At 45.7% G+C, this 115,343-nt stretch carries 91 protein-coding genes and 1 pseudogene (2 of these 92 running past the window's edge); 32 read left to right on the forward strand and 60 right to left on the reverse strand.

The window, feature by feature from the left end; all coding sequences use genetic code 11:
• Positions 1 to 460: the 3' portion of a DUF421 domain-containing protein gene (locus MKZ13_RS22440; protein ID WP_339178299.1), read on the forward strand. 176 nt of this gene lie to the left of the window's left edge; the window shows 460 of its 636 coding nt (coding positions 177-636); its start codon lies beyond the left edge, outside the window; the stop codon is at positions 458 to 460.
• Positions 461 to 606: 146 nt separating this feature from the next.
• Here the strand turns inward: MKZ13_RS22440 and MKZ13_RS22445 are convergent, their stop codons facing one another.
• Together MKZ13_RS22445 and MKZ13_RS22450 are read right to left on the reverse strand one after the other, a co-directional pair.
• The gene (locus tag MKZ13_RS22445) at positions 607 to 1,374 is read right to left on the reverse strand and encodes an ABC transporter ATP-binding protein (RefSeq protein WP_339178301.1); all 768 of its coding nucleotides are present in this window, start codon (positions 1,372 to 1,374) and stop codon (positions 607 to 609) included.
• A 2-nt stretch (positions 1,375 to 1,376) separates the two neighbouring features.
• The gene (locus MKZ13_RS22450; RefSeq protein ID WP_339185435.1) at positions 1,377 to 2,453 is read right to left on the reverse strand and encodes an iron ABC transporter permease; all 1,077 of its coding nucleotides are present in this window, start codon (positions 2,451 to 2,453) and stop codon (positions 1,377 to 1,379) included.
• A 477-nt stretch (positions 2,454 to 2,930) separates the two neighbouring features.
• Here MKZ13_RS22450 and MKZ13_RS22455 point away from each other — a divergent pair, with 477 nt between their 5' ends.
• From MKZ13_RS22455 to MKZ13_RS22465, 3 genes are all read left to right on the forward strand, one after another.
• Positions 2,931 to 3,353, forward strand: coding sequence for a MarR family transcriptional regulator (locus MKZ13_RS22455; RefSeq protein WP_339178302.1), 423 nt, complete (start codon positions 2,931 to 2,933; stop codon positions 3,351 to 3,353).
• A 56-nt stretch (positions 3,354 to 3,409) separates the two neighbouring features.
• On the forward strand, positions 3,410 to 4,270 hold the full coding sequence (locus MKZ13_RS22460) for an alpha/beta fold hydrolase (RefSeq protein WP_339178303.1): 861 nt from the start codon (positions 3,410 to 3,412) through the stop codon (positions 4,268 to 4,270).
• Positions 4,271 to 4,394: 124 nt separating this feature from the next.
• Complete coding sequence (locus MKZ13_RS22465; RefSeq protein WP_339178305.1) at positions 4,395 to 5,594, forward strand: MFS transporter; 1,200 nt, start codon at positions 4,395 to 4,397, stop codon at positions 5,592 to 5,594.
• Positions 5,595 to 5,705: 111 nt separating this feature from the next.
• Here the strand turns inward: MKZ13_RS22465 and MKZ13_RS22470 are convergent, their stop codons facing one another.
• A complete protein-coding gene (locus MKZ13_RS22470) occupies positions 5,706 to 6,158 on the reverse strand; it encodes an Lrp/AsnC family transcriptional regulator (protein WP_221824361.1) in 453 nt (150 codons plus the stop codon).
• A gap of 170 nt (positions 6,159 to 6,328) precedes the next feature.
• Here MKZ13_RS22470 and MKZ13_RS22475 point away from each other — a divergent pair, with 170 nt between their 5' ends.
• Positions 6,329 to 7,513 (forward strand): serine hydrolase domain-containing protein, encoded by a 1,185-nt coding sequence (locus tag MKZ13_RS22475; protein ID WP_339178311.1) that lies wholly within the window; start codon positions 6,329 to 6,331, stop codon positions 7,511 to 7,513.
• A gap of 59 nt (positions 7,514 to 7,572) precedes the next feature.
• On the opposite strand, the gene MKZ13_RS22480 is transcribed toward MKZ13_RS22475, so the two are convergent.
• From MKZ13_RS22480 to MKZ13_RS22495, 4 genes are all read right to left on the reverse strand, one after another.
• A complete protein-coding gene (locus MKZ13_RS22480) occupies positions 7,573 to 8,934 on the reverse strand; it encodes an amino acid permease (protein WP_339178314.1) in 1,362 nt (453 codons plus the stop codon).
• Between the two features lie 862 nt (positions 8,935 to 9,796).
• On the reverse strand, positions 9,797 to 10,495 hold the full coding sequence (gene sigK / locus MKZ13_RS22485) for an RNA polymerase sporulation sigma factor SigK (RefSeq protein ID WP_062329827.1): 699 nt from the start codon (positions 10,493 to 10,495) through the stop codon (positions 9,797 to 9,799).
• Between the two features lie 130 nt (positions 10,496 to 10,625).
• The gene (locus MKZ13_RS22490) at positions 10,626 to 10,805 is read right to left on the reverse strand and encodes a hypothetical protein (RefSeq protein ID WP_036615241.1); all 180 of its coding nucleotides are present in this window, start codon (positions 10,803 to 10,805) and stop codon (positions 10,626 to 10,628) included.
• A gap of 219 nt (positions 10,806 to 11,024) precedes the next feature.
• Positions 11,025 to 11,957, reverse strand: coding sequence for an alpha/beta hydrolase-fold protein (locus tag MKZ13_RS22495; protein ID WP_339178317.1), 933 nt, complete (start codon positions 11,955 to 11,957; stop codon positions 11,025 to 11,027).
• 537 nt (positions 11,958 to 12,494) lie between these two features.
• Here MKZ13_RS22495 and MKZ13_RS22500 point away from each other — a divergent pair.
• On the forward strand, positions 12,495 to 14,804 hold the full coding sequence (locus MKZ13_RS22500; protein WP_339178320.1) for a hypothetical protein: 2,310 nt from the start codon (positions 12,495 to 12,497) through the stop codon (positions 14,802 to 14,804).
• Between the two features lie 66 nt (positions 14,805 to 14,870).
• On the opposite strand, the gene MKZ13_RS22505 is transcribed toward MKZ13_RS22500, so the two are convergent.
• Both MKZ13_RS22505 and MKZ13_RS22510 read right to left on the reverse strand, forming a co-directional pair.
• Positions 14,871 to 16,118 (reverse strand): MFS transporter, encoded by a 1,248-nt coding sequence (locus tag MKZ13_RS22505; protein ID WP_339178322.1) that lies wholly within the window; start codon positions 16,116 to 16,118, stop codon positions 14,871 to 14,873.
• A gap of 26 nt (positions 16,119 to 16,144) precedes the next feature.
• The gene (locus MKZ13_RS22510) at positions 16,145 to 17,071 is read right to left on the reverse strand and encodes an ADP-ribosylglycohydrolase family protein (protein WP_339178325.1); all 927 of its coding nucleotides are present in this window, start codon (positions 17,069 to 17,071) and stop codon (positions 16,145 to 16,147) included.
• 497 nt (positions 17,072 to 17,568) lie between these two features.
• Here MKZ13_RS22510 and MKZ13_RS22515 point away from each other — a divergent pair, with 497 nt between their 5' ends.
• Together MKZ13_RS22515 and MKZ13_RS22520 are read left to right on the forward strand one after the other, a co-directional pair.
• Positions 17,569 to 18,237: an HAD-IA family hydrolase gene (locus tag MKZ13_RS22515; RefSeq protein ID WP_221824381.1), complete on the forward strand. Its 669-nt coding sequence runs from the start codon at positions 17,569 to 17,571 to the stop codon at positions 18,235 to 18,237.
• A gap of 47 nt (positions 18,238 to 18,284) precedes the next feature.
• Positions 18,285 to 19,457, forward strand: coding sequence for a mannitol-1-phosphate 5-dehydrogenase (locus MKZ13_RS22520; RefSeq protein WP_237174296.1), 1,173 nt, complete (start codon positions 18,285 to 18,287; stop codon positions 19,455 to 19,457).
• A 246-nt stretch (positions 19,458 to 19,703) separates the two neighbouring features.
• Here the strand turns inward: MKZ13_RS22520 and MKZ13_RS22525 are convergent, their stop codons facing one another.
• From MKZ13_RS22525 to MKZ13_RS22535, 3 genes are all read right to left on the reverse strand, one after another.
• On the reverse strand, positions 19,704 to 20,594 hold the full coding sequence (locus tag MKZ13_RS22525) for a hypothetical protein (protein ID WP_237174295.1): 891 nt from the start codon (positions 20,592 to 20,594) through the stop codon (positions 19,704 to 19,706).
• Positions 20,595 to 20,736: 142 nt separating this feature from the next.
• Positions 20,737 to 21,390 carry a YkyA family protein gene (locus MKZ13_RS22530; protein WP_339178329.1) on the reverse strand — a complete coding sequence of 218 codons (654 nt, stop codon included), beginning with the start codon at positions 21,388 to 21,390 and terminating at the stop codon, positions 20,737 to 20,739.
• 40 nt (positions 21,391 to 21,430) lie between these two features.
• A complete protein-coding gene (locus MKZ13_RS22535) occupies positions 21,431 to 22,333 on the reverse strand; it encodes a polysaccharide deacetylase family protein (protein WP_339178330.1) in 903 nt (300 codons plus the stop codon).
• Positions 22,334 to 22,561: 228 nt separating this feature from the next.
• On the opposite strand from MKZ13_RS22535, the gene MKZ13_RS22540 reads away from it, so the two are divergent.
• Positions 22,562 to 23,506 (forward strand): DMT family transporter, encoded by a 945-nt coding sequence (locus tag MKZ13_RS22540; RefSeq protein ID WP_237174292.1) that lies wholly within the window; start codon positions 22,562 to 22,564, stop codon positions 23,504 to 23,506.
• Positions 23,507 to 23,569: 63 nt separating this feature from the next.
• Positions 23,570 to 24,406 (forward strand): sulfurtransferase, encoded by an 837-nt coding sequence (locus MKZ13_RS22545; RefSeq protein WP_339178333.1) that lies wholly within the window; start codon positions 23,570 to 23,572, stop codon positions 24,404 to 24,406.
• A gap of 160 nt (positions 24,407 to 24,566) precedes the next feature.
• On the opposite strand, the gene MKZ13_RS22550 is transcribed toward MKZ13_RS22545, so the two are convergent.
• On the reverse strand, positions 24,567 to 25,103 hold the full coding sequence (locus MKZ13_RS22550; protein WP_339178335.1) for a CPBP family intramembrane glutamic endopeptidase: 537 nt from the start codon (positions 25,101 to 25,103) through the stop codon (positions 24,567 to 24,569).
• Positions 25,104 to 25,216: 113 nt separating this feature from the next.
• Here MKZ13_RS22550 and MKZ13_RS22555 point away from each other — a divergent pair, with 113 nt between their 5' ends.
• Entirely contained in the window at positions 25,217 to 25,768 is a 552-nt protein-coding gene (locus tag MKZ13_RS22555; RefSeq protein WP_339178337.1) for a TetR/AcrR family transcriptional regulator, read from the forward strand.
• Positions 25,769 to 25,922: 154 nt separating this feature from the next.
• On the opposite strand, the gene MKZ13_RS22560 is transcribed toward MKZ13_RS22555, so the two are convergent.
• Entirely contained in the window at positions 25,923 to 26,510 is a 588-nt protein-coding gene (locus tag MKZ13_RS22560) for a DUF1629 domain-containing protein (RefSeq protein WP_339178341.1), read from the reverse strand.
• A 292-nt stretch (positions 26,511 to 26,802) separates the two neighbouring features.
• Here MKZ13_RS22560 and MKZ13_RS22565 point away from each other — a divergent pair.
• Positions 26,803 to 27,099, forward strand: a pseudogene (locus tag MKZ13_RS22565) (aminoglycoside phosphotransferase family protein); the annotation flags it as partial.
• Between the two features lie 32 nt (positions 27,100 to 27,131).
• Positions 27,132 to 27,926, forward strand: coding sequence for an ankyrin repeat domain-containing protein (locus MKZ13_RS22570; protein ID WP_339178345.1), 795 nt, complete (start codon positions 27,132 to 27,134; stop codon positions 27,924 to 27,926).
• Positions 27,927 to 28,083: 157 nt separating this feature from the next.
• Here MKZ13_RS22570 and MKZ13_RS22575 read toward each other — a convergent pair whose 3' ends face one another.
• Both MKZ13_RS22575 and MKZ13_RS22580 read right to left on the reverse strand, forming a co-directional pair.
• A complete protein-coding gene (locus tag MKZ13_RS22575; RefSeq protein WP_339178348.1) occupies positions 28,084 to 29,121 on the reverse strand; it encodes an FAD-dependent oxidoreductase in 1,038 nt (345 codons plus the stop codon).
• A gap of 24 nt (positions 29,122 to 29,145) precedes the next feature.
• Positions 29,146 to 29,529, reverse strand: coding sequence for a helix-turn-helix domain-containing protein (locus MKZ13_RS22580; RefSeq protein WP_339178351.1), 384 nt, complete (start codon positions 29,527 to 29,529; stop codon positions 29,146 to 29,148).
• A gap of 140 nt (positions 29,530 to 29,669) precedes the next feature.
• Between MKZ13_RS22580 and MKZ13_RS22585 the strand changes: the two genes are divergently transcribed.
• The gene (locus MKZ13_RS22585; RefSeq protein WP_339178353.1) at positions 29,670 to 30,023 is read left to right on the forward strand and encodes a DoxX family protein; all 354 of its coding nucleotides are present in this window, start codon (positions 29,670 to 29,672) and stop codon (positions 30,021 to 30,023) included.
• A gap of 125 nt (positions 30,024 to 30,148) precedes the next feature.
• On the forward strand, positions 30,149 to 32,098 hold the full coding sequence (locus MKZ13_RS22590) for an AraC family transcriptional regulator (protein WP_339178355.1): 1,950 nt from the start codon (positions 30,149 to 30,151) through the stop codon (positions 32,096 to 32,098).
• Positions 32,099 to 32,278: 180 nt separating this feature from the next.
• Here the strand turns inward: MKZ13_RS22590 and MKZ13_RS22595 are convergent, their stop codons facing one another.
• Entirely contained in the window at positions 32,279 to 33,712 is a 1,434-nt protein-coding gene (locus MKZ13_RS22595; RefSeq protein ID WP_221824407.1) for an exosporium glycoprotein BclB-related protein, read from the reverse strand.
• A 32-nt stretch (positions 33,713 to 33,744) separates the two neighbouring features.
• The gene (locus MKZ13_RS22600; RefSeq protein ID WP_221824409.1) at positions 33,745 to 34,104 is read right to left on the reverse strand and encodes a hypothetical protein; all 360 of its coding nucleotides are present in this window, start codon (positions 34,102 to 34,104) and stop codon (positions 33,745 to 33,747) included.
• Positions 34,105 to 34,972: 868 nt separating this feature from the next.
• Between MKZ13_RS22600 and MKZ13_RS22605 the strand changes: the two genes are divergently transcribed.
• The 3 genes from MKZ13_RS22605 to MKZ13_RS22615 all read left to right on the forward strand — a co-directional run bounded on the left by MKZ13_RS22605 (position 34,973) and on the right by MKZ13_RS22615 (position 39,968).
• The gene (locus tag MKZ13_RS22605; protein ID WP_339178360.1) at positions 34,973 to 36,907 is read left to right on the forward strand and encodes a carbohydrate-binding protein; all 1,935 of its coding nucleotides are present in this window, start codon (positions 34,973 to 34,975) and stop codon (positions 36,905 to 36,907) included.
• 33 nt (positions 36,908 to 36,940) lie between these two features.
• A complete protein-coding gene (locus MKZ13_RS22610) occupies positions 36,941 to 39,004 on the forward strand; it encodes a family 43 glycosylhydrolase (protein ID WP_339178363.1) in 2,064 nt (687 codons plus the stop codon).
• A 244-nt stretch (positions 39,005 to 39,248) separates the two neighbouring features.
• Complete coding sequence (locus MKZ13_RS22615; RefSeq protein ID WP_221824415.1) at positions 39,249 to 39,968, forward strand: SDR family NAD(P)-dependent oxidoreductase; 720 nt, start codon at positions 39,249 to 39,251, stop codon at positions 39,966 to 39,968.
• A 12-nt stretch (positions 39,969 to 39,980) separates the two neighbouring features.
• Here MKZ13_RS22615 and MKZ13_RS22620 read toward each other — a convergent pair whose 3' ends face one another.
• On the reverse strand, positions 39,981 to 41,009 hold the full coding sequence (locus tag MKZ13_RS22620; RefSeq protein WP_339178366.1) for a hypothetical protein: 1,029 nt from the start codon (positions 41,007 to 41,009) through the stop codon (positions 39,981 to 39,983).
• Between the two features lie 255 nt (positions 41,010 to 41,264).
• On the opposite strand from MKZ13_RS22620, the gene MKZ13_RS22625 reads away from it, so the two are divergent.
• Together MKZ13_RS22625 and MKZ13_RS22630 are read left to right on the forward strand one after the other, a co-directional pair.
• Positions 41,265 to 43,340 carry a methyl-accepting chemotaxis protein gene (locus MKZ13_RS22625; protein WP_339178369.1) on the forward strand — a complete coding sequence of 692 codons (2,076 nt, stop codon included), beginning with the start codon at positions 41,265 to 41,267 and terminating at the stop codon, positions 43,338 to 43,340.
• Positions 43,341 to 43,434: 94 nt separating this feature from the next.
• On the forward strand, positions 43,435 to 44,607 hold the full coding sequence (locus tag MKZ13_RS22630) for an aminotransferase class I/II-fold pyridoxal phosphate-dependent enzyme (RefSeq protein ID WP_339178371.1): 1,173 nt from the start codon (positions 43,435 to 43,437) through the stop codon (positions 44,605 to 44,607).
• 288 nt (positions 44,608 to 44,895) lie between these two features.
• Here MKZ13_RS22630 and MKZ13_RS22635 read toward each other — a convergent pair whose 3' ends face one another.
• The 9 genes from MKZ13_RS22635 to hcp all read right to left on the reverse strand — a co-directional run bounded on the left by MKZ13_RS22635 (position 44,896) and on the right by hcp (position 57,034).
• Positions 44,896 to 46,944, reverse strand: coding sequence for an iron ABC transporter permease (locus tag MKZ13_RS22635; protein WP_339178374.1), 2,049 nt, complete (start codon positions 46,942 to 46,944; stop codon positions 44,896 to 44,898).
• On the reverse strand, positions 46,941 to 47,942 hold the full coding sequence (locus tag MKZ13_RS22640; protein WP_315370802.1) for an iron-siderophore ABC transporter substrate-binding protein: 1,002 nt from the start codon (positions 47,940 to 47,942) through the stop codon (positions 46,941 to 46,943). Before MKZ13_RS22640 ends, MKZ13_RS22635 begins: the two co-directional genes overlap by 4 nt.
• A gap of 183 nt (positions 47,943 to 48,125) precedes the next feature.
• Positions 48,126 to 48,668, reverse strand: coding sequence for a CueP family metal-binding protein (locus MKZ13_RS22645; protein WP_339178379.1), 543 nt, complete (start codon positions 48,666 to 48,668; stop codon positions 48,126 to 48,128).
• A 313-nt stretch (positions 48,669 to 48,981) separates the two neighbouring features.
• On the reverse strand, positions 48,982 to 49,704 hold the full coding sequence (locus MKZ13_RS22650; protein WP_339178381.1) for a collagen-like protein: 723 nt from the start codon (positions 49,702 to 49,704) through the stop codon (positions 48,982 to 48,984).
• 327 nt (positions 49,705 to 50,031) lie between these two features.
• Positions 50,032 to 51,057 (reverse strand): NAD(P)/FAD-dependent oxidoreductase, encoded by a 1,026-nt coding sequence (locus MKZ13_RS22655; RefSeq protein WP_221824430.1) that lies wholly within the window; start codon positions 51,055 to 51,057, stop codon positions 50,032 to 50,034.
• Positions 51,058 to 52,074, reverse strand: coding sequence for an ABC transporter substrate-binding protein (locus MKZ13_RS22660; RefSeq protein WP_339178385.1), 1,017 nt, complete (start codon positions 52,072 to 52,074; stop codon positions 51,058 to 51,060).
• 102 nt (positions 52,075 to 52,176) lie between these two features.
• On the reverse strand, positions 52,177 to 53,802 hold the full coding sequence (locus tag MKZ13_RS22665; protein ID WP_221824434.1) for a helix-turn-helix domain-containing protein: 1,626 nt from the start codon (positions 53,800 to 53,802) through the stop codon (positions 52,177 to 52,179).
• Positions 53,803 to 54,059: 257 nt separating this feature from the next.
• Positions 54,060 to 55,442, reverse strand: a complete 1,383-nt coding sequence (locus MKZ13_RS22670) for a PTS transporter subunit EIIC (protein WP_339178388.1) — start codon at positions 55,440 to 55,442, stop codon at positions 54,060 to 54,062.
• A gap of 299 nt (positions 55,443 to 55,741) precedes the next feature.
• Positions 55,742 to 57,034, reverse strand: coding sequence for a hydroxylamine reductase (gene hcp / locus MKZ13_RS22675; protein ID WP_221824438.1), 1,293 nt, complete (start codon positions 57,032 to 57,034; stop codon positions 55,742 to 55,744).
• 310 nt (positions 57,035 to 57,344) lie between these two features.
• Here hcp and MKZ13_RS22680 point away from each other — a divergent pair, with 310 nt between their 5' ends.
• Positions 57,345 to 59,996, forward strand: coding sequence for a cation-translocating P-type ATPase (locus tag MKZ13_RS22680; RefSeq protein ID WP_221824440.1), 2,652 nt, complete (start codon positions 57,345 to 57,347; stop codon positions 59,994 to 59,996).
• Positions 59,997 to 60,059: 63 nt separating this feature from the next.
• Here MKZ13_RS22680 and MKZ13_RS22685 read toward each other — a convergent pair whose 3' ends face one another.
• On the reverse strand, positions 60,060 to 60,443 hold the full coding sequence (locus MKZ13_RS22685) for a VOC family protein (protein ID WP_221824442.1): 384 nt from the start codon (positions 60,441 to 60,443) through the stop codon (positions 60,060 to 60,062).
• Positions 60,444 to 60,729: 286 nt separating this feature from the next.
• On the opposite strand from MKZ13_RS22685, the gene MKZ13_RS22690 reads away from it, so the two are divergent.
• Positions 60,730 to 62,070 carry an MFS transporter gene (locus tag MKZ13_RS22690; protein ID WP_221824443.1) on the forward strand — a complete coding sequence of 447 codons (1,341 nt, stop codon included), beginning with the start codon at positions 60,730 to 60,732 and terminating at the stop codon, positions 62,068 to 62,070.
• A gap of 153 nt (positions 62,071 to 62,223) precedes the next feature.
• Here the strand turns inward: MKZ13_RS22690 and MKZ13_RS22695 are convergent, their stop codons facing one another.
• The gene (locus MKZ13_RS22695) at positions 62,224 to 62,880 is read right to left on the reverse strand and encodes a DUF2625 domain-containing protein (RefSeq protein ID WP_307416601.1); all 657 of its coding nucleotides are present in this window, start codon (positions 62,878 to 62,880) and stop codon (positions 62,224 to 62,226) included.
• Between the two features lie 102 nt (positions 62,881 to 62,982).
• Between MKZ13_RS22695 and MKZ13_RS22700 the strand changes: the two genes are divergently transcribed.
• Positions 62,983 to 64,470, forward strand: coding sequence for a DUF5123 domain-containing protein (locus MKZ13_RS22700; protein WP_339178396.1), 1,488 nt, complete (start codon positions 62,983 to 62,985; stop codon positions 64,468 to 64,470).
• 130 nt (positions 64,471 to 64,600) lie between these two features.
• On the opposite strand, the gene MKZ13_RS22705 is transcribed toward MKZ13_RS22700, so the two are convergent.
• The gene (locus MKZ13_RS22705) at positions 64,601 to 65,584 is read right to left on the reverse strand and encodes a sensor domain-containing diguanylate cyclase (protein WP_221824447.1); all 984 of its coding nucleotides are present in this window, start codon (positions 65,582 to 65,584) and stop codon (positions 64,601 to 64,603) included.
• 24 nt (positions 65,585 to 65,608) lie between these two features.
• Entirely contained in the window at positions 65,609 to 66,415 is an 807-nt protein-coding gene (locus MKZ13_RS22710) for an alpha/beta hydrolase (protein WP_339178399.1), read from the reverse strand.
• 218 nt (positions 66,416 to 66,633) lie between these two features.
• On the opposite strand from MKZ13_RS22710, the gene MKZ13_RS22715 reads away from it, so the two are divergent.
• Together MKZ13_RS22715 and MKZ13_RS22720 are read left to right on the forward strand one after the other, a co-directional pair.
• A complete protein-coding gene (locus MKZ13_RS22715; RefSeq protein ID WP_221824451.1) occupies positions 66,634 to 67,848 on the forward strand; it encodes an MFS transporter in 1,215 nt (404 codons plus the stop codon).
• Complete coding sequence (locus tag MKZ13_RS22720) at positions 67,841 to 68,404, forward strand: TetR/AcrR family transcriptional regulator (protein ID WP_221824453.1); 564 nt, start codon at positions 67,841 to 67,843, stop codon at positions 68,402 to 68,404. Before MKZ13_RS22715 ends, MKZ13_RS22720 begins: the two co-directional genes overlap by 8 nt.
• An 85-nt stretch (positions 68,405 to 68,489) precedes the next feature.
• Here MKZ13_RS22720 and MKZ13_RS22725 read toward each other — a convergent pair whose 3' ends face one another.
• Positions 68,490 to 70,073 carry a nucleoside hydrolase-like domain-containing protein gene (locus MKZ13_RS22725; RefSeq protein WP_313771515.1) on the reverse strand — a complete coding sequence of 528 codons (1,584 nt, stop codon included), beginning with the start codon at positions 70,071 to 70,073 and terminating at the stop codon, positions 68,490 to 68,492.
• Positions 70,074 to 70,415: 342 nt separating this feature from the next.
• On the opposite strand from MKZ13_RS22725, the gene MKZ13_RS22730 reads away from it, so the two are divergent.
• Together MKZ13_RS22730 and MKZ13_RS22735 are read left to right on the forward strand one after the other, a co-directional pair.
• Positions 70,416 to 71,066 (forward strand): hypothetical protein, encoded by a 651-nt coding sequence (locus MKZ13_RS22730; protein WP_221824455.1) that lies wholly within the window; start codon positions 70,416 to 70,418, stop codon positions 71,064 to 71,066.
• A gap of 34 nt (positions 71,067 to 71,100) precedes the next feature.
• Positions 71,101 to 71,658 (forward strand): DUF1697 domain-containing protein, encoded by a 558-nt coding sequence (locus tag MKZ13_RS22735; protein WP_221824458.1) that lies wholly within the window; start codon positions 71,101 to 71,103, stop codon positions 71,656 to 71,658.
• A 134-nt stretch (positions 71,659 to 71,792) separates the two neighbouring features.
• Here the strand turns inward: MKZ13_RS22735 and MKZ13_RS22740 are convergent, their stop codons facing one another.
• The 3 genes from MKZ13_RS22740 to MKZ13_RS22750 all read right to left on the reverse strand — a co-directional run bounded on the left by MKZ13_RS22740 (position 71,793) and on the right by MKZ13_RS22750 (position 74,701).
• Positions 71,793 to 72,236 (reverse strand): Hsp20/alpha crystallin family protein, encoded by a 444-nt coding sequence (locus MKZ13_RS22740; protein WP_221824460.1) that lies wholly within the window; start codon positions 72,234 to 72,236, stop codon positions 71,793 to 71,795.
• Positions 72,237 to 72,427: 191 nt separating this feature from the next.
• A complete protein-coding gene (locus tag MKZ13_RS22745) occupies positions 72,428 to 73,630 on the reverse strand; it encodes an MFS transporter (protein WP_221824462.1) in 1,203 nt (400 codons plus the stop codon).
• A 111-nt stretch (positions 73,631 to 73,741) separates the two neighbouring features.
• Positions 73,742 to 74,701 carry an AraC family transcriptional regulator gene (locus MKZ13_RS22750; protein WP_339178406.1) on the reverse strand — a complete coding sequence of 320 codons (960 nt, stop codon included), beginning with the start codon at positions 74,699 to 74,701 and terminating at the stop codon, positions 73,742 to 73,744.
• 248 nt (positions 74,702 to 74,949) lie between these two features.
• Between MKZ13_RS22750 and MKZ13_RS22755 the strand changes: the two genes are divergently transcribed.
• On the forward strand, positions 74,950 to 76,536 hold the full coding sequence (locus MKZ13_RS22755) for a stalk domain-containing protein (protein ID WP_221824465.1): 1,587 nt from the start codon (positions 74,950 to 74,952) through the stop codon (positions 76,534 to 76,536).
• 136 nt (positions 76,537 to 76,672) lie between these two features.
• Here MKZ13_RS22755 and MKZ13_RS22760 read toward each other — a convergent pair whose 3' ends face one another.
• Together MKZ13_RS22760 and MKZ13_RS22765 are read right to left on the reverse strand one after the other, a co-directional pair.
• On the reverse strand, positions 76,673 to 76,885 hold the full coding sequence (locus tag MKZ13_RS22760; RefSeq protein WP_221824467.1) for a hypothetical protein: 213 nt from the start codon (positions 76,883 to 76,885) through the stop codon (positions 76,673 to 76,675).
• A 146-nt stretch (positions 76,886 to 77,031) separates the two neighbouring features.
• Positions 77,032 to 79,275 carry a carboxylesterase family protein gene (locus MKZ13_RS22765; protein ID WP_221824469.1) on the reverse strand — a complete coding sequence of 748 codons (2,244 nt, stop codon included), beginning with the start codon at positions 79,273 to 79,275 and terminating at the stop codon, positions 77,032 to 77,034.
• Between the two features lie 727 nt (positions 79,276 to 80,002).
• On the opposite strand from MKZ13_RS22765, the gene MKZ13_RS22770 reads away from it, so the two are divergent.
• On the forward strand, positions 80,003 to 81,655 hold the full coding sequence (locus MKZ13_RS22770) for an alkaline phosphatase (protein ID WP_339178411.1): 1,653 nt from the start codon (positions 80,003 to 80,005) through the stop codon (positions 81,653 to 81,655).
• 76 nt (positions 81,656 to 81,731) lie between these two features.
• Here MKZ13_RS22770 and MKZ13_RS22775 read toward each other — a convergent pair whose 3' ends face one another.
• The 9 genes from MKZ13_RS22775 to MKZ13_RS22815 form a co-directional block, all read right to left on the reverse strand.
• Positions 81,732 to 86,063: a sigma factor-like helix-turn-helix DNA-binding protein gene (locus MKZ13_RS22775; RefSeq protein WP_339178414.1), complete on the reverse strand. Its 4,332-nt coding sequence runs from the start codon at positions 86,061 to 86,063 to the stop codon at positions 81,732 to 81,734.
• 15 nt (positions 86,064 to 86,078) lie between these two features.
• Positions 86,079 to 89,213, reverse strand: a complete 3,135-nt coding sequence (locus tag MKZ13_RS22780; protein WP_339178415.1) for a type I restriction endonuclease subunit R — start codon at positions 89,211 to 89,213, stop codon at positions 86,079 to 86,081.
• A 45-nt stretch (positions 89,214 to 89,258) separates the two neighbouring features.
• A complete protein-coding gene (locus MKZ13_RS22785) occupies positions 89,259 to 90,458 on the reverse strand; it encodes a restriction endonuclease subunit S (protein WP_339178417.1) in 1,200 nt (399 codons plus the stop codon).
• A complete protein-coding gene (locus tag MKZ13_RS22790; RefSeq protein WP_339178418.1) occupies positions 90,448 to 91,971 on the reverse strand; it encodes a class I SAM-dependent DNA methyltransferase in 1,524 nt (507 codons plus the stop codon). Before MKZ13_RS22790 ends, MKZ13_RS22785 begins: the two co-directional genes overlap by 11 nt.
• A gap of 30 nt (positions 91,972 to 92,001) precedes the next feature.
• The gene (locus MKZ13_RS22795) at positions 92,002 to 93,594 is read right to left on the reverse strand and encodes an N-6 DNA methylase (RefSeq protein ID WP_339178422.1); all 1,593 of its coding nucleotides are present in this window, start codon (positions 93,592 to 93,594) and stop codon (positions 92,002 to 92,004) included.
• Between the two features lie 129 nt (positions 93,595 to 93,723).
• On the reverse strand, positions 93,724 to 96,453 hold the full coding sequence (locus MKZ13_RS22800; protein ID WP_339178424.1) for a DEAD/DEAH box helicase: 2,730 nt from the start codon (positions 96,451 to 96,453) through the stop codon (positions 93,724 to 93,726).
• Between the two features lie 42 nt (positions 96,454 to 96,495).
• Positions 96,496 to 97,731: a hypothetical protein gene (locus MKZ13_RS22805; RefSeq protein ID WP_339178426.1), complete on the reverse strand. Its 1,236-nt coding sequence runs from the start codon at positions 97,729 to 97,731 to the stop codon at positions 96,496 to 96,498.
• Positions 97,721 to 98,455, reverse strand: a complete 735-nt coding sequence (locus MKZ13_RS22810) for an OmpA family protein (protein ID WP_339178428.1) — start codon at positions 98,453 to 98,455, stop codon at positions 97,721 to 97,723. Before MKZ13_RS22810 ends, MKZ13_RS22805 begins: the two co-directional genes overlap by 11 nt.
• 14 nt (positions 98,456 to 98,469) lie before the next feature.
• Positions 98,470 to 100,341 (reverse strand): hypothetical protein, encoded by a 1,872-nt coding sequence (locus tag MKZ13_RS22815; RefSeq protein WP_339178429.1) that lies wholly within the window; start codon positions 100,339 to 100,341, stop codon positions 98,470 to 98,472.
• A gap of 303 nt (positions 100,342 to 100,644) precedes the next feature.
• Here MKZ13_RS22815 and MKZ13_RS22820 point away from each other — a divergent pair, with 303 nt between their 5' ends.
• Positions 100,645 to 101,010 carry a VOC family protein gene (locus tag MKZ13_RS22820; RefSeq protein WP_237177133.1) on the forward strand — a complete coding sequence of 122 codons (366 nt, stop codon included), beginning with the start codon at positions 100,645 to 100,647 and terminating at the stop codon, positions 101,008 to 101,010.
• Between the two features lie 118 nt (positions 101,011 to 101,128).
• Here MKZ13_RS22820 and MKZ13_RS22825 read toward each other — a convergent pair whose 3' ends face one another.
• The 4 genes from MKZ13_RS22825 to MKZ13_RS22840 all read right to left on the reverse strand — a co-directional run bounded on the left by MKZ13_RS22825 (position 101,129) and on the right by MKZ13_RS22840 (position 106,492).
• Positions 101,129 to 102,352: a GNAT family N-acetyltransferase gene (locus tag MKZ13_RS22825; RefSeq protein WP_339178432.1), complete on the reverse strand. Its 1,224-nt coding sequence runs from the start codon at positions 102,350 to 102,352 to the stop codon at positions 101,129 to 101,131.
• A 183-nt stretch (positions 102,353 to 102,535) separates the two neighbouring features.
• Positions 102,536 to 104,014 (reverse strand): methyl-accepting chemotaxis protein, encoded by a 1,479-nt coding sequence (locus MKZ13_RS22830; protein WP_339178434.1) that lies wholly within the window; start codon positions 104,012 to 104,014, stop codon positions 102,536 to 102,538.
• 301 nt (positions 104,015 to 104,315) lie between these two features.
• A complete protein-coding gene (locus MKZ13_RS22835; protein ID WP_235200863.1) occupies positions 104,316 to 105,344 on the reverse strand; it encodes a pectate lyase in 1,029 nt (342 codons plus the stop codon).
• A gap of 305 nt (positions 105,345 to 105,649) precedes the next feature.
• Entirely contained in the window at positions 105,650 to 106,492 is an 843-nt protein-coding gene (locus MKZ13_RS22840; protein ID WP_339178436.1) for an AraC family transcriptional regulator, read from the reverse strand.
• Between the two features lie 114 nt (positions 106,493 to 106,606).
• Between MKZ13_RS22840 and MKZ13_RS22845 the strand changes: the two genes are divergently transcribed.
• Positions 106,607 to 108,592, forward strand: a complete 1,986-nt coding sequence (locus MKZ13_RS22845) for a beta-galactosidase (protein ID WP_339178438.1) — start codon at positions 106,607 to 106,609, stop codon at positions 108,590 to 108,592.
• A 124-nt stretch (positions 108,593 to 108,716) separates the two neighbouring features.
• On the opposite strand, the gene MKZ13_RS22850 is transcribed toward MKZ13_RS22845, so the two are convergent.
• From MKZ13_RS22850 to MKZ13_RS22880, 7 genes are all read right to left on the reverse strand, one after another.
• Entirely contained in the window at positions 108,717 to 109,859 is a 1,143-nt protein-coding gene (locus tag MKZ13_RS22850) for a DUF4179 domain-containing protein (RefSeq protein WP_336765107.1), read from the reverse strand.
• Positions 109,849 to 110,322: a sigma-70 family RNA polymerase sigma factor gene (locus MKZ13_RS22855; protein ID WP_339178442.1), complete on the reverse strand. Its 474-nt coding sequence runs from the start codon at positions 110,320 to 110,322 to the stop codon at positions 109,849 to 109,851. Before MKZ13_RS22855 ends, MKZ13_RS22850 begins: the two co-directional genes overlap by 11 nt.
• A gap of 214 nt (positions 110,323 to 110,536) precedes the next feature.
• Positions 110,537 to 110,938, reverse strand: a complete 402-nt coding sequence (locus MKZ13_RS22860; RefSeq protein WP_339178444.1) for a hypothetical protein — start codon at positions 110,936 to 110,938, stop codon at positions 110,537 to 110,539.
• Between the two features lie 36 nt (positions 110,939 to 110,974).
• Positions 110,975 to 111,301 (reverse strand): hypothetical protein, encoded by a 327-nt coding sequence (locus MKZ13_RS22865; RefSeq protein ID WP_339178447.1) that lies wholly within the window; start codon positions 111,299 to 111,301, stop codon positions 110,975 to 110,977.
• A 14-nt stretch (positions 111,302 to 111,315) separates the two neighbouring features.
• Positions 111,316 to 111,963 (reverse strand): SMI1/KNR4 family protein, encoded by a 648-nt coding sequence (locus MKZ13_RS22870; RefSeq protein ID WP_339178449.1) that lies wholly within the window; start codon positions 111,961 to 111,963, stop codon positions 111,316 to 111,318.
• A gap of 27 nt (positions 111,964 to 111,990) precedes the next feature.
• Positions 111,991 to 112,671 (reverse strand): hypothetical protein, encoded by a 681-nt coding sequence (locus MKZ13_RS22875; RefSeq protein WP_339178452.1) that lies wholly within the window; start codon positions 112,669 to 112,671, stop codon positions 111,991 to 111,993.
• Between the two features lie 28 nt (positions 112,672 to 112,699).
• Positions 112,700 to 113,167, reverse strand: a complete 468-nt coding sequence (locus tag MKZ13_RS22880) for a DUF6386 family protein (RefSeq protein WP_237177123.1) — start codon at positions 113,165 to 113,167, stop codon at positions 112,700 to 112,702.
• A gap of 188 nt (positions 113,168 to 113,355) precedes the next feature.
• Between MKZ13_RS22880 and MKZ13_RS22885 the strand changes: the two genes are divergently transcribed.
• Entirely contained in the window at positions 113,356 to 113,733 is a 378-nt protein-coding gene (locus tag MKZ13_RS22885) for a PilZ domain-containing protein (RefSeq protein ID WP_036617371.1), read from the forward strand.
• A gap of 77 nt (positions 113,734 to 113,810) precedes the next feature.
• On the opposite strand, the gene MKZ13_RS22890 is transcribed toward MKZ13_RS22885, so the two are convergent.
• Together MKZ13_RS22890 and MKZ13_RS22895 are read right to left on the reverse strand one after the other, a co-directional pair.
• A complete protein-coding gene (locus MKZ13_RS22890) occupies positions 113,811 to 115,154 on the reverse strand; it encodes a uracil/xanthine transporter (protein ID WP_339178456.1) in 1,344 nt (447 codons plus the stop codon).
• A gap of 49 nt (positions 115,155 to 115,203) precedes the next feature.
• Positions 115,204 to 115,343: the 3' portion of an ankyrin repeat domain-containing protein gene (locus tag MKZ13_RS22895; protein ID WP_339178458.1), read on the reverse strand. It continues 448 nt past the right edge of the window; 140 of the gene's 588 nt are visible here — the last part of the coding sequence; its start codon lies off the right edge, out of view; the stop codon is at positions 115,204 to 115,206.

The following is a 115,343-nucleotide window of genomic DNA, read 5'->3' on the forward strand; positions in this document are numbered from 1 at the left end:
AGCATCGGTATTTATCGCGACATTGCTTGTAGTGGAACAACTGCAATTGAAATTCAATTTTTTTGAACGGCTCATGAGTGGCACTTCCAAAATCGTGGTAGAGGACGGGAAGGTCATTATCCCGAATCTGAAACGTATGCGTTACACGATGGATCAGCTCGAGATGCACCTGAGGAAGGAAGGTATTACGAGTGTGGACGATCTGGAGATGGCAACGGTGGAACCCAATGGTCAACTCGGTTATGTCCTGAAACGACATGCTCGTCCCGTGACGATTGGAGATCTGGAAGAGATCCTACGAAGTTATGCAATTACATCACGTAGTAGCCCAGCAACGGGAGAACACCCTCAACAAGACAACAGCAACAAGTCTTCAACGCATAGTGATAACTCCTCAGATATTTTTCAAGAAGTCAGCAACGGTGCTCATGCTCATCCCGTTGATCCTAAGCTTCAATAATTGATCCCTACCCCCACCTAAAAAAAACAAAAGACCGGCCCTGTGAGCACTCAACAACATCGCTCCAACAGGTACGGTCTATGTTCACTTCAATTGATTATTGCGAAGATTTCTCCACGTCATCCAGACGAAAGATATAGTCCTAATCAACGTGTACTCAGATAAGCGATGCCCAAACCACCCGTAACCGGGTTCTTATAGATTTCACAATCGACATCGAATACCTCACCAATCATCTCACGAGTCAGAATATCTGCCGGTTTGCCATGGACCACAATATGGCCCTTTTTCACCACATAGAGATAATCGCAATATTCTGCGGCGAGTTCGAGATCATGCAGCGCTGCAAGTATACCAATGCCGAGTCCACGGACAATATTTAGAATTTGAAGTTGGTATTTGATGTCCAGATGGTTGGTTGGCTCGTCCAGGATCAGGAATTCAGGTTGCTGTGCCAGGACACGCGCCAATACCACACGCTGTTTCTCTCCACCAGACAGAGACACGTAATTACGATCTGCATGTCCAGTCAGATGTACTTTTTCCAGAGCTTGCTCCACGATTTCGTGATCCCGTTCATTATCTGTCTCCAGCATTTTTTTGTGTGGAGTACGACCCATCATGACCATCTCGCGCACCGTAAAATCAAAACTCAATTCATTAAACTGACCGACAACGCCCATATGTCTGGAAACGACCTTCGGGCTGGATTTGAGGATATCTGTATTGTCCAGAAAAACCTTGCCTTGCTGCGGTTTGATCACTTTATAAATGCTCTTGAGCAGCGTTGACTTGCCACAACCATTAGGCCCGATCAGTCCAACGAACTGTTTACCGTTCACCTGTAATGAAATATTCTTGATGATGTCCGTGTTCAGCACAGAGATGGATACATTTTCTACGTTCAGCTTCATGGTTAATTTCCTCCAAAACCGTAGCCTTTTTTGACCAGCATATACATAAACATTGGTGCACCAATCATGGCCGTAATAATACCGATTGGCAACTCCACGCTGGATATGAGGGATCGTGCAATAACATCCGTCCAGATGAGGAAAATGGCTCCAAACAGTACGGATACAGGCATCACTTTACGATGGTCGGAACCTACCAGACCTCTGACGATATGTGGAATAATGAGTCCGACAAAACCAATCATGCCACAGCTCGCCACCATAACACCTGTCACCAAAGCGGTTAACAGCATGTACAGTCTGCGATACACACTCAGATTAATGCCCAGCGTAACAGCTGCTTCATCCCCCAACAACATCGTATTAAGAACTCTGGACTGTAAAAGGAAAAATAGAATCGCCACCAGCACGACGATACCCACGAGTGGAAGCTTGTTCCATCCGGAAGCCGCCAGGCTGCCCATGGTCCAGAATGTCACCGTTTTGATGCCTTCAGCATTGTTAGCAAAATAAATAATAAAGTTCGAAAAAGCGCTGCATAACGCGTTAATGACCATTCCGGCAAGCACCAGCTTGACCGACGTCATTTTCCCCCGAATTCCTGCCAAAGTCAGGACTAGTAAGGACGCACCCATCGCACCGGCAAAGGCCCAGAAAGCAACCCCCGTCTGACCTATCCACCCAATCGCACCGAATCCAATAAGAATTGCAAAGGTTGCTCCAAGTGAAGCGCCTGAGGATATACCCAGTATGTAAGGATCAGCCAGCGGATTCTGCACAGCAGCCTGCATAACAGCACCGCACAGGGCCAAGCCTGCACCGATAAACATCGCCATCAGCACACGCGGAAAACGAATCTGCCAGATAATATCGGTAAAGGAACCTGCCTCAATGGGTGTTGCCCCCCACTGAAATCCTGTTAATTTGGTTAAAAGAATACGATATGACTCCGCCAGCGGAATACGAACCTGTCCAATGGAAACCGCGATCCCTACAGAAATAATCGTAATCATGATTAAAGCTGCAATCAGTAAAGCAAACCCGGATTTACTATGAACCAGAGACCCTCTTTTCCCCATACGCTGTGTCTGAACCTCAACCGTCTGTGCCATCTCTTCCCCCATCAATTCATCTAAAATGTAGAACATCATAAATTTAGCTATTTACAACGTGTTTTCTCGGATTATAATTGAGAATGATTATCTTTGTCAATTTAAAAGAAAGGGGTTCATCATTTAATGAAATTCACATCCGGAAGCATGTTGAGAATACAAATAAAACGACGTATCCGCTCACAATTGAGAATTTCATGTAGGTAAAGAGCTGGTTGTAGGTGCAAGCCCGGATCTGGTACTCGGACGGGGCGACCTGTTCGCTGATGCAGACTGGGGCGTAGGTACCGTCGACGGATTGAATGACATGAATATCCGTACGTTCGTGCAAACGACGAATCACAAAGGCTCACTCGATAGCCTGTATAGTGATATTGCACAACTTGGGCAGATCGTCACGGATCAAAGCTTGACATTAGTTTGATAACAAACTATATTACACGTATGAAAACAAGAGACGCTATTTCACTCATATCCAAAATTAAAGAGAAGGTCAACCGCTTTATCCTGGCCGAGATGGCTGAGCAGGGAATCCAGGATCTCGCTACGTCCCATGGAGATATTATCTATGCCCTGTACAATAATCACAGGATGACTATGGCTGAAATCGCCAAAAAAATTGGCAAGGATAAATCCACGGTGACTGCACTTGTGGACAAATTGGTGCGGACAGGATACGTCGTTAAGGAGCGTGATGCAACAGATTCACGAGTTGTTCATGTGGCTTTGACTGCAAAAGGCGAAGAGTTAAAGCCAGTCTTCGAAGAGATATCACAGCGCATGCTGGACGTGTTCTATGGGGACGTTACGGAAGCGGAGAAAAAAGAACTGCTGCGAATTTTAATGAAAATTCATAGCAACTTCTAATTTTTTTTGGAGAAATAGTTTGATATCAAACTAATAGTTTAGAGGAGGTTTTTGGTATGACGGACTACACACAATTTTTACCGGAACATGAGGTAAAGAAGATCGGAGAACATGATTTACACTTGGAGATATTCGCAGGAACCCCGCCTCATGACGAAAAAACAACGACCAAGAAGCCCCCACTGCTGTTCGTACACGGTGCATACACAGGCAGCTGGATGTGGAGCAAATATATTCCCCACTTTGTCCAGCACGGTTGGACCTGTTATGTCATGAACCTGAGAAGTCACTACAAGAGTCGGGTCATGGATATGACAAAGATTACGTTTGACGATTATTTGGAGGATATTCGTGAAGTGTTAGCCGAGTTCAACGAGCCTCCCGTTCTCATTGGCTTTAGCATGGGTGGGATTCTCAGTCAAAAGATTGCAGAAACCGTTACTCTGGCAGGCCTGGTTGTGATCGACGCCAGTCTGAGCAAGGAAGTCCATGAGCTAATCCCCTACCCTGAAAGTAATCGTATCACACCTGGAATTATCATGAATGCACCTGTCCGTGATGAACTAACCAGTATAGATGAGACGGCAGAAGACATTGCTTTTCAGCTTAAATATCTGCAATCGGAGTCCGCGAAGGCATTTGCTACCTTTTCAGTTCTTTGTGGAGCCGATGGTGTATCCATTAATGGTGACCTGATCCATTGCCCCAGTCTGGTGATCAAGGCTGTTTCCAGTGAAGACGAAGATCAGAGAGGCAAATTAACTGCCAAGCAGCTGCATGCTGCATATGCCGGACTGTGGGATACGACCCATACGGGTTTACTTGTAGGCCAACGGTACATGGAACCTGTCGATATCATCCTTGAATGGCTGAACAGACAGTTCCCCTTTGAATTAACGGAAAAACCCACAAATTAAAATAAATACCATGTTAAGACCTCCTTTTTACCTTTAATCCTGTATGCAAAAGTTTGATTTTTTCAGATAAGCTTATATGCATAGTTCTGGATAGGATTAAAATATAAGAAATGAGGTTTTATTCATGACCATTAACACCCCCCTCCCAAAACAAAGGGAGCTGCCTTCCATATCTTCAGAACGCCTTCCGTGGGCTGGGCTTCTTGCATTAGCCATGGCGGGATTTATTTGCATCCTCACTGAAAGCCTGCCTGCGGGACTGCTGCCGCAAATCGCAAAAGACTTGGGGATCACAGAGGCTCTTACCGGACAGTTGGTGACTCTTTATGCCATTGGATCACTTGTTGCTGCCATTCCCTTGACTGCTGCTACACGCGGATGGAGGCGCCGACCTCTTCTGCTGGCATGCATTAGCGGTTTTCTTGTCTTTAACACCGTTACCGCCTTATCCTCAGATTATATCCTGACACTTGCTGCTCGTTTTATGGCGGGAGTCTCTGCGGGTGTGTTATGGGGAATGACAGCAGGTTATGCTCGTCGGATGGTCCCGGATTCGTTAAAAGGTAAAGCCATGGCCGTGGCTATGGTCGGCACACCGGTAGCATTAGCCCTGGGTGTCCCAATCGGTAGTTTTCTTAGTTCTTATATCGGCTGGCGCCTCATCTTCGGGATAGTATCCCTTCTGACCGTAGCTCTAATCGTATGGGTTTTCTGGAAAATGCCAGACTTTGCCGGAGAGCCCGCTGGGGAACGTCTTCCGCTGCATAAGGTGTTTTTAATTCCGGGAGTTAGGCCTATTCTGTTTGTTGTTCTGGCCTGGATGCTTGCCCATAACATTCTATACACCTATATTTCTCCCTACCTTGCCCAGACCGTATTTGCTAACAGAGTAGACTTGATTTTGCTCATTTTCGGTATTACTTCCATTGTTGGAATTTGGTTAACCGGAATGCTTATTGACCGGTTTTTGAGGAGATTGGTTATCATTAGCTTGGCATCATTCGCTCTGGCCTCTGTCGTGATGGGAATCGCTACTCATCAACCTGTGATTATTATTCTTGGCGTCATGATCTGGGGACTTACGTTTGGCGGGGCCGCGACACTGTTACAAACTGCCATCGCTCAAGCCGGAGGCAAAAGCACAGATGTCGCCCAATCGATGCTGGTTACAGCATGGAATCTGGCGATTGGCGGAGGAGGCATCATCGGGGGCATCCTTCTTGAAGTATTAGGAGCAGGATACCTTTCTGGGGTGCTGTTTATCTTGCTCATTCCTGCGTTGCTTGTAGTTATGCGTGCTTATAAATATGGATTTCCCAAGTAAGTAAAATAACAGGAAGGCATTTTGCATGAGTTAAACGTAAGACAAAAGAGGAGTTCACTTGATGTGGACTCCTCTTCTGCATTACATTTCAAAGTTTTATAGACTGTAATCTTATTCTGCCTGTGCCAACAGATTTGGTCCTTCCACGAGATTCTTATGTGCAATTGGAGAAGACATGGTGATTAAAGTCATGTAAGTACCGTACGGATCACACTTGTTCTCAAACTCCTCGAGTCCCTGAATGGTGTCTGTGAGGATTTTTAGCAAGTAATTGTACTCCCCGCTTATCCGATAACATTCCACAACTTCAGGTGATGCACGACAGAAATCCAGGAAAGGATAACAATCCCGCGTACGAAAAAGAACATAGGCTGTGCTTTGCTTGCCCAATTTGGAGGGGGAGATCACGGTTCGATATTCCTCGATGATTCCCTTTTCTTCCATTCGTTTGACTCGTTCAGTAACAGCGGGCTGAGATAACCCCACCAATTTGCCTAGTTCGGTCATGGATAATCTCGCCTGATTCTCCAAGTGATACAGAATATGCTGATCTATTTCGTCCATGTGATCCACTCCTTTAAATACATAAGATATATTCACAAATTACCTTAAGTGTATTCGTCAATTCATTATAATGCCTTTAACAAACCATGTAATACAAGATCAATCATTTATATAATAAACACAGTTATCCCGAGAAATCAAATACATCAGTTGGTGAGAGGAAGATAAGCATGAGAAAAAAAGACATGACAACATTGCATAATTATGTGGATGAAGCCATTGACCGCGCTATAAGCGAAAAAAGAATCGTAGGAACAGTTGTACAGGTTGCATTAGGAGGGGAACTGGTATATAGCCGGGCTGCTGGTTTCGCAGACAGGGAGCAAAAGCGTACCATGTCGGAAAACGCTCTGTTTCGACTTGCTTCCGTAACCAAACCTATTGTCTCGACAGCAGCTCTGGCATTAATCTCCCAAGGAAAGCTGAGTCTGCATGATCCGGTGACCCGCTGGCTTCCTGCATTCCGGCCCAAACTTGCCAATGGTCAGGATGCTTTAATAACAGTACATCAGTTGATGACGCACACCGCAGGTTTCACATACCGTTTCTTCCAAGAAGACCAGGGAACCTATGAGCTTGCAGGAGTATCGGACGGAATGGATTGGTCTGAAATGAGTCTAGAGGAAAATCTGCAGAGGCTGGCTTCTGCTCCTCTTCTGTATGAGCCAGGAAACATGTGGAGATATTCCATTGCGACAGATGTACTTGGTGCCGTTATCGAAAAGGTAACTGGGATGTCACTACGAAAAGCTGTTCAAACGCTGGTTACTCTTCCACTCCACATGACCGACACTGACTTTGTTGCGGTGGATTCGGAACGATTGACAGCCGCATACGCTAATGGTTCTGAAAAACCGCGTCTCCTTCATAAGGAGTTGGAGCAGATTCCTTTTATTGAGGGTACTGCTGGCTTCCGACTGTCACCCAATCGTGCGAATCGTACTTCTGCTTACTTATCGGGCGGAGCGGGTATGGTTGGAAGTACCGGAGATTTTCTTACTTTACTTGAAGCATTACGACAAGGAGGACAGCCTCTCCTTACAGAAGCCGTTGCGGCTGAGATGTCTACCAATCAAATCGGTGATCTCGTGATGCCATACTGGCCAGGCAGAGGGTTTGGCCTTGGTTTTACCGTACTTAAAGATCCTGTCGCAGCCGGTACACCGGAATCCCCGGGTACGTGGCGGATGGGTGGAACTTACGGCCATTCCTGGTTTGTTGATCCAAAAGAAGAACTTAGTGTTGCAGCATTCACCAACACGGCACTTGAAGGGATGTCGGGCCAGTATACCACCGATATCTGTGATGCCATCTACGCGAGCATTCGTGAAGGCAAAGAGGCTGCAAGAATTTAAAAAACATAAATACCCGCCCAGTCTGATTGGGCGGGTATATTTATTAACAAAGGTAAGTTTTACTGTCTGTTATTGCTCAAACTTCTCTTTTTGAAAAGATAGATCCCCGCAACAAGGATGAACCACACCGGCGTGACAAACAGTGCAACACGCGTATCCTCGGCCAATGCCAATACCACTAGCACAAACGCCAGAAAAGCCAAAATCAAGTAGTTCGAGAACGGATATAGTGGCAGTTTGAAGCGGCTGCGACTCGCCAGTTCCGGCTGAGTACGACGATATCTAAGATGACAGATGACCATGATACCCCAGACAAAGATGAAGCACACGGTCGACACGCTCGTGATCAGTGTAAATACGCCTTCTGGCATGATATAGTTCAGAACAATCGCAATCAAAATAACAATTGTGGAGAAAAACAGCGCGTTGGAAGGCACTTTCCTGTTGTTCAATCGTGCAAACGACTCGGGTGCGTTGTGATCTTTTGCCATGGAGAACACCATACGGCTTGTACTGAAAATGGCACTGTTACACGCCGAAGCCGCTGATGTTAACACAACGAAATTCACAATGCCGGCGGCAGCCGCAATACCCACAGCGGCAAACACTTGTACAAACGGACTTTCCGTAGGCACAATGGCGTTCCACGGATAAATACTCATAATAATCAGCAGTGCGCCAACATAGAAGAGCAGTACTCGGATCGGAATCTGGTTAATGGCTCTCGGAATAACCTTCTCCGGGTTCTCCGTTTCCCCTGCTGTGAGTCCCACCAGTTCCATGCCTACAAAGGCGAACACCACCATCTGGAACGATATGATGAACCCATGCAGTCCATTCGGGAACCATCCCCCATGACTCCACAGATTGGTGAAGCTCGCTGGACCCTGATCCGTGGTAAAACCTTTGAATATCATATATAAACCAACAATAATGAGTGCCAGAATAGCCACGACTTTAATCAGGGCAAACCAGAATTCCATCTCCCCAAACAACTTGACTGTTGCCAAGTTCATGATTAGCAAAATGACTAACGCAATTAACCCTGGCATCCACTGAGGTACATTTGGAAACCAAAACTGTGTATACAATCCAACGGCCGTAATATCAGCCATGGCAATGGAGATCCAACAGAACCAATAGGTCCAGCCTGTAATAAATGCCGCCATATTTCCCAGGTAATCACGCACAAAATCGACAAAGGAATGATACTGCAAGTTGCTTAACAGCAGCTCCCCCAATGCACGCATGATCAGGAACAACACAACACCCGTAATGATGTAGGCCAGCAAGATGGATGGCCCTGTTAGCTGGATCGTTTTGCCTGCTCCGAGAAACAGACCTGTACCGATCGCACCTCCGATCGCCATCAACTGCACATGTCGGTTCTTTAATCCCCTTGTTAACGTTTCTTGCTGCATGATCAACCACCACTCTCTTTCTGCAAAAATGCTCTCTACGATGCAAAATATTATTACTCATCATATAATAATCTGCTCAGAATACATATCCCTCATTTATATATTTTTTTGCACAGCAAAGAGGCCACCTTTGTAAGAGGTGACCTCTTGATACGCTCGTATTTCATGCCCTTTGCTTTTATAAGCTTAAGTTGCATCCGATCCATACTATCATCAGCCTATGTACATTCCTTTGTTATTCTCATGCCATGTCATGCTGATTATACATATCTATAGAAGTATACAAAAATATAAGCCAAGCATAGAGCGGCAACAACTAAAAAGGTAATCGCTAACGAACGTTCGGTTTTCCAAATTCGAATCGCATTAGCAACATTAATTATGAATAACGCAAGCAAGTTAATGGTACCCGAGTTTGATTGGAACGAGTTGAAAACGATCATTATAAATCCTACGATCCAGATTAACAAAAACCACAGTGGAGTTTTCCGAAAAAGCTGCTTCATTATGATTTACTCCTTATATATTAAATTGGTCTGTGTACAAGATATTCTTCAATAGGAATGAAAATTCCTTTATTTAGGTCATAACCCCAAATAATTAATACGATTTAGACCCAATTTTAAGTATCTTCACAGTAAAAAGGGCTCCCGATAAGGCGCCCTCTGGTCTGTTCAGCTATTATTTTTGCTTTTCCAATCTGTTCTGAGGATATCAATCAGTGTAATTTCATTGCCCTCTTTGTCCGTACCAATTTCAGAGAGCGCGGTGTATCAAATTTTCGATCTTAATGCATCTCCCTACAAATACGATAGGTTCAGAGAACACCATCTTTTTAACGAAAAGCGCTTTTAACTAGCAACTACTTTTGCTTATAAAACTCGTGGTACAGCTTCATTAACGCTCGCTTCTCAATCCGTGATACATAAGAACGTGAGATCCCCAGTTCCTTCGCAATTTCGCGTTGAGTTCGTTCCTCCCCGCCTGCTTCCAGGCCAAATCGACCGATCACTACTTCCTTCTCCCGATCATCCAGGATGTCGAGATTGCGATAAATTTTGCTTTTTTCAATCTTGAGCTGCACTTTATCTACAACGTCGTCGGCTTCTGTTCCGAGGATATCGATCAGCGTAATTTCGTTGCCTTCTTTGTCCGTACCAATGGGGTCGTGCAGGGATACGTCTTTGCGTGTTTTCTTCAGGGAACGCAAATGCATAAGTATCTCGTTTTCAATACATCTCGCCGCAAATGTGGCAAGCTTTGTACCTTTGCCTTGTTGAAAACTTTCGATGGCTTTGATCAATCCAATGGTTCCGATGGAAATCAGGTCTTCCTGATCTTCACCCGTATTGTCGAACTTCTTGACGATATGCGCGACAAGGCGCAGATTGTGTTCAATGAGCAGATTGCGAGAGTGAGCATTGCCTTCAGCCATAAGACGTAAATGTTTGGCTTCATCATCCTCAGCCAGAGGCTGGGGGAACGCATTATTTTTGACATATGAGACGAGTAACGTTAACTCTTTAATGAATAGAGCAATTGCGGTAAACAATCCGGGCACAGATGACACCTCCTGCAGTTTTACAACGATCTGGCCTGAGCACATGTGGGAACAGGGTCGATCTATTGTATGTAGGCAGTGGCCCAGAAGTGCACGTACACTTGAAAAAGGGGATGATCTTGCGAAGATTTCACAGACTCACAGAAACGATGGATCCCACCCGCTGAAGCAGGAGAAATTCTTTTTCCACACTTTCGATAAAATACTTCTTTTCACCAAATAGGACAACATCATTCTGAGCTAATGAAACATCGCTTTTAAAATAGATCACATTGTCCGTTTCCCGAAACGCACCTTTGTAATAAAACATCCTATTTCTCTCCTTCATGTATCTACCTATGTAATTAACTACCCGCTCCATGTGGATCTGCTTCCTTCATGCTAACATATTCTCTCTCATTCATCATGTCATATTCGCACACTAACCAACATAAAGCCCCAGCCCTGTGCAGAACAGAACTGAGGCTACATATCGATATGAATTCCTGTTTCTCCTGTCGATTGCTTCAAGAAGCTAATTCAAATTAAATTATTTAAAGATTCGTTGTGAGAACTGATACAGGCCGCTGTTCCAGACAGATGGTTCATGTCCACCTACATCCTGATACCAGGTATGCGGAATGTTCATGCTGCTCAAGCCGTTTTTGAAATTCTGGCTGACCCATAACAGACCATCACTCGATCCACAGGAGATCCACAACAATTTGAGTTGGCTAGCGACTTGTCCAGGGTTGGAAACCAGCTGTGATACAGATTGCGTATTCGGTGCAGCCGAGAAGGCCCCTACCCAAGCGAAGGTATTCAGATTTTTCAATCCGAAGTTAAGCGACTGCCCACCACCCATGGACAGTCCGGCTAGCGCACGACTATTCTTGTCTTTGTACACTGGATAATTGGCCTCGATATGAGGAATCAGATCCTTGAGCAGGTCTTGCTCAAACCGTTCAAACGCAGCCACTTTGTCCGGAGCAAAAATGTCACCGACTGGACGGTCGTCCTTCATGGCACGGCCATTCGGCATGACAACGATCATCTGGGACAGCTTGCCTTCCGAATACAGGTTGTCCAAAATGTTCTTGGGTTTCATTGCATTGACCCACTCATGCTCATCCCCGCCGATGCCGTGCAGGAGATACAAGACGTTATACTTTTTATTCGGAGAATATCCTGGCGGTGTATACACGGTCGCTTTCCGTGTATTGCCCACCGTTGTGGAGTAATAGGATATCAGATTGGTATTTCCGTGCGGAATATTGTTTCGATAGCCATCAAAACCCGGTGGTGCCGGCACCACCGAAGTATTAGCAAGCGCATTGTTTGCGTCATTGCCGGATACATTCATAGATTCATACGCTGTGTTCTGAGCACCAACCTCGCTGGAATCCGTAGCAAAAGCCATTGTTGGGGCAATCATGGCAACGATCATCGAAAGACTTAAAAGGATTGTAATACGTTTTTTCATCTCAATTTCTCCTCTCAATTTTGTCAAACTTAAGTATGCGTTTCTCGAAGTTTCACTGGATTACGCTTGATGCTGAAGTTCAACTTTTTTCTAACGCGGTGAAGCAAGCTTCCTCTCAAACCAAAATTGAAAGCCCTTACAATAAACAGGTTAGATCACCTCCCTTCCCTTCAGAAAAAACTGAACCTGTAGATTTCACTCTGTTTTTCCGACATGGAATTACTTATATAGTATATTTAAACTTATTTATCCATTTTTCGCAACAATATTTTCATTTCTAGCGATTCAATTCAATGATCTTATAGCATCAGAGTTTTTCTTCTTTCTTCTTTCTTCTCGAATCCTAATTCAAAAATTGTAAAATACTGTTGTTAAATTGAATATTTTACCTTATTATAACTTCCATAGGGGGGTGTCTATGAACAATTTCAATAGATTCATAATAGTTTTCTTCTGAGAGATGCTTTCGCAAAAGTTTCAACGTCTCGTTCGCCAATATCTTTTGCAACTACTTTATTTTCTGGGAGGAAAATGATGATGTTCAATGTACGCTTTTCGATCAAAAAAGCATGGGCTTCATTTCTGGTTATTACATTATTGCTGCCTTTACTTGTCGGGTTATGGCCATCCAATGTCTATGCTGCATCTAACAATGAAGGAAAAATATCCATAACCGCAGATGATGAGTTCACACTTTTTATAAACGGCAGACAGACGGGAAAAGGCACCGACTGGGCCAAAGCCTATACGTTCCCTGTGCCGATTCAATCTGGCATCAATGTGATTGCAGTTCAAGCGAAGGATATAGGCCTCTATGCGGGACTGCTGGCAGACCTTAGCTACGGAGATGAGAATCTGGTTACGGATTTCAACTGGAAAGTATCTGAACGATATATTGAAGGTTGGGAGCAACCCAAATTCGATGATTCGTCATGGTCACGTGCTACTGACTTCGGACGGTATGGCAGTGATCCTTGGAAACAGATTAGTGGCATGCCTGAGGAGACCAGTGCACGCTGGATCTGGGCAGGCAAGACCAATGTGAATGCTCCAGTTTCAGAAGCATATTTTCGAATCTCATTTAACGTCTCTGAAGATGGACTGGCTATTAGCAATCCCATTTCTTCTTCAGGTCAATTCGAGCAAGTCGATTATCAGTTAAAACCGACCCAACCCATGCCTGCTTCCATGGTGAAGAGACTTCCCGTGGTAAATGCCGTCTTTGAAACGGTGGAAGAGAAAGGTTCAATAGAACTTAGCACCCAAGAGGCTGCCCAAATCGGTAATAACCTAGCTCCTGGTCAGATCTTTCTCGATCAGTCCTCTGCCCGGGCTATCAAAGTTACAAGCGTCAATAGAAGCTCTGGTGGTATGCGGGTAGATTACATCACTCCGGGTGTGGAGGAATTGTTCGATTACTATGATATTCCCGAGCAGGAGGTCTCGTTCGAAGAGCGTAATATCGTCATGCCTGATCCTGAGATGGTATTGGATAGCAAGGAATGGCTTGTTCATGAAACCCCTTCCTTGTTAGAGACCGATATAACTGACGATGCTGAAATGCGACAGTTCAACATCGACAACACGATTCAAAATGATTTGGATGCAAATATGGACAGGGTTGCGGATGCAGAAAGAATGGATATCGCTTCCACGGATATTGCACCCATGGATCTGAATGATGTGATTCGTGCTGCTGGAGCAGGTGATTTTGCCAATTGCAAAAAATCCGGCAATGAGTTTGTCTGTGATTTCAAGAAGGTACTTGTAAATCAACAAAATGCAAACGGTAACAAAGTGTTCGTTGAAGCAGGTGGCAAGCTCACCTTGATTGCACCCAAAGTTACGGGGAAATACGGATTTTGGGGAAAATATGATCTGAAATTTACTGCTGGTGAGAAAGCCAACATCTATATCAAAGGTGATGCCAAGTTCAAAAAAGAGGTCAAGGTTCCAATCATGGGCTTCAATATTGGTGCTGGCAATCTCGGAGCCGTATCAGTCGGCGTTTTTCTGGTCATTGGTATTGACGGCAACGTCACCTTTGAATTTCAGGTCGATCAGGGATACACGGTTACCGCGGGAGTCAAAGGGAAAACACGTGTTTTTATTCCCGTGAAGATCCAGCCTTACAGCAGTGTGAACAGATATCTTACGGTAACCCATAAAATTGAAGGACAGATCACTGCTTGGGCAGGAGCCAAAGCGGAAGTCGGTCTGAAAATTGCCGGCAAAAAAATACTTGAGGTAAGTGTTTTTGCCGGCATTGAAGGCACAGGGAAATGGACAAGCAGCAATAATGTGCCCAGTACCATGTCTCTAAAGATTGATGCTCTCGTCAAAGGAGAAGGAGCTGTATTTAATAAGTCCTTCAAACTCTTCGAGCTGCGCTGGAATTTGGTGAATCTGGTGAAAACCCCTACCAATCCGGGAACCGGACAGAACCTGGCACGAAATGCTGCCATAACGGTAACTTCAACCTATCCCGGGTATTCAGCAGCCCGAATCAATGACGGGGATCGTAACACGGCCTTGGGGGAAAGTTATAGCTGGGCCAATAACCGTAATTCCTCACTTCCCCAATATGTCGTCATTGATTTGCCGGCATCGAGTTCAATCCAGCGAATTGATCTGTATACCACCCAGGGATACCCACTTGCCAATTATGATCTGCAATACTGGAATGGCTCAAATTGGGTGAATCTCGTACAGATTACAGACAATCAAGAGTTAACGCGATCACACACATTTTCAGCAGTCAGTACTTCCAAGATCCGTGTCGTAGCGAGTAAAGGTCCTTCCCATCAGCCAACCTATGTGCGAATCAATGAGCTTGAAATCTATTAAAACAGCATACCCAAAAAGCCTCAGCTCCTGGTTACACAGGATGACTGAGGCTTTCTTGATATCTGTTTAGTATACGGATACTGGATTAACTACCTCTGCACCCTCGGGTGAAGTCTGTCTGTCTTTCATTAACAGACTGATGAACAAGCCCAGCAAACCCAGTGCGGCAATAACTGCGGCATACAAAGGTACAGATATAAGTCCTGTATGGGTAATTGCATATCCGCCCAGATAGGCACCACCTGCATTCCCCAGGTTAAATGCGGAGTGACTTGAGGTAGTCGCAAGTAGCGGTGCTTCACGAGTCATATTCATAATCCGAATCTGAAGTCCCGGCATAATACCAAAAGCGGCAACCCCCCAGAAAAATATCGTGAGCACTGCCAGATACGGATTCTCCAGCGTCAGCGTGAGCACTGCCAGAAGAACAGCAAGGATACCAAAGTTGACGATTAACGAAGGCATCAGCTTCCAGTCTGCCAGACGGCCGCCAACCAAATTGCCCAAGGTTACACCGAAGCCAAACAACACCAGAATCCAGGTCACACTTTGCTCCGCAAAACCGCTAATATCCACAAGCATCGGCGTAATATAGGTGAAGACTGTAAACAAACTTCCGCACCCCAACGCCCCAATAAGCAGAACCAGCAACACTTGGGGACGAACCAGATTCCGGAATTGCTGTCCCAGGTTCGCTGGTGCTCCTTGCGGGAGGACGGGAATGAAACGAATGATACCAATCAACGAAATGATGCCCAAGATCGTAATCGCCCCGAAAGATGACCGCCATCCGAGCTGTTGCCCGATAAACGTACCAAACGGAACGCCAATGATGTTGGCAATCGTAAGCCCCGCGAGAACAACCGATACCGCTCCTGCCCTTCTCTCGGGCGCAACAAGCCGCGTCGCCATGATTGAACCTACACCAAGGAATGTACCATGGGCAAATGCCGTTAAGATCCGTGCCGAGATTAACAACCCATAGGTGGGAGCAATGACAGACAATGCGTTCCCGATAATGAAAATGCACATCAGCAGCACCAGCAGTTGTTTCTGCGGAATCTTGTGTGTAAATACGGTCAAAATCGGCGCACCTACCGCTACACCAAGCGCATATCCCGTAATGAGTTGTCCAGCCTGCGGAATACTTACATTCAGGTCTGTTGCTACATTGGGCAGTAAGCCCATAATAATAAATTCAGTCATACCAATTGCAAAAGCACCTATCGTCAGGCATAACAGGGATAATGGAAACGCCCCTCGTTTACCTGACTGTGAAGCCTGTGGTTGTAATGTGTGTCCAGTCGTGCTCATAGATGTTCTCTTCTCCTGTCTCTTAATCAACGATTTTCTGTCGCCTTTAACCACAAGGCTTCTGTTAGTTGTTCGAACGTTCCACGCATGGCCAGCTTGTCCCGCCAGTGTGCCGGAATACCACTCAATCCATAATAAGCACCTGCGATTTGTCCGTACACCGCACCCGTGGTATCCGCATCATCACCCAGATTAACAGCTAACAATGCGCCTTCCTCAAAACTTGAGGACTTATGAAACGCCCATAGTGCTGCTTCAAGTGAACGAACCACATAGCCGCTGCCCTTAATTTCCGGTGGTTCTTTGCTCTGATAGGAACCCATAACAACCTCTTCAATAGCAGGTGAAAAAGTAGGCTCTTCCCTCCACTGTCTGCATGTCTCCGGCATCAGCATGACGCTCTTGTCCACTCCGCGCAGACCGGCAACAACTATGGCGGCTAGCACTTCACAGGCTTCCACACTTTCCGTTGCAGCATGTGTTGTCCGGGAACTAAGCCCGGCATAGCGGACCGCCTCGTTTGGTTGATTAGCATAAGCCATCACGACAGGTGCAAGCCTCATAATAGAGCCATTGCCCGCCGTCATCGGGTCCGTTGATCCGCTGTAGGCTTCTCCGGTTATCTCAAACCTCTCCAAGGCACTTCGTGTGGCCCCACCGATATCAAAGCAATCGCCTGTGCTGCTCATATACCCGACCTTGTACCAATTGGTGTATCTGCGCATCTGATCTGCAGGATCAAACTCTGCCTTGCGTACCAGACTTTCTGCCAGGCACAGAGCCATCGACGTATCATCTGTCCACTGCCCTGCCTCCAGCCCGAATACGCCGCCACCCACGATATCCCTTACGGGTTCAAATGTGCCCGGGCTACTGAATTCCACGGTAGTTCCCAACGCATCACCCACTGCAAGCCCGATGAAGCAGCCATTGAAACGGTCCTTTTGCAACATGCTTGTCTTCCTCCCTTACTCCATATACTTTCAGAATCTTTCTTCCATTCTCCCACAGGGCCTGATCTGGCGTAAAGCTAATAAAATCCAATACATTCAGCTCCATTTCTTCTATTATAAAAGTGTCGAAAGCTGTTGAACGGCCAGATGATCTAATTTTCATAAAAAAAGTTTTATTTTTTTGAGCTGTAAAAACAGTTTATTCAGTACACCGCTTACATGCAAAAGGGTTAACGGTTTGCAACGTCCATTTTTTTCTGAAAACAAATCATACATGTGAAAATTTTCAATGTGAACAATCATGACGCACTTGACCCTTTGGTTTGTCCTATGTTACGGTTTTATTAGCTTCAAACGCATATTTTTTCCCAAATTAATATTCATTTTCGGATTATTGTGTCAACTAATATCCCGCAGGTCAATGAATACAGGGAATGAATTTGCAGAAAATTTTCATTTTTATCCCAAATTAATTCTGAAACAGGAGGAACAAATTTATGATTAAGGCACTGGTGTTTGATTTCGACGGAACGATTATTGATACAGAGACAGCATGGTATATTGCTTTTCGCGATGCTTACAAGGAACACGGCGTAGATTTAACCCTGGAGATGTATTCACAATGCATCGGTACCAGTCTGAAAACATTTAATCCATATGAGTACCTCATCACAGATTTGAATCTTCCGATCGATCGGGAAGCGTTCAGGGAATCTGTTCAGTTGCAGCACGCTGCATTGATGAACAAAGAGGTGGTTCGTCCGGGCATTCAGAGCTACCTTGATGAAGCGCGTAAAGCTGGACTAAAACTTGCTGTAGCCTCCAGCTCCAAACGGGAGTGGGTTGAACAGCATCTGGAACAATTGAAACTGAAAGACTATTTTGAAGTTATCCGTACCGCAGATGATGTTGCAAATGTAAAGCCTGATCCGGAACTCTACAATCAAGCGCTTGAAGCCCTTGGAGTAACTGCAGACGAAGCCGTAGCGATTGAGGATTCACCTAACGGCGCGCGTGCAGCTGCTGCGGCTGGTATGCACTGCGTAGTCATCTCGAATACCATCACAGGAACACTGGAATTCGATATGCCTCACCAACGGCTGTCTTGCTTGACTGACCTTACATTTAACGATTTGATTTCGAAGCCACTCGTCACTACCGTCTAAGGTCTGCACGAATTTCGCGATTCAATCCTTAAAGGGGGAGTTCATACATGAAAGCTGTACATTTTGGTGCGGGCAATATAGGCCGCGGTTTTATCGGTCATATGTTGTCCGCTTCCAACTACGAAGTCTGCTTTGTCGCACGTAACCCGAAGAAAATCTCCATGCTTCAAGAGAGACAGGAATATCCGATTACACTTGCCAATAGCGATCGGGACACTACGATTGTCAACAACGTGACGGCGATCAATGTGAATGAGCAGAATCTGGTTGCTGAAGAGATCGCTTCAGCCGATGTGATCACAACCGCGGTGGGTGTATCTGCACTCGGAGATATCGCCGAACCGATCGCCAAAGGCATTCAACTTCGCATGAAAAACAATAATCAGGCTCCGCTGCATATTATCGCTTGCGAAAATGCCATCGGTGGTAGCACCAGGCTGAAGAAACGCATCTATCCATTTCTGGATGAACAAACTCGCAAAAAAGCCGAACGTTATGTTTCTTTCCCCAATGCAGCTGTGGACCGGATTGTTCCGGCTCAAAACCACAAAGACCCGCTGCAGGTCACTGTTGAACCTTTTTACGAATGGGTCGTTCATCGTCCAGCACTTCTGGATGGATTCAAGAAAATAGATGGCGTCCACTATGTGGATTCGCTTGAACCTTATATTGAGCGTAAAATGTTTACGGTAAATACAGGCCACTGTGTCGCCGCATACTTCGGCTATCTCGAAGGATTCAAGACGATTAGACAGGTGATGAGTAATTCCACCCTTCGGGCCAAGGTACGCCATGTTATGGAAGAGACGGGTCAGATGCTCATCCAGAAGCATGGATTCAACGCACAGAAGCATAACAAATATATCGACACCATACTGGAACGCTTCGCCAATCCCAACCTGACGGATCAGGTCACCCGGGTTGGACGTTCCCCCCTTCGCAAGCTTTCGCCTCATGATCGGCTTGTTCGCCCAGCGCTGCAGGCCAGTGAATTCGGAATTGAAATTCCCCATTTAACTTCTGCTATGGCGGCCGCAATGCTGTTTAATGATAAACACGACGAGGAAGCCATGAAGCTACAACACATGATTCGCGAAGATGGCATCTCCGCCTTCATCCGTGAACGCATGGGAATTCCCGACGAACATCCCGTTTATCAGAATGTAATCGCCCGTTATCAAGAACTCAGAGGACGCAAGGAATCGACTATACTAACCTGAGTAACGGATCAGGGCATGGGTTCGATCCTGCAAACTGAATAGAAGCATGGCCAAGAAGCCGGGAGGAACCTATGCATCCGCATCGCTCCTTCCGGCTATTTGTCTATACACAGCACGGTACATTGTATCTATATTGTAGTAACGTTAATAAAACAGCGCATCTCCTCTCTCAAGGAAACACGCTGTGTAGGGAATCGTTTTAATTTTACTTAGCCGTCCTGCTTAACCATGTGGCTCATCCCTTTTTTACTCATTCATAATGGAATTAAGGGATGCATATGCCATAGGCAGGAAACCTTCAGAAGGTTCACCAATAGGTGCTTGGATGTGGAAAATGAAACCATTGCCGTCCAGTTCTTTCACAATAAAATACTCTGTTTTCTTATCATTCTGGGACATCATGTACAATCTTGCATCCTTCATCGGCCCGTTACTGAGTTGTTCAGCTGTTAATTGCTTCACTTCTCCGGTCTCGGACAACTCTTCTTTGGCATCCATCTTCAACATATCCAGGTTAAAATCCGCAGGCAGCTTCTCAATCTCTACCTCATAATCCGGATCAATCTTCATTGTTAATTCATGGTCTTCCGCATCAAAAGCCATCGGTTCAAAAACATAAAGTGAATAACCTTTTGCTTGTGCCAGTGTCACTGGGCGTTTCTCGGTCATTCCTTCTACCGTCACTTCCAGCTCTGATGTCTTCGGACGATCGGACGTTACTGTACCGCCTGCATTGGAACCGTTATTGTCATCACTCGATTCAATCTTTGCAATCTCTGTAAGTACCAACTGTTTCGTTGTTGCATCAATCGTTTTCTCTACATATTTGAAACGCACGGAATCTTCGTCATCGATATCATCCAGAGACTTCTGCAAATCTTCGCTCACCTGGAATGACATCGGCTTCTCATTCACTCGAATCTCAACGGTATGCGGATCAGCCCATCCAGTCAGAATACCTTCTGCTTCTATTGCAGCACTTTCATTCGGTTGTTGCTCCGGTGCTGGTGACTGTTCTTCCGTATTATTCACTGGTGGCTGTGCAGCAGGATTACTGTTCCCACAAGCCACAAGCGAGAATCCCATAAGTAAAACCAGGAATGATGCACTGACTTTCATTGTATTTCCTTTTCGCATATGAACACCTCCGTTAGCTTAAACGCAATGATGCTTGTCCATGTTGCTTATCATCCATTGGCTTGGCTGTATACTAGTACTTACACGGGAGAAAGGCAGCTCAATCATGCAAAATGTCTGAATGGTTGCTCAGATCCTCTGCTCAGCTGGCCTGATCCATCTGTACCAGTTTGGCATTGGCTCCGTTAAACGCTTTGGTCTGGAGGTTAAATTGCTTTCGGAATTCAGCAAGCTTCGCATATTCGCTATTCCGTACCCGAATGGCTCGCTTAATCTTAACCAGATTAGGTTCTGCACTTTCTCTCATCAGATCATACAACTGCTCATCTGCACTCAGGCTCAACTGATACGAAGCAACAAAATTTTCCAATGCACGTGCTCTTGCTTCATATTGATCCAGCACCTTTTCCGCCTGTGCCAACGTTTTTTCTTTTTCAAATGATAGTTCTTGCAATGAACTGCGCAGGGCCACCGTCTTCTCGTTGGTCTGTTTCATGGCCTCTTCCGCCTGTTTCAACAACGTTCTTCGTTCATGAATATGACCTGATGCCTGATCCAGCAACGCTTCGAGATCACTGTTTTTGTTCTTGCCTTTGTCCAAAATAGACTTGTATAACTTCATATCTTCCTGCTCATGACTGACCAGCGTCTTCAAACTCTGATCGATCTCCAACCCGCTGAGCACCAATTGGTTCACCTGATTTGCCGCAGGCTCCTGCGGATCTCCACAACCACTTACCAGCAGAATTAGCAATACGCTGACTGCCGCAAGCGCCACCTTTTTACTCGTTAGCACCCAAGTCCTTCCTCTCTTGCATCATCATCTTGTTGTTATATTACAAACGGCTATCTGCGCTAAAATTGGCTACCCAGTGTGCATCCGGATCGTATACTTCGAACTCGTAACCCCGATCCTCGAGTAGCTTCAGAATACGCGGCAAAGCCTGAACGGTCTGCTCGCGCTCGTGCATCAGAATCACTTCCTTATCCCGATGTACACTTTTGCTCACCCGGGCCACAATCTTGTCCGGCTGACCGGGAAGATTCCAATCGAGTGAATCTGTCGTCCAGTCCCACATTTTGAATCCGGCCGCCGCAATGTCACCTCTGAACTTTTCACCGATCTGTGGACTGCTGCCATAAGGTGCACGAATCAGATGAGGTGTAAAACCAATCAGGTCCTGCACCATCTTCTGCTCTTTCTTGAACTCTTTCACAAAGTTTGCCGAGTTGCCGCTCTTATACAGCTTTTTATAGTTATGCGTCATGCTGTGGAGTCCAGGATAACTGCCTTCCTTCAACAGCCGTTTCACTGCTTCGGGATGCTGATTCAACTGACGTCCGATCATAAAAAAGGTAGCCTTTGCCTCATGCTGCTTCAAAATATCCAGCAGTTGTTCCGTATATTCAGTTGGCCCATCATCAAACGTTATGTATGCCAATTTGCGAACCTGGCCCTGGAACCGGGCCGGCTCCTCCTTCGCATCCGGAGTAACTTGTATCATGCCAAGCTTGGCGGGCTGTTCTATTACAGTAATCGGAGGCGGCGCCACAACGCTTTTGATCCAATGCGTCATGCCAAGGAATACATATGTAATACCGGTAACGAACAGTACCAGGAGCATTAGAGCTATGCTTACCCTTCCATACCGGATTTTTCTTCGTTTATGTGTTTTCGTGCGACTTGTGCTAGGCGGAATACTGCCACGTTCTCCCGCTCTCTCTTGTTGAACTCTCACTGTCATGCCACTTCCTTACTTTCATTTTTTCCCGATTATTGGTATATTATCTCGTTTCATGTCTCTATATAGAAGATTAATAGAAAAATGGATCGGGAGAATGACAGAATAGTTACAAGCCCGGTTACAATCTACTTATCTCTTCGTTCTCTTTATCTTTCCTGCGGTTACCTTCTCCTGTATAATGAAGTGATTTACGCTATCAGACTTCAAGAAGGAGCTACACCCATGACAAGCTTGAACCGTGCCGGCAGATCCATTTATCTGTTATTCTTTGTCGGCATTATCGCCATTTCTTTTTCTTCGATCTTTGTACGCTGGTCTACCGCAGATGTTGCGGTCATTGCCATGTACCGTCTTTTTCTAACCAACCTGTTAATGCTGCCTTTTGTCTGGAAATACAGACATGAGATGACGCGTCTACACTTACGGCAGTGGGGCTTGCTGCTTGCATCCGGTGTGATGCTGGCCCTTCATTTTCTGCTCTGGATGGGTTCGCTGCGGCTCACCAGTGTTGCCAGTTCCACAGTTATTCTCGCGCTGGAGCCTATACTGATTCTTGCCGGTTCGGTATGGCTGTTCAAAGCCAAAATTAACCGCATGATGATCATTGGCATGGGCATCGCCCTGTTTGGATCAATCGTCATTGGTGCAGGGGATTTCCAGTTGGCAGGTACTGCTCTGCAAGGTGATATCCTGTCTTTACTTGGCACAATTGCAGTTGCTGTCCATATGTTGCTGGGTCAATTTTTGCGAGCGGGACTTAGTGCATTTTCGTATAACTTCTGGGTATTCTTCGTGGCTGCCTGCACGCTGGCGGTATATAATCTGATCATGGGCCATCCGTTCGGAGGTTACGCTGCGTCAGAGTGGGGAATCTTCCTGCTGCTCGCCATTGTGCCAACGATCTTTGGACATTATCTCTTCAACTGGCTGCTTCAATATATGAATGCCACAACGGTATCCATGGGCGTACTTGGGGAACCCGTATTCTCTTCGTTGCTGGCCTGGATGCTGCTCGGCGAATCCCTCAGTGCATTACAGATGTCTGCCGGGGTGGTCATCATATTCGGGGTATGGATCTTCATTCGATATGGCAAAACCAAACCTCAACCTATTCCTGCTGATGCTCCTATCGCTGGCAAAGGGCCTGTTGAACCTACCACGGTATAACGATTTTTTTCGTAATGCATAGTTATAAACGACTCTACCACTCTCATAAGGCGGTGTATTTTCATGAAAAATATTGTATCCATGCGCTGGCTGCTCGCCAGAATGTATGAACCGGATGTAGTTATTGCAGATTGCAGATTCTTGCTCGGTCAGCCGGAGGCTGGAAGACAAGCCTATGAAGCTGGACATATTCCAGGAGCTGTCTTTCTCGATTTGGAAAAAGATCTGTCTTCTCCTGTGTCTGCACAAGGAGGGCGTCACCCGCTTCCTGATCCGGCTGTACTCGCAAGTCGTCTCTCCAAAGCTGGCATCGGCTCCAATAGTCGTATTGTTGCTTATGACGATCAAGGCGGAATGAATGCATCTCGGCTATGGTGGCTGCTGCGCTATATCGGTCATGAACAGGTGTATATCATGGACGAAGGTTTCTCTGCTTGGCAAAACGCCAAGTTCCCGGTGACCGTGGATGTGCCCGTTCAGATCCCGGCTTCCTTTGAGGTGAACGTACAGCCAGCCATGCTGGCAAGTGTAGAGGATGTTCAGCAGGCTTCGGCAAGTGGCAGTGCCATGCTAATTGACTCCCGTGATGCTCGCCGCTATGCAGGTCTGGAGGAACCGATCGATGCCAAGGCCGGACATATTCCGGGTGCGGTGAATTATTTTTGGAAAGATGTGTTGGATTGGGATGGACGTTGGACAGATACTGGGGTGTTAGAAGAGCGTTTCAGTAAGCTGGACAAGGATGGTGCGATTATCGTGTATTGCGGTTCTGGCGTCTCGGCCTGCCCTAACGTGATTGCACTGGAAGAAGCGGGATATACGAATGTGAAGTTGTATTCCGGGAGCTGGAGCGACTGGATTAGTTATGAGGGGAATCCGGTGGCAACGGTGGAAGAGTAGGTAAAGAGCACAAGTCTACAGTAACTCAAAAACAAATACACCGCCATGCAGGCTGATGCCTGGGGCGGTGTATTTTCAGTGCCTGAGCGTCATCCGGGAATACAGGAGAGATAGAGGCATCGTTGCACGCGAAAACTGATCCAACAAGATCTTTTCCCGCTCAATGAAACAAGATCTGCAAAAGAAAATGAGGGGAAGCATTCATGAGTCCATGAGCCAAGATAATCACCCATATTTTACGATAGCGTGCCCATAAATAACCAAGAAACAGACCCGTAACCCCATGATTTGCAATCACTGTTGCCACATCAATATCCCACTGGCCATTCCCTTGAATGGCGACATGCCAAATGGACCATAGTATTGAAACTAGTAGTATGGCGGGCCATCTTCCAAGCAACGTCTCCAATCGAGTTTGCAGCCATACCCGATAAAAAACTTCCTCCAATACGCTATTGATCATAAAACCAATCAACACCAAGAGAAGGAATTCTGTCATATCGGTTGCTACCATTGTTCCTTCTGGTTGTGCAATTGGGGAATAGAACTTTAGATAACCCCAGACCACAATAACGATCATTGGTGCAATGACGTGTCCGCGAGAGCGAGGCTTTGCCGAGATAAATCCTTGTTGCTTGCCCGTCATTTTGCGACATATCAGCAAGAAAATCAACGGAATGAACAATAGTGTCGTCAATTTGAACGCCAAATAATATAGCTGGAAATGTAATCCTTGCTGGTCTATCGATATCAGAGAAACCGTAAATAAAACGCCTGACAGCAATAATACAATCGATTGAACGACCAAGAATGAAGAATATTATCGCTGAAGCTACTTGGAAAATCATTAGTGAGAAAGGCATTCATCATGCAACGTCAAGAACGATTGCAAAGGAGGCCGGATTATCACAAGGCGCTTTAAGACATTACTTTTCAAAACAAGAGAGCCTATTAGCGTTTGCCATGGAGTTAGTTAAGGAAAAGGTACTTACTCGACTAAGAAATCTGAATGCAAGAGAACTGGCGCCTCAAGAAAGAATTGTTGAATACTTACTCGAACTAGTCCCGACTAATGAACAAACATTATTGGAAATGGAGGTTTGGTTTGCATTTGTAAGCTATGGAAAAACGCAAAAAGGGTTCGACGCCAATTATGAGGACCTCCAAAACGCAATCAACAACTGCATCATGTACTTGAAAAATGAAGGTCTTCTGCGCAAAACCGATGAAGAGAAGGAACAAGAAAAGCTATATGCCTTTATCAATGGGATGGCTCTCAATTTGTATCTAGAGCCGGATAAGATAAATAGAACACGAAGCAAAGAAATGATACAAGACTATATCAATTGGATTATACGTTAAAGGAAAACTTGATGCATAGATCAGGGAGCTAAGTCAGCTGACCCGCGCCAAGCAAAATACACAAGAAAGTCCGGTGGCTACTGGGGAAAAATAAAGACTAAGAGCCCACGTTTTGCGTGGGCTTCTCTGCGCTTTCATTATAATCATGTAGCATTTAGCTGCTTACATTTCCGACTTCTGTCACGTTCAGGTTTAGCTTATGTTTTCGGCATACTTCGTAAAAATCTTTTGAAACAATGGGTTTGAAGATATTGATATAATCCAGCATAAAAAATTCATGCTTGCCAATTCGCTCTTCATGAAGGCAGATTTGAGATACAACTTTGACGATCTTACGTGGAGGCTGTTGTACAGATGCAGCAATGACCGCTTTGCGCCCATATTCCGAACGTTCATAATCGAAAACATCCAAACAATCAAGCTGATGTGCAGTCCAATAGGTTTTTTCAACCGAACGACCATTGTGGTAACACACCGTTGTCGGAATAAACTGTGTGTTTGTTTTAGTTTCCTCCAACAGTTTTTTAAAACGATCTGATACGTGTCTCGTTCCTGTGATCGTCTCAAAATAATCTACATTCAGATTCCGCACCGTAGGCAGTAACTCAACCTCTGCCGTTGTCCCCTCTGGCAACGGATTCTCTATCGCCAAATAATTCATATCTAATTCGGGAGTGAAGGCTGTTCCGCCACTAATAAACCCTCTACGTGGATATTGAGATTCCAGAAAATAATAGTTCAAAAGAATGATGTCTCCTTCCGAGTGAAGTGCTTTTCGATCAATTATACGGGTCAAATAGCGATAAATAAAACACCAAGACAACAAGTTAGATTCAGCTTATCTTGGTGTACGCCCCTCTAATTACTCCGCGGTTTTAAGTAAGTTATCCACAATAAAATCGAGCTATTTGTATAACGAATAAATATCATTATAGAAAAATAAACCACAACTCATATCAATGAGACGTCCTTCTTTGACTGTGGGGATATTATTCCAAATTGAATTGTCTGACAGTTCAACCATTTCTTCAAGTCCGGATCATATATGGATAGATCATGCTATGCAACCATGCCTTATTGATATTGATGGCGCAGGATTCTTCGATCTCGAACATGAGCATAGCTTTCTGGAGTTTCGATTTGGAGATTTTTATCACTACTTAAAAAATAACGATCTCGACCCGGAGCGGATGACATTTTATCGATTTTGCCATCATTTGTCCTTGATATCAGGAGGACTGAAACTGCTTCACAGACAATTCCCCGATCAGCAATTCGCTAGGGGTCTCGCGGAGTATCATGCCAGATGTGCAGTTCAGATGCTTTCATGAATATGGATACAACCCCGGAAGGAGATTTGAGCATGGAATTTATTCACGAAGATGAAAAACTTGCAGTGATCGTTATTCAAGCCATTCACACTGGAGATATTCCAACGTTAGAGCAACTGCTGGCAGAGAATCCGGGATTGGCAAAGATAAGAATATTGGAAAGAAAGCCTGACAACGTAGATGCAGATTCTAGTATCTATCGAACACTGCTGCACGTGGTGACGGATTGGCCGGGGCACTTCCCTAATGGAGCGGATACCGTGCGAGTATTGACCAAGTTCGGTGCGGAAGTGAACGCTCCTTTTGTCGATCCACATATTGAAACACCTTTGCATTGGGCTGCAAGCTCTAATGATGTCCAAGTGCTCGATGCCCTTCTTGATGCTGGCGCAGACATTGAAGCGACTGGCGCGGTGATCGCCGGTGGCACGCCGCTGGACGATGCTATTGCTTTTGCACAATGGGATGCAGCACAGCGCTTGGTTGAACGCGGCGCGATCTTTGCTCTTTGGCATGCGGCTGCCCTTGGAGATATTCACGCCATACTAGAACATTTTAAAGGAGTCAAACTCCCGGAACGTTATCCTTGGGGAACAAACACCTCCCCTTCTCCTCCCGATGCAGTAACCGTTGCCTTCTGGTGTGCTTGCCATGGAGATCAAAGAGAAACAGCCGAATACCTGCTTGACCAAGATGCCGAACTGAACTGGATAGCCACCTGGGATGGAACGACTCCACTGGACACAGCAAAACGCAATTTTTCAGCTGAACTGATCCCGTGGCTTGAGAGTCAAGGTGCCAAATCCGCTAGCGAGATTCACAAGTAGATGAAAGGCTAGCATGAAATTGCCAATCGCCAGCAACTGCGAATATAGTATGAGGAGAGTCCGGTGGCTACTGGGGAAGTGTAGAAGACTCCAACAATTATACACAACGAAAAGGACATCGCCACTTGAGCGATGTCCTTTTTGTTCTGGAGTGATTCTAAAACCGTGAGAGGCGACAAGGGTCTAATTCATTTCTTGATTTGCCATCAATAATTTCACTTGCAGCCAGATGCGCAATCAGCGGCGCCAGCGTAATTGCAGAATGCATTACCGTCAGATAAAGTCCATTCATGTGATCATGGAAGCCCACAATCGGATAACCGTCTTCAGGCATGGGTCTCCATCCAACTTTTATGCTCTCCAGTTCCAGTTGATTACCGTGCTTGAGACTGCGACGCAATGTGTCGTAAGCTCGCTTACCGACCGCCTGTGGTCCGTTTTCATCCGACTCGTCGATATAATCTTCCGCAGCCAGCAGCGTATAATCTGTCAGTTGACGCGCTTCAAATTGCGCATTGGAGATTAATGTGTGTATCAGTTTATTAGCAGTTTTCATCCGAATCAGAATCGAAGGTGACGAAGTTACCGGCACGTGACAACCTAACGGGTTACAAAGTTCGGGTGTACCTGTTCCTGCGGCCAGTACCACAACATCCGACTCCACAAAACCCTTGGACGTATGAACACCAACCAGACGGGAACCCTCTTGCTCCAGCTGTGTAACGTTGGTATCGAACTGAATCTTTGCTCCGTACTCTTGCGCTTTGCTCAACAACAGCTCCGTTACCGCTATAGGGTCCACCGCACCTTCTTCGCTGACAAACATGGCTTCATCTGGATATTCCTTCAGATTGGGCTCCAATGCCTCAAGCTGCTCCCGGTTTAATTTTTGAAAGTGTTGCTCCCTTAGAGGCGGAGTGTCCCAAGTTAGCGCACCATGCCAATGAATGTTCAGTTCGGACAACTCTTGCTGAAGTGTGTGATATTCTTCCACAGCCGCATCGTACAAATGCCAGTATTCAGGAGCCACTCTATGCGTCGTATGTATCCAGGCAAATGATTTTTCCGTGACTTCACGCGCCGCGGCTGAGTGCCGTTCAATAACAGTTACATCTTGATTTCGTTTGGCTAGATGATAGGCCATACACGCCCCAACAATCCCTGCACCAATAATCACAATTTTTTGTTTATTCAAAACTAACTCTCCCTTGTCACCCTATCACCCCAAGGAATCGATTTTCCGAGGTTCGGATGGGTGTGCTCCTTTTTCGTCTTCTTCGCTGTACAGCTTCTCCATATGCTGCATATGGCCGGCTCCCCAGTCGCTCATTGTTTGGAGCACAGGTTTCATGAGCTGTCCGTACTCCGTAATCGAGTATTCGACCTTAGGCGGAATTTGAGGATACACTTCCCGATGCACAATATCGTGATACTCCAGTTCTTTTAACTGCTGGGTCAGCATCTTTTTCGAAATATCTGGAATGGCTTTTTGTAATTCGCTGAACCGCATTGTACCGTTGCTCAGCAGGCGTAGAAGTATCAGAGATTTCCATTTACCCGTAAGGATATCCAAGGCCGTTCCGAATTTGCAATATACCGTCATTCTTATTCCTCACTTTCTGACCATACCCAGGTATACTTTTGGTTACCTGGTTAGGTTTAAGTGCCTACTTCCAGCTTGGTCCTTCTCACTTTAGTATAGAGGCAGATATTAAAATCGAGCAAGTGAGGGGATCAGAAAAGATGAATGTAACGTTATGGATCGTACAACTTATATTGGCGCTAGGTTTCGTATATTCAGGATGGATGAAAACCATTCGTGTCGAGTCGTCAAAAAAGACCTGGGCCTGGGTTAATGATGTGCCAAAAAGTCTAGTTGTTCTGATCGGTATCGCGGAGCTACTCGGAGCGCTGGGCCTTGTTTTTCCTTGGGCGCTGAACATCACTCCGGTGCTTACGCCGATCGCCGCAATAGCTTTGGCTGTTGTCACACTGCTTGGAATGCTGTTTCATATTCGGCGTAAAGAGTACCGGGAGCTCGGCGTAAATATCTTTTTTATAGTTCTGGCATTGATCGTAGCCTTTGGAAGACTATAAAGGAAACGGGGAACGTTTGGGAAAGTGACAAAAAACCACTAATATTATTATATAATAACCTCACCACATAAAAGGCTGGCTTCAACAGCTCATGGAAGGAAGACAACTCTCTATTGAAAGCAACCTTGAATGTACAAGAACACATACTCATCTGGAATTGTGCATCGCTCAAAATCATGGATGTACGACATATTGTCATACAGGCCGACGAGTGCGTACGTCCTTACCTGTTTCCTGCCAGCGCCTTTTTGTACGTAACGAATGGCAATGCGACCGTGATCTTAGACGGAAATGAGCATGCTACCGAACCATTTTATATGCTTCATGGGGGCAAAAACACCCGTCTGGACATCATCCCAACGGACGAATCCTTTCATTATTACCTTATTTTCTACAAAGCCTCCTTACCGCTAACTGGCAAGCAGCATACACTTCAACAACCGGATCAACCATTGCCATTCCACCTCCAGTACGGTTTTATTCCATATCATCCTGCCATCCTCTACGAAATCACTGAGCGAATGCTGGGCGAGTGGAATAAACCCGGACGCTTGGAGCGACTCCATACCAAAACACTATTCTATCAATTTGTATATGAATTGCTCAGACAAATGGATCAACAGCAGGTAAGCATTGTTAGGCCTAACCTTGCTTCTCAGCTTATTCGCTATATGCAGGAGCACTACGCCCAGCCTCTGACGCGGGAAACCCTCGCTCATACATTCCATTACAGCGTCCCTTATCTTTCCAAGTACTTTCGACGCGAAACTGGCGCAAGTCTAATCGATTACTTAATCGGTATTAGGATGAACAAAGCAGTAACGCTGCTGCAAAAGACCGAGTTATCTCTGCAAGAAGTCGCTGCAAGCGTCGGATATGCTGATGTATCCTATTTTATAAGAATGTTCAAAAAACATACTGGAGTCACACCAAAGCAATTCAAGGATGAGTCCGGACAAGTGACGAGAGGTTCTTATCGTCCTATCCTTAGGCTTCGATCATCCATTGCTCCGCGTAAACTCCGTCGTTATATTGATATCAGAGATGATAATCATTATCAACATAGCGAAAAAGGAGATTTACGGATGTATAGAAGCAAACTACCTGTAGGAATTACCCTACTGTTGTGCCTAACTCTATTGGTTAGCGCATGTTCCAGGCCAGCAAACACGAATGGAAGCACTGGCAGTACGCAAAGTCCAACTGTAGGTGCAGAGAGTAATATCAGTAACACCACAAACGGAAGCTCGGAGATGGTAACCTATTCTGCGGTTAACGGTGAAGTACAAATCCCCAAAAAACCTCAAAGGGTCGTAATGGTTGCAGGAGCCTTTACTGGTCATTTGCTAGCTCTTGGCCTTAAGCCTGTTGGAACTGGTGACGAGTCCTTTAACAGTTATACAGAAGGAAAGCTCGATGACGTTGTCAACATCGGTAACGATGTACCCTACGAGAAAATCATGGAGTTGCAGCCGGATTTAATTGTCGTTTGGAATGACCCTGAAACGATCGAAAAGCTGTCCAAAATTGCACCGACCGTCGCTGTTGAATATGGAGTACCTCTGCGGCAGCAATTGATAGATTTTGGCAAGATGACTGGTAGAGAAGAGCAAGCGAAGGCCTGGATCGCAGAGTGGGACGCTAAAATCGCTGAATATAAACCACTCGTGGAGCAAGCAGTAGGTAATCGCACGGTTTCGATTTTTGATACGGGAAGTGCCAAAGAATTTTATGCCTACGGGAGCTTTGGTAGAGGTGGAGATATTATTTATGGCGAGTTTGGCCTGAAGGCACCGCCGATCATTCAGAAGGAAGCCATCGACAGCGGCAAAGGTTGGGCCAAGTTATCACTTGAATTGTTACCACAATATGCAGGAGATTATATCTTTATTAGTGGATGGACAGGGGATGAGAGTGGGGATTCCGTTTTTGAAGGTCCTATCTGGGATAACCTCACTGCTGTCCAGAATAATCACGTTTATCGCGAGGAAAGCCGTGGCTTCGTGTTTAGTGACCCAATTTCGTTGGAAGCACAGCTTAAATTTGTCGTAGACAGCCTAACTAAAACAGAGTGAAATTGAGTAGACCACGGTATGTACGAGGCGAGGAGCAATCCTCGCCCTTTTATGTTTTTGTATAGTTCTTACCTTTCATTTGAAGAGAGTTTGAAAACAAAAGCACACACATAAACAGGGACCTCTCACCATGTTGGCAAGGGTCCCTGTCTTTAAACTTGTTATATAGCCCATTTTCCGTTAAGTGATGGTAAGGCCGCCGCTTGCATATCCGGCTATGGATGTAGCCACATCAATTCCGGCTGTTACTGATGCTGAGAACACCATAAGCAGGCGGTCACCAGCAGATACCGGAATACTCAGTCCTGTAGTCACTCCGCTGGATATTGTGCCCAGTGCCAAAACGCCGGTCAGTGGAGGAGCTAAGGTTACCAATGCACCCGGTACAGCCGTAAAGGAGTTATTAGGTGTAGTGGAACGGAATAATTGTGCAGTTATGGTTACTGTAGATCCAACCAGACTAAGTCCTGCTGTCGTGCTGAAATAAGCGGCCAGTGAAGTAATCGTTCCTGCACGCGATGCCGAGAAAGCAAAGTTAAGCAATGTGCCTGCAGCCCCTGTGAGATCAATAATTCCTCCGTTAACACTTACTCCGGTAGCACTGTTGCCAAAACCAACTAAACTGGAAGTATTCAAAAGTCCACCCAAAACTGTAGTCAACGCAACCGGAAGTCCTGATGCATAAGGAATAATTGTTCCGGAACCTGTCGCACCCGTAGCCCCGGTTGTACCTGCTGTTCCTGTTGCTCCGGTTACTCCCGTTGCACCTGTTGTGCCTGTTGTGCCTGTCGCTCCGGTTACTCCAGTTGTACCTGCCGTGCCTGTTGCTCCCGTTACTCCGGTTGTACCTGCCGTGCCTGTCGCTCCCGTTACTCCGGTTGTTCCTGATGCGCCTGTCGCTCCGGTTACTCCCGTTGTCCCTGCTGTGCCTGTTGCTCCGGTTACTCCCGTTGTACCTGCTGTGCCTGTTGCTCCCGTTACTCCCGTTGTACCTGCTGCTCCCGTTACTCCCGTTGTCCCTGCTGTACCTGTTGCTCCCGTTACTCCGGTTGTACCTGCTGTACCTGTTGCTCCCGTTACTCCGGTTGTACCTGCCGTGCCTGTTGCTCCCGTTACTCCCGTTGTACCTGCTGTGCCTGTTGCTCCCGTTACACCCGTTGTACCTGATGCGCCTGTCGCTCCGGTTACTCCGGTTGTACCTGCCGTGCCTGTTGCTCCCGTTGCTCCCGTTGCACCTGTGACTCCCGTGATGCTTGGGATTTCACCCAGCAATTCGGAAGAAACCAAACGATGGGCTGTTACCAAAGTGCCCGTGCTGCTCTTACCCCATACGGATACTTGAACAGGATCATTAACCACCGCTGGTGTTGAAAAAGTAAACTCGAAGGCATCAAAATTAGCATAATAGTTGTTGGTTATTACTTGATTGGGTACGATGTCAAAAGACTCACTGACATACAGTATTCTTATTCCACTTTCCATGTAATACCCTTGTATTTGTACGGTTGAGTTACTCACATCACTGCGGTTATCAATTCTGACAGTAACTGTCTGAGTCGGTCTTACACCGCTAACAGCATTATTTTCAATCGGCCCTGTTGATAAAAAGCTCATCGCTACATCTCCTTTTTGAGTAGATTTATCTTCTAGCTGTTCTTGACCGATTTTTCGTGCTCTACAACACGATGTGCATCAACCAATTGTCCAGAGGCTTGTTTGCCCCACACTGAAATCCCTACTTCCTCTACACCTTCCACATCTGTTCCAAAAACAAACTCAAAAGCATCTAAATCTGCAAAATAATTTCTGGTCACTGCTTCATTAGGGGCAATATTGATTACTTCACTCACATACAGCGTTCTTGTTGTGCTTAACACATAACCCTGAATGGACACTGTTACAGAATCCACCTCAGCCCGACTTACCAATCTAATCGTTACCTGTTGGGTCGGTCTAACCCCGGAAACCGGATTGTTTTCAATCGGCCCAGTTGACAAAATAGCCATTTTCCCATCCCACCTTTTATGAACCTCTGACTCTAGCAGTATTTGGCATAAGCTCACTAGATAGTAATATTCAAACACTCAACCAACGGTGTGGACAAAACACAGGGGGCAATCACCATTATCACTTAAGAACCTTTTACGCTCAGGGCTTTAGCTATACAAAAACTGGGATATGTACAACAAAGAGAAGAAATTATGCAATGTTAAAGTTGCCAGCAAGTAAAAGTAGATTTTGTTATATAACCAGGATCGTTTCCAGAAAAAAAACGAAATGACCGTTCCCCCGGTAGATTCCAGGGAAACGGTCGCAGCTTAAGACATCTTTTTCTCGCATCTAAGTTTTATAGAATACGAGATAGTATTTTACCATCAAGCCCAATGTTAAACACATAGAATAATAATGGTCTTCTTCATCCTCTACTAAAAATAGAAAAAGATTGTATTATCTTAAAATTGTGATATGATATCGTCAAGTTAATAAACATTTAAAAGAAAATATGAAAAATAATTACATTTAATTGTGACCAAACCTCTTTCTTCGCCAAATTTCAGTGTTCTAACCCATTTTATTGAAAGCGATTACAAAAAGAAACCTGACTGATTATAGCTTTTCTAATCGCACACACAGATGCAAGCTTACTTCGGGTTATAGCCACTCCCTTGCCACTGTGAACACGTACGCGGTGCACAGGTCGTCTGGCTTAAACCATATATGACAACATGAGGATTTAACCTAACAGCAACCTAACCATTATTTCAATAAGGGGGGTGACATGAGGAGAATCTCTTCGTTTTTTCGGTATTTCATCATCACTGCTATTCTGAATTTCAGCTCACCAACCAATCCAATCTCATGGAGGCGAAACGTATGATCCGTAAACCGCTAGTTTTGTTGTTGTCGTGTCTGCTAATCTTTGTCACCCTGCCCGTTGAATCGAGCCATGCAGCCAATGCAGCCGTTGCCAAACTTCCTGGAAACTCCAATTCCCTCATCGATCATAAACTGGGAGCCGATCCTTATGTGCTCGTCCATAACAATCGGGTCTATGTCTACATGACAGGTGATGCATATCTGTACAACAGTGACGGCTCTGTCAGAGAGAACCAGTACAGCACGATCGGGAAAATTAACGTCATCTCATCAGCTGATATGGTGAACTGGACAGACCATGGTTCCATCCCGGTAGCGGGTGCGAATAATGCCAATAATGGACAAGGGATTGCTAAATGGGCTACCCAGTCCTGGGCTCCTTCGATGGCGAAGAAAACCATTGCTGGCAAAGAAAAGTTTTTCCTGTACTTTGCCAACTCGGGTGGAGGTATTGGCGTACTCACGGCGGATTCCCCCATTGGACCGTGGTCCGATCCAATTGGTCGTGCCCTCCTGACTCACGGTACACCGGGTATGTCTGGCGTAACCTGGCTCTTTGATCCAGCTGTACTTGTCGATGATGATGGCTCTGCTTACTTGTATGCTGGAGGTGGCATTCCGAACGATACCAACGCTGCTTCCATTGCCAACCCCAAAACAGCTCGGGTCATTCGTCTCGGTGCCGACATGACCAGCGTGGTGGGCAGTGCTGTGACTATTGATTCTCCTTATATGTTCGAAGATTCTGGCATTCACAAGTATAACGGCAAATATTATTACTCCTACTGCATCAACTTCGCGGGAACACACCCCACTGCATATCCAAAAGGTGAGATCGGATACATGGTCAGCGACAGCCCGATGGGGCCTTTCACGTATAAAGGACACTTTCTGAAAAATCCCGGCACGTTCTTCGGTGTAGGCGGCAATAACCACCATGCCGTGTTCCAATTCAACAACGAATGGTATGTGGCGTACCATGCGCAAACGGTAAGCAAGGCATTCCTCGGTGATGGTAAAGGGTACCGTTCCACACATATCAACAAACTGACACATAATGCGGATGGAACAATCCAGGAAGTTCAGGGGAATATGACAGGTGTACCTCAGACCACTAACCTCAACCCGTATGTCCGGGTGGAAGCCGAAACCATTGGCTGGCAAGCAGGAATTAACACTGAACCGAGTCAAGCGAGCGGTGGACCTGTAGCCAATCAGAATGTCACTAATATTCATAACGGGGATTGGATCGCGGTCGGCAATGTTGATTTTGGCTCAGCTGGAGCCTCCAAGTTCAAGGCCAATGTCGCTTCTACCGGAAATGGCAACATTGAGGTTCGACTGGACAGTCCGACAGGCCCACTAGTTGGAACACTTAACGTAAGTTCAACTGGCGGTTCGCAAACTTGGCGCGAGATGGAGACCAATGTTACCAATGCTACAGGGGTACATCGTTTGTATCTGGTGTTTACAGGCTCAGGCAATGGAAATCTGTTCAAACTGGACTACTGGCAATTCACATCCGGTTCGGGCGGTAACCCTAACCCAAATCCTAATCCCAATCCAAACGTTACCCGTTACGAAACCGAGAATATGACACTTGGCGGCCAATACGCTGGCGTAGTCAGTTCCCCTTTTAATGGAGTCGCTCTTTACGGGAACAATGATTATGCGGCATACAATCAATATTTTGCATTCCCAACCCATCAATTCTCTGTCCGCGGCGCTTCCAACAATAATAATACAGCCCGTGTTGATCTGGTCATCGGGGGTGTAACCGCTGGTTCTTTCTACTTCACGGGAACGGAGCCGACCGTTCAAACCCTCAGCGGCATCACACACGCTACAGGTAATCAGGAAATCAAGCTGGTCGTAACAACGGATAATGGCACTTGGGATGCTTACATTGATTATCTGGAGTACTCGCTTTAATTCCTAGGACATGATCAATTGGGAGGATAGAATATGTGGAAAAAGATCAGTGCTCTTCTACTCGCTCTTCCTTTGCTTATAACATCATTCCCTTTGACAATTCCGGCAGCTTCAGCCGCAACGTTCAGCAATCCGGTTATTTACGCGGATATTCCTGACAGTGACGTCATTCGGGTAGGCAATGCATTTTATATGACAAGCACAACGATGCATATGAATCCGGGAGTCCCGGTCATGAAGTCTTATGATCTGGTCAACTGGAGCATCGTAAACTATGTATACGATACGCTTGGAAACGGGGATATACAGAATCTGAACAATGGACAAAACGAGTATGGGCGTGGTTCCTGGGCGAGCAGCTTGCGGTACAACAATGGTATATATTATGTGGCCTTTGGATCGCTTTCCACGGGCAAGACGTATATTTACCAAACCAGCAATATTGAAACAGGGCCATGGACACCTTACACATTGAACAGTTATTACCATGACCCCTCCCTTTTGTTTGACGGGAATCGAACCTTTCTTGTTCATGGCAGTGATAACATCAGTATCGTTGAGCTGACACCTGATGCCAAGGCCATCAAGTCCGGCGGACTCAATCAGGTCCTGATTCCAAATGCGAGCAGTGTTGCCGGCTCCAACATGATTGTAAAGGCAGAAGGAGCACACATTCAGAAGATCAATGGCATGTACTATGTATTCCTGATTGCCTGGCCTTCGGGTGATGGTCGCATTCAGCTTGCCTATCGTGCAAACACATTGACAGGTCCATACACAGGTAAAGTTGTACTCAGAGACTCGGGAATCGCCCAAGGAGGCATCGTGGATACCACATCCGGCGCTTGGTACGGCTTGCTGTTTCGTGATAGCGGGGCCATTGGGCGCATCCCCTATCTCGTTCCAGTGACGTGGTCAGATAACTGGCCAGTGTTTGGGTTGAACGGCAAGGTTCCCCTTAACATGAATATGCCCGTTGAAGGTCAGCCTGCTGCCAAAATCTACGGGTCCGATGAGTTCAACGCAACCACATCCGGCACCCCCTCAGTAACGCAACTGTTAGTGAACGGCGGCTTTGAGGAAAGTACCCTTCAGCCGTGGGCCAGCAACAATACGGCGACCATCACCGTAACAAATGCCGAAGCGTTCAGCGGTACAAAAAGCCTGTTCGTCAGCGGCAGACAGCAGACAGCTGGTGGTGCCAAACAGATGGTTACCGGCAAGCTGGTACCGGGAGGAACGTACTCTTTTTCGGCAAAGATCAAATACACTACTGGTCCTGCAACCAAAACGTTCAATCTTAGCATCCAGAACGGTGCAAGTTATACCGGAATTACCATTATGGGCAGTGCGACGTTAAGCCGCGGACAGTGGGGTACCATTCAAGGTACGTATACCGTTCCGTCAAATGCAGACCTGTCCCAAAGCTTTATTTTTGTGGAAACACCCTATAACTCGAATCCGGACCCGACCAATGACTTGATGGCGTTTTATGTGGATGACGTCTCCCTGACAAGCAATTCATCTTCCGGCACATCCAGTCTGGCCACATTTTGGCAGTGGAATCATAACCCTGATGCTGCTAACTGGTCCCTGCTCCAGCGGCCCGGTTTCATGCGGTTAACTGCAGGCAAAATCAGCAAAAACCTGTTAGAAGCCCGCAACACACTGACACAACGAACCTTTGGTCCAAAAAGCACAGGGATGACTGCTTTGGATACAGCAGGCATGAAGGATGGTGATTATGCAGGACTCGCTGCTTTTCAGGCCAGATATGGTTTGGTCGGCGTAAAAATGAAGGGCAGCACCAAATCCATCGTTATGGCTAATGCCAGTTCCGGCACCATGACTGAAGTAGCAACTGTGCCATTAAACCAGAACAGAATCTATCTCCGCGTCATCTGTGATTTTACGAACCAGACCGACAAAGCCTACTTTGCTTATAGCCTGAATGGAAGTAACTGGACAACCATTGGTAATACACTTCAAATGTCTTACACACTGCCACACTTTATGGGATATCGGTTTGCACTATTCAATTATGCAACGAAGTCTACCGGAGGATATGCAGATTTTGATTATTTCCACGTAGAATAAATGTAGTTTTATTCGGTTATTAATTTTTCGCTTATGATCAGGAGCTGGACTTCACCATGTGTGGAGCCAGGTCCTTTTCAGTATATTTTATATGAAGAGATTCACCTTTTAACTTCAAAAACCCCGAATCTTGACAAGGATGAAGCATACCTCATGTAAACTTCATGTTCCATATATCACCTCTATAGTAAGATATAGATTAATGTAAACATTATTAATTTCTAATCGATAAGGTGGGTTTTATTTGAAAAATATAATTGTCTTTGGTGCAAGCAAGGGATTAGGCGATGCATTTGTCCGAGGTGTGCCGCAATCCGGTGATAAGGTTTGGGTGGTCTCTCGCAGCAAGCCGGAAAGTCTCTCCGTGGAGGATGGCGTCGAGCGAATATGGATTCAGGCTGATCTTTCCGAGCTTCAGGCCGCAGAGCAAGTTGCCAGCCAACTTCAAGGCGAGACGTTGGATGTGCTTATTTATAACGTGGGGATCTGGGAAAAGGAAGGATTTGAAGAGCACTATACGTTTGATAAGGATGAACCGGCAGATATCAGTCAGCTGATCCATGTGAATGTGACTTCTACGATTGTATGTATACAGGCGTTACTGCCTCAGCTCCGCCAGTCTGAAGCAGGGAAGATCATCCTGATCGGTTCAACAGCTGGTTTGAGCAATGCAGGCAGCAGCCAGGTTTCTTTTGTCGCCTCCAAATTTGCCATACGGGGTATTACGGAAGCTCTAAGAGAGCATACGAGGAATGACCGCATCGCGGTGACATGCATCAACCCGGGAGAACTGGCGGCAGAAATTCCGTATGAAGACGGGATGGAACGTGCACTGGCTGAGTATGGTGGGACACGCATTCCCCTGCAGGATATGGTCGCAATCGTTCGATGTATCATCAGCTTGTCCAAAGCGGCCTGTGTAAAAGAGATCAACATGCCCGCCTTAACGGATACGAACACCTAGATAGCAACCCGTTTACATTAATACATGCGACAAGTGCGCAATACCTATGGAATTCAGGCGTTCATGCTCAGGGATATTTTCATATAACAAATGGGATTTTCCGTCCTTGTCCAGGTGATCACGCATAGCTGCAATCCGTCCCTTGTTAACATCAATAAAACGAAAATCGATTTGGCGCAAATGCTCCAGCCCGGTTAGTCCATCAAAGGAATCCGCCTTGAGCGCCGTATTTATCTCTTTCAGTTCAATAAACTCCAAAGCACGGGCTGTCCATAGATGTTTGGTATCGCGCAACGATTTCATATAGTCCAGTTCGAGCTGTCTGAGAGAGGTCATATGGGAAAAGTCGCATAACTGCTCCAGCTTGGGCAAGGACAGATGCAGATATTCCAGCCCCCGCATCTGTTCGAGTCCCTGAATACTCGTCAGTTTGCGAATAGAGCTTAGCTTCAACATCGAGATGGTCGACTGTATTAATACATCCAGTCCCCCTTTTAACTCACAGTGATCCAGGGACAGATACTGAAGCCTAGGTAGTTCCGCTAACACATCGGCACTTTCGAGCGTGCAGCTCAGAATGAGCGTATGCAGTTGGAGGCATGCCGCAATGGAAGCAAATCCGTTGAATTTGCCACGCAGTTCAAGAAAGGTCAATTGTTTATAGTGTTTAATAAAATCGAGTCCGGTCACCTTTGCAGGTGAGTTCAATCTTAGAAACTGCAGTTGCTCCATCGCACCCAGGATCGTCAAATCCTGTGCCTGCGAAAGATCAAGCTGTAATGCAGACACATGTTTCAACTGTGCCAGTCGCCCCAGAAATCCGGATGAATATACCCCTTTAGGGTCCATATGTGATATGTGTAGGATCAGATCCGGCCGGGCAAAGAATACTTTGGCATCGAGCTCAGCAAGGTCCTCGTATGTATCCGCGTCAACGCGAAAATGAACCGTTGCTCTGCGGCGCAACAGATGCACCGCCTGGTGCATCTTTTCGGCATTCCATGGAGCCCCCTGTATTGATGCATGCCATAACTCACTCACAGATAATCCCCCTTTTCACCCATAGTTCCAATTCATTCCATTATAAACAAGATCACCTGAATGAACCACCACCGATCCCCGTTTTTTCATTCCTTTCTTCTTTTTTCATCCCTTCCCCTTCATCCTTCTCATAATCATGCCTTCCTTTCCGTTGCTTTCAGGATTATTCGACAGAAATCTACATAAAATTAGAGATCATACCGACATATAACTTAGGCGTTTTGAGCTTTTATTAATCATCTGGGGAGATGGAATATGTCGAACATGTTGAACAAGTGGGGGAAAACGGGAGCACGGACATCCAGTATGGCAAATACGTTGTCCATTGTGCTGCTGGTCATTATCGTAGTTGTCTTTGCCGTGCTGGGAACATTTATGTTTGCAAGCACAAGAAACATTCTGGTGAAACAGCAGGAATCCATGCTCCAGACCAAGACACAAGCCATTGTTAGTGAATTTGATGCACTATTCAAGGAAAAGGGCGCACTCGTCAAGCAAATGTCCACCAACACATTATTTCAGCAATACATAAAAACAACAGCATCTGCTGCGGATGCGGCAAGTTCTACCTACGCTGCGGAAACACAGGCGACACTCGCCGCTATCGTTAAGGCAGAGCCTTCGTTTGCCGATGCCTGGGTCGCGGGTCTGGATGGAAAAGGCTTTTGGATTCAAAATGATGGTGTCGTATCTGCACCGGATTTTGATATCCAGTCACGTCCATACTACAAGCCGGTTACCGCTGCAGACGGACTTTATTTCTCCGATCCGTACATTGATATTGCAGCAGGCGATGTACTTATGGGTATCTTTTATCCGATCAAAGACGACAACAACAACACGATCGGCTTTGCCGCAGCGGATATTGCATTCAAGGATATTCCGGCGATTATGGAGAGTTATTCCCTTGGAAGCACGGGCTATTCCATGTTGCTGTCCAAGAGTGGGGAAATTCTGTACCATCCGGATCAAGAGAAGGTATTGAAGGAGAACATCCTGGACAGTACAGGGGACATGGGGGACATCGGCAAGAAAATGCTTGCTGGGGAAAACGGCGTACAACTTATGAACGACAATGGGGAACGTCGTTATATCGGCTACGCTACCAGCAAGGATACGGGATGGTCCGTTGGTCTGACCATATCCGAAGAAGAAGTTCTCGCGGAATTAAAAACATTCACGTGGATTACGCTTGGCGGTTTTGCTGCAGCCACCCTTCTACTTGTGATTATCTGTTACATTACCCTTCGCCGTCTGTTACGCTCCATACCACAGCTGCTGGCTAAGATTAAACAGATTGAACAAGGTGACCTGACTGTCCAACTGGATATCAAATCTAATAATGAAATTGGACAGATCGCCACAGGTTTGAATTCCATGGTGCAGAAAATTCAGGGCATGCTGCAAATGGTCGGCAGCTCGGCGCAAATCCTGAACCAGTCGTCGAATGATCTGCAAGACATCTCCTCACGAACGGCTGTGACCATGAATGACACATCAACAGCCATCAACGAGATTGCCAATGCAACGAATTATCAGTCCATCGAAACGGAAAATATTTTACGCAAAACAGGCTCGTTATCCAGCCAAATTGATGAAATTGCTACCGATGCGCAGGCTATGGGAACGGTCGTGCAGACATCTGCCGATCAAAGCAGCCAAGGACTTGCGGTCGTGGAACAATTATCGAAATGGTCTGAGGAAAACCATCAGTCCACCCAAGCAATGTCCTCTATTATCCAGGAGATTGACCTGAGTCGGAATGAAATATCCAGTTTTGTGGATACAGTCAAACAGATTGCCTCTCAAACGAACCTGCTCGCCCTGAATGCCTCCATTGAGGCTGCACGTGCTGGCGAACATGGAAGAGGATTTGCCGTCGTTGCCGAAGAGGTCCGCAAACTTGCAGAACAGACGGCTCAGGCAACAGAGGAAATCAACAAAAAGGTGAATGTTATTGAAGAGAAAACAACCCTGTCGGTTGAACATACCATGCGCGGTATGAAGATTGCGGAGGAGAATGCCAAATCCGTAGAAGATACCAAACATGTATTCTTTAGTATTAACAAAGACCTGAAAGATCTGCAGCAGCGTATGATGCAGATTACCAACAATACCTCCAATGTACACAAACACAAAGATGAGATATTCCAGGCACTGGAGATTATCTCCTCCACCACAGAGGAGAACTCGGCATCAACGGAAGAAGTAAGCGCCAGCACGCAGGAGCAGCTGGATAGTATCGAACAGGTAGCGGATCTGTCGAAACAGTTGAACCAGCTATCTGGCAAACTGCAAGACGAATTAAGCCAGTTTAAAGTAAAGTCATGATCCGCAAGCTTTCCTCTGCTCTTCTCTTTTAGTCGCTGTCCATTTATTATTAATGAATATGCGTACGAAGAGGATTGGAGGCTGAATCATCATCATGAACTTTGCCAAACGAATGGATCATTTCAACGAAGGAATTTTCACCCGGTTGCTGGAGATCAAACGCCGCAGACTGGAGAACGGGCAGCCCGTTATTGATCTCAGTGTGGGTACGCCAAATATCCCACCTGCGCAGCATATTATAACTGCACTATGCGAGGCCGCAGCTGATCCGGCTAATTATATATATGCTGTGAATGATCAGAGTGAGTTGTTACAAGCTACGAGCAATTGGTACAAGCAGCGCTATCAGGTCGAGTTAGACCCTGCAACACAGATCTGTTCCTTACTCGGTTCACAGGAAGGGCTGGCACATATATCCCTCTCCATTGTCGATGAAGGTGATCTGGTGCTGGTCCCTGACCCCTGCTATCCCGTCTTCGCGGATGGACCGTTACTGGCAGGTGCAGAACTGTATTATATGCCGCAAAAAGAAGAAAACGGGTATGTTATTCAACTTCAGGATATACCGGAAGATATCGCTCATCGAGCAAAATTCATGCTGGTCTCCTATCCCAACAATCCAACAACTGCGATGGCACCAGATCAGTTCTATCTCGACCTGATTGCCTTTGCGAAGAAGTATGATATTATCGTGCTCCATGATAATGCGTACAGTGAGCTCGTGTTTGACGGAAAGTCATGTGGAAGCTTCCTCGCATTCCCTGGCGCCATGGACGTCGGTGTGGAATTCAATTCCCTGTCAAAAACGTACGGACTGGCCGGAGCTCGAATCGGCTTCTGTGTGGGCAATACAACCATGGTCTCCATGCTGAAAAAGTTAAAATCCAATATGGATTACGGCATGTTTCTTCCGATTCAAAAGGCAGCAATTGCCGCCATTACCGGTGATCAATCCGAGGTTGAACGGGTCAGAGCAATCTATGAACAGCGAAGAGACATCCTCTGTGATGGATTCAGCAATCTCGGTTGGCCGATTGCCAAACCTGATGCAACAATGTTCGTCTGGAGCCGGATTCCGGCGCACTACGACAGCTCGGAGCAATTTGCCATGGATCTGGTTACACATGCAGGGGTCATCGCAACCCCAGGTAGTGCCTTTGGTCCTTCGGGTGAAGGGTATGTGCGCTTCGCCCTCGTTCAGGATAATGAAATATTGCAACAGGCGGTACAATCCGTCGATGACAGCGGGATTCTGAAATCCAGCTAACGGGAGCACAATTCGAATGTGCTCAAGCAAATATCCCCTCAAGGTCCACAGGGAACAAGAGTTTCACGTTTGATAACGTGATCTCAACTTCTTGTAGACGTGAGGGGATTTTTTTCATTTTCGAGGACTAAACATTCATGAGGTGATGGTGTATGTGTTGTGCCAGCTAGGGGGAATACAAATCATGATTTGTGTAAACACGTTAAACAAGATCGTAAGATCGTGGGCTAAATGGTGCCAAGTTACAGTAAAAAGCCTGCTCGGAGAGCAGGCTTCTGGTTTGGACTTTTATACAGACTTGCGCCAGTTAGAACGATACATCAGATACAGGAAGTACGGTGTTCCGATGATCGCAATGAGTATGCCTGATGGAATCTCTGTCGGCGCCATGACGGTTCTGCCGATTGTATCGGCGAGCACCAGCATGACTGCACCGGCTAATGCGGATAAAAACATCGAACGTCTTAACTTATTCCCCGTCAATAGCCGAACCATATGTGGTGCAATCAGGCCGATAAAACCAACGGTTCCTACACAAGCAACAGCACCTGCTGCAAGTAATACACCAACTGTCATGGCTAATAATCGTGTACGACGTACTCCGAGACCAAGCCCGGATGCACTATTGTCGTCAAATACCAGCAGTTCGAATCTGCGTGCCAGCCACCAAGCCACCGGTACCAGAATAACTAAAAATAATCCGATAACCCTCACCTGTTCCCAGGTACGAGCATAGGTACTTCCTGTCAGCCAGATATATCCGCTGCTACCGTATACCGCACCACGGACAATCAGAATCTGAATACCTGCTCCAGCAATGGCAGACATCGCGATCCCCAGCAACACAACCGCCGAAGGGTTCAGTCCTTTCTTCCAGGCGAGGGAGAACACCACCACTGCAGCAATAGCTGCACCGATGATTGCCGCAATTGGCAGCAAGTATATCGGAAGACCCGGCCATAAGATGATGACCATCATCGCTCCAAGCCCTGCACCTGAGGACACACCAACAATTGAAGCATCAGCCAGCGGGTTACGTACCGCCATCTGAATGAGTACACCACTGATTGCCAGTGCAGCTCCTGCACCTGCGGCAACAAGTGTACGCGGAATCCGAAGCTGAATCAGCGCGGAGAACAGTCCATCCGATTGGAACAGACTTGGTAACCAATCGGCCAGGGGAATTCGCATACCGCCAAACATCGTACTGAGCAAGATAAGCACGACCGTTATGACTGAGAATAATACAGCCATCGGGCCAAATGCAAAGCGACGCGCAGCTCCTCCTGTGCTCATTGAAGTAGACATGCCTGATCCGTTCGCAGCCTTCATGCGTGTAAGAACAAGCCAGATGAGCCACGGTGCACCAATGATCGCCATAACGGCACCCGTTGGCAGTTCCATGCTGGAGTTATGCACCATCTTGGCAAGGACATCTGCTCCAACCAGGAGCGCTGCGCCCCATATGAACACACCGGGTAAAAGTAATCGATTAGAACGTACACCACTCAATCGAACCAGATGTGGTGCGACCAGTCCCACGAAGCCAATCGGTCCGATTACACTTACAATCACAGCAGCCAGCAATACAGCAAGTATTAACCCTACTGCACGAGCCAATGTAACCTTTTGTCCCAAGGAAGAAGCCGTTGATTCATCCAACTCCAGCATATCCCACTGTCTGGAAAGGATTAACGAGAGAAGGGTAATACCAACCACCCAAGGCAAAGCATAAAACACACCACTCCAGTCATTCTGGACAAGTGTTCCGGAGCCCCAAAGGAACAACCCTTGTGTCTCCATGGAGAAAAAAATATGTAATGCACTTGTAAATGAACCAAGCACCATCGATACAATCATACCGGACAACGCAAGTCGAACCGGGCTTGATGTTCGTCCGCCGCCCATGAAATAAGCCGCAAATGCTGCCAGCAAACCACCTAGTGCTGCGAAAAGAAAAGGCGACTGACTTAACACGCCTGGAAAAGCGATAGCTCCCAGCACCACCACAAAGTACGCTCCTGCATTAATGCCCAGCGTATCTGAAGCAGCGAGTGGATTACGAGTAATCGTTTGCAGCAAAGCGCCCGCAACAGCCAGTGCGCCACCCGCAAGAATACCAATCACTGTACGCGGCATGCGCAAGTACCAGACCATATTGTGCTCTAATGAATCCTGTCTGCCTGTAAGAGCGTCCCAAACGACATGCAAAGGAATGGATGCTTCTCCATAACACAGACTTACAAAAAAAAGCACGATGAGAGCGGTTAGACCGCCCCCATATATGCTTATTGTGCGCCAATTCATAGCTGACTTAGATCCTTGAACCGAACTCATTTGGTAATCGCCTCGACTACCCCATCAACCAATACTTTGGAGGAGATCGGTCCACCAAATGTCCATGTTGTACTATCGAGTTGATATGTGCGTTTTTCCTTCACAAAGTTCAGTCCGTTCCATACCGAGTTATCTTTCATGGCTGTGCCAAAGACGTCATCGTTTGGTTGTGTAATATAAATGAAGTTACTGTCCTTTACATCGGTTAAGGATTCAATGCCTACTGTAGAGAAGCCATAGTTTTCAACTTTGTCCGGCTGCCAATCGTTAACCAGTCCGATTTTGTCCAATGTACCAATCACAACCGAGTTATCGGTAAACATACGCAGGCTGACTGCATTTTGATATGTGAATGCTTGTGTCAGTGCAAAGTTGAAGTTTTCTTTCCCCGCAGCAGCCAGTTTTTCTTTGGCTTCTACATAGTGTTGATCGAGATTACTCAAAACTTCTTTTGCTTTGTCTTCTTTACCGAGAGCTGTTGCAATGTTATTAAAGATCTCTGTCATCTTGTCATAATCATAGCCGTCACCATCATACGGATCATATTCAATCGTTGGTGCAATTGCATTCAGCTGATCGTAGACCGCTGTATTATTATCCGCATTGGCAATGATCAGATCTGGCTTCAATGCAGCAATAGCTTCCAGATTGGGTTCACTGCGTGTTCCGATATCCGTTACACTGTCATCCAGTGCTGCTTCGGATGTTACCCACACTTTATAGTTAGCGTTATCTGCATTACCTACTGGTTGAACACCCAGGGCAACGACATCTTCCGTATATGTCCATTCAAGCGTAACGACACGCTCCGCTGGTTTGTCCAGCTTAAGCTCTCCACGTTTATGCTTCACGGTAACCGGACCTGCTGTCTCTTCAGCCGGAGCACTACCGGAATCACTACCTTGACTTGTATCTGTTGTAGTCGTGGTTTTACCACAACCCGCCAAAACCAGCACAAAGGCCAGCATGATCAACAATCCGTTCAACCCTTTTTTCATATCTCTTTTCTCCCCTATTTGTATGTATTTATATGATAACAATTATCATTATCACTATTGGATTATGCCGTAGGAATGGATTTTTGTCAATGCAAAGTACCTTATTCCAATTCTTTTATGAGATAAAAAAAGGAAAGGGATAGTTCAAAAGCCATCCTTCCCTTCGATTGATTGCTGTTTACATTAACTCAACTGCATCGTAGTGATGCATGTATTATCATTTTCGTATGTAGACAATTGCGTTTCTGCAACCTTTCCATCTCCAACAATGCGAATCAGATAGGTTCTGTCTCTAGGCACCCAAAAATCCATAAATCCGTTTGCACCAGACTTCATCACTTCATCTTTCATAAAGGTGTTGCCTTGTGAACCGTGAATGGTAACGCTGAATTCCTTATTGCTCATTTCCCCCTGACAACCGGTCAAACTATGAATTGCACAGGGATGGGTCTGGTCCACATAGGGTGCAATGGAAAGGAAAAATTCATTTTCAGGCAAATCGTATGTAGTGGTCTTTTTATCTTGATCGGTTACGATTAACTGTTTGGCATTGATGGAGGCAGATTCGGGTGTCTCTTTTCCTGTGCTGATATCTTCCACCAATTTTCGGATGTTGGGCGCATTGGCTTTACCCGCCTCTTCCTTACCTGTATTGCTTGCAAACAGGTATGTTCCGATCACAATCACAACTACAACACTTGCAATGATCCACATTTGTTTTTTCATCTGGAGTCCATCTCCTCGTCCGTTTTCATCAAGTATAATGGAGAACGAAGCAATATGGACTTATACAACAAACAATTCACCAGATTATCACATTATTGGTACGAATCTCTTCGCATCATAGTTGATTGGTTCGAATGGTAGGCTGGGCTCTGGAAACGCAGAGAGCAGCGGTGAAGTCTATGAGCTTCATCGTCCCGCCACTCTCCAGTGCCTACAAGTTCAGACTATTTTGCTGAATAAATAGACTTATTGACTGGATAAAAGACATAAACTTTTATTTTTATGCTGACATAGACTATATTGAGAATCGGAATTAAGGAGTCAGTTTTAGAATGGTCACAGTGGTATTTAGATTGTTATGCAACTGTGCAGGAGTTGCATTCGCATTTACCAGTTGGATCGTGGTCGGAACCGTTGTAACCGTAACAATAACTTCAGTAGATATAGGTCCACCTCCATTACCTGTGAATGGCACAGGTGTTATGGGCGTTCCATTTACCGTGAGGTTGAAATCCGCATTGCCCTGATTATGAATGCTAAAAGAGATCAAGTAACTTCCTGTTTCATTGATTGTTATCGTCGAGGATGGCGGTACAAAAGTAAATGCACCTCCAACGTTAGCCAAAACACCGGTTAAAGTTATTGGAGCGTTTCCTGGAACTGTGTCAGTACCTGTGCCAGGATCTGCTCGGAAAACACTTAGGAAATCGGATATTCCAGCCCCAACTGGACCGGCCGGACCTGTTGCTCCTGCTGGGCCTACTGGGCCTACTGGACCCACTGCTCCGACAGGGCCAACAGGACCTACTGCTCCGGCAGGGCCAACAGGACCTACTGCTCCGGCAGGGCCAGCAGGACCTACTGCTCCGGCAGGGCCGACTGGTCCTGGTATACCAGGAACTCCTTGCAGTCCGATCGGTCCCGGTATCCCTTGAGCTCCTGTCGCTCCCTTGGGACCTATCGGTCCTAGTGGGCCAGGAATCCCTGGAGAACCTTGCGGTGCATTAACAATAACTTTAGGTTTAACTTTTACCACTTTTACCTTAACACCACAATGAAAATGTTTTTTAAATTTACGTCTACAAATTCGTTTCCCATGTCTATTTAACAACCAACTCACCTCCGTGATATTTCTCCACATACTATGTGTATCCATCACGAGGGGCATAGACTATTAACTATAAATTAGAAAATTATAGTGCCTATAATGAGTAAATTGGTCTATGAATCCAGTCTATAACATGAATGCATAGACCAATTTTCAATATAAAATGCAGATAAAAAAGCCAGTTGAACACGAGATACTCTCGAGGTTTGACTGGCTTTTGCTATGCTTATCCCTTTCACACAGGTTCTTCTTATTTTACAATAGTGCTTTGTTTTTCTCATAGAACCGGGCATTGTGAGAAGAGACACCCGCCATATCGGAAGCAGCAGGTTCCAGATACGTCTTGGCACTGTTGACTGCGAGCACCGCATCGTTAAAAGCACCTGCAATCAGTCGAACTTTGCTTCCATAGGTAATGAAATCACCTGCTCCGAATATGCCTGGAATGTTGGTACGCATGCGCTGATCTACGGATACGCCGTAATCTTCCCGCGCCAGTCCCCATTGCACAAGATTGCCAAAATCACGATCATACCCGTGGCTTACGACGACCTCATCCACCTCAACATGTGTGATCTCACCGGTTTCTATATGGGCCAGCTCGACACGATCTATTTTGTCACCTGTACCGTATAAGCGTGAGATGTTAAATGGCGTCATGACGTTGGCTTGAGCTTTCATCTGAGCAACAGGCGACTCATGTCCGGTGAATTCATGACGTCTGTGTGCTACTGTAACTTCACTTGCTATCTTGCCCATTTCATTCGCCCAGTCGACTGCGGAATCGCCACCACCCGAGATCAGAACACGCTTCCCGGCAAATCGGGACAGGTCGGTTATCGTATAGTGCAGATTTGTCAGTTCATATCGGTTGGCACCTTCAATAGCCAGTTTTTGCACTTGAGTCATGCCTCTGCCCGCGCATAACAGGATAGTACGTGTATAATGACGCTCGCCTGTTTTGGAAATGAGTACAAATACACCATCCTCACATCGTTCAAGCTCGGCTATTTCCTGCCCAAACACAATCGTTGGATCGAACGTTCTCGCCTGTCTCTCCAGTGATTCAATCAGCTTCTCACATCGAATCGGATCTATCCCGCCCACATCCCAGATCAGCTTCTCCGGGTATGTACGCATGAATCCACCCAGTTCCTGCTTGGCTTCGATGATCTTGGTACGCATGGCTCTCATACCACTATAAAATGAGGCATACATGCCAGCAGGCCCACCACCAATGATCGTAATATCGTAGATATCCAATTGTGTCTCCGTTGTCATTTAAGGCACCAACTTTTCAACAACATAGTCCATCAATTTTACAGATCCAATCGGACCCACACCCGATACGAATTGGCTTGTCTTCAGCGGGAAGACATGATCATTCTTCACAGCCTCCAGATTCGACCACACTTGGCTTGCTTTCAGATCTTCCATAGATTTCTTCGTGTCATAACCTACAAGGGTTCTGTCTTCCAGGAAAATATAATCCGGATTCATCTCAGGCAAGAATTCCAGGGAGAACTGGCTAAACCAATCTGTAGAGTCTTTGATCGCTTCAGGACTATTCAGACCCAGGATATCATAGAAGAAAACACTGCTGCTTCCTCCTTTTGGACCCATGAAACGGTAACGATTGTGCTCCACCCGGAGAACCAATACGGTCTTGTCTCCCAGGGCTGCCGCAATCTTCTCTTTCGCTTGGGAGGCTTTCTCGTCGAATTCAGTCAGTACTTTGGCAGATTCTTCGGTCTTGTCAAATATGGCAGCCAGCTTCGGCATAGCACGTTTCATTTCACTGTTGGCATCCAGTGCCACCGTAGGAGCGATTTTGGACAATTCATCATATACGCCCTGTTCCATACCTTCGCCAGCTGTAAGGATCATATCCGGTGTCAACGCAAGCAACTGTTCATAGTTATATTGATATTGCTCGACTTCAATGATCTGGACCCCATGTTCTTTCAGATAATCAGGGCGGTATTCCGCTTCAACTTCTGGAGTTAACAAAACGATTTGAGGTGTAACACCCATTTCAATCAGATACTCGGCATAGATTGAATCAAACACCACCAGATTTTGAGGGTGAGTTGGAATCGTTACTTCTCCAAACTGATCCTTTACCACCTTAGTCCCACTTTCAGTCGCTGTTTCTTCTGCAGTACTCGCTGCTCCTTCAGTTGGAGCACCTGCTGTTCCAGCTGTTGCGTTCTCTTCCTTGGTTCCACCGGAACATGCCGCCAGCATTACACTAACCACCAACAGCATGATACCAAACCCTTTAAACCTTCGTGACATGATATACTTCGCCCCTTATGTATATTGATAATGATAATTATTATCAAATAATATCAAAGAAGGATTATTGCTTCCATAGCATATCGTGCGTATTTAGTTGGATTATTGTGCTCTCTCATGAAGTGTTTCCGTAAGGTAGCGAACGATCTGATTGAGAATCAGAGTGTGTCCCGTAATTCCGTGACCGTCTACCCACAGGTGAGTATCGACGTAAAATACCCGATTATTTTTTACAGCCTTCAGGTCATTCCATTGCGGACTCTCCCATAGTTTCCTCATATTTTCTTCAGCACTGAAGTGCTGCATAATCCGCTTTTCCACAAACAGATAATCGGGATTGGCTTGTGTGAGCAGGTCCAGCGAACAAGGGTTAAACCATGCTGTACCTGAATCCAGTGCTTGCGGCAGTGTTAATCCAAGCTGTTCATATAACAAGTGTGATACCCCGTGTGAATGCCCACCCAGATATCGATAACCAAACGCTTCCACCCTCAGCAGCATGACAGTGGACGCGGATTGGATGATGGGTTGCAACTTTCGCTTAGCTAAGCTGACTTCATGTTTCATCTGCTGATGCAGTCTATAAGCCTCTTCTTCTTTGAGAAACCAGGCTGCCAATTGATCGAGCATGGGTTCTACATCTTGATGAAGTCCGGTTAGAATCGGTGCAATTGTGCGCAGCTCCCTTTTGACCTCTTCCGTCAATACGTTTCCTATCAACATCTCCGGTTGAACTTGTCGAACAAGTTCTATCTCCACCTCATACTGTGTAACCTCCAGCATCTGCACTCCATGCGCTATAAATTGTTCATGGTGATGTGGGAACAGCAGGATTGGGGTGACCACTACGGCATGGGGGATGACACCCAGATGAATCATAATTTCTGCACAGATTGGAGAAAGTGATACGATCTTGCGCTGCGTCATCGTCTGCCTATATATCTTAGGTGATACGCCAGTCAACTGTTTGAAGCGTCGGCTAAAATAATGAGCATCTTCAAATCCAGTCTTTTTGGCAATATCCTGAGAGGTTGCAGCGGTTAATAACAGTTCTTCCTGCGCACGGTAGATCCGGTAGTGGGCCAGATAATCCAGAGGTGGCTTACCATATCGCTCACTAAATTTGCGGGAATAATGCCATGGACTAATACCGGCGATCTGAGCTAACTGTGTACGTGTAATGACCTGATCATAATGCTGCTGCATGTAGTCAATGGAGCGAAGTATACCGTGTTCTGGCTTCAACTCGTTATCCGGCTGTTTCCGATATAGATTACTCAACAACTCATATAACAAATGCTGATTGCCAATCCTTTCTGCACTCTGTTCCTGTGAATGCGCTTCACTCCAATGCTGAATGATACTTGCCAAACCTCCACCGGACAGTTGCACTTTCTGATACGCCTCTCCTGATGGTAAATGCCATTCGAACTTCTCAGCCTCCCGCCTATCATGCAGCACCGAATATGTATCGAACTGAACATGCCAGCCTGCCAGATCCAGGTTGCCACCTTCAATGACCTCCATTACGGAGTTCTCTTCAAGCGCAATTAATTCTCCATAGGAGACGTGAACTCGATGTCCATTTATATTCCAGATCGCTTCTCCATCAATGATAAATATCAAGGTGTGACTGAAAAACTGATGCAGCTCGCCTTTCGTTATCCATGCGTTGCTTAGTGCATCCGTTGACTTCCATTGAGCAATCCATTCCATGTTGTCAGACATAGGTTATCCTTTCAAAGGGATTAGTAATCCAGATTTATAGGTTTCACTATATCAAAATACATGATAACTCCATAACCAACAAGCTATGGCTTGAATAAAATGGTGGACAGCTACTGAGCATTTCATACTTGTATTATTCAGATACAAAAACAACAAAAGGCCCGTACCATCAGGCACAGGCTCTTTCTTACAACTTTAATACTACTTATTCAATTAGTACGTTTTACGTATTACTCAATGCTGGGTTTCGGTCACCCCTATCCCCGTTTCTGTCCTTTTCCTGCCATCCAATACGTTAGTCCACCCGAGACACCAAACGCAATAACCACACCAATGCATGTGTGTAACAGATTCAGGCTACCCTCTTCGATGAAGAGCGGGAGGCTGACCAAGCTCGGATTCCCCACCATAGCAAATGCCTTGACAGATAATAATCCAAAATACAGTCCACCCGCAGCTCCACCCAGCAATGCCGCGTAGAAAGAGGATCTTTTTCTCATGTTGACTGCATACAATGCAGGCTCTACCACTCCAAGGAGCGCTGTTCCCGTTGCCCAGAAAGCAAGTCTTCTGGATGCTGGCTCTTTCGAGCGGATTCCGTTTGCAAGCGCAGCCCCTGCTTGTCCTACAATCGCCACTAACATGGCAGCAATCACCATAGAACCACCATTCATAACCATTTCATTAATGATGATGGCAATCAGCCAGTAGTGTAATCCCATAATTAACATCAGTGAGAAGACAGCTCCCAGTAATATCACCGACAACACTGGAGCATTAGCTACTAGTGAATCCAATGCCTCCGGCAGATATTCATCAATCCAGGTGCCGACTGGACCAAGAATCATCAATACTAACGGAACAAGAACCAGTAACGTCAGGAAAGGAGCAACCATCCCTTTGGAGAATTTTGGACTCCATCGTTCAACGACTCTTTCCAGGTAGGCCCCTGCACAGATCGTGAGAATGACCCAGATGGGCGTAGAGTAAAAAGCTGGCTGGGACACAAGTGGCAAACCCAGGAAATGCACCTCTTTTTCCCCCGACATCAGCATGGTCATCTCCGGATAAAACATGAGTCCGCCAATAGATGCTGCAACATAGATATTGCTCTTCAACCGATACGCTGTGCTGATTGCTACCAATACAGGCAGTACATAAAATACACCGTCTCCAATGATCCTGAAGATCGTAAAGGTCTGGCTGTCCATCAACGCAGAAGAGTCCGTAGAACTGTACGTATCCATTAACGCAATAATGGCGACTATAATTTTAATAACAGCGGCTCCGAGAATCGCAGGCATCAAGGGCCTGAATACATCGGATACAAAATGTAAGATCGAGAATCTGTTCTTCTTCGTGTGTCCTTCTTCCTGCAACCCTGTCCCTGTAGATTCCCAAGTGTCCATACCCAGTAACGTATTGTAGATAAGTGAAGATTCATCTCTTATTACCAGATGGCACTGCTCACCTGTTACCCGAATATCTGCTACAACATCTGCGAAGGCAAGAGCCGACATGTTCAATTGTGTACTGTCCTTCAGTACCAGCGTCGTTGTGCCCTTATCGTGTTCTACGAACCTGATGTTCTCCTTGCCACCTGCGAGTTTCAACCAATCTTCAATCTGTGTGTTATGCATTATGTACAATCTCCTCATGTTACGGTAAACCCGTGTTTTGTGATGTGTTATGATCTAATATGCCTCTATCTATATACACATTTCCATGAAAAAACTTCAATAGGATAAAAAAACTAATTCCCCTTACATTGCATGTTCATTTATACAAGGTATATGGACCTATGACATTGTTTACGTAGCAAAAAAAGCCTACTCTTATGTAGGCTCTTATCCATCTTTAATTATGAGTCATACTCTTCATACTCACAACCGACTTCACAGTCATCAGATGGCGATGCACATAAATATACATCCTCATCCTATGACAGTGCCAACATCGCGTTCATATCTTCTTCTGCTGTTGTAATTAACTTCAGTCCAAACATATCCACGAGTACATCCAAGACACCTTCCGATATGAACTCAGGCGGTTTCGGTCCAATCCGAATGTCCTGAATGCCAAGGCTGAACAGGCCGAGCAGGATCGCAACTGCTTTTTGCTCAAACCAGGACAGCACAATGCTGACAGGTAACTCGTTCACAGTACAGCCAAAAGCATCCGCCAAAGCCATTGCAATTTTCACCGTAGAACCGGAATTGTTGCATTGACCCAGATCGATATAACGCGGTATCCCCGTGTCTCCAACCGTACCATAATCCACATCGTTGAAGCGGAACTTGCCACAAGATGTCGTCAGAATTACAGTATCATTCGGTAAAGATGTCGCGAGTTCACGATAGTAGTTGCCACCTTTGCCTGGCGCATCACAACCAGCAATAACGAAGAATCGACGGATATGCCCGTCTTTCACCGCTTGAATAATCTCGGGCGCAAGCCCAATCACGGTCTCATGATGATATCCTGTCGTTAAGACTTGCTCCGACTGTACATTAGCCGCAGGCAGAGATAATGCACGTTCAATCAGCGTTGAGAAGTCATCATCCATAATCTTGGCAACCCCCTCCAGACCCGCCACTTCGTATGAGAAGAAGCGGTCTGCATATGTGCCTTTGATCGGCATGACACAGTTGGTTGTTGCAAGAATAGCACCCGGGAATTGTTCGAAAAGTCTTCTTTGATCATACCAGGCTTTGCCGATATTGCCCTTGAGATGGGCGTATTTCTTCAGCGCCGGATAACCGTGCGCAGGCAACATTTCCGAGTGCGTATAGATGTTGATTCCTTTCCCTTCAGTTTGACGAAGCAACTCCTCCAATGCATACAGATTATGCCCTGTTACCACGATGCACTGTCCTTCGATCTGATTCTGGCTAACCGTAATCGGTTGCGGTACACCAAAGCGGTCCGTGTGCGCACGATCCAGCACGTCCATAATGCGGATTGCTGCATTGCCGACTTTCATCGCCATCTCCAGATGTTCCTGTACATTAAAATTCGAGTTCGTTAATGTCATATATAATGCCTCATGTGTAATCCGATCCACCTCAGGATCAGAATATCCCAACTGGCGTGCATGTGTTGCATAAGCAGCGATGCCTTTTAACGCAAAAATCATCGTATCCTGCAAACTTGCGATTGTTTCGTTTTTGCCGCATACCCCTACCACGGTACACCCGCCACTCGGCGTCTGTTCGCACTGATAACAAAACATATGGTTTCCCCTCCAAACTTAGATTAAACGTAGTTCGTTATGGAATAGCGTAACAGACCCTGATATGAGCAAGTGTGATGGTGCACACAGTTTCTGATCCAATATCTATATATGGTTCTCCAGACTTTCATCCAAACTGGAAATAATAACATTCGAAAAAAGGCATATCTCGGATCATTATGAAAAATACTGTGTACAGCTAAAAAACGTATAAATCCATAATCTTAAAAAAATACGAAAATGAAACGATTCTAGATTTTGCCCGTAAGGGTAATACACAGAGAAATCTAATATTCAAGGAGCTGGTCAATTGCAACATTACAGACACAGTGCGGAGGAAACCCTTCAGGATGTACAGAGTTCCTCCAAGGGACTTACGACCTCCGAAGCTGCCAAGAGAATTGAAACGGAAGGATATAACGAGTTAAAAGGTAAAGATGCAACACCAGTCTGGAAATTGTTTCTCGAAAATTTCAAAGATCCGATGGTCATCGTGCTGCTGATTGCAGCCGCGGTACAGGTTGTTCTTGGACACCTGATTGAATCGTTGATCATTTTCCTGGTTATTTTGCTCAACGCGGTGATCAGTGTAGTGCAGACCAAAAAAGCCGAAAGCTCGCTCGACGCGCTGAAACAAATGTCTGCACCTGAAGCCAAGGTCATTCGTGACGGGCAGAAAAAAACCATTCCAGCGAGGGAACTCGTTCCCGGTGATATTGTTATGCTGGATGCAGGTGATTATGTCCCGGCAGACGGCCGTATCCTGGAATCAGGTAGTCTTAAAATCAACGAAGGCATGTTGACCGGAGAATCCGAAGCTGCGGAGAAACACGCCGATACCATCCCGGATGAAGCTCCAATCGGAGATCGTCGCAATATGGCCTTTAGTGGCTCACTCGTCGTATATGGACGGGGCATGCTTGTCATTACAGGAACGGCTCTCAAAACAGAAATCGGCAAAATTGCTGAATTGATTGAAAATGCCGAAGCCAAGAACACGCCATTACAGCGCAAGTTGGAATCATTCAGCAAAAAACTGGGCTTTTTCATCCTGGGCTTGTCGATTCTCATCTTTGGCATTGAAGCCGGTCGTGTATGGTTGACCGAAGGTACGGAGAATATCGGGCCTTCCATCGTAAATGCATTGATGTTTGCCGTAGCTGTTGCGGTTGCTGCCATTCCTGAGGCGTTATCCTCCATTGTGACCATTGTATTGTCACTCGGAACAAATAAGATGGCCAAACAACATGCGATCATTCGCAGACTGCCTGCCGTGGAAGCTCTCGGTTCTGCCAGTATCATCTGTACCGATAAAACAGGTACACTAACGCAGAACAAGATGACCGTTGTGGATTATTACATTCCCCATGGTACCAAGGATGAATTCCCTGATGATCCCGATCAGTGGTCAGAAGAGGAACGACGTCTGTTACATATTGCAGTGCTCTGCAATGATTCGAATATTAATCAGGAAGGCAAGGAACTGGGTGATCCTACCGAAGTGGCCCTCATTGCCTTCAGCAACCGGGTGAACAAGGATTACAATGAAATCCGTGACCAGTTCCCGCGTGAAGCTGAGCTTCCTTTTGACTCGGATCGAAAACTCATGAGTACGGTGCATACCTTCGAGGGACAGACGGCTTTGCTGACTAAAGGTGGACCGGATGTGCTGTTCAGTCGCTGTAGTCATGTGTTTATCAACGGTGAGGTTCAGCCCCTCACACCTGAGATTCGCACACAATTTGAAGAAAAAAATGAGGCCTTCTCCAAACGAGCCTTCCGTGTGCTGGCCTACGCGTACAAAAAATTCGATGATAAAAACCAGGTCACCATTGATGACGAGCATGATCTGACACTTGTTGGTCTGACAGCGATGATTGACCCACCGCGTGAAGCGGTATATGGCTCTATTGAAGAGTCCAAAAAAGCGGGCATTCGCACCATCATGATCACCGGAGATCACAAAACGACGGCTCAGGCGATCGGTGTGGATATCGGCCTTGCCGAACCGGATGATCTCGCCATTACCGGAGCCGAACTGGACAAAATGTCTGACGAGGAGCTGGATAAACAACTCGAACACATCTCGGTCTACGCAAGGGTATCACCTGAGAATAAAATCCGGATTGTGCGTGCATGGCAGCGTAAAGGCAAAGTTGCAGCCATGACCGGAGATGGAGTTAATGACGCACCTGCGCTGAAACAGGCCGACATCGGTGTAGCGATGGGTAGCGGAACAGATGTCGCCAAGGATGCGGCTGCCATGATTCTGACGGATGATAACTTTGTCTCCATCGTGAATGCGGTCAGTGTTGGGCGGATGGTATTTGATAATATCAAAAAAGCCATCGCATACCTGTTTGCCGGTAACCTCGGCGCCATTATCGCCATTTTGTTTGCCCTGATCGTCGGCTGGGTTAATCCATTTACGGCCCTTCAGCTGCTGTTCATCAATCTGGTGAACGACTCTCTGCCTGCCATTGCTTTGGGTACAGAGAAACCCGAGCCAGATGTGATGCGGCGTAAACCACGTGACATTAACGAGGGTATCTTCGCAGGTGGAACCCTGCAGGCTGTGATTACACGTGGTGTCCTGATTGGTGCAGCTGTTATTGTGTCCCAATATATTGGACTTGGCATCTCGGAGGAAATCAGTGTGGCTATGGCCTTCACCACCCTGATTCTGGCACGCAGTCTGCAAACTTTTGCAGCACGTTCCAATACACAGACCATCTTCCAGGTGGGCTTCATGACCAATAAATTCGTGCTTGGCTCCATTCTGGTATGTCTCTGTCTCTATGCAATCACACTGATTCCAGGTGTTCGCGGTGTCTTCGCTATCCCGGATACATTCGGTTGGAATGAGTTCCTGATTGCAGGCGGACTTGCTCTTGCTGCCGTCATTCTGATGGATGTCATCAAGTGGATTCGCAATCGCGGTAAACAAGTTACTGCGGCATAAGATTTGTAGATATAACATGCACAAACAGGCGCCCGTTATCGGAGCGCCTGTTTATGTATCTAATTATCCCTGTTTAATGCCAAAAGCGATCCAGCGTCCATCAATATCCTCGATCACAAACTCCTTGTTATTATAGTCTGTATGATTGAGGACTCGTACGATTTTCACATCTGCGTTGATCAATTCCTGTTGAAGCTCTTCCTGGTTCTGGGTAATAAAATATGCATCATATCCATAGCCATATAATTCTCTGTTGGGTATAACTTTCTGTCCATTGCTTTGAGTTAAAATAATCTCGGTCAGATCACGATACAGGCAGACATGAGGTTCTGCGGCATCAAGATATTCGACGACTCGAAAGCTCATCTTTTCTTCATAAAACTGCGCGGTTCGATTCATATCAAGCGTCGGAAATACGCTGTGGGACATTAATAATGCATGAGTCATGGGTATAATCTCCTTCATTTTCAACATGCTAATTACTTATATATCTAGTTACCTAACCGCTGATCCATCTGCTTATGTATGCTTCAATGATCATTTTAGTTAAATTCAGGAAATCCGTCTATTGTTTATTATTAATATCTTTCTATGCTCATCACATCCGAATGAATTATTATGACATTATTGCCATATGATGAAATGGGGTGTAAAATGATATATTGGTTTTCATCAAATATCTATTAAAGATTCTATCCGAATTCATATTCATACCCAAGACAGGAATGGTACCGTGAAAGATAAAATTGTCATGCCACTCTGGACGTGCTGCTTGTTCATCGTTGTGATGAATACCACCATGTTCAATGTTTCTTTGCCAGTCATTATTCATGATCTTCAAATCACCTCAGACCTGGGGTCTTGGGTCATCTCAAGTTATTCGATTGGTTACGCCCTGTCGACGGTGATCTACAGTCGATTGTCAGACCGTATCCCGGTACGCAAACTGTTAACGGTCGGGCTTCTGATCCTGGGGTTATCTTCATTGCTCGGATTGTTCGCGCATAACTTCGCGATCCTGTTACTGACACGCATTCTGCAATCTGCGGGTGCAGGAGTTATGGCCGGGCTGGGTCTCGTCATTGCAAGTCGTTACATCCCGGTGGAACGACGCGGAGCTGCCATCGCGCTGATTTCATCAGGTAGCGCTATGGCTTTTGGACTTGGCCCCATTGTCGGGGGACTCATTAGCGAGTACTGGGGCTGGAACGGACTTTTTGCCATAACCGTGCTTGTCCTGCTCGCCCTGCCTATATTGCTCTATTTTCTCCCCCGTGAGTCCGTCAAAACAGATCAGCCGTTCGATGTTATTGGTGCCATATTAACCGTCATTAACGCAACTACACTTCTCGTCGCAATCACCCAGCAGTCCTGGTTCTGGTTTGCCATCGGCGTTATCTCACTTGTTGCACACCTCTTGTATATTCGGAAAGCGAGTCTTCCGTTTGTGAATCCACAAGTGTTCCAAACGCCGGGATACACCCGGTTAATCCTTATCGGATTCTGCGTGCTGGTGGTGAATCTGGGCAATCTGTTTTTGATGCCGCTTGTGCTTGCTGATCTATATGGGCGCTCTTCGCTCGCCATTGGTTTGCTGATTGCTCCTGGAGCTATTGTTGCAGCATTCTGCACCCGTTTCGTTGGACGCTGGATCGACCGTTATGGCAATATGCGATTTATGATCATCGGACACACCCTGCTCGCAGCGGTACTTGCCTTATTCATGCTCGGACTGGATCAATCCGCCTTGATCATTACCAGTGGTTATCTCTTTTTCTCACCGGCACTGTCAGCCTCCATGGCTTCCCTGAATAATGAAGCGTCACGAGTGCTGCCCAAAGCCCAGATAGGTTCCGGTATGGGCATGTTACAACTGATTCAATTCTTCGGTGGTTCGGTGTCTGTAGCCGTGTGTGGACTGCTGCTGCACAGCATTCCGGGAGTCTCAGTGGAGGAAGCTTATCATGTGGTGTATGCTTGTCTGTTGTTCATCTGCGTTGTTTCACTCGGGCTAACCGTCTGGCATAGCAGAGCTTCACGCTCAAGCATTAAACCTGTTACATTGGACAATTGATAATTGAGGTTTAAAGTTCAGAACAAAAAGGCTTGCGCCAAGCGCGAGCCTTTTTTAGTTTGGAACAGAAATGCCGTTTTTTTAAAAGTGGATCACTTAATGAACTTGAACTTACCGGTTAATTTCCTGATTTCACCCCACAGCAGCATTCCACTATTTACCGTCCAGTGCGAACTTCCAGGCCTCCATTATGCTTATTGGGGCTTTACTGCTGCTCTCGCCGCCACCTTCCTGCGTCCAAAGTGGTGGGTAATACGCGAATACTTGTCCTGTCTGGAGCTGAGACATATCCTCTTGCCAGCCTTTCCAGCGAAAGGTCTGATAGAACTGCTCCAGATCGCCATTCGCCAGCCAGTTGATGAAACCTGAATATGCCAGTTCTGTCGATTCCCATTCGAGTGTATCCGGTGCAAAATAATATATGTGTCCCGTGCGGCCATACTTGCCTGTATCCAGTCCGAAGAAACCGCCTGCCGCATCATATGCAACGACCATCATACCTTCCAGCACATCTACCCAAGGTTGCTCACTTACACCATTCCAACTGGTGAGACTCCCAGATGTACTGTCACCACCCGCACCAAGCAGCGTGATCCAGCCATGGTCCAGTACAATACCTTCTGTCTCATAAGCAACAGCCCCCAAATAGGATTTGGTGCTTATTTGCAGACGATAGAGGGTATCCTCTCCAGCCTCTTGTTTTGCTGGAACATACACATATGTATTTTGCCCACTAGCCAGGAGTTCCTTGAGTTCTTCCCATGCGTGATTCTCCCGATCTACTAATTCAGCTATCGTTAATGTATTCATGAGCAGTCTCCTCGCTGATTTTATAAGAGCATATCATGGGTTATTAACCCGTTCAAATCTGCTATAATCTATCTTCAAAGCTAAATTCAAGGGGGAAACGATTTGATTCGCGTAGTTATACTTATGATTCCGATTCTGATGGTGCTCGTATCCGGTTGTCAGAATCATACATCTGCCATGAAGGAACCCGTTTCTGTTCAAAAGTCTGATCCCCAGGTCATCCATTACATATCACCCCAAGGAAACGACTCGAATAAAGGAACCATTCAATCTCCGTGGAAAACGTTGCAGCACGCAGCCGACCATGCTTCGCCAGGAAGCACGATTTATTTGCGTGAAGGTGTCTATCATCAGAAAGTCAAAATCACCAAGAGCGGTAATTCTTCCGCTAATCCAACCCTATTTTCAAGTTATCCTCAGGAGCAGGTTATCATTGATGGTAAGGGTTTATCTGTCCGGGGCATTGAAGGGTTAATTGAAATTGAAAATGCCAGTTATATCACGATTCAAAATCTCGAAATTCGTAATTTTACAACCACACTTGGGGGCCAAGTTCCAACCGGGATCTATGTCCACGGAGCAGGTGAGCATATTCAGCTGTTAGGCAACACCATACACGCGATTGCTAGTTATGCAACTCCTGAAGGTCCCGATTTGCGGGGCAGGGATGCCCACGGTATTGCCATTTATGGCACAGAGCACCCTCAAGCTTTACGCGATATCATCATCAAGGATAATGAATTGTATGATCTTACACTTGGTTCAAGCGAGTCACTCGCAGTCAACGGTAATGTTGATACCTTTGCCATACAGGACAATATCATCCATGATTCCGATAATATTGGTATTGATCTGATCGGGTACGAGGGTACATCCGAGGATGATACATACGATCAGGCCCGGAACGGCATTGTACGAGGCAACGAAGTATACGATATTACGTCCAATAACAACCCCTCCTACGGTAAAGACCTGCCCAATGATACCAACTCGGCCGGTGGCATCTATGTAGATGGCGGGAAAGATCATATCATCGACCAGAACCGGGTATATCGGAGCGATATCGGAATTGAGATTGCCTCAGAGCATGCCGGACGTTCAACCAGCAATATTACCGTGCGTGATAACCTGATTTATTCCAACAGATTGACGGGCATTGCCATGGGAGGTTATGACGAGGAACGAGGAGCTACCGAGGATAGCAAGATTATGTACAATACAATTGTGGGGAATGATACCCTGAATGCAGGCAATGGACAGTTATTCATGCAGTCACGGACAAAGAACAATACGTTCATGCGTAACATTCTCGTATCGGGCAGCTCGGAAGTACTGATATACAACGAATATACTAGCAATACCGGCAATGTGTTTGACCATAATGTCTATTACTCACCAGGTGAGCAGGAAGATGCCCTGTGGGTTTGGAAAAATAAAGCCTACTCCGGCATCGCTGCCTACATCAAGGGATCTGGCAATGATGCCCACTCCATATATGTGAACCCGGCATTTATGGATGAACCGAGCGAAGATTTTCGTCCTCAGGCGAACTCTCCGGCGAAGGCGTATGGTTATCTTGCACCACGGTAAATTAACCCTAAGTCTGCCATCTCAACTTAGTCAATCTGTTTCACACAAATAAAAGGAGCTTGTGCATGCGGGATCATCTCCCTCATCATGCACAGGCTCCTTTTTGCTTTCTTTTGACTTAAACCAATTCTTAACTTCTTACCATCTGAGCTGCATGTGTCACCCGGTTTCGTCCTCCGGTTTTGGAGGCATACAGGGCGTTGTCCGCTCTTTGGAACAAGGTCTGTTCCGTATCTTCCTCGACTACAGTGGCCGCACCAATACTCACAGTAATGTTATATTCGCCCCAATCGGCTGAAGCAACCTGTGAACGATATTCCTCTCCGATGCCACTCGCTTGCTCCTCTTCACAATCCGAAAGAATGATGACAAATTCCTCTCCGCCGTATCGTGCCACCACATCCGTACCTCGTGATACCGATTGCAGCAGACCCGCGAGATTACCGAGCACCAGATCTCCGATCGGATGTCCGTACGTATCATTAATACTTTTGAAATGATCAATGTCCACAACCAGAAGAGAGAAATGACGTTGCTTCTCCTGGAATAGCAATAGTTTCTCAGCCATTTTCTCCTGGAAAAACCTGCGGTTCTTCAATCCTGTCAACAAATCGGTGGAGGCCAGTGTCTCCAACTGATCATTCACTTTGATTAACGCCTGCTCTTTAATTTTATATTCCTCATGCAGTCGTTCAAGCTCCTTGTTCGCTTCTTGCGTCGCTTGATATAGCTCCTGTAGCTTCGTCTTGGTATGCAAAATATCCTTCTCATGTTCGATTCGCTTACGCATGACTACAACGACACAATCTACCACGTTTCCCCCGTTACGGGTCTGGCGAACACCGTTAAGCAGAACAGGAACAGCCTGCTGATCACGGGTACGGAAACTAAAGTACATCTCGTCCACATGTCCATATAACTGGATGTAGGGATAGAAATACGTATGGAAAAACACCTTGTTGCTCACCGACATGGTGGATTCAATATGTTGCCCTATGAGCTCATCGCGTTCATATCCAAGCATCGTAAGCAAAGTTTGATTCATCGACTGTACGACGCCCGAATCAGAGATAGAGAAGTATCCACAGGGCGCTGAATCTAGTTGGGTATCCATCAATAACAGCCTTTCTTCCGAATTTTATGCGCTCGTCAAATAATCCTTAATCATTCGGATCGTTTCTTCCGGTTGACTTAGATGTGGATAATGTCCCTTGGCCGTCATCTGTTGCAACCTGCTATTCTTCAGATGAGCGTGTAAATAATCCCCTACTTCAACCGGGGCAATACTGTCCTCGGAACACTGAAGAATCAACGTTGGTACAGTTGCCTGATCCAGATCAATACGACAGTCAGATAAAAACGTCACTTCGGCAAATTGTCTCGCAATATGCGGATCTCTGGAACAGAAGCTTTTCTCCAACTCTTCCGCCAGATCTTTCCGTTCCGGATTGTTCATCACAATCGGTGCCAGATAACTTGCCCAGCCTATAAAATTAATCTGCATCATCTCAAGCAATTCATCGATATCATTCCGATCAAAACCTCCATAATAACTTGGAAGATCATTCACATAACGTGGGGAAGGCCCCAACATGACAATCTGTTGGAAATATTTGGGGTTCTGAATGGATGCCAGCATGCCGATCATACTGCTGACAGAATGACCGACAAATATGCTATCTCTTAATTCAAGTGCTTCCATAATTTCCAGCACATCCTGGGCGTACCCTTCAAGGTTGTTATATTTAACAGCATCATAATAGTTGATTTGAGATTCGCCAGATCCAACATAATCAAACAAAATTACACGATAGTTTTCGCTAAAAGCAGGGACGATGTAACGCCACATGTCCTGATCACATCCAAATCCATGCGCAAATACAATCGTTTGGCTACCCGAGCCAAGCACTTTAACATTATTTCTAACAAGCACATCAATCGTCATTTCATATCACCTCTCTGAGGTAGTACTCTCTCGAATCATTTGATCTGATTATTATATCGGAAAATGTTGGGATATGGTTTAAAAATTATTAATAACTTCTCTCACCTACCAAAAAATCATGAACCCTGCTCTGAATACGCACTTTACAATCTGACGATCGTCAGGTAAAATCGGTTCAACATGTCGCGCGACAGAGATCAACATTACGGAGGAAAACCATGATTACTTCAACACACAGCCCAACTCCTCAGCAACTCTGGGGTAGATCATTCCTATTTATCATGTTAGCCAACGCATTATTGTTTATGGCCTTTGAGATGTTGCTTCCCACCTTGCCTTTGTTTGTCTCAAGTCTTGGTGGCGAAGCCTCCCAAATCGGGCTTGTTACCGGCGTATTTATGTTTTCCGCCATCTTGATTCGACCCTTCACTTCGGTTTTGGCAGCTCGAATAGATAAAAAGGTTCTGTTAATTATCGGTATCACTATCTGTGCATTAATGACAGGCGCATACTACCTATCGTCAGGTATTTGGATGATTCTTGTATTTCGAGTAATCCACGGATTCGGATTTGGTTTGGCAACGACATATTTTGCAACGATTGCCACTGAAAACATACCAAGAGATCGCCGGGGAGAAGGTATGGGGTATTTCGGCGTAGGGGAGACGGTCGCTATATCCATCGGTCCATTGATTGGAACAAGCTTGTTGTTTAGGTACGACTACCAGAGCCTGTTTATGGGAGGTATGTGCATTTTGCTGTTAGCTCTCCTGATGACAGTGTTTGTATCCAGAAAGCCGAAAACAGGAGGTAGTAGCGAGTCCCTGCAAACTCATGTCCCTTCGGTGAAACTGATTGAAAAGAAGGTACTCTTCCCTTCCCTTCTCATTATGCTCGTTGGTATTGCAGCCGGTTCGATCATGTCTTTTGTGGCTTTATTCGCTGCGGAAAGAGGGTTTGAGAATATAGCCTGGTTTTTCTTCATCGTCGCCATTGCCAGCTTCGCCGTTCGACTGTTCTCGGGGAAAATGTTTGATCGATGGGGACCAGGTTCCGTGTTGTTACCTTCTGCCGTGTTTGCAATCGCGGGGCTACTGGTTCTGATTATCGCCCAGAGTGATGTGCAATTCCTGATCGCCGGTGCGTTATACGGCTTTGGTTTTGGTGCCATATTCCCGGCGATTCAGACCTGGTGTGTGAATCTTGTAGAAGAACATGAGCACGAAAGTGCGATGGCTTCCTTCTTTAACTTCTTTGACCTCGGAATTGGTGGTGGTTCGTTGATTCTGGGCGTGGTGGCTTCTGCATTTTCCTATACGGTGGTGTATGCTATCTCTATAGGCATTTTTGTGGTATATATCTTGTTATATTTGGTATACTCCCAAAAACAGCAGAGGTATACAGCTCGCCAACTGGAGGTAGACATTGAGTAAAAAACGAATCAAGGAAATTGCCATTCAACATTTTAATCGTCTGGGTTACGAGGGGACCAAGATGGCGCAGATTGCCGAAGAGGCAGGCATCCGCAAGCAATCTCTGGCTTATCATTATTCATCCAAAAAAGAGTTATTGCTGGAGTTATATGAGGAAGTTGTGCAGGAGGAACAACAGTTTGTACGCCAATTTTTCAGTAAGTCTGTTACCCAAACTCTGGATCAGCAGTTATATGCCTTTTTGCATGAACACAAAAATCGCTTTCTAACTCATCCAAACGTCGCTTTTATGTATATCCTGTCCTTTATCACACCACTGGAGGTGCATGATTTTGTACTGGCCCAGTATCGAACGTACCTCGGGACACTGAAGGAAGAGCTGGCAGCCGTATTTACCAGACATTCCGATATACGCCTGAGTCCGGAAGAAGCCACCGTAGCCTTTGTCACCGTGATGGATGGATTGGATGTACAGCTCGTGTATGAGACACGGCAATCCTATGAACTAGCTTTGGCGATCACCTGGAATGTCTTCTGGTCAGGCATCCAACGTTAATGAATCGATTACGATGAGATTACACAAATAAAAGGGGCGTCCCACCAGCCATGTTGATGACTTTTGGGACAACCCCTCTATTTCTTTATTTTACGGTTAGGATCACACGTTGATAATGCTTCAACTGATGCTCTCCATCATCTTGTACTTCGGCAACGATATGAAGGGTATCACCCGATTTGGCATCGTCAGGAACGGTAAATGTCACCGCTTCGGTGTCACTGCCCTGCAATTTTATCGTATCCACCTGCTCATCCTTGGCAAGTTCACGATGTAATCCAAGCTGCAGATCACCCGCCATTTCAGGCTGAACTTTGTTCGGTGTTACTTTGGAATCCTCATATGTGTCCGCTTCGAAATATCTCCACCACGTATACGTCAGTTGATCTCCATCCGGGTCTGTGCCTTCCGCGTGAAGAGTAACTTCCTCCCCAGGACTAACACTCAGATCCAACCCTTCTTTAATCGTTAATGACGGATTATGGTTGGCACCTTCGTAAGTGTCTGCAACTGCCCAATCTGCACGTGCTGCAAAATCATCCTGGATATCGTCAAACCATCTCATCAAAGAGTACTCGGCTTCATACCGTTTCGTATAGGGATCGTAATCAAGCACATTGTTTCTAAACAGCTTGTCGTTCACGACGCCAAAGCGTCCACCCCAACCGCCGTAGGAAGGGTCTTCCATACTGCGCAGCCCATTATCGATCAGATAAAAGAAGGAAGGAGAATCACCCTCGGATATAAAATCGTACTTGTCATATTGTGGATTGTTCTTGAGATATTCAGCACTTCCCCGCTGTTCTTCGGCCAGTTCGCCTTCGATCATTTTGCCGTCACCCATCGATGCATACATATCCATCAGCTTGCCATGTCCATTCAAAATATTCTTGATCATCCAGTCACCATGAAGTTTGCTGTTCACTTCTTCGGCATGCATCTTCCATGCATAGGCAAAATGCCAGAAGTTCGATTGGTCATTAAGAATGCGGATATCCGGCCAATTCTTCGCAATGTATTCGTTGTAGCTGTCATCCTGATCCAGAATGATATACAGGACCAGTTTATCACTGACTTTTTTGCGAATCGTTTCCCACTCAGCCGTGTCCTTGTACTGTTCCTCAATCGATTTCAGCGCTCGGGCTGTGGTATTGGTGCCACCCCAGGTCTGAACAATCAGATCACGGGAGTCATCGTCGAGGAAAAGAGTTTCGAGGAACTCGGAACCTTCGGTTTCCTTCTCCATCTCCCCTTTATCGGAAATATTACCGATCTTGGTCATCGCTCGAAGCTGTTCTGGCTCCGGATAGCCCTCCGCATGTTTGGACAAGTTGGGATATATCTCGCCATAGGCATCGATCATGTCGTATACCCACTGTGTGCCTGTCCACCGGAACGGTTTGATCCCCGCTTCCTCGTCTCCAGCATAATGATACACCGAACTGGTTAGTACAATTCCGGCGAGGTCCATCTCATTCGAATACAAGAGAAAACGAATGACCGAGTTCATATCATCCACTTCACCGTCGGTTGTAATCACTGTTCTGCCTTTGGCAGTTTGGTTGTTTGCAGGTTCCTGGGTTTCATTCTCTGTCTGTTCTGTCGGCTGATTCGGTGTGTCACTTGCGGTTTCTGGCGCTTTGGATGCGCATCCACTAATCACCAGGATTACACTGAGACAACCTGCGGCAAAAATATTAAACCATTTTCTCTTGTTATAATGCTCCCCTTTCTTCTGTACAGCGTGACGTTAGTTGGGTTGGGATCAATGCAAAAAAACCCGAACAACAATATGAATGGAACAAAGTCCACGAATAGTGATGTTCAGGTTTTGCCTGCCCGAAGCAGTAACAATCCTTAATTGAGTGAAAGTATATCATGTCCACTCATGAATGTAAACGTATTCAAATGTTTTTTTGAATTTATCTTTGATATAGTATAATGCTTATAGCCAAGAATCAAACGAATCGGCCTGTTATTATATCAATGTTATTAGGAGGACTCAGACATCATGCAACAACTGGATGCGGCCTTGAGCCGTTTGGTGGAACAGCAGGATTTATATAATGAATCTTATGGACTTTTCCAAAATCATGATCTGCGTCCACGCGAACAACATCACCAGCCGGAAGTGGATACACGAATACCTCTTTCTCCAGAACTTCAGTATCTGTACAGTCATTATGAAATGATGGATGCGGATGCGGAAGGTACACTCAAAATGAAAAATGCCGCCGTCGAGATCGGTGATGCCGCAACTATTTCCTTTGTGGCACCTGAACATCTGCTTCGTCAGCAACTGGGGTTCCGCTGGATTGGCATGAATGAACCTTATGAGGAGTCCTCCACTTGGCCAAAAAATCACGTCGTCATCGCAAACTTTAACGATGATCCGTTAATTGTAGATACTGAATCGCCGAACTCTCCTGTATATGCGGCTTTTACAGGGGGAGAACCAAACCGTGTTGCTGATTCGCTGTCAGACTTTTTCAGTGCACTAGCCATCCTGATTGAAGCGGCGCGCACCTATGCCGGAGAAGTAAAAGATGAGGAAACCTATGAAACCAAGCCCGAGTATCTGGAGCAAGTTGAACCTTTATTGCAGGATCTATTGGGAGAAGAGTATACTGCACATCTGTTCGAGTATCTGTCCTTTTGTTAAAACAGTGAATTGAAGGAATTGGAGGGGCATCCCTATGAACTATGTAGCCTTGTTGCGGGGCATTAATGTAGGCGGGAACAATAAAATCAATATGAAGCAGCTGAAAGAAACGTTTGAACAAGCAGGCATGCTGGACGTCGTTACCTATATCAACTCTGGCAATATTATTTTTGCCGATCATCAGGAACGTGCCGATGCAAATAGGGAGATATCCCTTTTGTTAGAACAGGCCATCGCCGCTGATTTTGGCTTACAGATCAAGGTAATGGTGCGGAATATGGATGAAGTTCAATGCGTTATTCAGGCACTGCCAGAAGAATGGGTTAATGATGACACCGCCAAAAGTGATGTGATGTTCCTCTGGGACGAGATCAATGAGCCCACCGTGCTGGACCAGCTGCCCATCAAACCGGAAATCGGCACACTGATCTATGTTCCCGGAGCCATTTTGTATTCAGTCAGCAGAGAAGATGCATCCAAAAGTGGCATGAACAAGCTTGTGGGGTCCAAAGTCTATGCTTATATGACCGTAAGAAACGTGAATACCACACGTAAGATATATGCCCTGATGCAAGCAGCAGCAGAGAAATAACTCGGAACCAGCACAATGGATAGTCAGTTGTGTATCGTCCAATTCATATGAAAAAAAGCATGCAGAAAACATCCTTATGGATGTCTCCTGCATGCTTTTCACCATGTTAGGAAACTATTTTTTTCCACTGTGTATTAGTCAATCTGAATGCGTCTGCGAGATTGATCATCACCAGGACGTTTCGGAATCTCGAGCTTCAGCACACCTTCTTCCAATTTGGCCTTAATGTGCTCCTCATCAATATGATCAACATAGAAACGTCGGATAAATTCACCGGATCGGCGTTCCTGCCGAATGATGCGATTGGAGTCATCCTTCTGCTCCACCACATCATTGCGTTTGGCACGAATAATCAATTCATTACCTTGAACCTGAATGTCTATATCCTCTTTGGCGATGCCCGGCAGCTCGGCTTCAACCGAATATTTGTCTACTTCTTCACGAATGTCGGTCCGAAATGGCTGGGAGCCAGTTCCAAAAGGGGAGAGGAATGAGGTCTCAACCATGTCATTGAAGGATTTCAACATGTGTCCGAATGGGTCTTCATTTCGTTTACGAAACGGAATCAGATCAAACATGAAAATCAGCTCCTTTTGTGTGGTTGGTGTATTGTTGTTGCTTACATGGATTATTATAATACCAGCGCAAATCAGGCTCAAAGTCCGTAAAAGTCGAAATAAAACGATTATCTTACACCTTAGTTCACTATTTTAAAATAGATCCTTTTTTCTTTCGTTTTGACCTTTTTTGACCTTCTGACTTTTTCTGACTATACCGAATGAATGGCGTCCGCTACAGTATTGGATTCATTTTTCCGCATTCCCAGCATCATGATTGCCAGCAAGACGACCAGAACAGCTACGAACATAAATGGAATATGTCTATCCACCTGGTAGAGTGTCGTTGTAAGTAACGGAGTAATGACGGCAGATATCCCTTGAATCGCTGCTACCAACCCTGCCGCACCTCCCTGCTGTTCTTTGCTGACCGCGAGCGAAGCACCTGCCATGAACCCCGGCATCATCAGACCCGAACCCATGCCGAACAGGAAGAATGAGAAATAATACATGGGTAACACATTGAAGACCAGAAACAGGATCATACTTGCGATCAAGAAAAGGGACCCGAGCATAATCATTGGACGTGGCTGCCATTTCAACCATTTCATCTGAATGACCTGCATGATCAACATGGCTGCTCCAGAGAACATGAGTCCAAACGAAACCATTTGGGCCGTCGCGGCTGGTGATAGAGCCAGTTGATCCTGAAAATAAAATCCCCCGACAACTTGCAATGTCATGATGCCAATCATCGTAACCAAACCCGCAGCAAGATACATTCGTAATCCACGTTGAAACGGGTTGACTTTAGGCGGCTTTGCCTGAATGACCGGTTTGGCTGCTGGAATTAATAACAAAGCGATAATAAATGCAGCGATCGCTATAAAAATGCCAAAATAAAGAGGCCACAGCAGACCGATGATAGTAAATGCTCCTGCAATGGCGGGTCCAAATACAAGGCCAAGTCCATTCGCAGCGCTGATCATGGCCATCCCGCTTGCCCGCTCCTTCCCTTCTGTCACATCACCCATATAGGCCTGGGCAGAAGAGAGAACGGCCGGAATAAACATGCCGATCAGACTGCGCGTCACAATCAGAAGGGTAAGCAATACGCCTCCTCCGATCCATGCATTCAATCCTCCATACAATGCCATAGCAAATAACGCACAGCTAACAGCCATACCTATGAATCCAATCAATATGACGGGTTTTCTGCCCTTCAGATCACTGAATCTGCCCCATACCGGAGCCATAACAGCCATCATAATGGACCCCAGCGAAATAATAAGACCGGAATGGCTTTCTTTCATGCCTAACTCCCGAATAAGCGGTGGCATAATGGGTGCAATCAGCATCAGACCCAACATGGCTGCGAATACGCTAAAAAAAATACTTCCTCTGATTCTGTTCATGCTTATACACTCCTCTATATTTCAGTACAGTATCCACTGTACCTGGAGTATACAAGGCTGAGAGAATCCCCACTGCCTCTATACGGAAAAATTCACGGCAAGACGGATTTATTAATAAATCTTTTTCATTTCAGAGGGCTTCACGCCGAATTTGCGATAAAATTGCTGCGAAAAGGCACTGACATTACTATAACCGACCGCAATCGCGGCCTCGGTGACGTTGTTATCCTGATTGCGCAACAACTTCATGGCGTTGTCGAGACGAACCTGACGCAAATATTCGAACACCGTGCTTCCGAAAAGTGCCTTGAATCCTTTTTTTAATTTAAAATCGTTAAGACCCACCTGTCTGGACAATGCTAGCAAAGATGGAGGATCTACCATACAAGCCTCCATAATCTCCCGTGCCGTATGTAACTTCCGGATGTCCTCTCTGGAGAATCCCGCGGGGATTGGCGCCAGATCAAACAATTGGATCATAAATCGATTCAAGATCTCCAAGGCTGTCGCTTCCATCATTAAGGATGATCGATAACTGTTGTTTAATTCCACAATCAAACTGTCGATCATCGTTCGTATCCGATTATCCAATTGAAATACAATTGGCTTAAACACTTTTCGCCCTAACACCTGATTAAACGCAATCGACTTGAAACTGCCCAGTTGCGCCGCAGCATAATTGAACAGAGAAACCGGAATCCCCAGCGAAAAGGACGTATACAGCTCCCTTGCCGGAGGATGAAACCACGCTTTGAAATCATGCATAAAAATAAGGGCCCCTTGCCCTATCGATAATGAATAATCCTGACCGGATATATCCACATTTCGCTCTCCTGACAAGGCAAATTGCAATTCCACAATGGGTGTCTCGGACGCAAAATACGTTGGATACGGCTGATGATATTCAACCTGGGAATATAAAATCTCAATGCCACTGTATGTCGTTACTCTTTTAATATTACCACTGCCCGCCTTGGGAGAGAGCAGATACGTATGTTCATCTTGCTGACTGTAAGGTTCCTGGGTCAGGTAATGCTGATATACTACGCCTAATGCATCATCTGTGCGCATGGGTATTCACCTCGCCTATATCTTGATCAGACTTGTCAGTAAAGAAAGCCCGAATTAATTGATAATGATTCTCAATTATAATTCTAGCGTATTTTCTCCCGTTCGACCAGTCCTATAAATTATGAAGGTTCCCGTTTAATCTTTTACACAATTCGACCTGCCTTTTTACCATTGCTTAACGTTTCTTTCTTATACTGAAGCAGTTGTACATGACATCACACACGAAACGATAAAGGGGATCTGGAACATTGAAAAAGAGAAATCAATGGCTCGCCGTTCTGTCGATGACTGCCATTCTTACCGCAGGAGCAACCAGCTACACATCAATGATTCATGCCGCTGACGCAACTAAAACCACCAATGATCATGTCGTACTGCGCACAGCCATCCAAAATATGCAGGGTACGGTCACATGGAACGGAAGCAGTCGCAGTGTTGATATCCAGATCGCAGATACTAAAGTACAACTTCCTGTAGGGACGTCTTCAGCCACCATCAACGGTGTGAAAACCCCTTTGGACAGTAAAAGCTACATCACCAAAGGTACAACGTATGTATCTTCACAAACGCTAAAATTAATTACGGATCAACTGATCCTGAAACAAAATAAAACCGGTTTTGAACAGACCGCATCGTTTCAGATGCCTGGTGGCAAAGCGGAAATATCAGCCTCTACGCCAGATGGACAGCGCCTGCTCGTAACCGAAGCAGACAATGGCAGCATTGCCGTACTGGACATTGCTGACTTGAAAAACATCAACGTATTAAAGACGGTCAGCTTCCATGACCTCTCCGCCAAAGCTGAAGTTACAAGCGTAACCGTGTCCAAAGATGGTAAATACGGACTTGCTGTCATTCGTACAGGGGACACAGACAGTGAAGCAAACAAAGGGTTGCTTGCCATTGTGGATCTGACAACCTACAAAACCGTCAAAACGTATGAACTGGGCATTGGTCCTGACTCGATTGCACTGTCACCTGACGGTCTGCATACGGTGATCGCGATAGAGGATGAGGAGCTGAATAAAGCTACCGATGAAATTGACTATGCCAACACCAAACGTCCGGGTAGCATTATGGTAGTATCTTTTGCTGGCGGGAACGTATTGGAGGGCGAGATCACCAACTTACCGGTATCTCTAGAAAATGTAGAAGGCGCCATCTATCCGCATGATCCACAACCGGAGTATGTTGCCATTAGTCCAGATAGTAAAACAGCAGCTATCACGCTACAGGAAAACAATGTCGTTGCTATCGTGGATCTGGAGACGAAAAAAATCAGCTCAATCTTCGCTTTGGGTACTACTTCACATCAAGCGGATCTGAAAGATGATGGTATTGTTCAGTTTAAAGAGACGTTGACGGCTCGTTATGAACCAGATGGGATTGCTTTCTCGGCAGATGGTAAATACCTGCTGACAGCCAATGAAGGGGATTTGGGCAAGAATGAATTTGAGGATAGTGTAAAAGCAGGCGGACGTAATATTGCTGTCTGGAATCTGCAAGGCAAGCGGATGTACGATAGTCAGAACCTCATTGACCAGGCAACCGCTAGGGTTGGCTTGTACCCGGATGATCGCAGTCCCAACAAGGGAAGTGAAGTGGAGAACCTAACCGTTGCTACTGTAGACGGTACAACATATGCAGCCGTAGCTTCTGAACGGGCAGATGCCATTTTGTTCTTCGATCTTGCTGATCCAGTCAATCCGGACTACCTGGGTCTGATTCCTACAGCTGGAGAATCACCAGAGGGAATTCATCGTGTTAACGGACGTAGCCTGTTTGTGAGTGCAGATGAAAGCACCGGAACACTTAGTTTTTTTGCCAAGAAATAGATCAAGTGTCCTTGGTATGCAAAGGCTGAATTGAACGTTTCACACTGTATTGAGCAGGAAGGGGCGAAGAGCCCCTATCCTCTCATCCTGTTGTACCCACACCATTCCGCGTATCCACAAATAGTGGTTCGAAAAGTTAACGAGACTTTATATTTTCCAATTCCCGTCTGTTCCTCTCTACTTCTTCTTGTAACAATCGCACTTCCATCCTTAATGCGGATACTTCCTCTTTGACGCCAGACCTCTTCATCCCAAGATAGAAAACCAGATATAATACAAGACCAATCATAATAAAGAAAATTAATAGCGTTATAATCCCAGCAATACCAAAATTACTAACTCCATCCATAATGTAAGTTTTCCCCTTTCCCATATCATATTAATTTATATTTACAAGAATACCATAATTAAGCATAACGAACAGTACAAAAAGCCAAGAGAGCATGCTCCCTTGGCTTTCAATTTATCTATATATACCTTCCTATCCGGTAATCCTTATTCCCAGAAGAAACGACCTGCGAACACTTTTTCCGTCAACAGTTTGTACGTTTCTTCAGGCAATTCTTTTTTCATCTTTGCCATAACGGCGTCTTTGCCTTGATTATATTGTGTGGACATGCCAATCTCTGCCGTTGTATTGCTTGCATCCAGACGCATGATTGGGGCTTGAGCATCTTTCGTCCAAGGTGTCCATGCCGCCAGATCAGGTGATCCACCCGTACCTGGATTGCCTGTGTACAGGAACTGCTTCAGATATGCTGCCATCGCGGCGGACAACTGATCACGTCCTGGTTTGTTTGTATCGCTAAAATACCCCTCAGGGAAGTAGGCAGCAATTCCGTCTGCGTGTCCTGTATAGAAGTCCATATCCGCACCATGTGGTGCACCCAGTAACGTGAGCAAACGCTCAGAGATGACCCCTGGTTGTGTGCCCCATGCAAAACGATACGCATATACCGGTGGCTGACCTGCTTCACTGGTCAATTGCTCCGCTACACGCTCTGCATTAAAGCCTGCATAAGCTTCGCTACCGTATTTCAACGCAGCAGCATATTGTTCCGCCTTGGTTTTATCAGTAAACAGAGTCTCATCCGTGATGGATGGAGAGAAATTTGGATCACCGAAGGCAAAACCGGAGAACTCCGTTTCCAAGCTGCCGAGCAATACAGGAACTTTCGTGTAATTGCCATTATTGATGGCGTCAAATCCTTCTTTTGGAATCACTGTGCCATCACGGAACAGATGCGGGAATGGGTCCATACGGATTGCGGTTGCACCAAACGCTGTGACCAACTTGTCCGCAGGCAGTGCACGCAAGTAACTCTCCAGCTGTGCCTGAGATTGTTTGCCAATCCATGCTTTTGCTTCTTCTGCGTTAGCCGCTTTCTCATCTTGCACGAGCAGCTTCACAAGTACATCCTCAGATTTTTGCTCGCCTTCTTCAGGTGATGCTGTCGTTAATCCTCCGCTGAAAGCAACTGCTTTTTGATACAGTCCTTTGCTAAGTGGAGAGATCAGAGTTGCCAGCACATCACGTGCACCCGCAGATTGTCCGGCTAATGTAACATTGCCTGTATCTCCGCCAAAACCTTCGATATTATCCTGTACCCACTCTAGTGCACGGAATGCATCGAGCAGACCGTAGTTACCGGAGTCATCCAGGGCATTGCCTGTTTTCAGTGCTGCATTCTCGAAAAATCCAAGGGCTCCCAAACGGTAATTCACGGAAATGATAATGCTGTTGGTACTCCGTGCGAGCTGTTCACCTTGAAAATCTTTACCTGATCCGGTCATATTCCCGCCGCCGTGCAGGAACACCATAACCGGAAGTTTCGAACTGGTTGTGTCGGGACGCCAGATATTAAGATACAACGAATCTTCGCTTCCCGCTGTCGTCTTGCCGGAGATCTGCAAGCTGTTCGCTGCAAATTCCTTAGCCGATCTGGTTCCTGTCCATGATTCCGGTTCTTGCGGGGCTCTCCAGCGCAGTTCACCTACCGGAGGTGCCGCGTATGGAACACCAAGCCAACCGAGCGTGCCATATTGCTCATAGGTCTTGCCATCAATCGCGCCATACTTGGTCTGTTGCACCGTTTGAGGTCGGAACGCCCCAGCCTCTTTATGTTTCAACCAACTCTGCTCCAAGGTTCCACTGCCATTCTTGAGCTGTATCTGCAAAGCCTGTGCGGTTGCCTCTGCCATCAGGCGGTTGGTAAGTTGACTCGCTCCCTTCTCTTGAAGCGCCATGATTCCTTTCCCAGTCGCATAGGTGGAAGCCGCTCCCTGCTCATAATCCGTACCTGCTTCATATCCAAGCACCTTCAGCAGCATTTCGGCATAACCTTCCGCTGTAAGGGGTGCATTAGGTTCAAACTTCTCCGTTCCTGTTACGATCTCAGACACATACGGATGCTGCTTCAAGTAACCAACGATCGGTTGCAATACTTTGCCTGCCTGAGCCGCATCGTCGTACGTTTCCGATCCCTGATAAGCGAGTGCTTCTTTCTCCAATCCGGACAAACGCAAGTAAAGTACTGCGGCCTGAATGCGTGTTGCCTTTTTGTTCAGATAAGCTGCATTAACACCTTGACCGCTGCCGCGAATAAGCTCGGATTGGATCAGCTTGTCCATCGCTGCAGAAGAAGTAGGTCCTGTATTGCCTGCTGCATAAGCTGGTAGAGCGGATACACATAACCCCAGAATGGTTGCTACAGCAATCGAACGTTTAATGGTTTTCATGTCATAAATCTCCTCGCTGTCGAATAGTGTGTGATGGGATAAGTTCATTGGAATGTCCATTTGAGATGCGTATCTAAGAATCAGTATTCCAATGTCTGGATGAGTCTATATCTCTATTTAGGAAAAATTAAATCTGCTGCGCTCCTTTCTGCTCGAAATATCTGCTACGGCGCTTGCGGTCATGCCATCAGGCATTTTTTTATATAAAAAAACCTGAACCGAAGGCAAACAGACATCGCTTTAGCGTGGTCTACTGCCCTCAATTCAGGTTTTGCCTGCAATCAGTAACAACCCTGAGGAATGAGGTTCATTCCATATGAAAATGTAAACGCAATCAATCGTTTGATGAACAAAGAACCAACGAATGAACTGACACAGGTATTGCCCTTAATACGGTTACAATCCTGTTGTTATGGTGATGTTAGCACATAATGTAAGCGTTCGCAATATCTTTTTTTAATCGTCACTATATGATCTCTGAGAGGGGTAACATTAAAAAACTACATTCTCATGCGGGTTTAAACTTTTACATCAGGATGTTCTATCATATTGTCTCTCAGTTCCTCGACATCTATCTTCCTACTCTGTGCAAGACCTAAACTCTAATACCCTTCATTAATCGTAAATTTTACATATAGTTAACCCATTTCATACGGTAGTTTAGCAATTGTTGTATACACTTGGTTAGTGATACCAAACTATACATATATTCTAGGAGGATGCAATCATGTTAAACCGGTTTAATGTCCGTGCAGCCAAAATGATGCTCGCGGTGACAACAATTGTTACGGCTACACTCGGAGGTAGCAGTGCAGCGTGGGCTGTGGAAGACACCACCTCAACGACATCTGCATCACCGATTAAAAATGTCATTATTCTGATTCCTGACGGCATGGCTAACGATGCGACTGCCCTGGCTCGTTGGTACAAAGGCTCTTCCCTGACGCTGGACTCCATGGCAAGCGGTATGGTTCGCACACACTCTGCAGATGCGCCGATTGCGGACTCGGCCCCTGCCGGAACAGCTTTTGCAACAGGTTATAAATCTCATACCGGATTTGTTGGTGTATTGCCGGACAAGGCTACCATGCCTGGACAGAAGGCTATTACGCCTGGAGACGAAAGAAAACCGGTCGCTTCCGTACTGGAAGCATCCAAACTGGCGGGTAAAGCAACTGGCATTATCGCTACATCCGAGATTATGCACGCCACACCAGCGGACTTCTCCTCTCACTATCCGGACCGTAAAAACTATGATGCACTCAGCAAACAACAAGTCTACAATGGCATGGATGTTGTGTTGGGTGGAGGTAGCAAATATCTTGAGCCAGCCGGACGTAAAGACGGCGAGAATCTGATTTCGTCCATCAAGGCACTGGGTTACGATTACGTCACTACACCAGCTGCAATGAAAACATCCGATTCGAACAAGCTGTGGGGTATGTTTGCACCCGCAGGCATGGCTTATAATATGGACCGTGATCCTGCGAAGCAGCCAAGCCTTGCCGAGATGACATCCAAAGCCATTGAAGTACTGTCCAAAGACAAAGACGGCTTTTTCCTGATGGTCGAAGGCAGCAAAGTGGACTGGGCAGCTCATGCCAATGATCCGATTGGTATTATCAGTGACGTGCTGGCTTTTGATGATGCCGTAAAGGTAGCCATGGATTTTGCCAAAACAGATGGAGAGACGGCCGTTGTGGCTGTTACGGACCACGGCAATGGTGGACTCACCATTGGTAACAACGCAACTTCCGGCACTTATGACAAAGAGCCGTTGTCCACATTTATCGGACCTTTGAAAAAGGCTAAGCTGACAGGCGAAGGCGTTGAAGCGAAGTTGAATGCCAAGCGCACAAACATCAAAGCAGTGATGAAGCAGTACTATGGTATTACCGATCTGACTTCCGAAGAGATTGCCACCATTAAAGCGGCCGAGCCAGGCAGTCTTAACTATGCAATCGGTCCAATGATCAGCAAACGTGCAGGGATTGGCTGGACAACCGGTGGTCATACAGGTGGAGATGTCGTGCTGTACACGTATGCTCCGAACAATGACCGTCCATTCGGTGTGATTGACAACACGGATGTCGCCAAATATATGGCTCGTGTATTGGATCTGGATCTCGACAGCGTGAGCAAACAATTGTTTGTACCAGCCAAGCAGGCATTTACAGCCAAAGGCGCGACGTACAAGCTGGATCTGACCGACGCCAAAAATCCGAAGATTCTCGTAACAAAAGGTAACACCAAACTGGAACTGCAAATTTACAAAAATATTGCACTGTTAAACGGCAAAAAGACAACTTTGGAGGGTGTCATTGTTTATAACGGTGTAGAGGCATTTGTTCCACAAATGGCTGTTGATTTGATTCAATAATTTATAAGTTGTCCTATTCTAGCGAGAAAAGTCTGCCGAACTGTTCTATTCGGCAGACTTTTCTGTTTCCTATTTTCTACTTAATTATGAAAACACCATCACGCAATTCAAAAGGAGCTACTCCATCCTCTAGTGCGAGTAAAGATTCATATAACAACTTTCCATCCTTCGAATATCGCAACTCTGCAAGCTTTCGATAGAGATCTCTCTCTGGCACGTTCCCCTGGAAAACATGCATCATAATATGCGTAATAAAATCCAGTTCATTCTGAATTGTAGCAGATTCTCTAGCCACGATGATTGCATCATATGAACCAATTAGCAGAACCTGCTTGCTTTTTTTCAAAACATCAATTAGCAGATCTTCACTCCAGGGTAATTGATCGGCCAAAGGAGGTAGTTGTTCCTGAATCATAAGCTCCTGAGGCAAAATATAAGGTTTGACTTCACCAGTAGACTTTTGGAGAGTTCGATATACCCAGCTCACTAGTTTCTCTTCATGTTCTTGTTTCCAAGCCAAATTATCTTTATGGATGTATTCACCATTCTTGCCACGTGTGTAATAGAACAAGTCACGTGAGTTACTAAGGACAATATCCAGCGTGTTCTCTGTCGCACCTAACTCTTGCGTCAACCAATCCCAAACCTGACTTCTGGACACGATTCCACCTTGATCCAAAATATACTGTTCTGTCAGCAACTGAAGCGTAAGATTTTCAGACTCTTGATCTGCGACAGCAACAAGAGGATATCTTACAAAATTGAAGTTGGTTAGGTCAGCTTCCTCCGTCTGTAATAGATCATACAACGTATACGTAGATTCAATTCCGTGCATCTTGCAATAATCCAACATTTCTTCATACAGACGTTTAATATGAACGACAGGAGCCTGTGCTAACAATTCGTTTAACCTATTACTCAATGGTACATACTCGGAAGCACTCAACGGATAGAACTCTTTCAAACCAATCATTCCAAGATCAGAACGTATAAAATCACTATCTGTCGAAAAATTGAAATCCAATGTGAACCCTTTCCAGCCTCGTCCAACAACAAACTCTTCCCTCAGTTTCTCTCTGGAAACTGCAGTGTTATGTTCCCTGATGTAGCTTTTAATCATTTCCGCATTACTGAGCTGGAACCCGTCGTTTTCATGCCAGATATGCGGAAATTTACGAAGTTGCAGTGTCAAAGAGCCATGCTTGCGCAAAAGTGTATATAAAGCATATTCATTAGGCACTTGAGCTTGAAGTAATTCTGTTTCGAATTTAGCGAATATATGTCCTACAGCTATGGGACTCCTCACTTCCAGAAGTTCTTCAACTATAACTGAAATCCTCTTAATAAGAGGAATATTGGCATGAACGTAGCTATGGTGTATGTAAACTCCTCGTCCCCATAGATAAGCTGTATCTGCGTAATCATCACGACTTACGACGGAAACGATATCCCGTTTCTTCTCAAAGTCACCGGGCCAAAGAGATTCAGCGATTACTAACAGTTCGTCTACTCTCTTGTAGATTTCGATGCCTTCAGGATACATCCGTAACAACATTTCTACTTTATCAGCCTTGGTGCTGTTTGATAACATGAAGTATTGATCATTTACAGAACGAATAACGTCTTCTGTCCATATTTTCATCAATTGCACTGGTACATGATCCTCAATTAAAAGGTATTTTAGAACTTCCTCTTCATCCATAGCTTCAATCAGCATTCCCTTGTAATTTTGTTTCAGCGACCTAACCAGTTGTTCCTTAAAGACTTCGATCTTCTCTAATGAATGCGTTGTCCACCATCCATCAATATGTGCGATACCGCTGATTTCCAAAGATTCAACAATCAAATCATTCTCGAAGAAAGATGTATCTATCTCAAAGTAATGAAATCCATTTCCTCTAGTAATCGCTGTTCGCAATTCACGTTCAATGAGGATCATGTCTTTCATTAACTTGCCATGCTGAGCTTTAATAATTTGCCTTACCCGTTCACGGGTAACCCCAAATTGTTGTCCCACTTCCTCAAGAGTGGGCTTTTTAGTTTCACTTTTATTTAACCAACGAAACCGCATCAATTCAAGATTTCGGTCTTTTCCTCGACTCGAATCCTCCCCATTGATCCATGACTGCCACATGTCTGTCGTTCTTTGTATAGCTTGATGTAGACGCTCTTCCTGACTAAGTAACCTCCACTGTTCATCCAATAATTGCTGCTGTCTGATCTCGTTAAGTTTGGAGCACAATTGACGATAAAACTTGTCCACCATAGTAACGCCCACCTGAGGCAAGGTTAACAATATTTCAAAACTTGCAGGCAACTTTCCTATTGTATGTATACCTAATTGATGCAACTCAGAAATCAGATTGGACAGACCTTTATACGATTTCTCATCAAATCCGGTATGCATCACCGCTTCATCAACGATAAATTGCTCCTTCTTCCACTGGATCATTCCTATATCATGTACAGGTCCGTCTTGGGCAAGGTTTACGGGCACAGTGCTACCTTGTTCCGCTCCAGATGAATTCTGATTCTGCTGCCCTTTGGCAAGATCGTGTAATTGCTCATAGAACTTCTGAACAGCTGTAGATCCTACACCTTTGATTTTGGATGGCAAGATAGATAAGACCTCTGGTAGCTCCTCTAAGGTATCTATGTTCCAATTTTCCTTAATACCACGAATCAGGGCTGCACATCCCTGAAATGGCAAATCTCTGATTAGTTTGGTTTTCAGATACGCAGGGAGAATGAGTTCTACTCCATTTAGCCGGAGAATCTTGTCTTCATCATTTTCAGAGCTCTTAACATTTGCATTGTTCAGTTTATCCTCCATGTCTTTTGCCTGTTCAAAATTACTCAGCACAGAAACTATTTCTTCATACCCTTCTTTTAACAACCATTTCAGCGAGTAAACAGGTATCCCACTGAGTTGGTCCGTACGAATGATTCCAAATCGCTGTAGCATTCGACATGCATGTGGCGGAAGGATTTCATCAAGTTTAATTCCTTCCTTTAAAATACCAACCGTTTCTCCCTGAGGTTCATGTCGCAACTTCAAGAATCTCCCCAGCTTATCCTCGAACTGAAAACCAAAAAACCATAATTGAATCATGACATCATGCAATAGCTTCGATTGTTGCTCATATAATTCAAGCAGCTTCTCCTCCGTCCAGCCGCCGAACATCTCAATTCCATATGTCGTAGACAGATTAGCGAGTCTAGATGAAGCAAAACCTTGTATATTTTGGTGAACAAGCCTTTCCGGCGCCTTGACCGAGCCATGCTGTTCCGTATTAGTAATGGATACTTCTTCTGTGGGTTGAATCACTGGGGATGGTAGCGGAACCTTCACATCAGAAATAGACTCTAACAACTGGGGGTCCAGTTCTGGTACTTTCCCAACTTCCTCCTCTACATCCATATCCGTATTTTGCAATACAATCGCCGCAGTCTCAGAACCAATACTCGTTTGTTCCTCGTTTATTTTCCAAGTAACCCAACGTTCAGCGGAAGGATTCTTCCCCATCATAAACCAGGCAGGTTTTCGTCTCGTTGAATTACTACCATTTCGGGCAAATCTAAAATAAATACCTTGTGCATTCCAGCTGCCAAGTATCTCTTTCAACTCCCAGTCACCGACAACCCATAACGCTCCGCCAAATGATCTCTTATCCACCAAATTGAGCTTTTCCTGCTGGAGCACAGCCGCGATTTCCACTTTGCCTTCGTTTTGAATCGGGATATCTGAATATCCCTCTTGGGGAGAATCGATATCTTGTTCCTTAACATGTGTAACCATGGATGAGGCCTTTTCCAATGTCGCTGCTAACTGTTTCTCCGATATTTGCACAAGCACTTCTTCAAAACTCCGAAATTTCTCATCAAGTGTAGGAAGAAGTTTGGCTTCCAACTGATCTGCAATCACTTTCTGCATAATTTCGGGGTCAAAAGCAGGAGGAGTTTCGATCGAATGAGCGATCGACTCTACTGGCTTCATTGGCATCTGATAAGGTGGCAATTCAATTGCCACCGAACCGTACAATTCAACATACCATATCGCAAGTTCGAAAATATGCCGATGCGCTGTCAGAGCCGTATCTGCATGAATTTCCCGACTGTCATGCGCAGCCGTATTTCCATTCTTACGCAACCATTCGAATTTATCACGAATTGATTCCGAGATTAACTCTTCACGTGCTAGCTTATGCAAACGCTCGATCTGCTTAATCGCATAGACGGGCTCAACATTTTCCTGTACGCTGACCGTTGTCGCCAAAAGTTCTGCATACAACCGTCCTTGCGTAAGTGTTCCTCTGGGATTCAACCAAATACTGTTCTCTGCCTCTCGCGCCAATGATGCGAGTTCCGGACCAAGCTCCTCCAAAAAATAAAAGCTGGATTCCTTCATATCGTTGATTCCCTCCTAATAACGGTACTCTGTCGCAGCTTGACTACTCATCGCCTCAGCCTGTTTAAGAACCATATCTATAGCGAGCTGCTCCAAATCAGGCGGATAGCCATATTTCTTGAGTAATCGTTTGACCGTCACTTTCATCTGAGCACGAACGTTCTGCCGTAACGTCCAGTCTACGGTTAGATTATTTTTAATCGCTTGTGTCAGCTCATGGGCAATCTGCTTGAGCATAAGATCCCCCATCAATTCCTTTGCCGAATGGTTGGACGCCAGTGCATCATAGAAGGCTAATTCTTCAGCAATCATACCCAGCTTTTCCCCACGCTCAACCTCACGGTTTATATCCTTAGCCATTTGAATCAATTCTTCAATGATTTGTGTTGTCTCAATTGTCCGATTGTTGTATTTGCGAATGGACTCCTCCAGCATATCCGAGAACTTGCGCGCTTGAACTACGCTCACCTTCTCAAAGCTCTTTACCTTCCCTTGTAAAAGTCTGCGCAGCAGCTCAACAGCCAGATTTTTCTGTTTCAGGCCACGTACACTATCCAGAAAATCATCCGACAGAATCGCAATGTTCGGCTTTTGCAGTCCTGCGGCTTCCAGAATATCCACAACCTCTTCAGAAATAATGGATTTTGAGATGAGCTGATTCAACTCTGCATCCAGTTCAGCCGTCGTCTTCTTCTTATTTTCGGTCGTGATCAGCTTCATGATGCCGGATTTAACTGCCTTCATAAACCCGATCTCCACATTAACATCCTCTGCCTCTGGCGTTGTCGAGCACAAAGCGTAGGCTTTGGACATTTCCGTCACCCAATGGATAAAATCACGCTTTCCCTCTTCACCGAGACCGAGCACATAATCCACTGTCTCTACAATCGCTCTCATTCGGTCAGAAGCTTTGACTGAGTTAAACTTGCCGTAATCATGACCATGCAGCAGATCGTGAATCAGATCTAACCGTTCCAACATATAATCAACTGCCTGATCGGTGTCGATTCCCGCCGTTTGGCGATCACTCTCCGTATATTGCTGTAAAGCAGTTTTCAGCATATCAGCAATACCGATATAATCGACAATCAGTCCACCCGGTTTGTCCCGGAACACCCGGTTAACACGGGCGATCGCCTGCATCAGATTATGTCCCTTCATCGGCTTGTCAATGTACATTGTACTCATTGAAGGAACATCAAAACCGGTAAGCCACATATCACGGACAATCACGATTTGCAGCGGATCATTCAGATCCTTCATTCGTTTCGCGAAGTATTCCCTGCGACGCTTAGTGCCGATAAACGGCTGCCATTCCTCCGGATCACTCGCCGTGCCTGTCATGACAATTTTGATTTTGCCTTCACTGTCCTCATCACTGTGCCAGTCCGGGCGCAGTTCTACAATCGCTTTGTACAGATCAATGGCGATTCGGCGGGACATCACCACAAACATCGCTTTCCCGAACATGCCTTGCTGCCGTTGCTCGTAATGTGCGACCATATCTCTAGCTATGGATTTAATCCTGTTCTCTGATCCTGCGAGCGCTTCAAGCCGGGCCCACTTGGACTTCAAGCGCTCCTTTTGCGTCACTTCCTGGAACTCGGTGATCTCATCATACGTTCCATCAACCACCGGACGTTCTGATTCAGGCAAGTTCAGACGAGCTACCCGGCTTTCATAATAAATTTTGACCGTCGTTCCGTCTTCCACAGCGCGTGTCATATCATAAATGTCGATATAATCTCCAAACACCGCTGGCGTATTTTTGTCACTCAATTCTACAGGCGTTCCCGTGAATCCGATATAGGATGCATTAGGCAAAGCATCACGCATATATTTGGCATACCCATATTTCACATCCGCCTCACCCGTCTTGTTGTTTGCCACCATCTCCGCCTGAAAACCATACTGGCTACGGTGAGCTTCATCGGCAATAACAATGACGTTTTTGCGTGTTGTTAATTCAGGATACGTATCTTCGTCACCCTCGGTGCTGAATTTATGAACCGTTGTGAAGATGATGCCCCCGGATTCTACAGCAAGAAGCTCGCGTAGATGTCGGCGATCCACGGCTTGCTTGGGTGTCTGGCGCAACAAATCCTGTGACTTGCTAAAGGTGGCGTACAATTGCTCATCCAGATCGTTCCGATCGGTCACAACAACAATGGTCGGGTTATCCATCGCAAGCACCAACTTACCAGCATAGAAGACCATGGATAAGCTTTTACCCGAACCCTGTGTGTGCCAGATTACGCCAATCTTGCGATCCCCTTCTTCATCCGTCGCACGCTCCGTGCTGGATATCGCTTTGTTTGTTGCATGGAATTGATGATATCCTGCCAAAATTTTGGTCACCTTATCACCATCCGTCTGGAACAGCACAAAATGCTTGATCAGGTCCATCAGACGTTGTTTATCAAACATGCCTTTAATAAGCACCTCAAGCTGCGGCATAGAGGAAGGGGCTACGTCACTACCCTCAATGGTGCGCCACATCATGAAGCGTTCCGCATTGGATGTTAAGGTACCCGCCTGGGCGTTCACTCCATCGCTGATGACCATAAATGAGTTATATGTAAATAGAGTAGGTATGCTGCTCTTGTAGTTCTGGATCTGGTTGTATGCTTCGCTAATGCCTACTTCCTCGTTTGAGGCACTCTTTAATTCGATCACAACGAGAGGTATGCCGTTCACAAACACGATCAGATCTGGGCGCCTCTCGCCATTCTCGATAACGGTATACTGATTGACGACCAGAAAATCATTCTCCTTCGCCCGTTCCGGTTCGGTTGCAAACAGCCATACTTTAGCTATCCGATTTTCACCTTTGGGCGTTCGATATTCCGTATCAATACCATCGGTAATCATCCGCTGAAAAACACGATTATTTACGTAAAGGCTGGGATTTTGCGGAATTTCTACAATCCGAATCGCTTCCTCAATCGCTTCACGCGGCACACCCGGATTAATCCGGGTTAATGCCTCGCGCAGTCGTTCGCTCAAGATCACGTCACTGTACAAATACCGCTCCGGGTATTCGCCTTCCGGCGAAATCTCCGGGCCGTAGGCCCAGTTGTAATTCAATTCCTGAAACCATTCAATCGCCGCTTGTTCCAGGTCACTCTCTGTATATGATGTAATGTACATGCCACACCTCCTAAGCTGTTGTGTAACGATATGAGTTCGGTCAAGCTAATTGTTGCTTACTTGCTCTTGTTCATCTATTGGTACGCGAATTTCTCCAGACATGAGTTTGGGAAGAAGGGAGTCCCGAAGAGAAATTAATTTTGAATTTTCAAATGTTATGGTCAAAACATTTAAAAACAAACTTTCAACTATTTCAGAAAATTGCGAAATCAGACTAACAGGGGGAATAATTGTTTTCAGATTTTGAAATGTACTGACTGTAATTGCATCAAAAACAGCTCCCGATGCATTCTTTTTTAAGACACTTACCAGAACTTTAATAAACAGAAATACAAAACTCTGGGTATATCCGCTTTTAGCTATTAATGCATAACAGGATTGATTCATGGCCATAGGAGAACCAGCCAACATCACTTTCCCTACAGTTCCTCGGGCAGTAATGAATACTGTATTAGTCAGATATAGCTTACTATTGCAATTGTCCAACCCTACCTCAGTAATGTGTTTTTCCGTATCTATTGCGTAGAAAGAATTCTGTGTATCCTTAGGAGTAAAGAAAGGAATAGTTCCATTCCAATAATTATTAACACCTGTTTTGGGCGTCCCCCCACTCCCTATATCAAATACATCAGTGGCTTTGCCATACCTCCACCCTTTCGGAATAAACCCCAACTCACTTTCCTCGAACTCTCCGCCACTGGATTTGTAAGGCTCACCATCTTCATTTGGGAATTCAAAGTCAATAAACCAATGTTTAAACAAAGCCTGTGCCATTTCTTCGAGATTTTTGTTGATTGCCTTGTTGAGTTCGATTTTGTCGTCAAGAGAAGAAAGTGTTAGCCCTATTTTATATTGTTCATGTTTACAAGGAATTTTTACAGGCAAGGAATGAATATGATTTCGGTTCAAAGTCGGAACACTACTACCTGAATTATAATTTTCAAGATGCAAAGTCTTTAAAAAATAATAAACAAATTTAATATCGTTTCCATGGAATTCCTTACCGTACAGAGTTGTATTTAAGGGCCAAAAATCCCCATTAATAAATATTACTTCTCCAAGAGTCCCACTTCGGCCAGTAACAATTCCTGGCCCTTTCACTTTAAAATCATTATGAAAACCTGTTATGCCGTTTGAAGCAAGAATTGGGAACTCTCCATCAAGACGATCTGCTTTAGGAAGATCATATCCCCTTTTTAAAGTTACAAGATCTTGCAAATGAACTTCTTTCCACTCAGAACTCAAACCCAATCCCTCCCAACTGCTTGCGAATCTCATCCTCCAATTGACGAGACTTGGCAAACTGCTCTGCCAGCTCACTGGTCAGTCGCACCATTTTATCCTCAAATGGCTCGCTATCTTCTTCCGCATCCTCAATTCCGACATAACGACCTGGAGTCAATATATATTCATGCTCCTGCACCTCGGTCAGCTTCGCTGCCTTGCAGTAGCCCTTAACGTCTTCATACGCTCCAGCTTCGCTCTGCCCACGCCATGCATGGTACGTTTCTGCAATCTTCTTGACATCCTCTGTGCTAAGTTCTTTATGTGTACGGTCTGCCATATGTCCAATCTTACGTGCATCAATGAACAGAATCTCGCCGCGACGGTCGCGCCAGCCTTTGGGAGCTTTATTTTTGGCCATAAACCACAGGCACACCGGAATTTGCGTGGAATAGAACAGTTGTCCCGGCAGCGTGACGATACAATCCACCAGGTCCGCATCGATCATTTGACGACGAATTTCCCACTCACTCGTTGTGCTGGTCGACATGGAACCGTTCGCCAAAACGAAGCCAGCCACACCGCTTGGAGCAAGCTTGGAGACCATATGTTGAATCCAGGCATAGTTGGCATTACCTGCTGGAGGGATACCATAGTTCCAACGCACATCCTCGACCAGACGCTGGCCACCCCAATCGCTAATATTAAACGGAGGGTTCGAGAGAATATAATCAACTTTCAGATTTTTGTGTAGGTCATTATGGAAGGTATCAGCATTATGCTCTCCCAGGTTGCCATCGATGCCGCGAATCGCCAGATTCATTTTACACAGACGCCAGGTGGTCGGGTTTGATTCCTGGCCATACACCGCGATGTCCCCCACTTTACCGTGATGCTCTTCTACAAACTTTTCACTCTGTACAAACATGCCTCCTGAACCACAGCAAGGATCATAGACGCGACCCTTGTACGGCTCAATCATCTCTACCAGCAGCCTTACGACGCTGGATGGTGTGTAGAATTCTCCGCCGTTCTTACCCTCAGCACTGGCAAACTTGCTCAGGAAATATTCATAGACCCGACCAAGCACATCCTTGGAACGACTCTCTTTATCCCCTACTTTGAAAGAGAATACGTCAATCACTTCACCCAGACGGGTTTTATCCAGAGCCGGACGAGAGAAATCTTTTGGCAATACTCCTTTTAGGGACGGATTTTCTTTCTCGATCAGAACCATCGCATTGTCGATGATTTGCCCGATTTCCGGTAGCTTGGCATTCTTTTGAATATGACTCCATCTAGCCCCTTGCGGCACCCAGAACACATTCGCTGCGGCGTATTCATCCCGATCCTCCACCTCAGCGTAAGGCTCCTGTTCCAGTTCAGCATACTTCTCTTCAAACGCATCCGATACATATTTCAGAAATAGCAGCCCCAGAGCTACATGTTTATATTCCGCCGCATCCATGCTACCACGCAGCTTATCTGCAAGACTCCACAGTTTTTCCTCGAATCCGATACTTGCTGTTGCCATCTTTTAAAATCCTCCTAGTCCAAGTCCTATTTAAAATAACGCCATATACATCTGTTCCTTCTGTTGTTCCCACCGCTGAGTTGCAGCCTGAAGGGTTTCCATATACAGTTTCTTTTCTTCCACATACTGTTGACTCATCGTGAGTTGTCTCTCCATAGGCCATAACGGAATTTCGATCTCGCCCACATCAGCGGGATTCAGATTCATGACCGTTGTTCCACGCTGAAAACTCTGGATGAAAGCAAGCCCCACAGGGCTTTCGAGAAACATCTTAGCGTACATGCTGTTCACCTGCTCACGAAAACGTATCACGATCATATTTGCCGAAGCAATCACCATCTGAGAATGTCCTGGAAACACCGCAAGCTTCGTCTGCGTTCCTCGGCATGTCATCACCAGATCACCTTCCAGCACCTCGTAGCGCTTCACTTTCCGCTCTTCTTCGTGAATCGTCTCCAGTTGATCCAGCTTCACTTCCCCATCTTCGAGGTTGGAAATGTTCAACACCGAGACTGTTCCAGGCTGCAAATCCTGCTTCAAAATAGACTTTCCCCTGAACAGGTCTGCGGCTGCCTTCAGTTTAATTTTTGGAACAGCTGCCTGCTGAAAAGACGCCAACGTCTGGCTGTCCTGATCCAGCAGCAACTCAATCCGCCAATCTTCCAGTTGCTGAAAAGCCGCTTTTTTATATCCAATGACATCATCCTCTTCCAATATGGAAGAAGCCAGCTTATACCGACCTATTCGAACATCAGCAACGGATTGTTCATTACAGAACAAGATTAGATATGTTTTGACCGATGTATAAGGTCGGAACAAGCCCTCAGGCAATACATATATCGCTGATACCGGATAACGTTCATTCATTTCCAGGCGCCATTCCCCAATCGAACCGGATTGAAACATCATACGTGCAGGAAGCACAGCTACCAGCTTACCCCCGGAGGCAAGCAAAGGCGTCAAGTGCTGAATCGCCGCTCCCTCAGCTTCGCGCATTCGAATGTCGTGATCCTCCAACTTCAGTCCGAAATTGGGTACGGAGAGTATCGCATCAAACACTTCGTTTAACTGTAATGGTTGATAGATCGAGCCCTGTATTACCCTAACTGCGGGCTGGTCTCTATAATACGTCTTCAATAGTACCGTTACTATGTAGTTGTCGGTTAAAAGAGTGAGCCTCACACCTTCTGGGAGTACCCGTTCTTTGGATAGTCCCTCCATAAACTTTTCCGTTTCCGTCACTAGCCAATTACGACCATTCCTCTGCCTGGACGCATGCTCTATGAATGTCTGGAATACTCCGAAATGCACTTGCAACGAAGCAATCACCCGATCCTGGCGAATCGTCTGCAACCCATACTCTAGAAGATCGATATCTTTACCCATATGATACAGCTTATAGAATAACTCGCGATCTCCTGGAAAATGCCCAAGCTCCATCGTTCCTAATTGTTCTTTCATCCGTTCAAATAACAATTCAGGGTCGCTTGTAATGTCATCGTGCTCGGCAGGAATCTGATCCATATGTTGCTTCATCTTAGCTACTCGAACGGCTTCCCTCAGCAGGTGATCACGCGTTTTTAGATCATGGTTCCAACATAATTCCCAAAAGCCTTGGATCAAATGTACACCTCCTTTGTACCCACATTGTTCATAGGTACACTATACCATTCTTTATTTTAGTATTGCAATACTAAAAACCAATAACATGCATCAGAGCCTCTGCTCATCCGTGTTATTGGTTCTCAGATCTTATATTCCCTTCAACACTTCATCCTCGATACTTAATTTCTTACTGGATACGATGACAGATGAAGCCATCTCCTGTTTTTCACTTAAAATCCGGTGCACGATCTCTTCAACTGAACCTTGTTTGGTCATGCCTTGTGTGTCCGCAACAATAGGGTAATATACCGTTACAGGCTTGTCCTGCCCGATCCGGTATACGCGATCTGTAGCCTGATTCTCCACTGCTGGATTCCACCAGCGCGTGTAATGGATCACATGATTGGCTGAAGTAATGGTCAGTCCTGTTCCTGCAGCTTTCGGAGACAAAATCATCACATCGAAGCCAACGTTACTGTTAAAGCGATCCACTTGCTCTTGTCTGCGATCGGTCATGCCGTTAATGATCATTGGCGTGATCTCAAAGCAGTCACGTACCGTTGTTCGTAAAATGTCCTGCATCTTGATATATTCGGTGAAGATAAGGACTTTTTCCCCTTTTGCTTTGACTTGACGAATCAGTTCCACCGTTTCTCTAAGCTTGGGTACTTGCTGGTACGGTATATTCATGAATTGGTCAGCAATCAATCCCGGATGAGAGCTCAACGCTTTTAGTTTTTGAATAGCCTGCAAACCGTCCATCGTTTTATTTTTGACCAAGGTGATTACTTCGCTATACAAACGTTCCTGTTCCGTTCCCAAAGGCACATTGGTAATGACAGCCTGCTTGGTCGGCAATTGATCCCCGAGTTCTTCTGATTTCGTGCGGCGCTTGTACACCATCGCAATTCGAGCCAGAAGCTGCTGCTCGACATCAGTGTCTCTTGAGTCTGTAGTAAGCTTGTTCACAAATTCTTCCTTGAACTGACTGAGACTGCCCAATAATCCTGGCTGCACATAATCCATGATAGACCACAACTCACTCAATCCGTTCTCCACAGGGGTTCCTGTCATGGCGAGACGGAATTTGGACTTCATCGCTTTCAGCACCTTGGAGGCAGCCGTTGAGGGATTTTTGATGGCCTGTGCTTCATCACAGATCACCACCTGCCAGTTCACTTGTCCAAACGACAGTTGGTCCTTCACTAAGGTATGATACGTTGTTACTGTGATGCCAATGTGCTTCAGTTCCACCGCATCCTTCAACCGCTCCGTTCCCCTATGAAGGTACAGCGACTTCAGCAAGTAAGGAGCAAATTTGCGCACTTCCTTCTCCCAGTTGTCCATGAGTGTCTTGGGCACCACAACTAATGTTGGCGTAAGTCTTCCGATTTCTTGGAGATAGGACAGGAAAGAAATCACTTGTATCGTTTTCCCAAGCCCCATATCATCAGCCAATAGACCTCCCAATTTGCGATAATGGAGTGATTTCATCCATACGAATCCATCTGCCTGGAATGGTTTCAGGGAAGCAATAAATGCTTCAGGCGGCTGGTTTGAGAACACTCCCAGATTCTGCATCTCTTGCTGCGCTTGCAGAATCGGCTGATTAAACTCCAATTGACTGATGTTCTCGTAAATCTCCAACACATACGGCAGCTTCGTTATATCTACCAAGTTACCTTCACTAAACATTTCTCGTTTTGCCGTATCCGTAGTTTCTACAAAGGCCTCAGCATCTTGCGGCAATTTAAGCCAGCTGCCATTCCATTCTATGTAGTCCTCGCCTTGCTCCTTGGCCTTTGAGATCAAATCCAACATGTCAGAAGCTTCCCACGTTTGCTGTACTTCCCCAGTCTCGTCTTGCGCGGAAAAGCCAAAATCCAGTTCGAACCATCCTCGCTCTTGTTCAGTAGCATGCACAAATGGCTGGGCTTTATAGACTCGAATACCTAGTGACTTTACCCGTTCACCAAACAGGGACAAATCAATACCTTCCATTTCAGGTACATATGCTTCAGGATTTTCAGCAAATTTCGGGATATCCGCTCCTTGAATCTTTGGTAATTCTCGAATACGATCGGCATGATCTACAACTGAGGGCTTCACAAATACTTTTCTCCGCTGACGATCCACGGCATAACGACTAGCGGAAGAACCCATTTCATTTAACAAATCGGGGCTAATTGGATCTGATGAGTGGTACTCCGGATGAAACGAAACACCTTCCGAATTGTATTCCAATCCAAGATCCACTTTATCAACAAACAGATATTCCTGATGCAGCAAATAGTCATCCATAGGATACTCATGATGTATTGCCCAATGACGAACTTCCGCAATATAGCTGAAGATACGTTCCTGATCCAATGGATTAGGAGCCTTATCAATCAGCTGTTGAAATTGATATTGCTCCGAATCCATAAGCAATACCTGCTGATCGGGTAACACCAGCCATGGCCCAATCCTTTTTGCAGTTCGCTCCAAATGACTCCACGAACCACAAGCCTTTTCCAGCACGAATTTAAAATGAGCCGTTCCCACTGCGCTCTCGTGGCCTAACTTCAGGTCAAGCTTCTTCGATGCAGGAATGCCCAATCTCTCCCGCAGTTCTGGTGGTACATCGTCAAATTTATCTGTATTTAATACATAATTGCTATCTTGTTTATCCAAATATCCCTCGAACCACATGTCTTCCAGAGTCTCTAACAGCTCAGCGTTACTGATCTGTCGAAGTTCGGAGATTCTTAGACCAAGTGGAAATTGTAGTGCCTTTTCTTCTCTGACAATGGAATACAATAGCCCGTTCGGAACCATTTCCTTCTCAACCTGTATGTCCGAAACTATAGAATCTGTCGACTTTCGACGCTTGCTCAAGAAACCAAAGAGACCTGCCATCTGCCTTCGCCTTCCTATTCTCTAAAATCTTCCGTTTAAATACTGTCTCATATAGCTATCGAACTTATCGTCCCAACTTCGACCATGATGACCCAATTTCTCTATAAATAGCTGGACACCTGCTCGACTGGATTCAGGTACTTTAAGCATGCTTTCTTTATTGCTACGGCTCCTGCTGTTTCTAAAAGTCGGTGATGTGCTTATCGGACGAATGATTTTCTCAAATCCTTCACGATGATAGAAATAGGCCGCCCCCATCTTACCGTATTCAACCACAACAAAGTTATCGAAGTGTATAAAAGCGATCATGGGATCCTGGACAAGCTCTACGTCCTGCATATAATCAATGAATCTTTTCCAATAGTTCAATCGTTGGTTATCTTGGTCGTTTTCGAATAGAATCTGCAGTTTCTTCTGGATAAGCCAGCGTTTGACTTCTTCAAGAGCACCGGAACTTAGAAATTGCCAATCCGTGACGCGTTCCCTGGGATCTCTCAACCTGGCTACGGCCTGCTGAACAATTGCGACATGAAATTGAGTGTATTTACGTGGCTCAAAATAGTTTTTAATGAGCTGTTTGTATTCGTGCATTGAATAATTCTCTAGCAGTCGAACAATAAAATCGGTTCCATCCCGATTAATCATATGATCTTGCGAGAGTCCTTGCTCCAATATTTTTCGCATCAAAGTCGATTCAAGCTTGGATTCTTCTTCGATTTTCAGAGCATGAAATGTATCTGTCATTTTGATTCCCGTTAGTAGGAGAGCAGAAGTAATTCCCTGCACCATACCGGACTCGTGGTACATCGCATTTTCCATATGGTGCTGTATCTTATCGTCTAGCAACAGGAACCCAAATTGATCGACTTGATAGATTGAGCGCAAAAGATCCAGCAAGTAAGGTTCTTCATATTGATGCTGGAAAATTACCCATGCGGTCTTTCCTACTTCCACAGAGTAACGCGCTGTTAAAATACGATTAATTTTCTGCCTTGTATCCTGATTTTCATTAGGAAATGGATATTCGCTATAGATCAGCATTAGCACTTCCATTTTCTTCAGTGAGTGCGCCAATTCCTCAACATTTTCCATGGGGGTAGCGCGAATGATCTCTAGCAACTTCGGAAGCAACATTCTACTGCGCTGCCGGATAATATCCGCCTGTTTGTTTTTGTATTTCCGTTCCATTTTAATTCTTTCTTCGGTAAGCAGTTGTGGTTTAAACGAGAATTGATAAAAGTATTGATTAATTTCCATCTCTCTCACCTAACCCTTGAAGTTGATCCAATAGTTGATCGTCTTTCAAACGGAATTTGAATTCCACCCGTCTGGACTTATTTGCATCAATTTTCCCATCTTTTTTCAAGATCGGTATACTAAAGGAACGACCATTGGCCGTAATGACTGATTTTAGCTCTTCTTTATATTGGAAATCCGGGAAATTAGGCTGAAATACTTGCTCAACAACAGAAAGTGCGCGATCTTGTGAAAGCTTCAGATTGTAGAGGTATCCGCCAGCGGTATCCGTATGGCCTTCTACGATAATTTGCGATATTTCATCGCGAAAACGGTCGGACAGTAGAATATTGATATACTGCGGAATGAACTGTTCCAAATACGTTCTTCCTTTAGCCGAAACTTGACTGCTATTCGAGTCGAAGAACACCCCACCAGAGAAGCGGATTGCTCCTGTCTGAGGATCGACTTCCAAGGCTAGGTCTGAATCTTCAAATGCTTTGATCAATTCCTGAATAATTTCCGATTTGACACCGATGACTTCCTCAATCATCTGATTTTTTTCATTGATTGCTGCTTCTTTCTCTTCATACGCCGATTGCGTATTATATATGGTAATCATGAGTACGAGGGCAAAAATGACAAGCAGCGCCGACATTAGATCGGTATAAGATACCCAAAAACTCTCCTTTTCACCTTCAGGCGCTCGTGACATATGCCGCTCATTGCGAAATCCTCTAGCCAAAATGCATCATCACCTTACTCTGAAGTTACCGGATTCATGATCCGTTTGGATTGACGGTTGATCTCCAACACCGTTTGCTTCAATGTCTGCATGGCATCAGGCAAATCGATCAAACCTTCCTGAATCGCATCCACACCACTCGCCAAGTGCTGAACTGACTTGGTTAGTTCTTGGTCAAATTGAGTAAACGTGTTTTGAAGACCACGATGCATATCGTCTGTAAACTGATTCATGGAAACTTCCAGATGCTTGTTCGTCTTGGACATCGATTCGCTTGCCGAAGTCCACACTTGCTGCAAATGTTCCACACGTTTATCCATGCTTTCCAGTTGTTCGGCCAATTGATCTTGTACCCTGGTTGATATATTCCCCACTGCTTCACGTTCATGTTGAATTTCTCTCATCAGGGATTGCATATCTTCTTGGATATGAATAAACTCTGTATTATTATTTGTGAATTTATCAAAGATAAGTTCCAGTTCCTGATTCGACCTTTGACTAAGTTCAGCTTGCTGAGATAATGTGACAGCCAATGATTGTTGACTCTGTGTGATACTGGATATCCGCTGTAAATTCTCTTCTAAACGTTGCTGGAAAGTAACCTGTAATCCCGTTTGGGTCACAATTGACTCCACATTTTCTTTAAGCGTGTTCATATGACTTTCAAAATAACCATTAAACGTATTGCGTTCTTCCGTCATCCTGTCTAGTAGATCTGCCGTGACCTTCTGAAGTTCGCTGTTTTTCTCCGTTGTTTCGTTCAATTCGGATACGGTTCTCTCTAAAACTGTCTGATAATCCGTAATCCGTTCCGTATAATTATGAATTTGTTCCGTAAGAACGGTGGTCTTGTCCACCATCGCTGACTGTCCTGCAGCCGAATCCTGCATGGATTGCACAAGCGCACCCATTTCCTCATGCACTTTTTTCTGCCATTCCACGGTATTGTTCAATGCTTCTCCGAGATTTTTCATATGATCTCCAGTTAGTTCATTCAATTGAGTAACGAATTGATTAACCATCTGCTGCATACCCTCGGATTGGTTCACTGTGGTTGTCTGCATTAAATCTGTCATCATTTTCTCAGTTCGTTCCATCTGAGGTGCGAGTGATTTCTGAATGGAATCCGCCACACCGTTAACCATATTCGGTATAAGTACATCTGACAAAAAAGACTGAAAATCCTGCATCTGCTTCTCTTGTCGTTGGTCCATGCTGAATAGCAATGTGCTTTGATCTTGAGTCGGAAATGCCTCGTCAAGCTGTTGGCGAATACTTCCAAATGCATTAGTGAGCTTTGGATAAAAAATTCCTTTGTCGATTAACTGCCATATGAGAGAAAGCAGAACTCCCGCAATCGATGACGCAAATTTAACCTTCATCCCCGTAAGCAATGAGCTAATTCCGTCTTGCATCGTGCTTGAGTCACCATTGACATGCACTTGAGATACACCAAATGCAATCCCAAGGAAGGTGCCTACAATTCCCATGGAGAGGAAAATCCCTGCAACAACTTCTGCAAACTTTCTTTTTCCAAATTTATGTACTAGAGGCTCTTCAAAAAAGAAGTCATATACATCTGGTGTGTAGAGTATGCCTTTCTGTTGATAACTCATATACTTAACATAGAAACTCTTCCATGCGGGGAGTAAATGTCCCTTGATGTACTTATTGTCCTGATTCTCCATCCAATCATTGAAACTATGAAACTTTGCTGTCATTTCAGTAATATTAGATAGTTCCTCAAGCTTGGCCTTGATGTCAGATTCAGCTTTTTTGCTGTTCCAGTAAGGTATGAGGACAAAAAACAAACATAGTATGAAAATCGAAACCATTAAAGCAATGTAACCCCATGCGAATTCTGTAGATGTAAAAAATGTTGCCATAGCTCCTCCTTAAGATATATAGTAGTTAACTAAATTACGGTCTTCACTTGGTACTAAATTTAAATACCCAACTTAAAGTATAGCTGTTATACTTCAATATTTTTCTTGCAAACCAAGATTATCATAATTACCAAGTTCATTATACCTATTTTTTTCCTATAAGAGAAAATAATCTTAGAAATAAATAGTCCAAACGAACCCTTCTCCATATTAACGTGTGTCTATATTCATTCAACTTTAAGCCTATCGTATAATGAACATAACAAAAATACATATCATGCAAGAAAAAGGAGAGATTCACCCATGTTGATCAAATTAAACTGGATCACGCTGAGGGTCAGTAATTTGGAAGCTTCACTCGGGTTCTACCACGATATGCTCGGACTTCCAATTCAGCGCAGATTCGAAAGTCGTGGACGGCAAATTGCCATGCTGGGCATGGAGAATGAAGCCCAGCTTGAACTAATTGAGGGCAGTGAATCGATTCTTAAACCAGAGGCTGGCGTGTCGATCGGTTATGAGGTGAACTCGCTGGATGAAGCCATGGAACGACTGGCAGAACTGAATATTCCGATTGTGCGCGGCCCCATTCAGCCCAATCCGCATCTGCGGTTTATTTACATTACAGATCCAGATGGCTTCGAGGTGCAACTCGCAGAGCATGTCTAATTAAACGACTGCGCACAAGTGTGCGTATCCGATGACCAGTTGGGTGTGCATGTGTGCAGTTAAACCAGCTGCAAGCTCACACCTGCATCGGGCAGCGTAAGCACGTTTTTGTGTCTGTCTACAGCTTCATGCGGCGCATCAGCGGCACACCTATGCGATTCAACAACCGATCAAGCAGCAGCCAGCACCAGCGTCTGCCCCACGAAAGGTGGCGCTCATACACAGCGGAATATTCAAAATCCGCCACAGCACCGCGATTGCGTTTGAACTGCGCAGCCCCGGCGCTCTCATGTAACAGATGGCCGTTCTCGCGAGCCTGTCCGATCAGACATGCCGATAACATGCGGTATAGTCCGACGGATTGGGGCACCGCTGTGTCGTAACCAAACAGCGGCGTTGTCATGATTCCATTTCGGCAGAAATAACCCATCACCGCTTCCAGGCGCCCCTCCTTTTGCAGTCCATACAGTCTGAGTGTTCCTGATGCCATCGCAGCAGCAATGAACCGTTCCGTAAACTGGGGATTGTGATAGGAGTATTTTTCAAGGTATAACAGCTTGTATAGCTCCACGATTCGCGGAATATCTGCATCCGTCATATCTGCTTCGGAGACGAATTCGTATCCATGCTTGCCCAATAATTCGTAATCCCGCTTCAACAGCCAGCGTGACTTCGAGTTGCCAAAGTTCGGATCATGCGCTTGGTACAGGTAGATTTGTCGGCTCGGAATTAGTCGACACCCCACTTCCGTTAGCCTCGCCGTCAGATCGGGATGAAGTCCCTGACACAAGGAGCGAAATACAATGACATGTTCAGGGTATCGCTCTTGTACCGCTGCAAGCAAACATTCTGCTTGTTCACCGGACATGGCGGGATACAGATTGGTGGACAACAACCAGTTGTTCACATGCACAACTTTGTTGATCTGCGATTGCTTCATTCCCCAACCTATTAGACTGAGCAGCACAGAAAGAACTTTTTCCAACACAGGCTTCTGCAACATGGTCAATTCCTGCTTGGCGTAACTCACATAATGCGTATATGGCGAACAAACGTAAGCATTATCATACTCTGTATCATTCACCGTCAGCGGAATAACGAGATCATCAATCCGGGCGAGCAACAATGTCGTTTCCACGTTGGACATAAAACTTTGGGTCCCGTCCAGCATCATAGGTTCCAGATAAGCTCTGGCATATCTGCCATCCTCTGTATCGGGCCAGTCCATGTCTTTGAGCGAATGCTGATCATAAAAGCGTACGCGTGCAGCGCAATTATCATTCCTAACCTCATATGTACGGTCATCGTAGGCTGAGCTGTCTTTCATTCCTTTATTCTTCAAGCTTTTACTCCCCCATGAGGTAACATCTTCTTTTAACTACCATTTACATTGTTAGTTCTACTCTCTTCATACTCTACACAACACACTGTATAGGAAAAAAATGTCGCCATCAAGCTGTATTCCAGATGAAAAAATCCCGTCCAGTACGCTAAATACGCACCGACAGGCCCTCAACTATTAATATTAAAGTTTATTCCCAACGGAAGAAGCCTGATGATCCGAGACTAACTCATTCAGGTTCACAATCAGTTGCTCCAATTCTCCAAAGCTCTCTACCATCTTCTGTGTCAGGTTACGTTGTTCTTCCATGCTCGCCAGAATCTCTTCTGTCGCTGCACTGGATTGCTCCGTTACACTCGAAATCTCGGAAACTTCATTCACAACTCTGGTGGAAGATTCCTTCATGGTCGCCGAACTAGTCTCGATATCTGTCGCTTGATTCAACACATGCTGAGAGTTGCTGCTGATCGTACGGAATACTTCCTCTGCCGTATGGACGCTATCTCTTCCTTGTTGTAACGATTGACGAATGCGTTCGAATCGATCCGTCAGTGCCTGCGTCTGCCCTTTTAATCGAGACAGGATGGTTCCGATATCACTTGCGGACTGACCCGAGTTCTCTGCCAACTTGCGAACTTCCTCTGATACAACAGCAAACCCGCGTCCATGCTCACCCGCACGAGCGGCTTCAATGGCTGCATTGAGTGCAAGCAGGTTGGTCTGACTCGCAATATCCACTATGCTGTTCAACATAAGCGTCATGGATTCACTTTCCTCGTTGAACTTTCGCATGTCATTTGCAGTTGTATTGATCGTTTCATATAGATCTTGCATTTGGATGTTTAGCTGGTCCATCTGTGTACTTCCAGTTTGCGTGCTTGTTGCCATACTTGCGGACAACTTTTTCATCTGCTGGGAATACGAAGCAACGTCCTTGATATGCTGATCCGACACAGACAAGGATTCCGAAATCTCGGCCACACTGGTCGCCTGGAACTCAACACCTTTTGCAACCTCACTGAACCCAAGCGTCACCTCATTGGTAATGGAGCCAGTCGCATTCACTTTTTGCTTCAATTGATCCGTATAACGTGATAAACCTTCGACCGATTCCTTCACACGTTCCAGCATGGTTTCCACTCTTTGTTTAGAGTGCTTCACCTCATTCTGGCGTACTTCACTTTCATGGAAGAGCCTTTGATTCAATTGTGAGACCAGCATCAAGACGGCTCCTGTGAGAGCAAATAATCCCACATTGACGATATTACCCATTAGCTCAGCAGAGTCAACGGTATTCATAACAAATAACTGAAGAACACTGTTAACTAGTAATACCGAAAATCCAACCACAAAAAATTTCTTGTTAGGAAATAACAGTAGAACTGCGGTTATCACCAAACTTAACGCAAAATTGACCGTTCCCCAACCGACATAGACTCCACATATTGTTAGTAATACGGTAATCAGCCATGGAATGAGATGAATATGTTTCTTTTTCACATTAGCGTATGTAATCCAAACTACAAAGATCAGAGCTACTCCATTAGACACAAGTAACTTCGGCATCATAAAGGCCAGACCCATACCAATGGCAATAATAATCCACAAAATGATACCGATTAATTTGTTCCTTTTCCAATTAATTTCGTCCATACGATCCATGCATACCCCGTCCTTTTATGTAGGTTAAATGTGAACTGTAGGGCCTTTCTGTACTACATCTACTAGTCTTTGGTCCTGCTTATGCACAAATCGCAAATACGCAGCGCCTTAACATAGTACATATTAACTTCACAAGTATGAAATCAGCGCTACTTTATGTATATCGGTATTGTTAATTAAAAATTTATATGAACTGTAAAATGATATGCAAGCATATCATTTTACAAACAAAAAAGGTCTGTCTTATGCGTTATGGCGCACAAGACAGGCCTTTTGGTCGTGAATGGATGTGCAGCAGCTCTTACTTTCCGAATACAAGTGTCGTATTGGAGGAGCCTGCATACTTGGTGACGAACTCACGCGCGTAGCTGGCACTCTCTACCTGATAACTGTAATTGGAACTTGGTCTCCAGTTGGTTTTAGGAGAAGTCGGGCTATTCAGAGCCGGCGTACTGCCTGTATCGGTAAACTCCCCTTTTCCTTTGTCATCCAGGATGCCGCCCTTTTCAGCGCCAGCACCAAAGTAGTTGTTTTCGGAATAAATCCGTGCTTTTTCACCAATTGTGATGGCCTGATTAAAGTTGTTGGCATAGTTGTTTTTGAGATGGAAGTAACCATATCTTAAAAGTCCAGGACCACGCACATACAAATTTTCGAAGTAATTGTTGGACATCGTCACATGAGGCACACCATTGTAACTGCTGTTCCCATCATTCGGATGACCGAGGATGACGCCATACTTATGGTTCGCAAATTTGGAATTGCTAATCGTAATATAGTCGGCGCGATCGCCAATATACAGAAGTTTGTCCAGATCACTACCGCCAGAGCTGTAGCTGTGACCAGCAAACGTCACATGATCAATCCAGTAATTGGAGCCCGAAGTGATATACATCTGGATATCATCATTGGCATTAATATTGGAAGCGTGTTCAAAAGTCAGATTCTGAAAAATCACATTGCTTGAACTGCTTGTGGATCTGAAATGAATATTCGTTAATGTATGTTTGCCAAAGGAACCTACAAGTGTCTTGTTCGCTCCAAATTCAACCTTTTGCAGCGTGGAGGAAGAAATATTCTGTTCAACGACGACAATCTTGGCTGTAGAGCCCGCCATATGTGTTCTCAAGTCATTGAGATTACTAACGTAAACCACCTGACCGTTCTTGCCACCTGTCGTAGCTGACTTGGATACACCATTTTCATTCTTGGCACTGCCTGCAAAACCAGTCAACCCGTTCGTACCTGTGTTCGGATAACTGGCAGCCCCATATGTAGACGGGGCTGTGGAGACAGTTAACAACAATAGAGTTACAGCAAGTAAAAGCATCGAAAATTTCTTCAAAATTTCACCATCCTTTATAATATTATCCTCAAAGACAACTCGATTATATCGTGTAACTTTGGCTGTGACAATACAAAAATTGCAAAAAGACAACAATTATCATTTTTATGCAACAGCAGATCAGATATAGTGAAAAAACATAAAACCAGGCCATTCGTTCACACAAAATTGAGCCGCTAATTAGCGGCTCTATTAACGAGTACTATGTGATACAACTTGGAACTGATCCGCCCTCGGATCAGTTCCTAAGGCCTCTGAAGAAAAACCATTCGCTTGCGGATAATAATATGTTACGACTTCTGATAGCTGCGGCGGAAGGTACCGGGTGTGATTCGTTCCAGCTTCTTGAAGATGGCTCCATAATAGCTGGTCGATTCGAAGCCGACTTGACGAGCAATATCCTCCATCCCGCGTTGCACATTATCGAGCAGCAGTTCCTTGCTCTTGTTGACTCTTACCTGATTAACATAGCTGATGGGACGAATACCTGTCGTCTTCTTAAACAAATGACAGAAATATTCTGGTGTGACACAGATCAATCCAGCCAGCATTGGCAAAGTAATCTCTTCAGCATAATGCTGTTCAATATAGTCCAGAACCGGCTTTATTCGCTCATACTGCTGCCCGACGGTATCGCTGCCCTCGACAGATACGCGTTGAATAATCTCTGTCAATAAGGTATAGAGGACAGCGGAGCAGGCGTAATTGCTTAATGTCTGCTCTTGTGGTGTTAAGGCAGCTTGCAGCAGCTCCCGCATTCGGGATAGAAGATATTCAGGTTGTGCAAGCGTGTATACACATCTGTCGACAATGCCCACGTTTTCAAATAAGTTTGCTGACCCGTTGCCATCAAAAATGATCCAGTCGACTTCCCAACTGTCGGATAGCGCATAGTATTCGTGCTTCTGCCCAGGGAACAACAGCATGCCCATACCTGGCTTGACGATATGATCCGTTTCACTTAGCTTGAGCTTGCCCACACCGCTGCGGCATTGTATCCACTGATAATCCTCAATGCCTTGGTCTCGGCGGATATGCTCCTGTTCATGATGCAGACCGATGCCAAGTAAATAAAAAGGGAGCAGTTTGTCTCGGGCAGATAAAACTGGAAAATTACGATTGGGATGAGGCATACGACTAACTCTCCTGATCTTAATATTGTTATATGATATTAATTTTTTAAGATATTCACTCGAATTAATATAACATATAATCGCAATATATTGATAAATAAAGGAGATCGCAGGATGACAATTAAGATCGGAATTGATTATTATCCGGAGCAATGGACCCCGGAGTTATGGGAGAAAGATGCCATACTTATGCAACAGACGGGGGTTGCAGTTGTGCGAATGGCGGAGTTCGCCTGGAGCCGAATGGAACCGACTGAGGGTAATTATCAGTTTGAATGGCTAGATGCGGCTATAGAAGTATTCGCTTCGCGTGGTATGAAAATTGTGTTATGCACCCCCACCAATACCCCGCCAAACTGGATGACAACCCGTTATCCGGATGTGCTGCCCATGGATGAACAACGCCACATCATCCGTCCAGGTGTGCGTGGACATCGTTGCAACAACAGCCCTTCCTTGAGAATGCTGGGCTCCAAATTTGTGGAAGCGATATCACAGCGCTATGGTAAGCACCCCGCCGTCATAGGCTGGCAAATCGATAACGAGATGCACTACCAGGAGTGCCATTGTGATACATGTAATCGTGCATTTGTCGCTTGGCTGCAAAAGCGTTATTCCAATCTGGAGGATTTGAACCGGGAGTGGGGTACGGTCGTCTGGAGTGGTGAGTACAGCAGCTGGGCTGAGGTAACAACACCACTCGGTGCCAGCAAACCGATGAATCCTTCCTATCTTCTGGAGTACAAGCGATTTTGTTCTGACAGCGTAGGCTATCTGCTGGGATGGCAGCTTGAGATTTTACGTCGTAACTGTCCAGGCCAATTTGTGACGCATAACATGTGGCAGTATCCGAATAGCCTGGACTATTATGATATGCACAACGAATTGGACTTCGTCTCTGTTGATTATTATCCGAATGAGCTGTATCGCGATTATGGCGATCGGTTTCCGAGGAACGGCGCGCTTACGCTGGACTTGGTTCGCGGCATCAAACGCCGGAATTTCTGGGTAATGGAACAGCTCAGCGGAGCGCAGGGCGCCTGGATGCCGATTCAGCGAACCCCCTATCCTGGACTGATCCGAGCTCGCTCCTGGCAGACAATCGCCCGCGGTGCGGATATGGTCGTCCATTTCCGCTGGCGGAGTGCTACCGTGGGAGCAGAGCAGTTCTGGCATGGGCTGATCGACCACAGCAATGTTCCTGGACGCAGGTTCAGGGAGTTTGCAGAGCTTACTCGCGAGGTGAACCAGTTAGGAGAACTGCTGGCCGACTCAACCATTGTTACTCAGGTTGCGATTCTGCATTCGCATGATCAGCATACGGCACTTTCCCTTCAGCCGCAGGCGGAAGGGGGAATGCACTATATAGACAACTTGTCCTCCATGCATAATGCATTTCTGAAAATGGGTGTTGGTACAGACGTTATCAACTGGACCGAGGAGCTCGACGGGTACAAGCTGGTCATTGTCCCTTCCCTCTTCCTGTTAAGTGAAGAAGTAGCACAACGACTGGAGCGATTCGCAGCCAAGGGTGGTACGGTTGTCCTCACCAATCGGACTGGTGTGAAGAACATGAGGAATGTATGTGAGATGCTGCCTCTGCCGGGGCTACTGGCGGAAGCGGCGGGTGTTGTCGTAAGTGAATATGATGCCATCGGCAACAGTGAGCATCGGATACGGAACGCGGAGGGCAAGACATTTGCTGCGAAGCAATGGTGTGATCTACTGGAACTGCGAGGGGCAGAGCCGATCGCCTGGTATGATAACGACTTTTACGAAGGTATACCAGCGGTTACTGTCAATAAGTTTGGTGAAGGTGAAGTGTATTATGTCGGCACTTGGCCAGAGCCATCGTATTTCTATCAGCTGTTTGAAGGCATACTGAAGGAAAAGGATTTGGCGCCCAAAATCCAGTTGCCGGAAGGTGTCGAGCTGTCGATTCGAACGAAGGGGGAGCAAAACTTCCTCTTCCTGATCAATTTGACGAATGAGCAACGAGAGATTACGCTGGACGTTCCTTATCGCAGCCTGTTGACCAGCGAGAGATTGGATCAGAAGTTGACTCTTCCAGCTCTGGGAGTAGATATTATAACTGTATAAGATCAGCAACTTTTCTTATTTAAGAAGGGATGTCTCACAAGGCTTACAACCTTGAGGGACATCCCTTCTCTGCTTTCACTAACATCCACCTAATCTGAATAAGAGTATTGCCAGTTAGTTCATCTTATTTGATTTTGATTTCCAGTTCATCATTCTTGGCTTCCTGCAAATCATCATAGACCTTATCTGGTTTACCACGAAGTTTTAATACCATGGACTCCGGATGGTCCAACAGATTGCTACTGAAAGAATACATCATTCCGTCTTCCGTTCCGCTCCCGCCTACCATGGATAACTTGGTCTGTTTCCCGTTTTTAGTGGTAGTTACAATCTCGAGAGGCTGAACGACCTCACTGATCAACAACTTCATTTTGTAATCGATCTCTTGCTCCGGCTCAAAAACAAATCTAACCCGAGTAACAAGCGGTGATAATTCCACTTCTGACAACATAACTTCATAACCCCCAACGGTAAACGTACGATTAACGTTGAGGATTTCCGTTTTGGGGATAGAGAATTTAGGATCCAGCGCAAAAGAAAGATTCATTTTTTTGGAATATTGATACTTCCGTTCCTTTTCCCCGTTTTCTGAATATTCCACCACATCTGGAACAACGGAAGAAAGCTGGAACTGAAGATTCACTTGCTCAGGCAGCGGTTTATTTCGATTACGCTCAATTGTATTCCGGCCATAAATGGTATGCTTATCCTTCGAAAAATGTATACCTCCTATATTTCCGTTATCAAGGACATAACCTGTTCTTGCATCCGTCATCTTGGTATTGACTATCGAATAAATCTCTTGCGAAGCATCCGTCTTGGCGGTATACAATACGGTTATCCTGTTCTCATCTGCCATAACCGCATTCACGGTAAACTGATATATGCCCGATGTAACCGTCCGATCCACAAGTTGCACATAACCATGATTGAGCGTTGAAGTAATCGTAGCACGGTCCATATCCGAAGTTAGCAGGCCACGAAAGGGCTCTAGCACTCCCCAATGGGTTACAGGCTCAGTATATGTTGCCTGCTCTTGACCATAACTCCCAAGCGGACCTAAGAGAAACCAACCCGCGGCCAGGGCCGTGACCAGCACTGCTGTAATCCATTTGATATGAACGGTCCTACCTGATCGTTTTGTTCTGCCCTTCGCGAGACCACGTTGAATCGCAACAGTCGTATCCGCCGGATTCCATTGCTGTTTCTCTCTTTTTACCTGATATGCATCTGCAAGAAGTGCTTTCTCCTCCGGGTTAGTGGTCATGCCAATCCCTCCTGTTCTTCATCAACTTGCGCAACTGTTGGAGTCCCTTGTGCTGCCAGGTCTTGATCGTTCCTTCCGGTTTGCCGAGGATGGAGGCAATATCCGTCAGTGTCATGTCGTTATAATATTTTAGCAATAATACATGGCGATATTTCGGTTTCACCTTTTGCAAAAGAGATTCCATAGCGATTCGATTATCATCAACGCTAATCATCCAAGATGCCGGAATGCTGTCCTCCATATCCTCCTTCGCCAGAGGTGTCGCCCGCTTGCGGCGCCTCTGTTCATCGATGCAGACATAGATCAGAATTCGAATGATCCAAGATTTGAACGCCTTCTCATTGTTCAGCGTACGACGTTTGATCCAAGCACGGCACGTCATCTCCTGCACAGCTTCCAGCGCATCTTGCCGGTTACGCAGATAACTGTAAGCAATAGAAATGAGCGTATCTTGATGTTCCATAATGGATTGCACAAAATCCGTCTCGTCTTCGGTCTGTACATCCCTCCTTCTCTCTCTTTCTGTGGTATAAGACGGGTGAGTGAAGCAAACGGTTTTTAATATTTGTTCATTATAAAAAGCCCCGCCATCATCATGAGGGAGCTTGATTACCTAGCAAATCGGCCGCCGATATACTGAATTACACACAAGCATGAACAATCCAAGATCAACTAACTTATAGGTTCCCGGTGACTTCGATCCCGTCAGCCAATTGCAGATGATTTCTCACCCAAGTGGTGAACTGATTCAAAAACATCCGTAATTCTGGCTCTGCAACCACCTGTTGATCCAGCTCTGATAAAATCCCCACCCACACTTCCTTCGTAATCGGATTCTCCCAGCAGGGATCAAGAGCCTTCATCTCTTCTCCAGTTCGCGGGTCAGTTAAGGGAAATGCGCGATCCAATGCAGGACGAATATAGTCAAAGTCTTCATTATATATGAACAGCATGTCTTCCATCTCTACTTCAACCGATTCTTCTATGTATAAAGGGGATAAAACAAAACCCACATTCCGCTGTGGACCTTGATACTGATATATGAGCGCAGGAATTGTTCTCTTTGATTTGTTAGTCATATATGTTCCTCCTGTTTCAGGCAAATCTTCTACCGATCAGAGTTCAAACCAGATTAAACCACCATCAACCTGGCTGGTTTCTCGCTCCATCTGATGCATCCAGCTCCGCGCCTCTTCACCCCAGATATGAAATAAACAGTAGATATACGACTCCCCATCCACAATCTCTTCTAATCCGGATGCCTCTTCTATCCACACTTCAAGGGCTCTAGGCCAGGAAGGATCTTCACGTTTCAATACAAAGCTGTTGGCTTGGTGTTCTAAGCTGTACATGTTGGTAAACGTTAATACACTTGCCAAACGCTTCACAACTTCAGGTAAAATCGCAGGTTCCGTTGCTCTAATCCCATATTCCCAGCCCATATGTACAACCTCCTTCAGACTTCGTTCGCTCCAGATTGTTGCTTTTGTTCATGCATTTGATGGATTGAACGATCCAACCACAACTCATACCAGTCCAGAAAATGTAATCGATTCGTATTGCCCCAATACTGATCAGGATAGATTCCATTGCGGTTAGCCCGGTCATCAACCCAGATCTCTCCGTAAGAGGCTCCCTTAACGATCAGATTCATGGAGATGCCACAGCCAAAATCACTGATGCGCAGCATGCCTGCCGACCATTTTGGATCAAAATATTCATGTTCCAGCGCTTCCCATTCCTCTTCTTCCTTGCTGTCATCGAACCAGTCATAGTTCCAGTTCCATGCTTCCGTGAATTGAAAAGGGTCCGAGATCGCATTCAGCTCATCATCATAACCCAGCACAGCGTATACGCCGTCATCCGGGTTTTCCAGACCATAATAAGGTCCTGTACCACCGGTTCCCATATGAAGAAGCCATACCTTATAGTCCTCCGGCAACTCAATTCGCCATTTCTGTTCAAATTGCGTAATATCCTTCTGGGTCCACACAGACGCCATTTCATATTCATGGTTTTCTGCGCCAAACAGCTCCAGATCCGGGTCCAGACTTCGGAGAGTGATCAACTTTTCACGCATACGTTCCAGTTGTACATTGTACATGGCTTACTTCCCTCCTTTGCTACTCCATTACGTTTGTTCCACGGCGTACCCGCGTTGCTGCAACTCACCCAGTGTGGCTGCCACATCTCGCTCAGGACACAACTGCTTAATCAGTCTGGCGGTCACCGGTTTTCCTTCATATACTTCAGCTACGGCTTCCAACGGCAGATCCGGCAAGTCATAGTACCCTTTGGACCAATCAGCGTAATCTTCCGGGTTCTTCTCCACATATCCCAGCAAAAATTCTGCGCCACCTCTAGCGTCCACTTTGTCTTCCTCGGCCATCGCCAGCTGAATCCAGTTACCAACCTTCCATGGCAAGTCGTTCCCTTCCTGCCATAGGCAAAAGGTCACATCCTCCAGATCCAACGTTTCCTCCTGATCTCGGAGAACAGTCATCAAAGTCTCCGGCACTTCATCGTACATGCCCGGGTAGATCTCACCATCCTCACGAGCATGTGGGCTCAAGGGTGACTCATGATCAAATCCTTTGATCAACGTGCCTGAGTTCGTAAACAATACATGCAGATGATCACCTGCGCCGTTATTGATGCTTCCCCATGCCACACCTGGCTGAAGTTCAGCTTCATAATGATGTACGCGTAGCCATTCTTCCTCCGAAAAGATGATATCCAAAGCAGCGAGTATTCTCATTTGTTTACGCAGGGCATCTGCATTCATCATCGTTATCTCGTTCCATTCCTGCATATGAATCCCTCCTGTTTGTATATGTACACTATATCCGGATTAATTCATCCAGCGTGTTATTTCCCTGAATACTTGGTGTCATGACAATGGTGATCCGACTGGCTTCTCTGGAGATGATACACGCATAATTTCCGGGCTTTAACTGAAACAGAACCCCTTCACACGTCTCATCCGGCTCCAATTCATCACCAGTGACATCATCCGCCGCTCCCAGATAGACGTGCCCAGACGGAACTTGCAGATGATACACCTTTTCCCGTTCCGCTGTGTGATCTGGATCTGAATCCTCCTCTACATCCTCCAGGCTCCATTCCACCTCATACACTCCATCCGCTCCCAGATTCAAGAACAGACAATGCCCTGCATTCACCTCAGCCAGCTCATCCACTGGAATGGACCACCAGTCGGAAGTATCCTCAAGCCGATGTTTTAACGCTGCCAGATCATACAGGCACAATGTTGCCGTATCTGTAACCATTTGAAATGTTCCTCTCATATTCACCCGTCCCTTCTGTCTGATCCAGGTCTGACCTCAGAAATATATTCCATCATTATATCAAGCCTGATACACGTGTAAAAGGAACCCATGGACCATCTCTGCTTGCGCAACTCTTCATTTCTCGCTCCAAATGGTCGATATAAGCATAACTGACTTTTTTTGAACCTGATGGAGGAAGCCAAGCCATGTCAATTAACAATAGAAAAGAACCCTTTCGCTACACGTTGAAGGAACCAATCCACTTTGAGATCTATATTCTCAGCATCAACGGGGTTAACGCACCCGCCAAACCCATTCAGGCCGAACTCTGCGATATCAGTCGATCCGGCTGTCAGCTGTCATTTCCGCTGTCCCTGCCTGTAGAGAATAACGATATTCGGATTGGAATGAATATGCTGCTCTTTGAAGACCCTCTATATATGGAAGGCACTCTCCGCTGGGGTCAAGAAAAAAATACCTCATGGCATTATGGTGTTCAACTCGAAATGCAGGATGGGAACCAGGACCGTCTCTCTAGAGAGATGCGAATGCTTGCAGGACAAGGCAAAATTATTGTGAAATAGTTAGATGCCATATAGCCTGATAACAAAAAAACAAAAAAACAGCCCAATCAAATTGGACTGTCGCAAGATGAAACTCTTTATGCCGCTTTACTAACTGTCGCTGGTTGTTCCATTTTGGACCAGTTCACGGTTTTTTCAAGAACCAGTGAGACCAATACCCCTATGACGAGACCATTACTTATGATCGGAATGAGGTACATGGGCAAAGTTTGAAAGGCCTCAGCAGGAATATTCATGACCGCAACTCCCGTGAGGACCGGCAGCGCTACACGATAGATCGTTTTAGAATTAAACGTTGTACCTTCAAGCGTTCTTAGTGCCGTGCCGAACATCTGAAGATAAGCCACGAACAAAACCGCACTGCCGACGCTTGGTGGTATTTGTGCAAAAAATGCTGTCACTGAAGGTGTAAGCCCCATCATACATAACATCCCCGCTCCAATAATCAAGGCAGCACGACGCAGAATGCGAGTACTCTCCAGGAACCCGATTGATGATGCAAATAAACCAAAGGGCAGCACACCTACACAGGCTGACAACATCGTGAACAGACCCGTTAGCGCATAGGAATGCCTATACTGACGACTTGTTGTTTCTGTCCGGTATAGTTTCTCAACTGTGCTTAATGTGGTGATCGAATTCGTCATGTTCACCAGTCCCACGAAAAATGCAGTAATGACAATACCCGGTTCCCATCTGGGTGCTCCCCACGGAAACAGTTCGAGACCAGCCGGGGCCTGATTAGGCTGTCCGCCATGTTGTCCAGGAAACAACAGACTATAAGCGATCCAGCCTGCTACAATCCCAATCAGGATCGCGTAGTTCCCCAGTTTCCCCCTTCCCTTTAATTGAATCCATGCCACCAAAAATGCAATGACAACGGACAATGCGGCAACAGGCAGATCGAAGCGGCCAAACTCCGTATATCCAATCATGCCTTTGAAAAAATTCATGGTTAATTGAATCGTCATTAGAAACAACATGGCACTCTTCACCATAGGTGTGAACAGCTTTTGTAGCACTTGCGCTGCTCCCAGCCAACCCAGAATCACCATCGTTAGTCCCGCTAACAGAAAACCTGCAGCCAACCCACCGCCAATACGCTCCAGACTCATACCGGCCGATGAAGCAGACACCGTCAAACTTAGCGTCAATCCCCACCATAACCCTGACGGACCATCCATAATCGCATATCGATGACCAAATACGGCTTGAAGAATACACACTGCTCCGGTAAGAATAAATGCGTGCTGCATCGACGCAGCTATAGCATCAGGAGACAGATGAAAATTATGTCCAATGGATAGCGGAACAACAACGGTATTGGTAAACAGGTAGAAAAACCACTGTATACCTGCCAAAATCAGTGAAGATACGTCCTTCATATTCTTTTGTGAAAAATGCTCTTGATGTCTGTTCATTCGTTTGGAATATCCTTTCACTGTCTGTATCATAAATGTACAAGCCTTTTCAGACTTGGGTTAATAGTCGTTCCATCTCGGCATACCGATGCCGGCTCGCATGTGCAAGCGGTGTAATCCCGTCCCGATCCGCAATCTTTGGATCTGCACCATATTGCAAAAGCAAGACAACAATCTGTTGGTGACGCG

This window comes from Paenibacillus sp. FSL R5-0701, assembly GCF_037973995.1.
In the GTDB taxonomy this organism is placed as follows: Bacteria; Bacillota; Bacilli; order Paenibacillales; family Paenibacillaceae; genus Paenibacillus.

Coding starts and splice junctions, on each gene's coding strand:
- MKZ13_RS22445 (WP_339178301.1), bottom strand. CDS start 1,374: ATGAAGCTGAACGTAGAAAATGTATCCATCTCTGTGCTGAACACGGAC.
- MKZ13_RS22450 (WP_339185435.1), bottom strand. CDS start 2,453: ATGGGGAAAAGAGGGTCTCTGGTTCATAGTAAATCCGGGTTTGCTTTA.
- MKZ13_RS22455 (WP_339178302.1), top strand. CDS start 2,931: ATGAAAACAAGAGACGCTATTTCACTCATATCCAAAATTAAAGAGAAG.
- MKZ13_RS22460 (WP_339178303.1), top strand. CDS start 3,410: ATGACGGACTACACACAATTTTTACCGGAACATGAGGTAAAGAAGATC.
- MKZ13_RS22465 (WP_339178305.1), top strand. CDS start 4,395: ATGACCATTAACACCCCCCTCCCAAAACAAAGGGAGCTGCCTTCCATA.
- MKZ13_RS22470 (WP_221824361.1), bottom strand. CDS start 6,158: ATGGACGAAATAGATCAGCATATTCTGTATCACTTGGAGAATCAGGCG.
- MKZ13_RS22475 (WP_339178311.1), top strand. CDS start 6,329: ATGAGAAAAAAAGACATGACAACATTGCATAATTATGTGGATGAAGCC.
- MKZ13_RS22480 (WP_339178314.1), bottom strand. CDS start 8,934: ATGCAGCAAGAAACGTTAACAAGGGGATTAAAGAACCGACATGTGCAG.
- MKZ13_RS22490 (WP_036615241.1), bottom strand. CDS start 10,805: ATGTTTTATTACAAAGGTGCGTTTCGGGAAACGGACAATGTGATCTAT.
- MKZ13_RS22495 (WP_339178317.1), bottom strand. CDS start 11,957: ATGAAAAAACGTATTACAATCCTTTTAAGTCTTTCGATGATCGTTGCC.
- MKZ13_RS22500 (WP_339178320.1), top strand. CDS start 12,495: ATGTTCAATGTACGCTTTTCGATCAAAAAAGCATGGGCTTCATTTCTG.
- MKZ13_RS22505 (WP_339178322.1), bottom strand. CDS start 16,118: ATGAGCACGACTGGACACACATTACAACCACAGGCTTCACAGTCAGGT.
- MKZ13_RS22510 (WP_339178325.1), bottom strand. CDS start 17,071: ATGTTGCAAAAGGACCGTTTCAATGGCTGCTTCATCGGGCTTGCAGTG.
- MKZ13_RS22515 (WP_221824381.1), top strand. CDS start 17,569: ATGATTAAGGCACTGGTGTTTGATTTCGACGGAACGATTATTGATACA.
- MKZ13_RS22520 (WP_237174296.1), top strand. CDS start 18,285: ATGAAAGCTGTACATTTTGGTGCGGGCAATATAGGCCGCGGTTTTATC.
- MKZ13_RS22525 (WP_237174295.1), bottom strand. CDS start 20,594: ATGCGAAAAGGAAATACAATGAAAGTCAGTGCATCATTCCTGGTTTTA.
- MKZ13_RS22540 (WP_237174292.1), top strand. CDS start 22,562: ATGACAAGCTTGAACCGTGCCGGCAGATCCATTTATCTGTTATTCTTT.
- MKZ13_RS22545 (WP_339178333.1), top strand. CDS start 23,570: ATGAAAAATATTGTATCCATGCGCTGGCTGCTCGCCAGAATGTATGAA.
- MKZ13_RS22555 (WP_339178337.1), top strand. CDS start 25,217: ATGAAGAATATTATCGCTGAAGCTACTTGGAAAATCATTAGTGAGAAA.
- MKZ13_RS22570 (WP_339178345.1), top strand. CDS start 27,132: ATGGAATTTATTCACGAAGATGAAAAACTTGCAGTGATCGTTATTCAA.
- MKZ13_RS22580 (WP_339178351.1), bottom strand. CDS start 29,529: ATGACGGTATATTGCAAATTCGGAACGGCCTTGGATATCCTTACGGGT.
- MKZ13_RS22585 (WP_339178353.1), top strand. CDS start 29,670: ATGAATGTAACGTTATGGATCGTACAACTTATATTGGCGCTAGGTTTC.
- MKZ13_RS22595 (WP_221824407.1), bottom strand. CDS start 33,712: ATGAGCTTTTTATCAACAGGGCCGATTGAAAATAATGCTGTTAGCGGT.
- MKZ13_RS22600 (WP_221824409.1), bottom strand. CDS start 34,104: ATGGCTATTTTGTCAACTGGGCCGATTGAAAACAATCCGGTTTCCGGG.
- MKZ13_RS22605 (WP_339178360.1), top strand. CDS start 34,973: ATGATCCGTAAACCGCTAGTTTTGTTGTTGTCGTGTCTGCTAATCTTT.
- MKZ13_RS22610 (WP_339178363.1), top strand. CDS start 36,941: ATGTGGAAAAAGATCAGTGCTCTTCTACTCGCTCTTCCTTTGCTTATA.
- MKZ13_RS22625 (WP_339178369.1), top strand. CDS start 41,265: ATGTCGAACATGTTGAACAAGTGGGGGAAAACGGGAGCACGGACATCC.
- MKZ13_RS22630 (WP_339178371.1), top strand. CDS start 43,435: ATGAACTTTGCCAAACGAATGGATCATTTCAACGAAGGAATTTTCACC.
- MKZ13_RS22635 (WP_339178374.1), bottom strand. CDS start 46,944: ATGAGTTCGGTTCAAGGATCTAAGTCAGCTATGAATTGGCGCACAATA.
- MKZ13_RS22640 (WP_315370802.1), bottom strand. CDS start 47,942: ATGAAAAAAGGGTTGAACGGATTGTTGATCATGCTGGCCTTTGTGCTG.
- MKZ13_RS22645 (WP_339178379.1), bottom strand. CDS start 48,668: ATGAAAAAACAAATGTGGATCATTGCAAGTGTTGTAGTTGTGATTGTG.
- MKZ13_RS22655 (WP_221824430.1), bottom strand. CDS start 51,057: ATGACAACGGAGACACAATTGGATATCTACGATATTACGATCATTGGT.
- MKZ13_RS22660 (WP_339178385.1), bottom strand. CDS start 52,074: ATGTCACGAAGGTTTAAAGGGTTTGGTATCATGCTGTTGGTGGTTAGT.
- MKZ13_RS22665 (WP_221824434.1), bottom strand. CDS start 53,802: ATGTCTGACAACATGGAATGGATTGCTCAATGGAAGTCAACGGATGCA.
- MKZ13_RS22670 (WP_339178388.1), bottom strand. CDS start 55,442: ATGCATAACACACAGATTGAAGATTGGTTGAAACTCGCAGGTGGCAAG.
- hcp (WP_221824438.1), bottom strand. CDS start 57,034: ATGTTTTGTTATCAGTGCGAACAGACGCCGAGTGGCGGGTGTACCGTG.
- MKZ13_RS22685 (WP_221824442.1), bottom strand. CDS start 60,443: ATGACTCATGCATTATTAATGTCCCACAGCGTATTTCCGACGCTTGAT.
- MKZ13_RS22695 (WP_307416601.1), bottom strand. CDS start 62,880: ATGAATACATTAACGATAGCTGAATTAGTAGATCGGGAGAATCACGCA.
- MKZ13_RS22705 (WP_221824447.1), bottom strand. CDS start 65,584: ATGGATACCCAACTAGATTCAGCGCCCTGTGGATACTTCTCTATCTCT.
- MKZ13_RS22710 (WP_339178399.1), bottom strand. CDS start 66,415: ATGACGATTGATGTGCTTGTTAGAAATAATGTTAAAGTGCTTGGCTCG.
- MKZ13_RS22715 (WP_221824451.1), top strand. CDS start 66,634: ATGATTACTTCAACACACAGCCCAACTCCTCAGCAACTCTGGGGTAGA.
- MKZ13_RS22730 (WP_221824455.1), top strand. CDS start 70,416: ATGCAACAACTGGATGCGGCCTTGAGCCGTTTGGTGGAACAGCAGGAT.
- MKZ13_RS22735 (WP_221824458.1), top strand. CDS start 71,101: ATGAACTATGTAGCCTTGTTGCGGGGCATTAATGTAGGCGGGAACAAT.
- MKZ13_RS22740 (WP_221824460.1), bottom strand. CDS start 72,236: ATGTTTGATCTGATTCCGTTTCGTAAACGAAATGAAGACCCATTCGGA.
- MKZ13_RS22745 (WP_221824462.1), bottom strand. CDS start 73,630: ATGAACAGAATCAGAGGAAGTATTTTTTTTAGCGTATTCGCAGCCATG.
- MKZ13_RS22750 (WP_339178406.1), bottom strand. CDS start 74,701: ATGCGCACAGATGATGCATTAGGCGTAGTATATCAGCATTACCTGACC.
- MKZ13_RS22760 (WP_221824467.1), bottom strand. CDS start 76,885: ATGGATGGAGTTAGTAATTTTGGTATTGCTGGGATTATAACGCTATTA.
- MKZ13_RS22765 (WP_221824469.1), bottom strand. CDS start 79,275: ATGAAAACCATTAAACGTTCGATTGCTGTAGCAACCATTCTGGGGTTA.
- MKZ13_RS22770 (WP_339178411.1), top strand. CDS start 80,003: ATGTTAAACCGGTTTAATGTCCGTGCAGCCAAAATGATGCTCGCGGTG.
- MKZ13_RS22775 (WP_339178414.1), bottom strand. CDS start 86,063: ATGAAGGAATCCAGCTTTTATTTTTTGGAGGAGCTTGGTCCGGAACTC.
- MKZ13_RS22780 (WP_339178415.1), bottom strand. CDS start 89,213: ATGTACATTACATCATATACAGAGAGTGACCTGGAACAAGCGGCGATT.
- MKZ13_RS22790 (WP_339178418.1), bottom strand. CDS start 91,971: ATGGCAACAGCAAGTATCGGATTCGAGGAAAAACTGTGGAGTCTTGCA.
- MKZ13_RS22805 (WP_339178426.1), bottom strand. CDS start 97,731: ATGGAAATTAATCAATACTTTTATCAATTCTCGTTTAAACCACAACTG.
- MKZ13_RS22815 (WP_339178429.1), bottom strand. CDS start 100,341: ATGGCAACATTTTTTACATCTACAGAATTCGCATGGGGTTACATTGCT.
- MKZ13_RS22820 (WP_237177133.1), top strand. CDS start 100,645: ATGTTGATCAAATTAAACTGGATCACGCTGAGGGTCAGTAATTTGGAA.
- MKZ13_RS22830 (WP_339178434.1), bottom strand. CDS start 104,014: ATGGATCGTATGGACGAAATTAATTGGAAAAGGAACAAATTAATCGGT.
- MKZ13_RS22835 (WP_235200863.1), bottom strand. CDS start 105,344: ATGCTTTTACTTGCTGTAACTCTATTGTTGTTAACTGTCTCCACAGCC.
- MKZ13_RS22840 (WP_339178436.1), bottom strand. CDS start 106,492: ATGCCTCATCCCAATCGTAATTTTCCAGTTTTATCTGCCCGAGACAAA.
- MKZ13_RS22845 (WP_339178438.1), top strand. CDS start 106,607: ATGACAATTAAGATCGGAATTGATTATTATCCGGAGCAATGGACCCCG.
- MKZ13_RS22850 (WP_336765107.1), bottom strand. CDS start 109,859: ATGACCACTAACCCGGAGGAGAAAGCACTTCTTGCAGATGCATATCAG.
- MKZ13_RS22855 (WP_339178442.1), bottom strand. CDS start 110,322: ATGGAACATCAAGATACGCTCATTTCTATTGCTTACAGTTATCTGCGT.
- MKZ13_RS22860 (WP_339178444.1), bottom strand. CDS start 110,938: ATGACTAACAAATCAAAGAGAACAATTCCTGCGCTCATATATCAGTAT.
- MKZ13_RS22865 (WP_339178447.1), bottom strand. CDS start 111,301: ATGGGCTGGGAATATGGGATTAGAGCAACGGAACCTGCGATTTTACCT.
- MKZ13_RS22870 (WP_339178449.1), bottom strand. CDS start 111,963: ATGTACAATGTACAACTGGAACGTATGCGTGAAAAGTTGATCACTCTC.
- MKZ13_RS22875 (WP_339178452.1), bottom strand. CDS start 112,671: ATGCAGGAATGGAACGAGATAACGATGATGAATGCAGATGCCCTGCGT.
- MKZ13_RS22880 (WP_237177123.1), bottom strand. CDS start 113,167: ATGAGAGGAACATTTCAAATGGTTACAGATACGGCAACATTGTGCCTG.
- MKZ13_RS22885 (WP_036617371.1), top strand. CDS start 113,356: ATGTCAATTAACAATAGAAAAGAACCCTTTCGCTACACGTTGAAGGAA.
- MKZ13_RS22890 (WP_339178456.1), bottom strand. CDS start 115,154: ATGAACAGACATCAAGAGCATTTTTCACAAAAGAATATGAAGGACGTA.